Here is a 115,343-nt window from a genome sequence, read left to right on the forward strand (position 1 = left end):
CGCTTTCAGGGTGCCCACCGCCCGCAGGCTGGAGCGCCATTCCTCATAGCGGGCCGTGGCCGTGGACACCGTTTGGGGCGGATGTCCGTGTTCGGCGAGGTACTGCTTGATCATCTTGTTTTTGAACGCGATGAAGCCGAACACCGCCCCCAAGACCAAACCGACCACCAGGAGCATGATGAGCATCCGCTTGATCATGGGCGCGCACCGCCTCGGGAATGCACGGAATCCGGCATGGTTAATTCTCCGTTTTGTCTGTGGGGGGAGTGGTGGGGGGGCGTGCGGTTCCACCAACCGCCGCCCAAGGCTTGGAACAGGGCCGCGCTGTCGCCGAGCAGGGTGGCGCGGGCCTTGATCCAGCCGAGTTGCGCCTGTTTATAGTTGCGCTGGCTATCGAGCAGGGCCAGATAGCTCAAACCGCCGGTTTCGGACTGGGCTTGGGCCAAGGTCAGGTTTTCTTGGGCGATTTGCACGCTGGAGGCCTGCACTTCCAGGGTTTGGTGGTCGGCTTCCAGGTTCTTCAGGGTGTTGGCGACATCCTGGAAAGCCTGGAGGACGCTGCTGCGGTATTTGGCGGCGGCCTGCTGGAAACCAGCGATGGCCGCTTGCTGGGCGTGGGTGTTCTTGCCCCACTCGAACAAGGGCTGGGCCAGGTTCAAGCCCACGCCCCAAATCCCCGAACCCGGCATCAGCAACTGGCTGGCCTGGGTGGCGAAGCTGCCCAGGTCGGCTTTGAGGCTGATGTCGGGGAACATTTTGGCGGTCGCCACCCCGACCTGGGCGCTGGCGGAATGGGCGGCGGCTTCGGCGCTACGCACGTCGGGCCGCTGTTCGACCAGCTTCAAAGGCACGCTGAGGGGGAGCTCGGTGGGTGCCTGTAGGTCGTCCAGGGTGAATTCCTCCGGCAGGGGTTCCCCCGGAAAGCGTCCGGTCAACACCGCCAATTGGTGGCGGGATTGGGCGAGTTGTTGGCGTAGGGCGATGAGGTTGGCTTGGGATTCGTTGAAGGCGGAGGCCTGCGACAGGACCGCCGATTCGGCCACGGCCCCGAGTTGGGCCTGTTGCCGCAGGATGTCCAGCCCTTGCCGCTGGAGTTCGGCCAGTTCTTCCAAGCTGGCGAGTTGCCCCCTGAGCGAGGCTTCTTGGACCGCATTGGCGACGATATTCCCGGCCAAGGTCAGGTAGGCGGCTTCCAGCTGGAAGCGTTGATACTCTTCTTGGGCGGTTTGATCTTCGATCTGCCGCCTGACCTTGCCGAACAGATCGACGGTATAGGACACGCTGGCGGAAATATCGTAGATGGCGAAACGGTAATCGGGGCCGTTAGGATTACCGAACATGCCGGAGGCGATGGACTGGTAGCGGGACATGGCCGAGGCTTGGAACGAAGGCAAGGTACCGCTTTGCTGCGAGGCCAGGTTTTCCCGGACCTGGGCCAGCGAAGCCTGGGCGGAGGCGAGGTCGGGGTTGTTGATGAAAGCCCGCTCGATCAAGCCTTTCAGTTCGTGGGAGCGGAACAAGGTCCACCATTCGGCGGGGATATCCCGTCCCACCCTGATGCGCTGACTTGGGGGCGTGACGGGCCGCACGCCAGTATAGCTAGCGGCGGTGGACAGTTCGGGACGGCGGAAATCCGGGCCTAGCGTACATCCCTGGATCAATGCCGCGCAAGACACGGCAATGAGCGACCATTTCGCTGCTAGGAATGAATGGGTGGGAGGGTTGTTATGTTTCACTAGGGAGCGCTGTTGTTGCTTTATTAACTTCGCCTAGGCATGGGGTATATGGATACCGCTGCCCCGCTCTTTATTTGAGATCATCCTAGCCTTTCCGGGGTCAGCCCTAATCCCCTGGGCCTCTGGTCCTCTAATTCCCCCTACCCCAAGCCGGTGAAATAATCCCCCGCTCCTACCACGGTCCAGCGACTCCCGTGACCATTCCGCACGGGGTATCACCGGTTCCTTCCGATGCGTGGGTTTTGAGTGTAGCACGTCGCTTGGTTTTTCAAGCTTTCCATGTGGCTTGGCGGCATCGGATTAAGTCAACGGTTTTCACAGGCTTATCCGGTTGAAGCGGAGCGGGCGGGTGAAAAAACCCCTTCCGGCTCCACGGAGGGATTCCGCCTCTTACAAGGATGGGTTTTTGAAAAACCAGGAGGCGCGACAAGGGGTTGGGGTATATTGGTGGATAACGACGCACACCCTGTACCGGAAGAACCGCCATGTCCCGAACTGTACCAATGGAACCGGCAGATCGCCACCCATTTTCCGGGCCCGCCGAAGCCCATGGCGACGGGCTTGGTCCTGTGAGCCTGGGCAGGATCGTGGTGGGCGCTTGCAGCCTGCCAGCGGGGCCGGATCGCCATGCCGAGGACCACCTTTGTGAAATGTGTCTAATTGTTGCCAGACAGTTTCTAAGCCCGCGCTCCAAAGCGCTTGCCCAAATATACGGGTAAATACATTCCGCTGGCGGGGAGGCTATGCTAGATTTCCCTGCGGGCGGCAGTGCACGCCTTATCCCGTACCCTTCCCTATAACCCTTTCGAGGCTCCGCATGAAACCCATTGAAATCAACAGCGTCGTCAAGTCGGTCACGTTCCTGACCGCCCAACCCGACGGTACTTACCAGACCGAACGCCTTACCGAGACCGGTCCCCGTAAAAAACAAGCCAAGGCCTTGAGGCCCCTGGAACGCGTGGTCAGGAAATTGGTGAAGAGCGAACTGGCCGCCGCCAAGGTCTACCTGGAACGGCATGACCGTTCCAACCAGCGCAAGTCGAACGGCTGGTTGAAAGACCTCGGCAAGAACCTGGGCAAAGCCGTGAAATCGGCCAAGGACAGCGCCAAGCAGCCCAAATTGACCATCGTCCGCTAACCCCATCCCAGCGAAGCATCACCATGACAACCCAAACCTCCGAACAAACCCTGAATGCCGAGGACACCGCGCCCGGCATGATCATCCTCGACGTCGGCACCCAAAATGCCAAGCGCATCAAGAAGCTGTGCAAGGGCAAGGGCAAGCTGCTCCGCAAGGTCGATGAGGCCGTGGACCAGCTGCGCGACGCGGGCAAAGTCAAGCGGGATGCCCAGGTGGTCCTGGTCGTGGTCCGCAAGGAAGTCGGCCTGTTCGATTCCGACGACGACGATGACGACGACGATTGAAAGCGTCCCGTACCTCCGTGGGTCATGGCCCACGGGGGATTCAGGGACGGCGGGCGATATTCAACGGCGAGGGATGCGCCCGGATTTCCTCCACCATCCGCGACAGCAAGGGTCTCGGGCTCAATTCCTCGAACACCGGCGCCTCTTCCTGCAATAGATATTGGATGCTTTCCGTCCAGCGCACGCCGTGGTCCAACTGCTGCACCAGGTTATTGGCGACCTCGTCGTCGCGGTAAGGCAGGGCGGAAAAATTGGCGATCACCGGCACCATCAGCGGCGCGAAGGCAAAATCCGCGATGAAGGCGGCGAAGGCGCTTTTCATGGCCCCCATATAGCGCGAGTGAAAAGCGGTGCGGACATTGAGCGGCACCGCCCGCGCGCCCCTGGCCTCGAACAAACCGGCCAGCCGCCGCAAATCCGCCTCGGGACCGGATAGGACGGTCTGCGTGGGGGTATTGAGATTGGCCGCGTCCACGCTGTCGATACCCGATTCCGCGAACACCGCCGCGATGTCCCCACGGCTGGGGCCGATCACGGCCAACATCCCGCCGCCGCTCAATGCCCCCATCAAGGCACCGCGCTTCTGGACCAGTCGCAAGCCGTCGGCGAAACTGAACGCCTCGGCGATCAACAGGGCGTTATATTCGCCCAGGCTGTGCCCGGCGGCGAAATCCGGTGCCCGGCCCAAGCTGTCGCGCCGCTGGTAATAGGCCAGGGCACCGACGGTATACAGCGCCGGTTGGGTATAGGCAGTATCGGCCAGTTGGTCGCCGGGGTCTTCGAGGCACAGCCGCCGCAGCGAATAGCCTAGGATATCCTCGGCTTCCTCCACCACCTGGGGATAGGCATCGAACAAGTCCGCGCCCATGCCACGCATTTGGGCACCTTGTCCCGGTGCCAAGAAAATCAAAGTCATCGGCGGACCTCTGGAGATAGGGCGGTTTCGAGTTGGGCCAGGGTGTCGAGATTACGGCCAAAGCGGTTCATGGCGGCGAAAGCCGGGACCGATGGCCCGAGGATTTGCCGCACGAAGGCCGCCAGGGTTCCGGTCGGGCTGCAATCCACGAAAATCCGGGGTTCCGCCGCCCACAGGTTGACGACGAGGTCGCGGAACCGCAGCAGGCCGCGGGCGGTGCGCCAAAAATACAGGGCGTCGTACTGGTGGACGCGGCCCGCGAGCAGGCTCGAATAAATAGGATAGGCCGGCTCCCGGAAACGGAGCTGCGCGACATGGGCAGCGTAACCGGGTTCCGCCGGGTCCAGCAAGGCGCCATGGAAGCCGTAGCGCACCGGCAACCGCGCCCAGCTGACATCCAAGCGGCCCAACCGGTCCACCAAGGCATCGAACCGGGCCAGGGACGTGGTGACCACGAAATGCCGGGGGGAATTGATGCAACCGATTTCGGCCAATTCGGCGAGTTCGGGATGCTCCAGCCACAGGGCGGGAGAACCCAGCACCGCCACCATCGCGGCTTGGGGCGCTTGCCGCATCACATGCCGGGAGTGCGCCCGCAACACGCCGAGGGTTTGGCCCAGGTCCAACGCGCCCGCCACAACCGCCGCCGTGAATTCGCCTAAGCTATACCCGGCCAGCGCGGCGGGCCGGAGACCCCGCGCCAACAAGCATTGCGCCAGCGCATAGCCCTGGGCCAGTAGAACCAGGTTGGTTGCTTCGAGGTCGTCGTAACCGTCGCTCTCGTCCATCGGACGGCCAAACACGCTGTCCACCAGGGAGCCGCCGCCCACGGGACCGGCCAAGGCGGCGCATTCGTCGAAAGCCGCCCGGTAGGCCGGATCGGTGGCATAAAGCTCCGCTCCCATTTGATAGTATTGGGCACCCTGCCCCGAAAATAAAAAAATGACCGATGCCACTGCCACCACCGTTGCGAAAGATTCCCAGGCGACCGGCCCATCCGCCCTGGAGACGGTGAGGATCGCGCTGCATACCCTAATCCCGGACGGGGAGAAGGGTGGAACCGGTTGGATCGATATGGGCCTGCTCGACACGGCGGAACGCGAACGCGCCGCCCGCTTCGTATTCACGCGGGACCGCTGGTCCTACACGGCGGCCCATAGCCTGTTGCGGGCCATGCTGGCCCAATTCCACGGACTGCCGCCCTTGGCGTGGCGCTTCCGCACCCAGCCCCATGGACGGCCAGAAATCGATCCCGCCTGTGGGATCGCGCCCGCGCCCCGTTTCAATATCACCCACACCCATGGCCTTGCCGCCTGCGCCTTGACGGTGGACGCCCCCCCCGCCGACCTCGAATTCGGGGTCGATGCGGAATGCCTGGAGCGCTCGCCGGACGCCCTGGCGCTCGCCGAACGCTTTTGTTCGGCACGGGAAGCCGCTTGGCTCGGTTCACTGCCGCCGGAAGCGCGGCAGGGCGAATTCCTGAGGCTGTGGACGCTCAAGGAAGCGGTCGCCAAGGCCACCGGACTCGGCCTGCACCTCGATTTCCGGGCTTTTGATTGTAGCGTAAATCCCCCGCATGTTCGGTTCGCCGGGCCGGTGCCAGACACCGGCCCGGACTGGGAACTACACCACTGGTTCGTTCCTCCACGCCATTGGCTGTCCCTGGCCGTCCGCCGCCCGCCGGGAATTCGGATCGAACTTACCCTCCGGCATCTGCGCGGTATGCCCCCATCCCAGCCGATCTAAACCATGCGCCCAACCTTCATCAGGGTCGAAAAGCCCAAGCACAAACTACTCAATCCCGAGTACTGCCCCACCCCGCTGCTGCCGCCCTCCCAACGTCCGCCGATCCAGGTCTTGGCACTCGACCAACACCACCAATACGGCATCCTGACCGTCTTGTTCCGCTTCGCGGGCTTTGGCCTCGACCGGCTCGGCGACAAGTTGCGGGGCCGTTCCAACCCCCTGCGCTCGGCGGTCGCCGCCCGCGAATTGTTCCAGGGCCTCGGCGGGCTGTGGATCAAGCTCGGGCAGTTGCTCTCGCTACGCTCGGATGTGCTATCCGATGAGATGTGCGACCAGCTCTCGCAGTTGCTCTATGCCAACATCGGCTTTCCCGGCTCCGTGGTCCGGGAAGCTATCGAACGGGAACTCGGTTGCCCGGTGGAAAAGATTTTTTCCCGGTTCGAAGACGCACCGCTAGCCGCCGCCTCCATCGCCCAGGTCCACCGGGCGGTGCTGCGCCAGGAAGGCGTGCCAGTGGTGGTTAAGCTGCTGCGGCCCAATGTGATCGAGGCGTTCCGCCGCGACATGTCCTTGCTGCGGATGGTGGTTGGGTTCCTCACCGCCTTGCTGCCGGTCGGCCATATGCGGCTCAACGAAGCCTTGGACGAACTCGACGCCATGGTCGAGGAAGAACTCGACTACGCCTACGAAGCCTCGAACAGCCGCCGCCTGCGTAAAAACCTACGCCGCCACAAAGTCTATGTGCCCTATCTGTTCCGGCGCTACTGCACCGGGAAACTGCTGGTCATGGAGGAAATCCAGGGGGTGTTGATGAGCGAGGCCATCGCGGTTTCCAAGCAAGACCCGGAACGCTTCGACGCCTGGTGCGAAGAAAACGCGGTCGAACCGCGCAAGGTGGCGCAGCATTTGTTCCTGTCGAACATGCGGCAATTGATCGAGGACAACCTGTTCCATGGCGACATGCATCCGGGCAACATCATCCTGCTACGCAACAACCGCTATGCCCTGATCGATTTCGGCACCATCGGCGCGCTCGACCCGGATTTCCTGCAAATCTATTTCGGCGTGTTGCAGGCGGCCAACCAGCGTGCTTACGGGAAGGCGGCCGATCTTTCCCTGCACATGTGCACGGAGATACCCCAGTTCAATATCGGCAAGATGCGGAGCGAATTGATCAGCGCCATCAAGCTCTGGCAGGCCCGTAGCGGGATGGAAACCCTGGGCTACCACGACCGTTCGCTCGGGGCTTCCGGCAAGATCATGGGCCAGGTGTTCGCCAAGTACCAGCTACAAGTGAGTTGGGCCGCCCTACGCATGGCGCGGACCTGGGGCACGCTGGATACTTCGCTGGCCTATTTCGATCCCGAGATGAATCACCGCCGGATGTTTTCCCGCTATCTGAAAGCCGCCGACCAGAGGCGGCGCAAGAACGCCGTCAAAAAAATCCGCGAAGGCTTCATGAGTACCCTACAAACCGCCAATGAATACCGGGTTCTGCTGGAACCCATCGCCCAGCGGGCGACCATCGCCTATAAGCAGAAATTGAACAAGATCAGCATGGCGACCACCACGGTCATACGGTTCCTGCTCATCGTCACCTTGCTGGCGATTATCTTCTGTGTCCATGCCTTCCTGCACCAACACTTCTTCGATCTCGGCTATCTGCCCGGCGGGGAATTGGTCGATGATTTCCCGTCCATGGAGAAGGAATGGTTTGTCGTGGCCCTGTTCGGCCTGGGCTTGGTTACGGGCTTGTTGCGGCGGCTGCTCAGGATCGCCAGTTCCGCCTATCTGCGCTGATTCCAGGAGTCCCGGTATGCGGATCGATCCACAACGCCTGGGTAGCGCGGCGTTCCGCGCCGCCCACAACGCCCGCGCCGCCTACGTCCTGGGCGGCATGGTCAAGGGGATTTCCTCGGTCGAGTTGGTGCGGACGGCGGCGCGGGCCGGGTATTTGGCCTTCTTCGGGGCCGGGGGGCTGAAGCCCGAGCGGGTACGGGAGGCGGTCGCGGCCTTGCGGGACGATCCCGGCCCCGCCGCGCCCTGGGGCGTCAATTTCCTGCATAACGCCTTGATCCCCGGCCAGGAGGACGCCCTGGCCGAAGTGCTGTTGGCCGGGGGGGTGCGTTGCATCGAAGCTTCCGCCTTCGTGCGGATCACCCCGGCCCTGGTGCGCTACCGCCTGCATGGACTGGGTTTCGCTGCCGACGGACGGCCCGTGCCGCACCAACGCATCCTGGCCAAGGTCTCGCATCCCGGCATGGCCCGGCGCTTCATGCTGCCACCGCCGCCGGAGATCGTGGCCGACCTGCGGGCGGCGAACCGCCTCACCGCCGTGGAGGCCGAAGCCGCCGCAGCCCTGCCCTTGGCCGACGATATCTGTGCCGAGGCCGATTCCGGCGGGCACACCGACCGCCGCCCGGCGTTCGCCTTGATTCCGGCCTTCCTGCGTCTGCGCGACGAAACCGCCCGCGCCCATCCCCATTTGTCCCCGCCCCGGATCGGCGCGGCGGGTGGCATCGGCGCTCCCGAGGCCGTCGCCGCCGCCTTCGTGCTGGGGGCCGATTTCGTGCTGACCGGCTCCATCAACCAATGCACCCCGGAAGCGGGAACCAGCGACGCGGTCAAGGACTTGCTCGCCGCCGCCGAGGCCCAGGATTTCGATATGGCCCCGGCGGGCGATTTGTTCGAGATCGGGGCCAAGGTCCAGGTCTTGAAGCGCGGCACCCTGTTCGCGGCCCGCGCCAACCGTTTGTTCGAGCTATATCGTGCCCATGCTTCCCTGGAAGACCTACCGCCGGAAGTGCTGGCGGAACTCGAAACGCGGGTGTTCGGGCGCGACCTCGACGCGGTCTGGCGGGAAACCGCCGATTATTACCGGCAAGCGGCCCCGCATGTATTGGCCGACCTCGGCCCGAAACAGCGCATGGCAATGGTGTTCCGCTGGTATTTCATCCACTCGCAACGGCTGGCCCAGCAGGGCGATTTGGCCGGGCGGGTGAATTTCCAAATCCACTGCGGGCCGGCCATGGCGGCTTGTAATCGCTGGCTGGCCGGTACGCCCTGGGCGGATTGGCGGACACGCCATGTGGACACCCTGGCCGACCAACTGCTCGCAGGAGCCGCCGAGGTCTTGGCCCGGCGTTATGCGGACTTCGGCGCAGCCTGATCCGCGCCGCCCCTTCCCCACCTCATCAGGAGACCGCCCCGTGACCCCCGCTCCCCTCCTCCCGCCGGGACCGCAAACCCGGTTCTGGCAACCGCTGGCCTATGTCCGTTCCCCCTATCGTTTCTTCCGGGCCATCCATGCCCGTTATGGCGACCCGTTCACGGTACGCACGGTGGCGCTGACCGCGATGACCGCCCATCCCGAGGGCATCCGCCAGATTTTCACCGCGCCCGCCGACACCTACCACGTCAAATTGCCCCCCAGCCAGCGCCGGGTGCTGGGCCGGCATGGCCTGAGCGGCCTGGACGGCGAGGCCCACCGCCGCACCCGCAAGCTGATTTCGCCCAGTTTCCACGGCGAAAGCCTGCGCGGCCTGGGGGGCATGATCCACGCTACGGCGGTCGAGTCCTTGGCCGCTTGGCAACCCGGCAGCGTCTGGGAAGCCCGTGACGCGATGCGCGATATCGGCCTCGACGTGATCCTGCGGACCCTGTTCGGCGTCGAGGACCGGGCGCGGCTGGCCCCGTTCCGGGCGGCGGTGCTGGAGTTCGCGGGGGCGTTCGGCAACCCGGCGTTTTTAATCAGCGCCTTGCTGGGGATCGAGCATGATGCTTGGCCTCCGAACCGCCGTTTGGATACGGCCCGCCACCAACTCGCCGCCCTGCTGCGGGAAAACATCGCCGAGCGCCGCGCCACCGGCACGGCGCGGGCCGATATCCTCAGCCGCTTGATGGAGGCGCGTTACGACGATGGCACCGGCTTCGACGATGCGGCCTTGGTGGACAACCTCATCACCAACTTGGTGGCGGGCCACGAAACCAGCGCCCTATCGCTGACCTGGGCCTTCGCTTGGCTGGGCCGCCATCCCGAGGTGGCCGAACGCCTACAGCGGGAAATCGACAGCCTGGGCCGCGACGACGATATCGCCGCCATCCAAGCCCTGCCCTACCTCGATGCCGTGGTCAAGGAATGCCTCAGGCTGTATCCGGCGGTGCCGGAAGTGGTGCGGATGCTGGCCAAGCCCCTGGAATTGCGCGGCTACGAAATCCCGGCGGGCATGAATGTCGCTGCTTGCTCGGCGGTGCTGCACATGGACCCGGCGTTCTACCCCGAACCGGAACGCTTCCGCCCGGAACGCTTCCTGGAGCGTCCACCGAGCGGTTTCGAGTTTATTCCCTTCGGCGGCGGCGACCGGGTGTGCCTGGGCAACCATTTCGGCGTGTTCGAGGTGAAGATCGTGCTGGCGGTCTTGCTGACGCGGGGCCGGTTCGAACTATTGGACCGGGGGCCGGTGCGGGTGGCTCGCCGGGGTTTTTTGATGGGACCGGACCGCGTGCGGGTCAGGTTCGAACCAAGACGATAATTCGAGGAACACAAGATCATGGGATACCGGGCCGATTCGGAAGCTTCGAGGATTCATATCACCGGCCTGGGCTTTGCCGGGGCGGCGGGCGGGGGCGTGGACGCCTTGGCCCGGCGCTTGGAAACGGGCGAGAGCGCGATCCAACTCTTGCCGCCGGAATGGCGGCCCGTCCCGGCATTACAGGTGGGCGCTTTGCTCCCGCCCGATTGGTCCTGGCGCGACACCACGGGCGCGAAGGCGCTGGACGCCGAAGCCCTGGCCGCAGCGGAACGGCTGTTGCGGGGCGGGGACGCTCCACTCAGGGCCGATGCCGCCGCCGTGTTGGAGGCCAAGGGTTCCGCCGCCATCGCCCCGGAACGCCTGGGTTTGGTGGTGGGCGGCAGCAACCTCGCCCATGCCCTGCTGGCCCAGGAACTCGCCCGGTTCCAGAGCAATCCCGCCCATGTCAATCCCCGGATCGGTTTCCACGGGCTCGATACCCATGTCGCCGCCACGCTCGCGGCCTTGGTCCAGGCCAAGGGGCCAGTTTTGAATGTCGCCGCCGCCGCCGCCAGCGGCGCGGCGGCGGCGGTGACCGCCTTGGACCTGCTCCGGGCCGGGCGCTGCGATGCCTGCTTGGTGGTGGGCGCGATGCAGCGTCTTTCCCAGGTCGATTGGCAAGCCCTGGCCGGGCTGGGGGCGTTGAATGTTTCGGATGTCCCCGCCTGGCCCTGCACCGAGGGCGGCGGCGGTTTCACGCCGGGCGAGGGCGCGGCCTGTGTCCTGTTGGAACGCGCCGACCACGCCCGCCAGCGCGGCGCGACGGCTTGGGCCGAACTCGCGGGCGGGGCTTTGGTGTCGGGGGCCGATCCGTTGCCGCATCCTTGCCGCGCCGACGAGGTCCGGGCCATGGCGCTAGCCCTGGCCGATGCGGGCTTGGCACCCGGCCAGGTCGATCTCGTGGTCCTGCATGCGACCGGCACGGCGCGGGGCGACGCTGCGGAACTCGGCGCGGTCGCGGACTTGTTCGGCCCCGGCCTGGACCGGGTTTGGGCCACCGCCCCGAAAGCCATCGCCGGGCATGGCCTGACTTCGGCAGGGGTGGTCGGGTTGATCGCTGCCGCGTTGATGCTGGCGCGGGGCCGTATCCATCCTTGGCCCACCGCTGGCGTTCCCAAGCTGTCGGGGCTCCGGGTCGCCACCGGCCCGGCGAACGCGGCTTTGCACTGTGTTATAACTAATGCCTTCGGCTTCGGGGGGTTCAATGCCTGTTTGGCGTTACGCTCCCTGCCCTTCCACACAGAGCGGACAGCGGATACACCATGAACTGGGGCATCGAGCGGATTGGTTTTTACGGCGGACGGGCGTTCATCGATATCGCCGAACTCGCGGTGTTACGCCATCTCGACCCGGTGCGGATGGCCAACCTGTTGATCCGCCGCAAAACCGTACATTTCCCCTGGGAAGACCCGGTGTCCTTCGCCGTCAATGCCGCCCGGCCCTTGGTCCGCGCCTTGCCCGAAGCCCAACGCGGTGCGATCACCCATTTGATCGTCGCCAGCGAATCCGGTATCGATTTCGGCAAATCGCTGGCGACCTGGGTCCACGGTCTGTTGGACCTGCCCCGCGCCATGCGGCTGTTCGAGATCAAACAAGCCTGCTACGGCGGCACTGCGGCCCTGCAAACCGCGCTCGGGTTGCTGGCCCGCCAGGCCAGACCCGAGGCCAAAGCCCTGGTCATCTGCACCGATATCGCCCGCCCCATCCCCCATTCCTATGCCGAACCGACCCAGGGCGGCGCGGCCATCGCGCTTTTGCTGGGCGGTGAGCCCGATATTCTGGAATTGGAACCCGGTGCCAGCGGCCTGCATGGCTACCATGTCATGGACGCCCTGCGTCCCGACCCCGATCAGGAAACCGGCGACGCCGACTTGTCGGTGCTGACTTATATCGATTGCCTGCAACAGGCTTTCGCCGCCTACCGGGAGGCGGTGGGGCCGGTGGATTTCCGTAGCCATTTCGATTATCTGGCTTTCCACACCCCGTTCGGCGGCATGGTCAAGGGTGCCCACCGTAGTTTGCTGCGGCGCTGGTATCAAGCCAATGGGGCCGAAACCGAGGCCGATTTCCATCGCCGCCTGGCCCCGTCCCTGGCTTATTGCCGCGAGGTTGGCAACATCTATTCCGGCACGGTGTTCCTGGCCCTGGCCGGGGCGCTGGCTTCGGCGGATTTGGACCGCCGCCGCCGCATCGGGCTGTTTTCCTATGGTTCGGGCTGTTCGGCGGAGTTCTATAGCGGCTGGGCCGACCACCGGGCGGAAACGGCCCTGGCCCTGGCCGACCTGCCCGGCCAGCTCGCCGCCCGCCATAAGCTGGGCATGGTCGATTACGAACGGGTGTTGACCGCCAACCGCCGTTCCCGTTTCGGCGAACGCGAGGCCCGGATCGATCCGGGCGATTTGGCCGACCTCTATGAAACCGTGTTCGCGGGCCGGGGCGTGTGCGTGTTGCGCGGCATCCACCAGTACGAACGGGAGTACCGCGACGCATGAGCGCACCGGACACGCCTTTACGCCTACGGCCCGAGGGCCGTTGCCTGCATCTGGAACTGTCCGCGCCTGGGCGTGGCAATCCGCTGAACCGCGCCCTGATCGAAGCCCTGCACACCGCCCTGGACCAAGTCGAAGCCGATCCCACGGTGAGCGTGTTGACCCTGTCCGCCGAGGGGCCGGTGTTCTGCGATGGGATGGATTTCAGCGAAGCCGTGGCGACGGCGGGCGACCCGGAGCAGGAACTACGGGCGGCGGTGCGCCGTTTCCATGGCCTGCTGGAACGGCTGGCCCGGCTGCCGGTCATTGTCGCGGCTTTGGTCGAAGGCCGGGTCAACGCGGGCGGCATGGGTTTGGTCGCCGCCTGCGATGTGGTTTACGCCCGGCCCCAGGCCGATTTCGGGCTGTCGGAAATCCTGTTCGGCTTGTTGCCCGCCACCGTCACCCCGTTCCTGGTACGCCGCACCGGCCTGCAAACCACCTACCGCATGGCCTTGACCGCCCAGCGCCTCGACGCCGGACAGGCCCGCGCCTGCGGCTTGGTCGATGAACTGTGCGACGACCTGGCGGACGCCATCCGCCGCTTGCGGCTGCGGGCCGACCGCCTGGACCGGGCGGCGATAGCCCGGACCAAGGCGTTCTATGCCGATTACGCCGGTTTCGACCCGGCTTCCTGCCAACGGGCCGAAAACACCCTAGCCGCGCTGCTGGGCGACCGCCATACCGCCGCCCGGCTCGGCCATTTCATCCAAGGGAGCCTCGCGCCATGGCCGACGCGGTCCAATTAACCCGGCCCCTGCCCGGCGTGGCCTGCCTCTGCATGGAGGACCGGGCGGGCAGCAACACCTTCACCCAAGCCTTGGTTTGCGGCTTGGTCGATACTTTGCGGGAAGTCGGGCAGGACGCCGATACCCGCGTCGTGGTCCTGCATGGCTATGGCAGTGTGTTCTGCGCGGGCGGCACCTTGGAAGAACTGGTGGATATCGCCGATGGCCGCCGCAGTTTCGACGAGGGCGAGTTCTACCGGCTGTTGCTGGATTGCCCCTTGCCGGTGATTTCGGCGATGCAGGGCCATGCGATGGGCGGGGGTTTGGTGTTCGGCTTGTATGCCGATCTCGCGGTGTGGTCGCGGGAATCGCTGTACGGGGCCAATTTCATGAAATACGGATTCACGCCGGGCATGGGCGCGACCGAACTCTTGCCGCGCAAACTGGGCACGGCCTTGGCGGCGGAATTGCTGTTCACCGCACGGGCTTATCACGGACAAGCCTTGGCGGAACGCGGGCTACCGTTCCCGGTGCTGCCCCGCGCCGAAGTCATCCCGCACGCCCTGGGTTTGGCCCGCGATTTGGCCGACAAGCCGCGCACCGCCCTGGTCCGGCTCAAGGAAGCCCTGGCCGCGCCGCTCAAAGCCGCCCTGCCCGCCGCCGTAGCCCGCGAACGGGCCATGCACGCCGAAACCTTCGCCGAGGTCGGCATACGCCAACGCATCCAACAGCGCTACGGAAATTAGGACACCCATGACCACCGCCATCCCCGCCACCCTGCCCGCCGAATTCCAAGACCAAGTCGTGCAAATCGTGTCCGAGTTGGGGGTGTCCGGTTATGTCCGGCTCGTCCTCGACTATCCCGGCCCGCTGGACCCGGCGCGGCTGGAAACCGCCTTGCGCCGCTTGCTGGATGCCGAGCCGGTGTTGGGCTGCCGTTTCGCGCTGGAGGACGGTCAAGCCCTGTGGCGGCGGCGCGACGACCTGGACGCTATCGCCGGTTGTCCGGTCCTGGCCGGCGACGATCTGGAAGCCACGACCCAGGCTTGGCTAGCCGAACGCTTCGATCCCTGGCAATCGCCGAATCTTGGAATCGCCTTGGTCCGTTCCCCCGCCCAGGCCGGGGACCGGCTGTTGCTGCGGGTTTCCCATGTGGTGGCCGATGGCACCGCCGCCTTGGATGTCGCCATGGCCCTGACCGATCTATATAGCCGCTTGGGCGACGATCCCGATTATCAGCCCAGCGTCAACACGGCCAGCCGCGATAGCTTGCTGTGGCTGGCCAATTTCAAGTTCCGGGACAAACTGGGCCTGTTGCTGGACGATCTCAAAAGCCTGCCCGCCGCCCTCGGCAAGCGCCGGGGCTTGAGTTCCACCCCGGCGCGGTTCCAGGCCGACGCCGCCCAGCTCCGCCCCCGTTACCGGACCCTGCGCCTGGATGAAACACGTTTGGCCGCGATAGACCGCTATGCCCGTGCCCATAGCGCGACCTTGAACGATCTCTGCCTCGCCGCGTTTTTCCGGGCGTTCGACGAGTTCTGTCCCGGTCCCGCCGCTGCCCGGCTGGAAGTGGTGATGCCTACCAACCTACGGCGCTATGCCCCCTTGCAGCGGCGACCCGCCCTCCGCAATCTGGCCGGGACCACCGCCGTCCGCATCGGAACCGGCTGCGGCGCGAGCTTCGAGGACACCCTGGCCCAGGTCCAGGCCGAAACCCTGCGCCATAAACGCCGTCTCCTGGGCACCGAAGGCCAAATCGCGACCCTCTTGCTGGCCCGGGCCGGTTTCGACCGCAAGCGTGGGTTGATCCGCCGCCAAATCCTGGCCGACCTCAACCGGCCCGCACCGCCGGTCCTGACCCATTTCGGCCATACCCCGGCGCGGCGCTACGCCTGCGACGGGATGGCCCCGGTCGGATTGGCGGCGTTCGGCGAAGCTTCGCCCGTGCCGGTATTTCTGAGCGCCCTGGTCAGGATGGATGACCGGCTTTGCGTCGGTGTTTGTTACGACCAACGCCTGGGCGATCTGCGGGTGGACGCCTTCCTGAAATGTCTGGAGCAAAATTTGCCCGGTTCCCCACAACACCCCATCCCGGAGAAGCTATGACCAAGCAACAACTCTTGCGCGAACTGGAAATCCTGGCGAAAGCCGCCCCCGGCAGTTTCGATGAAAACACCCGCATCGAGGGACTGGAAGGCTGGGATTCTCTCAAGACCATGGAATTCCGCCTGCTGGTGGAAGAAGAACTGGGCCGCGACCTGGACGGCTTGAAAGTCGAACGGGCCCGTACCATCAGCGACTTGACGATCCTGGTCGAAGACCTGCTGGAAGCGGACCACCCGTAGCCTTGATCCACCGCGCGGTATCTAACCTGGGTTCGGGATAAGCCATCGCGTGTTGGTCAAGGCATTGACCCTGATGAGGCGACCCCGGCGGCACACCTGAAGACCCGCGCGACCCATGGGGGCTGTCCGGCCCAAGCGGAATCGCGAGCCTTGGGGTTCGGCTTCGTCCTGGCCTGCAAGCCCGACGCCCACCCGCGAACGGCCCACCGACCTGCGACGTCAGGGCGCGGGCGGCACCGTGGCCCGTCGGGGCCGGGCGCTGCCGGTTTCCAGTCCTGGAAAGCGTTGATGGCCTTCAAGACTTTGAGCCACTCCCACCAGCCCCGGAAACCGGGTGCTTCGGCCAAAATGAGACGTGCTGACACCCCGTCGGCTCCCTCTACCAAGCATTCCCTCCCGAGGAAGCCCACGCCCGGAAACTGGAATTCCATTACACCCTCAAACATGGGAATTGGCTCAACATCGCGGAGATCGAACTCGCCATGACACCCTGCGCCGGGAGATCGAAACCCATGTGAGGGAGCGCAACGCCCAGGCCAAGCCGGTTTTGGCAACTCATTGAGTTCGTCAGGGTGGCCGAGCATACACCCAAACCGAAAATGCCCTGGCTCCACGGAACTTTCGGATCGGCGGTCGAAGGGCGGTGCTGCCATATTTATGGCAGGTGAACATCATCAGGCCGGGGGAGCCTCCATGAAAAATTGGCTCAGATCGTTCTTGCCCCTGGCGTGGCTGGGGATACTCGGCCTCGCCTATCTGGGGCAGACCCGCATAGACGACGATATAGACCGCTTGATATTCGAGGAAAAGGCCGCCGCCCGGCTCGGGGCCGCCGCGCTCGCGAACGACCTCGCCTTCACCGTGCGGCACCTCGCCAGCCTGACCCGCGAAAAGCCGATCCTCGTAACCTTGGATGCGCCGCTGCCCGCCAATTTGGCGCGGATGACCGACGCCTTCACCAGCCTGATCCTGCGCAACCCCGCCTACGACCAGGTCCGCTGGATCGATGAAACCGGCATGGAACGGGTCCGCATCAACGCCGTGGACGGCCATCCCGTGGCGGTGCCGCGGCGGGAATTACAATCCAAAGCGGACCGCTATTACTTCACCGACACCATGCGGCTGAAACCGGGGGAAATCCATCTGTCCCGGCCCGACCTGAACGTGGAGCGCGGACAGATCGAACTTCCCAGGAAACCCATGCTGCGGCTGGCGACGCCGGTGGTGGACAGCGCCGGTCGGCCACGCGGCATCCTGGTCATCAACCTGCTACTGCGACGGCTGCTCGACGACTTCGTCCGCGCCGTCGATCTCGCCGCGCCCCACATGATGCTGCTCACCCAGCAAGGCGCCTGGTTGCGCAGCCCGGATCCCGGCGACGAAGCGGAGTTCATGCGGGACGGCGGTACCACTTTCGGCCAGCGCTTCCCGACGGCCTGGGCGCGGATCGGCAAGGACGAAGCCGGAAGTTTCCTCGCCGACGACGGGCTTTGGGTCTGGCGGAAGACGAATCCCCCCATTCCCGGAGCGGCGGCCAAGGTGATGGCCCAGGAACCGTTCTGGACCGTGGTTTCCCATATCCCCGCCGAAGATATCCGGGCCATCAAGCTGGCGGTCTGGCAACATCTCGCCCCCGCCGCCTTGATGGGGCTGGCGATCCTGGCGACCATCGGCTGGCTTAAGGGGTCGGGGACGGTCCGGCCAGCATCGCCACGGCCCGCGGCGGTCGTTGACGGTGGAGCGTCGCGCAGGTCGTGGGCCCTCTATGCGCTGGCCATCGTATTACCCATCGCCATAGTGCTGTTACGCCAGAGCCTGCCCGCAAGTTTCGGGGACCGGCCCTTCCTGCTGTTGTTCGTGTTCCCGATCACCCTCAGTGCCTTGCTGGGCGGGGTCGGGCCGGGCCTGGTGGCCACCGCCGTCGCCGCGCTGGGTTCGAATTATGCGTTGATCCCGCCCTACGGCAGCGTCCGCATCGCGGCACCCTACGACCTGTTCCAATGGATTTTGCTCATCGCCAACGGGGCGCTGATCAGCGTGTTCAGCGAAGGGCTGCGGCGTGCGCGCCACGAAGCGGAACGGCGGCGGCTACAACAAGCGGAAATGACGGGGCGATTGCAGGAGAGCGAAACGCGCTTCCGCCAACTCGCCGAACACACGCGGGATATCTTCTGGGTGCATGACTGGCCGGCTGGGCGCGTCAGCTATGTCAGCCCGGCCTTCGAGGCCATCACGGGCATCCCCGCCGAGGATTTGTACCGGGATATGCGGGTGTGGCCGAAGGCCATCCATCCCGAGGACCGGGAATGGGCGCAACTCGGGTTCCGGTCGGGCGTGGAAGCCGGTCATTTCAACCTGGAATACCGATTCATCCGGGCCGACGGCGATACCCGTTGGATCGAGGATATGGGCACCTCCCTCCGCGATTCGGAAGGCCGGGTTTACCGCGTGGTCGGCATCGTGCGGGACATCACCGAGCGCAAGCTAGCCGAGGAAGAACTGCGCGGCAGCGAGCTCCGCATGAGGTTGGCCCAGGACGCTGCCCATGCCGGCAGTTGGGAATGGATACTGGAAGGCAACGTCAATCATTGGTCGGAGCCTTTGTGGGCGCTATATGGACTCGACCCCGGCCAATACGCGCCTTCCTACGAGGCTTGGCTGGCGTCGATCCACCCCGACGACCGGGAACAGGCCGAGCAAACCGTCGCCGCCGCCATCGCCCACGGCCATGAAATCGAACTCCAATGGCGGGTGAATATGCCCGAGGGCGAGCCGGAGCGCTGGCTGATGTCGAGGGGGCGGCCCCTCGCGGGAGCGGATGGGAACACCGAGCGCTATATCGGCATCGCCATCGATATCACCGAGCGCAAAGCGGGCGAGGAAGCGCTGCGGCAAAGCGAGCGGCGTTTCCGCGAGTTGTTCGAGCAATCCCCGGTGGCTTACCAATCGCTGGATATCCAGGGCCGTTTCATCGACGTGAATCCGAGGCTCTGCGAATTACTCGGCTATCCGCGCGAAGAACTCCTGGGCAAGGGGTTCGACGAAGTCTGGGTGGAGAACGCCAGGGGAGGCTTTGCCGACGAATTCGCGGAGTTCCAGCGGGAATCGAAGATCGGTAAAGAACTGCGCCTGCTCCGCAAGGACGGCCAGCCCCTCACGGTGATCCTGGAAGGCCGCATCCAGCGCGACCCGCAAGGCCGTTTCGTCCGTACCCATTGCATCCTGACCGACATCAGCGGGCGCAAGCGGATGGAAGATGAATTGGAACGCCACCGCCACCACCTGGAAGAACTGGTCGCCCAGCGCACCCAGCAGCTTGAAACGGCCTACCAATGGCTGGAACAGCGCTCGGCGGAAATCGCCGACCTCTACAACAACGCGCCTTGCGGCTACCACTCCCTCGACGCCGACGGCATGGTCGTCGCCATCAACGACACCGAACTGGCCTGGCTCGGCTACCAGCGCGAGGAAGTCGTGTCGCGGCTGCGCTTCAGCCAGATGCTCACCCCCGACAGCCTGCGGGTCTTCAACGAGAACTTCCCGCGATTCAAGGCATCCGGGCAGGTCAACAACCTGGAATTTGAACTGGTCCGCAAGGATGGCTCCGTGCTGCCGGTTTCATTGAGCGCCACGGCGGTGCGCGACGAAGACGGCCATTATCTCTTCAGCCGCTCGACGCTGTTCGACAACCGCGAACGCAAGGCGCGGGACGCGCAAATCGCGCAGCTGAACGCCGAACTGTCCCGGCGCGCCGAGGACGCCGAAGCCGCCACCCGCGCCAAGAGCGCCTTCCTCGCCAATATGAGCCACGAAATCCGTACGCCGATGAACGCCGTGCTGGGTTTCTGCTACCTCCTGGAACAGCGCCACCTGGAAGACGAGGCGTTGACCTTGATCCGCAAGGTCCACCACGCCGGGCGGTCCTTGCTGTCCCTCATCAACGATATCCTCGACTTCTCCAAGATCGAGGCCGGGCGGCTGGAAATCGAGCAAGCGCCGTTCAGGCTGGCCGAACTGCTGGACGATCTCGCCTCGATCATGGCCGCCGCCGCCCACGACAAGGATTTGGAACTGGTCATCACGCCGCCGGTCGGGGCCGACGCGCTGATCGGCGACCGCCAACGCCTCCAGCAGGTATTGATCAACCTGCTCGGCAACGCGATCAAGTTCACCGCGCGGGGCGAAGTGGAATTGCGCGTCGCCGTGGAATCCGGGGACGAACGGCAGGTCAAGCTGCGCTTCGCGGTGCGCGATACCGGCATCGGCATCTCCCCCGACCAGCAGGCGGTCATTTTCTCGGCCTTCAGCCAGGCCGACGGCAGCATCGGCCGCCGCTTCGGCGGCACCGGCCTGGGGCTGGCCATCAGCCAGCAACTGGTGCGGCTGATGGGCGGCAGCTTGCGGGTCGAGAGCGAAATCGGCCAGGGCAGTGAATTCTGGTTCACGCTGCCCTTGCTCTGCGACCAGCACGTGGCGGGCATACCCGCCCAACTCTCCCGGCTCGAACTGCTGGTCGCCGACGACAGCGCCACCGTCCGCGCGGCCTTGTCCGCCGCCACCAACAGCCTCGGTTGGATAGCCGACATGGCGGATTCCGGCGAGGCCGCCCTGATGCGGGCGCTGGCCCGGGCGGGTGGCGGAAGCTTCTACGACGCGCTGCTGTTCGACTGGAAAATGCCGGGGCTGGATGGACTGGAAGCCGCCAGGACGATCCGGGAAGCGCTCAAGAAAAGGCGGAAGCCCTTCGAGGAACCGCCCATCGTCATCATGGTCACCGCCTATTCGCGCGACGAATTGCTGGGCCAGCCGGGCATGTCCTGGGTGGACCAAGTGCTGAGCAAGCCGGTCACGCCTTCCGCCCTCTACAACGCCGTCGCCGCCGCGCTGAGCCACCGCAGGCAGGGATTTCTCCCGGCAGCCCGGCCCCAGTCCGGCACCGTCCACGGCCTACGCATTCCCGGCGTGCGCGTGCTGGTGGTGGACGACAGCGAAATCAACCAGGAAGTGGCGAAAGGCATCCTCGAAGCCGACGGGGCAATCGTCCATCTGGCCTGCGACGGCCAGGACGCGGTGGAGTGGCTGGAGGTCCAGCCCGACGCGGTCGATATCGTGTTGATGGACGTGCAGATGCCGCGCCTGGACGGCTACGCCGCCACCCGCCGCATCCGCGCGGACGGACGCTGGCAGCACCTGCCCATCGTCGCCCTCACCGCCGGCGCGTTCCAAGCCCTGCGCGACGCCGCCGAGGAATCCGGCATGAACGATTTCATCGCCAAGCCGTTCAACGTCGAGCAGATGATGGAAATTATCCAACGCTGGACCGGATGCCAACCCATGGAACACGATGGGCTTCCCCCCATATCCGTGCCCGTGCCCGTGCCGGAGACCGGCCTCGCCCTGCCCGGTATCGACCTGCCGGGGGCGCTCCGTCAATGGCGTCGGCCCACCACCTACCGGACCTACCTGGACAAATTCGTCGAGAGCTACGCCCAGGCCGGGGAAACCATCGCCGCCGCCTACCGGCAAGGCAACCTTCCGGCCGCGGCGGCGCTGACCCATAAGCTGTGCGGCGTGGCGGGAACCTTGTGGCTGCCCCAGGTCGCCGAATTGGCCCGCGAACTGGAAACCCGGCTGAATCAGGGCGGATCGGCCATCGAGCAGGCCGCCGATCTGCAAGCGGCCATCGCCCAAGTGTGCGCCACCGTCGCCGACTGGAAAGACGCCGATGGCACCCCGTCCATCCCGGAGCCCGGCGCCATCGATGGCGCCGGGGATGGGCTGGTTCCGTTGTTCAAAGGCTTGTTGGAAGCGCTCGACCACAACGACCCCGATGCAGCCGATGCCGGGCTGGCCCGGCTGCGGGGAAAACTGGACGATACTCAATGGGCCGGGTTGGCGGCGCTGCTGGCCGACTTCGATTTCCGTGGGGCGGAAGCCTCGGCCCGAAGGCTGATGCGGACCTTGAACCTCTCGATCACGGAGTGACCCATGTTTTGTGGCCCTTTGCTCATCGTGGACGACGAACCGGCCAATTTGGCGGTCCTGCGCGGGATATTGAAAGACGACTACAGCCTGATGCTGGCCCGCAGCGGGCTGGAAGCCCTGGTACTCGCGGACAAGCATCGCCCCAGCCTGATCCTGCTCGATATCCAGATGCCCGGCATGGATGGCTACACCGTCTGCCGCGCCTTGAAGGCCAATCCGGCGACCGAAGCCATCCCGGTGATCTTCGTCACCACGCTGTCCGAACTGGGCAACGAGGAGGCCGGGTTCGACGCGGGCTGTGTCGATTACCTGATCAAGCCGGTATACGCCGGGATCGTGCGGGCGCGGGTGCGGACCCATTTGTCCCTGGTCAAGTCCACATTGGTGGAGAAAACCTGTAGCGCGGCCTTGGACATGCTGGGCAAAGCCGGCCATTACAACGACAGCGATACCGGAGCGCATATCTGGCGCATGGCGGCTTACGCGCGGCAACTGGCCGAGGCGGTGGGCTGGTCCAAGGCGCGTTGCGATTTGCTGGAGCAGGCCGCGCCCATGCACGATACCGGCAAGATCGGCATCCCCGACGCGGTGCTGCGCAAGCCCGGCAAGCTGGACGCCGGGGAATGGGCCATCATGCGCACCCATAGCCGGATCGGCTATGAAATCCTGACCAGCAGCGATGCGCCGGTGTTCCAACTGGCCGCCGAGATCGCGCTGCGCCATCACGAGCAATGGGACGGCAGCGGCTACCCGGATGGCCTGTCCGGCACGGCCATTCCCGAATCGGCGCGTATCGTCGCCGTGGCCGACGTGTTCGACGCCCTCACCATGAAACGTCCCTACAAGGACGCCTGGCCGGTGGAACAGGCGCTCGAAGCCTTGCGCGAGGGCGCGGGCCGGCATTTCGACCCGCCGTTGGTCGGGGCTTTCGAAGCCTGCCTGCCGCGCATCCTGGAAATCAAGGCGGGTTGGGACCGACGCGAGGCGGAGGAAGGTCAATAAGGATTTGGCCAGAAATAACCCGGAATCAGGTCGTGGCGGCAATAGCCCACGCCATGAATCGCTGGGCGATGGCGGCGGAATGGAACACCACGCCCCCTGGCAGGCACGGGTGATATGCCGGAACCGCCAGGGTTCGATGGGATTGTGCTTCGAGCAATACGGCGGGTAGTGCGCGACGTGGCTTTCCAAGCCCAACCCCCGCCACGCAGCGAAATCGGGAAGTTATTTCCGGTTTTCCCCAAGCAGCGTTGGAAACCCTACACATCCTGTTCCACCAGCCCCCCGCGATAAGCCTCCGCTGGGTTGGATGGGGCGCGCTCTGTGCTAAACCCGACAAACCCGCCAACCCGGAAAAGCCCGCGGACGGCTAGGCCACACCCCCTGAAAACCGCCCTGAAACCAAAAACATAGACCGTCGTCCCGGTCCCCGCCCAACGCCGCCCGGTCCCTGGCACCGAATCTGCTTGTGGCGTGGAATGGAGCGATTGGGGTCGAAGGTGGGTGTCCCCGCCGGTTCGACCAGCCGTCCGGCCCACCGGCCCCGGCAAGGCGTGGCTCCAGATTTCATTAATTTAATCAGTGGGTTACCGGGATGGAATGTTCCTTTAGCGGTCCGACCAGGCCGCCCTTGTCTTGCGGTAAGGCCAAATATCTCGTGGTTTTGCTCCACGGCGCGGGTTCGAGCGCGGACGAAATCATCGACCTGTCGTTGGATTGGGCACCGACGCTTAATAAAGCCGAGTTCCTTGCCCCCGAACTGCCTTGGCCGGGCCGGGATATGGAGGCGGGTCTGGTGGATGGCTTGTGGCGTTACCTGGAAGCGGCCCTCGCCGCCAAGCGCCTCAAGCATGCGCAGCTGGCCGTGGTGGGATTCGCCGAGGCGGCCGGGCTGGCGCTCGCCCTGGGTTTGAGCCAAGCCGAGCCTTTGGGCGCGGTCGTCGCCGTCGGACGGGGGGCCAAGCCAAGGCCGGAATCCATCGGCGCGGCCCGGCACCCCGCGCCGCTATTGCTGGTTTCAGGCCATATCGGTCCGGCAGCGCCAGGAACGGATTGGCGAGAAACGGCCAAGGACTTACAAAAGGCCGGGATCGCGGCGGAATACCTGGAGGCGCCGGGGGATTATTTTGGCTTGGACGACCAGGGGTTAGCCCGGATCGCCGATTATCTGCGTGCGCATATCGCCCCATCCCATCCGGCTTAGAGCCTATCCCATTAAGCCATCCGTGTTATCGCGGGGGGTGGCCTAACGGGATGGGCTTTCAACCGCCCATCGCGAGGCTTTAATACAATGATTTGATTCTTGAAATACCATCGGGAGATAACCAAAGTGGCCGATTACAACGTCACCGTCGAAGAATTGCCGAGCGGCAAATGGGCTTGCTTCCTACGCATCGATGGCGTGGAGGAGCCTATCAACCTCGGCAAGGAATTCAAAAACGAGGAACGCGCGGAAAACTGGCTGAATGTCTCGGAGTCGGTCACCGCGATTGAAATGATGCTCAGGAAACACAAGAAACCGGAATAAACCCCGGCTCCGTTCACCCCCATAATCATTTTGATCCCACAACAGCCATGGCCGATTTCATTCAAGCCCATGCGGGCCACGCCGATTGGCGGATAGCCCTGGAACAGTGCTGGAGCCAGATTCGGCAGCAGCTCGAATCCGCCCCGGTGGCCGGTCTTAGCCTGGGCTGGTGTTATTGCACCGACCATTATGCCGCCCAGGCCGGTGCCATCCTGGAAACCCTGGGCCGGTATCTGCCGGGTGTGCATTGGGTGGGTACCCTGGGCATCGGTGTCGCCGCCGGGCCGGTGGAATACATCGACGAACCGGCCATGGTACTGTTGTTGACGAATTTGCCAGCCCACAGCTTCCGGCTGTTTTCGGAATTCCAGCCGTTGGACGCCCAGCCGCCCGGTTTCGAGCCCTTCACCGCCTTGGTCCACGCCCACGGCCCCACCGGGGAATTGGCCGCCGAATTGAAACGGTTGAGCGGCCAGACCTCGACCGGGTACTTGTTCGGCGGTCTGTGTTCGGCCCGCCACCGGGCTTCTCATTTCGCCGATACCGTGTTCAGCGGCGGCCTGTCGGGGGTGGCGTTCGGCCCGGACGTGCGATTGCTGTCGCGTGTGACCCAGGGTTGCCAGCCTATCGGGACGCAGCGCCGGGTCACCCGTGGCGAAGGCAATATCCTGGTCACGCTGGACGGGCAGCGGGCCTTGGATTGCGTGCTGCAAGACCTGGGTTTGCCGGAGACCCTGTCGGACGTGGAGCTGAACCGCGCCCTCGCCACCACCTTGGTCGGCCTGACCGCCACCGGCGAAGATGTTTCCGTGCAGCCGGGCGCTTTCGGCACCAACACCGAGGTCCGCCATATCGTGGGCGTCAGCCGCAAAAGCGGCGTGCTGGTGGTCGCCGAGCAATTGCGGCCCGGTGCCAAGCTGGCTTTTTGCCGGCGCGACACCGAGGCCGCCCAGCTCGACCTGCTCCGCATCCTGGGCGAAATCCGCCGTGATTGCGGAACCTCGGCGCGGATCGACGGGGCGCTTTATATCAGTTGCTCCGGTCGCGGTGGCCCGCATTTCGGCGCACCCCACGCCGAGTTCCGGTTGGTCAACCGCGAGTTGGGTGGGGAGGTGCCCTTGGTCGGTTTTTTCGCCGGCGGTGAAATCGCCCGCAGCCATCTCTATGGCTACACCGGGGTATTGACCGTCTTCACCACGCCATTGTGAGGCGGAGCCAGGACCGGACCGGGGCAAGTCCGGTCTTCCCACCAGCGGACAACCCCTCACAGCCGCTTGATCCGCGCCTCCCGCGCCCACAGCCGTAAGTTGCCGCAAATTTCCAGGAATCCTCCAGCAGGGTCGGGCCGCGCGGGCCGGGTTTCAAGGAATTCTGGTCGTCGGCGACCGGGATGCCCTGCTGGGTGGTGAGAGCGTCGGCGTGTCGGCGCTGGCGGTCTGATGGGTTTCGCCGCCTTAGCCGCAGGCGATGGTTTGATCGAGCAATTGCGCCGAATCGCTAGCTTGGCGGGTGGGTTCCTGTGCCATATCCGATCCTCCTGACCGTTGCTGGGTAGGCATCCATGCGCGTTTCCGCGCCTTGGGGGTATTAACCTCGTGGCGATGACCCGGAAACCCCCGCAAAACTCCCAGTGATAAGCATAACTAGGTTATTTCCGGCGGAGGAATGGCGTGATGGGCACGGCGGTAAAAACCGGAGGCCGGGGCTAGGAATAACTCGGGCTTGGCCTTGACAATCTACCACCACGGCATAAGCACTCATCCCTATGGGCAACCCATGGAGCCGCTTGGATAATACCACCGATAAGCCCATGGATTGGGCATCTGAAACCAAAAATCCGCCATGGATGGACCAGTATGGACGACACTTTGAATTATGCGCTGCAAAGCCAGCGCTGGCATGGCACGGACGCCGCCTATTTCGAGCGCTGGCACCGTTTACACGGGGCTTCCTTGGTCCGCTGGGTTGGTCGGGATAAAACGGCCCATATCCTGGATATAGGCTGTGGCTTCGGCCTGCATATTTATTCCCTGCTCGCGCAGGGATATGTCAATGCCACGGGCGTCGATATCGACGCGGCACAAATCGCCGTGGCCCAATCCCACGGCCTACCCTGCCAAAGAATCACCCCGGAACAGGCCGACGCTTTTTATACCGAGCGGGCCGGCCAGATCAATACCGTATTGATGCTGGATGTATTAGAGCATATCCCCAAATCGGAACAAGTGGGTTTCTTGCGGCGGTTGCATCCTATTTTCAAACCCGGAGGCCGCTTGATCGTGCGGGTACCCAACGCCCTCGGTCCCACCGCGCTCTACCATCGCTATACCGATTTCACCCACCATTGTTGCTTTACCCCGGAAAGCCTGGAATTTGTGCTGGGCAATGCCGGCTTCAAAGCCCAGCGCATGATGCCAGACGCGGATTTAAAACTAGGCAAGGTATGGTACAAACCCTGGTCGTTATTCCGTTATATCCTGGCCGGTACGAGCCGTTTATTCTGGCGAGCCGCCTATGTCGCCGATCTTGGACGGCCCGCGTTTTCTTTACCGTTGACCCGGAATATCGTGGCCGAGGCGCGGCCTGCGCCGCCGAACCCAGGATAGCTCGGACTCGGCCATAGTCGAAGGACGGTACGGATGAAGTTCCCCAATCACCAGCAATTAAAAGATATCGATCTGGTCACAGTCGATGTTTTCGATACCCTCTTGCAACGCAAGCCCATCAGTGAAAATCGCCGCTTGCTGAACGCCGTCCGTAGTCTTTGCCTCCATCCCGATTTGAAGCCTTATGGCCTGGACCCTGGCGTGGTTTTACAACTCCGCATCCAGGCCAAGCGCTATGCTTATCGAACCCTAGCCATCGCCGCCCCGGAGCGGGAAATCACCCTGGATGGTTTATTGGCGGGACCGGCCCGCTTGCTCGGTATGCCAGATGGTGCGGAAACCTTATGGGCGACACTGGAAGTCGACCAGGATGCACAAAGCGTGCGGGTCAACCGCAAACTTTGCGCGGCCCTACGGCAAATCAAAACCTTAGGTAAACGGGTCGTCGCGCTCAGCGATACCTATTATTCAAAACCGCAAATAGCCCGGTTATTAGAAGGCACGGGATGTTTAGGGGTAGTCGATGATATCCATACCAGTGCGGATTTGGGTTTCACCAAGCGGGGTGGACAAGCATTTTTGCGGGTGGCCGAGCGTGAAGGCGTGAGCCTACGGTGTATCATCCATATCGGCGACGATGTTTGGGCCGATGGCGTGCAAGCGGCCAAGCATGGAATCCAGGTATTCGTCACGCCACAACCTAATTATAAAATAGCCTTGCATAAGCTGGATGGAGGATTATTCTCAGCCCAACGCGTTATTAAAAATAAGCTAACAAGCCTATCCGATAGCGCGGGATACAACAATCATCAGCAACCCTTATCGAAGGGGGATATAGGCCAGCAAATACTCGGACCTATTACCGCTGAATATTGCCTATGGCTATGGCTTTATCTCGCCTCGATTCCCCAACCGGAAAACACGGTCGCGCTGTTTTGCGCCAGGGGAGGTTTACGGATGCGCCGGGTTTTTGCAACCGTCTTGGAACGATTGGGCTTGTCCGTGCCGGTGCGGACCGAGGATTTCATGGTGTCCCGCTTGGTCGCGGCCCGGACCGCCTTGGTCCGGGGTTCGCGATACGCCTGCGCTGAACTGGCAAGAGAACATAAACACGCCTCCCTGGCGACGGTGGCGCGGGCTTTATCCAGCGTGCCTTTGGTATTCGGCGAATACTGGAACCGGCCTTTCAGCCCGGAAATATTTTTCGAGTCTCTCGACCGCGATCCTGCGGGAATAGCTTTGCGCCAGGACTTATCGCTGCAAAGCGATTTGTTCGGGCGGCATCTCGACGCCGTGGCGCAAGGTACCGGGCGTTTACTGCTGTGCGATACCGGATTGTTCGCCAGTACCCAGCGCTTATTGGAAGAGGGAATGCCAGAACGGCATTGGGAAAGCGTGTTATTCGCACGGGCCAATTATAAAGGGTTTGCAACCCCGCATTTCGCCCGCGCCACGGGTTTGATGGTGGAGCGGAATTTTTATCATCCCTTGTGGATAAAATCCATCGTCCTGCGCTATTGGCATATCGTGGAAGCGTTATTCGAGCCGGAATTACCCAGCGTCAAATCATTCCATGTGGCTACCGATGGCGGTGTGGTTTCCAATCTGGAATTCAACGGCTGGGAAACCTGCCTGGATGGGGCCGGAGATTCCTGGTTCGCCGGAACCCTGGAGTATCTGGAGGATTTACGGGCGGGCGATATTCCAAAAATCCTTGCCGATTCCGAAGCGGCTTGGCGGCATTTGCGCCGACTCATCCTATTTCCCCGCCGGAGCGATGTCGCCCTCATGGCGGTGGACCACAGGAGCATGGACTTCGGGCGCGATAGCCAGGTCGGCACCTGGCCGGCCAAAACGGTGGCGGGAAGGTTCCGATGGCGGGAACTGCGGGAATCCCTGTGGCGGGAAGGTTATATCGCCCTGGCTTGTCCCAGGTTGAATACCTTGTTCCAAATAGCTTGGGAAAGCGCCTATATCTTGCGGCCGGCCTTGGCGCTGATGTTGAGGCGGCGATAGGCCCGCGGTCAGGTGGGCAGGCGTGGCATCCGGCGCAATCGCATCATATAGAGAGGCATGCGCCTCCGCCGGGCCGGACAAGGCCGTCTTGGCGGCGGAAGCGGGCCTGCCGACATGGGCCCGCCCCGCCCATCGTCGCGATTCCTTCGTAAACTCGTAACCTGATTGCAATATTGCCCCGACATACTCGCCCGTCTTAGGCATGATGCGGACGCAGAGCGATATGAAATTACGGGTTTATTTTGGGGCGCTGGTCCTGTTGGCTTTTCCTGGACTGGCTTTGTCTTGGTGGAACGACGATTGGTCCTCGCGTAAGCAAATCACCTTGGATGCCAGCGTGACCGGCGCGGATATCCGCGACAACGTGGCGGATTTCCCGATCTTGGTCCGGCTCCATACCGGCAATTTCAGCTATTTCGGCGAACTGGCCGAGGGCGGCAAAGACCTCCGCTTCATGGTGGACGACAAGACGCCGCTGAAATTCCATATCGAGAAATTCGACGCCGCCAATGAGATGGCCCTGGTTTGGGTGAAGGTGCCGCGCATCCAAAGCGGTGCCAGTACCGATACCTTCTGGATGTATTACGGCAATGGCTCGGCGGTGGACGGTGGCGACGCGGGCGGCACCTACGATGTGAACCAAGCCCTAGTGTTCCATTTCGACGACAAAAATCCCACGCCCCAGGACGCCACCGCCTACGCCAACCACGCCGCCAAATCGCTGGCCGCGGCGGAACCCGCCGGCTGGATCGGCGCGGCGGCCAAGTTCGCGGCGGCGGGGTCCATCGAAGTCCCGGCTTCCCCGTCGCTCGCCCTCGACCCGGCCAAGGGCTGGACCTTCTCCGCCTGGATCAAGATCGACCAGAGCCAGCCCGAAGCCTATATCTTCCGCGCCGCCGATGGGGCCAACGCCCTGGAACTCCTGCTGCGCGACGCCACCGTGGTGGCCCGCTACGTCCAGGGCGGCAAGACGGTAGAAACCGCGCCCGCCCCGATCCAGCAGCCCGGTCAATGGCGGCATGTGGCCGTGGTGCTGCGTCCCGACAAACTCGAACTCTACGTCGACGGCAACAAAGGCGGCGAATCCCCCGCCACCGCCGTCGCGATGAACCCGACCCTCACCCTGGGCGGCACCGCCACCGGCGGTTTCCTGGCCGGTTTCCTGGACGAGGTGCAAATCTCCAACACCGCCCGCGGCGCGGAATGGATCAAGCTGTCGGCCCGTAGCCAGAGCCTGGATTTCACCATCGCCAATTTCGGCCAGGACGAATCCAAGGGCGGGGCGGGCGGCGATAGCTCGTTCCTGGTCATTGTGCAGAGCGTGACCATCGACGGTTGGGTGGTGATTGGCTTGACCGGGGTCATGTTCGTGGTATCGCTGATCGTCATGGTCATCAAGGCCATCGTCATCTCCAAGGTCAGGAAGGACAACAAGGCGTTCCTGGCCGCATACGAAAAACTCGGCCCCGACGGCGACCCCGGCCAGTTGGACCGCGAGGAGAGCGAGGACGAGAAGGAACTGGCCGAATCCGAATTCCTCGCGGCCATCGCCGGCAAGCACGACCATTTCCAAAGCTCGCCGCTCTACCACCTCTATCACGCCGGGATCGGCGAGGTGAAGAAGCGCATGGGTTCCTCGGCCAAGCCGCTGACCCCGGAAGCCCTCAACGTGATCCGGGTCAAGCTGGATTCCATCGTGGTGCGCGAGAGCCAGCGCCTCAACAGCAAGATGGTCTTGCTGACCATCGCCATCGCGGGCGGGCCGTTCCTGGGACTCTTGGGCACGGTGGTGGGCGTGATGATCACCTTCGCGGTGATCGCGGCGACGGGCGACGTGAATATCAACTCCATCGCGCCCGGTATCGCCGCGGCCTTGTTGGCGACGGTGGCCGGCCTCGCGGTCGCTATCCCCGCCCTGTTCGCCTACAACTACCTGCTGACCCAGATCAAGGATGTCGTCGCCGATATGCGGGTGTTCTCCGATGAATTCCTGGCCATGCTGTCCGAGCGCGTCGCCGACCGCTTCCGGGAGGCCGCATGAAGGTCGAATCGGAAGAGAAGGTCTACGACGACATCAACATCACGCCGATGCTGGACGTGGCCTATGTGCTGCTGTTGATCTTCATCATCATGACCACGGCCACGGTGCAGGGCATCACGGTCAACCTGCCCAAGGCCAGCAGCACGCCGAGCCTGTCCAAACCCAAGACTAAGGCGATTTCCATCACCCCGGACGGGACGATCTACCTCGACACCTATCCGGTGTCGATCCAGGAACTGGAAACCCGGTTGGCGCAATACAAGGCGGCGACGCCGGATTTGCCGGTGGTGTTGAAGGCCGATGCCTCCATCCAGTATGAAAAAGTCATCCAAGTATTGGATGTGGTGACGCGGCTCGAAATCAGCCAACTCGGCCTCGTGACCCAGAAGCTGGTGAAATAAGCCGCCGCGATGGAACAGAAGAACAAGTACCTGAAATACCTACCCACCGCCATCGGGGTGGGTTTGGTGGTGGTGATCGCCATCGTCCTGTATCTGGTACGGGATATTTTCGAGAAACCAATCCAGAGCAAGAAGCAAGTCCAGCAAATCAGTGTGGTGCAGCCTCCCCCGCCACCGCCTCCCCCGCCCGAGCAAAAGCCGCCGGAACCCGAGGTAAAGGAGGAAAAGATCGAGGAACCCGAACCCGAGCCGGAACCCGAGCCGGAACAACCCGAGGCGGAAGCGCCGCCGCCGGGCGAGGAATTAGGTGTGGACGCGGCGGGCGGGGCCGGTTCCGACGCCTTCGGCCTGATGGGCAAGAAGGGCGGGCGCGGGCTGATCGGCGGGGGTGGCGGCAACGCCATCATCTGGTACGGCCAGCATATCGGCAAGGAATTGACCGACGAATTGCACCGCAGCCTCAAGGACAAGGCCCGCAATAGCAGTTATTCGGCGGTGGTCCACCTGTGGATCGGTCCCGATGGTGGCGTCAGCCGGGTGGAGTTGGCGAATTCCAGCGGCACGGCGGAAATCGACCAAGCCTTGAAGGCGGCGCTCAACGGCATCCGCGCGGGCCGGTTCAAGCCGCCGCCCGAGCATATGCCGCAGCCCTTGAAGGTCCGCATCCGGTCCTAGCGCGTTTTCACGTTATTTGTGGGTGGGCACGTATTCCGTGCCCACCGGGATGGCCCGCAAAAGGTGGGCATGAATACATGCCCGCCCTACGACCAAGCGTAAACCCCAACCGAAAATGCTCTAGCGCCGTCCCCGCCGCTGGCTTGGGAACCGGCGTAAACCGGGAACCGCCATCCCGCCAACCCAGTTTTTGCAGATCGAACCCATGAACATCCCCCGCAAGAAACTCCTGGCCCTCGCTTGCTGCGCCCTGTGTTGGAGCGCCACCGCCCCCGCCGAACCCAAGGGCGGTGCCGATCCCGCCTTGACCCAGACCCTGCGCAAGACCCAAGGCATGTTGCGCCAAGTCACCCAGGAAAAGGCCGACCTCGAAGCCAAGGCCGCCGACCTCGACAGCCAGCTCAAGGAAGCGCTCAAGCTGGCCGATGGACTCAAGGCTCGCATCAAGGCGCTGGAACCCCTGGAAGGCCAGGTCAAGCAGCAAAAGGCCAACCTCGACGCGCTACAGGAAGGCAATGCCAACCTGCAACAGCGCATCAGCAGCGACGCCGAACGCCTCCGGGGCGGCGTCGAGCAACAACGCAAGCTCGCCACCGAACTGGAGAAATTCCGCCGCGACAACGCCTTGCTGGTCAATGCCGTGATGGAGCGCACCCATTGGATCGAGGATTGCTCGGCCAAGAACCAAGCTTTGTTGAAGGCCAACCGCGAATGGATCGACCAGGGCGGTGGCAAGAACCTATGGGACGAGATCGTCGCCGCCGAGCCTTTCACCGGCATCGCCGCCGTGAAGCAGGAAAACGCCGCCGAGGCGTTCCGCTACAAGTTGGGCGACCTCGAAGTCACGCCCTGGCGCGAACCCGGCCCCGCCGCGCCCATCGAGCCACAATCCGCCGCCGACGCCGAACCGACGGAGTCCGCGACCGCGCCGAGTTCTCAATAAGGACGAGGTTTCCCCCAACTACGGAGGGTTTTCTATGGGGCATTCCGGTGGGAATGCCCCTTTTTTATGGCCGCGGCCCGGATGGATCATGCCGCCCTATGCCGGGGCACCGATTCCGCCCCACCGTTCAACAACGCCCCGAGGATGGGTTCGGCATGGTTGATCGGCAAGGAGAAATGCCCCTCGCCCGGCCAATCGAACACCTGGGCCCGCGCCAGCGGTTCCGCCAGCATCCGGCTATGGCAAGGCGGCACGGTGATATCGTCCGTGCCATGCCACAAGGCCACCGGCAGCTTGATTTCCGTGGGGTCGAAACCCCAATCGTGGGAATACAGCATGAAATCCAGCAGCGCCCCGTGCATTCCGGGCCGCAAGCCCTCGCCGATGGAAGCGCAAAGATCGGCCCGGATATCCGGGCGGGACAGGATGGCGCGGTCGGCCTCCCGCATGGCGGTGGTCAAGAGGGCCAGGGCCACGTTGGGATTGGCCCGCATCAACGGACCCAGGACCAAGCCATAAACCCCCCGCATCAGCCAGGGTGCCCGGCGGGCGCTGACGAAACCGAAACGGGCCGGGAAGTGCATGGGCTGGACCGCCGCGAGGGTGTGGACCGGACCCAGCCCGCCGACGAGGGTGGCGGCGGTGATCCGTTCCGGCAGGGCGTGGAGCAAGGCCAGCGCGTAGGGCGCGCCGCCGGACACGGCCAGCAGCAAAAACTGGCCGAAACCCAGGGCGTCGGCCAGTTCCACCACATCGGCGGACCAATCGACGATGCGCCGCCCCGGCTGGAAATCCGACAGGCCATAGCCGGGCCGGTCCGGGGCGACGATCCTGGCCCCCAGCTTGGCGGCGGCCCGGTCCACCAACATCGCCTCCAGCCGGGAGGCGGGGAAGCCATGGCAATACATCACCGGACGCCCTTGCGGGTCGCCCACCTCGGCGTAGCCGAGCTTACGTCCATCCCTGAGCTTGATTGTCCGATGCAAACGGGATTCTGCGCTCATTACCGACCTGCCTCCTAAGGATTGGGAACGCCACGGCCAGAACCTGGCCGCATGACGGCAGGAGGATATCGTGTTATCGGACCGGCGCAAAGCGTACCCGGTGCCAGGATGGGTGTCGCTACCGCGAAATCCAACCGTGTTAGCCTATCGACTTTTCATCGGGACAGCGGGAGCTGATTTGGAATCGAACACCGTCCATGGCGGGGCCGGGGCTTTCGACCCCCGCCATTTCACACTGGGCCGTCCGGTCCTGCGCGGCCTGCCGGAATTACGCGAACTTTTGATCCTCGCCGACCACGCGCTGCGGATTCCCGCGGCCCAGGCCAGGGTCGAGGAATTGGCCCGGCTCGAACATGGGGGCGAATCCTTCCCGCTGCTCGCTTTCCGCTTCGGGCCCGACGACCCGGGCTTGCCGGTGTTCGCCTTGTTCGGCGGCGTGCATGGCTTGGAGCGCATCGGCACCCAGGTGGTCCTGGCCTATCTGCGCACCCTGCTGGAAATGGCCCGCTGGGACCGCGCCACCCAGGATATGCTGGCCACGACCCGGCTGGTCATGGTGCCCTTGCTGAATCCGGTGGGCATGTATCTCCGGTTCCGCGCCAACGGCAACCGGGTGGACTTGATGCGGAACGCCCCGGTCGAGGCCGAGGGCTTGGCGGCTTGGCATTGGTTCGGCGGCCAGCGCCTAACCCCCCGGCTGCCCTGGTACCGGGGCGCGGCGGACGCGCCCATGGAAACCGAGGCGCGGGCGCTGTGCGACTTCGTCCGCCGCGAAATCTTCCCGGCCCGCACGGCCCTGAGCATCGATGTGCATTCGGGTTACGGCAAGGTGGACCGGCTGTGGTTCCCCTACGCCAAGACCCGCGCCGCCTTTCCCGGCCTGCCCGAGGCCGTGGCTTTGAAACACCTGCTCGACCGCTCACATCCCAACCATGTCTACCATGTCGAGCCGCAGTCGCTGCACTATCTGGCCCATGGCGACCTGTGGGATTACCTCTACGACGGCTACCGCGCCATCCAACCCGATGGGCATTACCTGCCGTTCACGCTGGAACTGGGTTCCTGGCTGTGGGTGAAGAAGAACTGGGTCCAGGCGTTCTCGGCACTGGGCGTGTTCAATCCCCGGCTACCGCACCGGGTGCGGCGGACCTTGCGGCGGCATTTGTTCCTGTTCGATTTGTTCCACCGCGCCACCCGCTCGCCGGAGCCTTGGGCCGGGTTGGAACCCGCCGAACGCGGGCGGTTGGAGGCGCAAGGGCTGCGCCTTTGGTATGGGGGCGGGGAACGGGAGCGCCCGGCCCGCTAGGCCGGTCGATGACGGCGGGTACGGTGCCCGCAGAAGGAAAACGGCAAAGGCCGGTTTCCAATCCCGGCCTTCGGCGGCTTCCCGCGGGGGGACGGTGGTGTCCACCCCGCGGGAAGCGTCTTTGGCTTATTTGACGCCCAAGGTCGCCTGTATCAGCGAGAAGAACACATCGGTGTTATCGATGGTACCGCCGAGCAGACTGGCCCCCCGGCCATAAGCCGACAGCGGAATGTCGCCGCCGGTATGGACGGCCTGGTCGCCCGGCACCTGGCCGGTCACGAAGAAGCCGTCGGCCTGCTGGATGGGACGGGTTCCGCCCAGGCCGCCATCGGCGACGTTGTTGCGCGGATAACCGGACAGCGGCAGGACGCCATTGCCCGGCTGCTGGCTGTCGTTGGTCGGTTGCGGACGGGTGCGGTAGTCCTCGTAGCGGTCGCCGTTGGCACCGTAACCCACCAACAGGCGGTAGTCCACGTCGGTGGTGGTCGGGTAGCCGTCGGCGGCGATGGTGTACTTAGGGAACTTGGCGCTGTCGTAGGTGCCGACGGTGCCGTCGCGCAGGGCCGGGGTGCCCAGGGCGGTGCTGCCGCCCGCGGCGATGGCGGTTTGCAGGTCGGTGTCGGTCTTGGTGGAAGCGCCGATGATGACCGCGCCCGAGCATTCGTGGTCGGCGGTGACGATCACCAGGGTATCGGGATGGGTGGCAGCGTATTGCTTGGCCACGCCCACGGCACGGTCGAACTCGATGGCTTCCAATATCCAGCGCGAGCTATCCATCTGGTGGGCCTGCTTGTCGATGGAAGCGGCTTCCACCATCAGCACGAAGCCATCGGGGCTGTTGGCGTCCAGCACATCCAACGCCTTCTGGGCCATCTCGTCCAGCATGGGCTGGTCGGGGAAACCATAGTCGTTGACCACGGTGGAGGTGCCGCGCTGACCGCCGATCTTGTCCAGGGCGATGTTCATGTTGGACAGGGAGAACAGGCCCAGCAGCTTGGACGGGGTGCCGGCCGCGGCGAGGGCGGTCCGGTCCGGGACGTAGGTCCAACCGGCGGCGGTGAAATCGCCGATCAGGTTGCGCGCCGGGTCGAGCGCCCCTGGGGCGGCCCCCCAACCCGTGACGATATCGGCGGGCAGGACGTAGTCGGTACCGGTGGTGCGTGCCGAGCCGTTGAAGGCGGCCCCGGCGTTGGAGGTCATGGCGCTCGGGTTGGGCAGGAACCACTTGCGACCGCCACCCATCAGCACGGCCAGGTGGGTCTTGTCGGCATCGTCCAGGTATTGATCGACGATGCCGGTGCCCGCGCCACGGTTGGCGGTGTGGACCGCGTTGGCGGCCGGGGTGGCGTCGAACACGTCGGCGGTGGTGACGATGCCCAGTTTCTTATTCTGGGTGCGGGCCAGGAATTCCGACAGGTATTCGACCCTGGGATTATCAAACGCGGCCTTGGTGTCGTCGGGCCAGACGCCTTCCTGGTTGTTCTGGGCCTTGTTGCCGGTCACATAGTTCTGCATGCCGGGGGCCGAGTCGGTGATGATGGAGTTCAGCGAAGCCGTCATGATCATAGCGGTGTTCGGGAAGGTGTCCATGTTCAGCTTCTGGTTGACCTTGCCCTGGGCATAGCCGTTCAGCACGATGCGGGCGGCGGTGCGGTGGCTGGCCCCCATGCCGTCGCCCAGCATGATGATGATGTTCTTGGCCTTGTTGTGCCCCATGGCCTTGAGCTTGACCACCTCGAACTCGCCGTCGGCGCTGGTGGTCTTGCCGTCGCTCTGGGTGGCGACGGCGGTCAGGGTGTGTACGCCTTCAGGACCGGACGGTTGGGCGCGTAGCGAGGCGGCGATGGCGTTCGGCACCGGGGGGCTGGCGGTGGTCAGCACATCGGCGGCGACCATGCTCTTGCGGCCGACGCTGGCGGGAACGATCCGCGCCACGCGGTTGCCATCGATCAGAAATTCCACCTGGGTGATGGTTTGGCCCGCGTCGGGGACGACGGTGGCCTGGATGTCGAAGCGCTGGCCATGGACGAAACGCGAGATCATCGGGCCATGGCTCGCGCCATGGGTCGCGAACCATTGGCTGGGTGGGGTCAGGCGGGTGATGCTCAAGGCATCGGCAGCCTGGGCCCCCAACAACAGGGCCGCGCTCACGGCCAGGGTCATCGAGCTTTTACGGAATTTCATGGTTCTTGGTCTCCGAACATCTATATGTTATGGATTATCAACCCTAGGACTTGATTCAAAAAAATGACATTTGGGTACACCACCGATCATTGCCGCGCCGCCGCGCTAGGAGGCGTCAACTCATCGATAAACAACCGGGTATACGAGACCCGTCCATTGGTTTCCTCCTTGGCACCCAACTCCAAACGCCCGACCAATTCCCACAGCCCTGGGCGGAAAGACAGAACTTTGTCGGCATAATCCGCCGGCAGATGTACGAACAGGGTCGAGCCGGGCAGATCGTCGGAAGGGCCATCCTCTTTCTCGGGGATATTCACGGCGACCGGTGCCAGCATGAATAAACCGGGGGTGGGTTCCTCCTCGTGGACCATGTAACCGGCGATACGCACCCGTTTATGTTCCAGGGCCAGGAGTTTCCCCGAAGGCTCCAGCCCTTGCGGCCCGACCGGCATCTTGTAGAAATCCTGGAATTTGAGCTCGGCGGTGGGCGCGGACGCCTGGGCCGGAGGAGGCGGGCTTCGATGGGCGCAGCCACTGAACAGGGATAACGCGCACAAAGCCGGGACGAGGGCGGTGGGATAGGGAATTTTCGATAGCTTCATAAAGACTGGCCGTGACTGTGGGGCATGGCTCGCGCCCGCCGGGATCGAGGCGGCGCTATTGGACAGCAAAGGCTTTACAAAGCTGTGAAGCTGGGATGTAGGTTGCGTGAATGACCGATAAAAGCGGGACAGCCCGGCGGGACCGGAGCCCCGCCGGGTTGTAGGCGCAAACCCGGCACCGGGGGTGCCGGGAAATCCGGCTTATTTGACGTAGGCGGCGACCGGGCGGGCCGGTTCGACTTCCCACAGGGTGTTGTCGCCGTGCTGCTGGGTCCAGAAGAAGCGCCAGCCCTGACGGAACGGCATCGGCGGCTTCACGCCCAGGATGCCATCGACATCCGGGTCGCCGTCGGAGACATGGATGCCGGTGATTTCGTTGTCGCCTTCGTTCTGGAAGGCGGCGAAGGCCGCGATGCCCTGGGACTTGCCATCGTTGGCGGCGGAATCCAGGGTGGCGGAAGCGTCGCGACCCTCGGCGATGACGCGGACGGGATCGGCACCCGTGCCGTAATCGACCATGGTATCGAACACATAGGCCGAATCCAGGGCGTTGCGCTGGACGTGTAGGGCATCGCCCGCGTCCTCTACGGCGACGACCTGGGTTTTGGTCAGGAAAGTGATGTTATCCAAGCCGGTGTGGGCCGCGTTGCCGCGGTAGAACAGTTTCAATCGGCCGGTGTTGGCGGAGGGGCCATCCGGCTGCGACAGCACGAACAGGCCACCGAAACCGCCGTAGTTCTCGCCGGCTTCCGTCAATTGATTGGTGTCGCCGGTCTCGGTGAAATAGAAGTGCTTGAAGCCGGTGCCGGGCTGGAACACGCCGTTTTCCGGGCGTTTGAACGGGGTGGCCCCGGCCAGTTTCGCGGCGGCGTTGGCATTGAACGGCGCGGTGCCGTCAGTGGCGGTGTTGTGGACCGTGACCCACTGGGTCTTGAACATCTTGCCATAGGTATGCAGGGCCAGCATGTCGTCGGACAGGATATCCTGGTCCTTCTGGCCGGGGTGGAAGACCACCGGATGGCCCGCGTTGACGACCTGTAGGGCTTGCAGCACGCCGCCCGCCTTGAGGTTGGTCTTGTCGGTCGGGACGAAGCGGAAGACGAAACTGTTGGGCTGCTTGGCGTGGGGGTTGGCGGTACCGGAGGAGCCGCCGGCGTCCTCGACGATCCAGAGGTTGCCATCGCTGTCGGCCTGGATGCCTTCGTAGCCGCCCTGGCCCAGGATGCCGGTCAAGCCTTCGGCGGTGGAAGTGCCGGTGTAGTCGGCGTCGGCCTGCCACACGCCGCCGCCCAGGCTGCCTTCGGCGGTGAATAGCAACTTGCCGGAGAAGGGATACCAAGTGGAGCCGTCGAAGGTCGGCAAGGGCAGGCCATTCACGTCCTGGTCGGCCAACAGGGTGATGCGGTGGGCCGGATCGGCGTCCAGGTTGACGCGGGTGATATAGCCGGCGGTGCCGGTTTCATGGCCTTGGAAGATGAAATGGGTGCCGTAGTCGTAGTGGGCATCGGCCCCGTGCTGGCCGGTCAGTACCAGGTAGGTGTTCTTATCCGGCTCGGTCTTGCTGGCTTCGGTGCCGGGAGCGGCGGCCAGCGGGATCAGCGGGCCATTGTCGTTGTAGCCGTAGAGCTTGGTCAGCGCCGAGCCGTTTTCGAGGGCCATGGCACCGGTGGCGGCGATATGCTGGGCCAATTCCTTGGACAGCGCGTTGGGCTGGACCATGCCGGGGACTTTCGGATTGGCGGAAGCCACGGCAGTCAGGGCGTAGGGGGCGGCTTGCGCGGCGGCACCCATGGCCAGCATCAAGGCGGCGGAAAGGGCGTGCATCGGGTATTTCATACTTCACCTTTGGTTTGATATCCGGTTAGATTCGATGGAAAACCCGGTTAGGCACGGGTCGCCCCTCGAATATCAGGAAATATAAAAAACCCAGATGACAGCGGAACAACCAGGATATGACGCCGTATTTAAATAATGATGACAAGGGGATTAAATGGTTTATTTGAACTAGAACATACTGGTTTAATTGCACCTATCATGGTGGAATTCAACCGACATAAGGCCGTTCCCGCAGCCATTTCACGGCGATCCATTTTTCCCCCGCCAATACTGGCGCTCCCCCATGCAGGCTGGCTGGATCGGGACGGCCTCCTGTATCGCAATTGCGGAAATAAACGGCCTGGCCCGTTTGGGGGATGGCCCGGAAATCACCGGCGTTGGGAAACAAGGTTTCACCACCCGCCTCCACCGCATTCAAATAGATTATCAAGGTGGCGACGCGCTGCCCGCCCCGCGCCAAATGGGCGGCGCTACCGGGATCGGACTCCGGGAAATAATCGTAATGCGGGCGATATTCGCCACCCAAGCCATAATGCAGTATTTGGACGCCCTCGCCATGGTTCTGGGGAATCCCGGTGAATTCGGCGATGCGGCGGTCCAGAACGGCGACCAGGGCATTTTCCGCGACCTGGAAATAGGTGCCAGAGCTGGACCGCCCCGCCACCACGTCCTCGCCCCCGGTGACGGGATCGACCACGGTGGAACGGGCCAGCTTGGCGGCGGAGAGCGCGATGAGTTCGGCGCATTCCTCGGGATCGAGGAAACCGCCGAGGAGCAGGAGTTGGGGCCGTTCCATGCGGGCCAAGACCCGCACGCTCCTATCGGATAGCCGGGCTTGGTTGGCCTGAACGCCGGAATGGACCGGGGCGGGCGGTGGTGGGGCGGGTCCGTCCGCCTGGGGCCGCCGCCCCAATTCGGCGACGACGCGGGCGGACAACCTGGATTCGAAGCCATTGGCGACCAGGATGGCGGTCAATTCCGCCGCCGCGCAGCCCCGCGCCAGGTTGGTGGCGATCCAATCCAACCACGGGTCGGGAATCCCTTTCAACGAAATCGATGGCAATTCCACGCTTATTTGTCCCATGAGAGCGTTTTCATTCCCCATGCAAGGCGGGTCCAAGCGAATCATCGCCTTGCGTCGTACCGGGGTACACGCTTCAGTGTGTACCGGAACCCTACCCAGGGCAATCGCGCCATGTTGCAAGGTTCCCGAAAATCAATTCTACGCCGTGGAATAGTGGCAGGATCACAAGATCATTGCTTCCGCACGGCGGCCCGGTGGCGAATCTTCAGCCACTCCCTGAAACCCATGACATGGGGTGATTCGTTATCGGGCAGGAAGTCCCCCCGGTAGAGGGCCAGCCAGCGGTCGTTGCCGCCGGGCGCGGTCAGTCCCCGGATGAATGTCCAACAATCCACCCAGCAGTGCCGCTGGTCGAGCCACAGTTGTCCGCCCCGTTGGATCAGCACCTCCCCGCCCAACCATTCCCGCAACCGTTTGAGGGTGACATGGTAGGCATTGAGCGCCTTATCGCCGTCCGTGTCGGGCCATAGCAGTTCCGCCAAGCGCTCGGCGGGAACGGCCCGTCCCCCGTGGCAGATTAGGGCGATCAGGAGTTCCATGGGCTTGGTTCTCAGTTTGGCGGCCAGGTCCACGGGCCGATTGTCGAGCCATATGGCCAACCCGCCCAGGGTGCGGACCTTCACCGCCCAAGGCCATGCCTCCAACCAACCGCGGTCTTCCGGGCAGGCCAAGCCGCGCTGGCGGATCATGGCGGTCACATAGCCGGTTTCCAAGTCCTGTTCCAACGCGGTGGCATAGAGTTTCGCCATGGTGGGCGGATGCCACCAGGCGTGGTTGCGGAATTGGCGGGTCCGGCCTGTCGCGAGGGCATGGGCCAGGGCGGCCAGGCAACCCGGTTCGTCCCCCTCGCCCAGGGCGAATTCCGCCTCGGCCAGGGCGGCCCGGTAATCCAGGAGTTCAGCGCCCATGGCCCGGCCTGCCGCCGCCGCTTCCCGCACCAGGAGTTTGCCCTCCGTCCGTTGCCCGGCGTGGAATGCGACCCGGCCATGGTCCAAGCCGAAGATGGCTGCGGGGAATGGATAGCCCGCCCCTCGGCACAGGGCGAGGCCCGCTTCCACATGGGGCAGCGCCGTAGCTGCGTCGCCCTGGCAGTCGTAGCGCCAAGCCATGAAGTAGTGGTAGACAGCCCGTTCCATTCCCCGCGCCGTCGGCAGCCGGGCCGCCATCCTCGCCAGGAATCCATCGGCCTGTTCCATCTGGCCGGAGGACAGCAGGGCGAACAACGCCTGGCTACACAGGAGTTGGTCCCAGGCATGCACGCCGCTGGTTTCCGCGAGGGCCAGGGTTTCCCGCACCCACCCCAGGCAAGCCTCGTTTTCACCGCGCATGGCCAGCAGGCCGGAGGCCATCGTGCCCCAGGCGATGCGGATGAACGGCGGTGCCGCCCGCTCCGGCCCGAGCAAGGGCCGCAGGGAGTCGAGCAACGCCGTGGCCCGGTCCAGATGGCCCAGCCACCATGCCTCATAAATCAGCAGGAAGCCCCCCAGTTCGATCCGCAAAGCCGTGTCCCCGCCATGCAAGGCGATGTCCCAGGCCCGGTTGCGCCAAGGGTCGATCAAGGCCGGTTCCGGTCGCCGCCGCATCAAGGCCAGGAACATGCGGGATGCGAACCGATCCCCGATGGCGCGGTCCGGCGCGGGGTGATCGGCGGACAGGGACTCCGCCTCCCCGATCCAATGATCCAGGGGCGCGAACTGGCCATCGGCGAAAATGAAGGTATCGACGATGGCGCACCACGCCAGGTAACGGCCCTTGGATTCGCCAGCCCGGACGAAGCCCGCATAAGCTTCCTCCAACAGGGGCCGCGCCTCGTCGGGCGCGTAGGGCAAGCGGCACAAACCCAGCCAATACCCCAGCCAGGGCGTGGCGCCACCCCCCAGCGCCAAGCGGTCCATGATCCAAGCCGCGAGAACCCTGTCCCGGCCCTGCACCAGGCATTCAGCCGCCTGGTCGAGAATCAAGGCTTCCAAGCGGTCCGCATCACGGGTCAGGACCAGGAGCCGGGCGGCTTCCTCGAATTCCCCCATTTCAAGCAATAACCGGGCGGCTTGCCGCCGCAAACGGAGCAGTTCGTCTTGGCCCATCGCCTCCCCGAGCGCCGCCAGCAGGAACTCCCGGAACAACCCATGGTATTGGTGGAGCCCGTCGGACAACTGGTGGACGAAGCCGTTGCGGGCTGCCAGGGCGGCGAACTCCCGGGCCGGATCGGGATGGCCGGTCAGGTGGGCGATGGCCGCCAATTCCATCCGCGGCAGCAAGGCGCTTTTCAATAAGAAGTCCCGCCGGGCAGGTTCGGCGGTGGCGAGGATTTCCGCCGCGAAATAATTGAACAAGGTCTCGGCCCCTTGCCGGTCGAGCGGGCCGCCGCAAGCGGGGGGCTCCGCCCGGTCCAGCAGCAGGACGGTGCCGGCGGCCCAACCTTCGGCGCGGGCGTGCAGTCGTTGGGTTGAGGCTTCGTCCAGGTCGTGGCCCGCGATCCGGGCCAGGGCCGCCGTTTCGGCCAGGTCCAGGCGTAGAGCGTCCCAGCCGAGGCATGCCATGGCCCGATGGACCCGCAGGCGGGCCATGGCGGCGGGCGGCGCGGCGCGGCTCAACACCAGCACCACTCCGCCCGGCGGGATTTCCTCAAGGCCCAGCCGCAGCAATTCATGCAGCGGGCTGTCGGCAAGGAGCGCCTCGTAATTGTCGAACACCACGATGAAAGGCGCGGGCAGCCGGGCGTACAGTTCCCGGAAGAAGTTGCGGGCGAAGGCAGCCTTGCCCTGGGCATATTCCGGGCCCAATTTGGGCAGGCCGGGGGTGCCGGGCACCGAGTGCCGGACCGCCAAGCCCAGGTAGTGGAAGAACGTGGCCGGATCGCTGTCCCCCGCGTCGATTTGGAACCATAACCCGGTTCCGCCCCGCGCTTCCATATAGCCCGCCGCCAGCACCGATTTACCCGCCCCGGGCGGAGCGTCGATCCATAGGGTGGAACACCCGGCGCGGGCGTGGTCCAGGGCGGTGAACAGCCGCTGGCGGGGATGGGCGTGGCGCAGGCGCGGAGGCATGAATTTGGCGGGGGCCGGGGGATGAGGCATGGCGCGGGAACGGATGTAAGGGGAACGAAACGCCGTGTTTGGCCCGATGGGTGGGCGCGGCCAGCCCCGCAAGGATACGGAATTCCCCATGTAAGAGGAATGTCAGAAGTGGCCACGCATGATCTCCGCCGACGCTCCCCATCCCAAAGAGGCTGAATCAATGAAGCTCATCACCCGGAAATTACTGCTGTTGTCCCTGCTCCAAGCCGCCGGGCAAGCCGAGGCTTTTTACATTGACAATGGCCACATCCACGACAACGCTGGCCGGTCCGTGCAGTTGCGCGGGGTGAACTGGTTCGGCTTCGAAACCGGCGACCATGTGGCCCACGGCCTATGGGCGAGGAATTGGAAGGCCATGATCGCGCAGATGAAATCCGTGGGCTTCAACGCCGTGCGGGTGCCGGTCTGCCCGGCCACCCTGGCGGGCACGACGGTGGGCAGCATCAACACGGCCCTCAATCCCGACCTCGCCGGTAAGAACTCCCTGCAAATCCTCGACGCCGTGCTGGGCGAGTTCGACCGCCAGGGCTTCTACATCCTGCTTGACCATCACCGTCTGGACTGCGACGGCGGGATTTCCGAACTGTGGTACGACGGGAGCTATTCGGAACAGCGCTGGATCGGCGATTTGAGCTTCATGGCCGCGCGCTACAAGGGCTTGTCGCATTTCCTCGGCATCGACCTGAAGAACGAGCCCCATGGTGCCGCCACCTGGGGCGTCGGCGATCCCCTCACCGACTGGAACAAGGCGGCGGAGCGGGCCGCTACGGCGGTGTTGGGCGTGGCTCCCGATGCTTTGGTGTTCGTCGAGGGCATCGAGAAAAATCCGTCGTGCAGCGGTTCGGTCAACCATTGGTGGGGCGGCAACCTGGAGCCCTTGGCCTGCCATCCGCTGGCGATTCCAGCCGAGCGTTTGGTGCTGTCGCCCCATGTCTATGGGCCGGATGTCTATAACCAGCCCTATTTCGGTGCCGCCAATTTCCCCGGCAACCTGCCCGCCATTTGGGAGGCGCATTTTGGCCGCTTCCGGGATGCGGGCTACGCTATCGCCATCGGTGAAACCGGCGGGCGCTACGGCCATGGTGGCAGCGCCCAGGATAAGCCGTTCCAAGACGCCCTGATCGACTATCTGGGCGGCAAAGGAATCACCGACCTGTTCTATTGGTCTTGGAACCCCAACAGCGGGGATACCGGCGGCATCCTCCAGAACGATTGGAAGACGGTCTGGCAGGACAAGCTCGATCTTTTGAACCGGCTGTGGCGGGGTACCTCCCAACCACCCGCCTGTGCCGACGGGCTCGACAACGACGCCGACGGGAAGATCGATTATCCCGCCGATCCGGGCTGTTCGGCAGCCAGCGATTACAGCGAGGCCGACCCGCCGCCCGCGCCCGCCGCCTGCGCGGATGGCCTGGACAACGACGGCGACGGGCGGGTGGATTATCCCAACGATCCGGGTTGCGCCTCGGCCGCGGATACCGATGAAACCAACCCGGTCCAACCGCCGCCCCTGGTGCAAAAGCTGCCCGCCAAGGTGACGATCACCACCGATTGGGGCAGGGGTTATTGCGCCGACGTGGCGGTGGTCAATACCACCGCCAATGCCGTGCGATGGAAAACCCGCTTCAGGGTCCAGGGCACCATCAACAATCTATGGAACGCGGCCTACACCCAGTCCGGCTCCATCCTGACGGCCCGGGGCTTGGACTGGAACCGCACCGTGCCCGTCGGAGGCTCGGTGCGGTTCGGGTTCTGCGCGGTACGCTGAGCCGCGTGGCCGCGAGGCGGCCATCCATGCGGTCGCCCGGATGGTCTTGGTCACTTGGGCAGAATCGTGCCATGCTGTGGCACCGCTGACCGAACAACAGCCAGGACACCGCCCACTGCCGCGGATCTGTCCCGTTTCTGCTGGCATTCCATTCCCGTCTCCCACCCAAGCGGGGTCCGCTTCAACCGGCGTTTCGATTTGAAGGCCATCCTGAAAGCCACCTTGGACGCCGCCGTGGCAACCGCTCCACGTACCGAGCGGTGGTTACGCCTGGCTGAAGCACGACGCTAATCAGGTTTGACATTGCGAGCACGGATCAAACGGCTGGCCAGAAAGACCATTTGCTTCTCCAAGCTAGAAACGATGCACGATATCGTAATTGGCCTTTTCATCAACAGATATGAGTTTGGATTTTTGGTTTAAACATCCAGGTTCAGAACACTACCCGATTTTCGGGGGGGCGTGCTCCTTACGGCCAAAGGCTGCATAGCGGCTTGGTCCTCGGGGATGCGCATGGCATCGACTAGGCCATCCAAATTTTCCGTCAACGCTTTTAAGGCGGGTTCCGACAACTCGAACAAGGCGTGCTGCAATAAACCCCGCTTGGGGTCCGGCGCTTCATCGACAAGGGTTTGCCCTGTTTCGGTCAGATAAAGCCGGACCACCCTTTGATCCGAAGGGGTCCGCTCCCGCCGGATTAAGCTTTTCTTTTCCAGCCTAGGCAATAGGTTGCTCACCGTGGATGGGTGGATCGCCATCACCCGTGCGAGTTCGGAGACATTGAGTCCCGGATTCCTGGATATTTCAAACATCACCCAGAGTTGGGCACAGGTGACTCCGGTGCAAGATTCCACCCACTGGGTGTGCTGCTGAACCGCGCGAAAAATCATACGGAAGCGCTTCAAGGCTTCATGCGGCCATAAGACCGGCTCCTCCTGTCCAGACAGGCCGGCCTGTTTTCCGTTGTCAATATCCAAAGTTACTCCCCTCTTCCAGCGTTCGCAAAAAGCCCACCATGTTCCCATCCTCCCGGTTGCTCGGGAATCTTCAAGCTTCCGGTCCTTGATGGGTTGATTTAAACCGCCCCACCATGGATTCCAAGGTGCTTTTGTTCACCAAGACGCGGGGAATTATCCGGTGGAAGTTTGGCGGATGCCAGGAATTTGAGGGGCTTTGGCTTTTTGGCATGTTCCTTGGTAAACAATTTGACCAAATTAATTTTGTACAAATATTGTTGAGGCACACTCCATGATGAAGCTCATCCGCAATCCCAGGATGCCGGCAGCGCTACCTCCCCTGCGGAGTAGGCTTAAAGTCGGCGCTTGGCTCATGCTCGCAGGATTGTGGGGTGCGCATGCGCCGGCTGGCTTGGCCGCGACCAACAACATGGCCGGAAACTGGGACTCGGTCACGCTTTCCGGTCATTTCGGGGCGCTGTCCCCGCGACTGAAGGATTTCCGCTGGCAGTTCCTGGAGCAAACCCGGTTGCGGGATGACAGCCCGGAGGGATTCCGGTTCTCGGAGAATCTATTGTTCTCCCAACTCGGCTACGCCATCAATGACCATGCCAGCGTTTGGCTGGGATACGTCCATGACTGGATTCATCCCCTCGATAAGCTGGCCTTCCAGGAAAGCAGGCCCTACGAGGATTTCCTTTGGATCTCCGCGTTCGGAGACCTCAAGCTCACCAGCCGCAGCCGGCTTGAACAACGGATCAACCAGACGACCGGCAACCTGGGCGTGCGGGCGCGCCAGATGTTGCAACTCAACTATCCCCTTCGGTTCATCCATGACGACCTCGGCGTCTACGTCGGCGACGAGGTTTTGGGCTATCTGAACACCAACCACTTCGGTCCCACCGGATTCAGCGAGAACCGCGCTTTCGCGGGCCTGGGCTTCCAGTTCACCCAGCGGATGGGTGCCGACCTGGGCTATCTGGGCCAATACGTGGTCAATAGGCCCGGCAACGACCTCTTCACCCACAATGTCCAATTCAACCTGCGTTTCACCTTTTGAGGGGATCGCAACCTACCCAGGAACCTGGACGTTAGAGCCTGGCACCCATCTTGGCACAGATGTTTTGACAAATTATGTTTGATCAAAGTATTTTTGTCCAAAACTTGTTTGAGCCTACATGGGTGAAAACTGGCCATGCGAAATCTCGACGAAGTTGCCGCCGACGCAGGATCGGCCTGCGAAAGACCGGGTTCGGAGGCTATTCCCCGTTGGCATGGGCTGACGGGGCAGTCGCCTTGCGACGGATGCGAAACCCGGATGTTGCGCGACCGGGCAGACTTGCCGCGATTTCTTGGCTCGCCGCCGTATTCCGCATTCCGTTGTACACGGTGGACATTGCGGATCGGAATTGGCTTGAACAGCTCCGTCGATTCTTCAAAGAACCCTATGGAGGCGATCTCATGACGCTCTTTGAGAACTGGTCCGTGGTTTCCTTGGACAACGAAGCCACGGACACCGACCAGGATGCCCGCGTGTTCCAAGCGCCCGATGCCAAGGGGGACTTGTATTTGCTGGGAATGGCCGTAGGCCCCCGCCACGATTGCACGGTGAAAATCCTCGCGATGGGGGATGCGCGTGGCGTGGATGGGGCGATGATTCAAGTGAGCGGCCAGGAATATCAGATATCCGAGCCCAAGGGTGTCTACGAAGCGGCCTTTCCGAATGCGCGCGCCCGATTGCTGGAAAACCTGCACCATCGGAAATCTCCCGCAGGTTCTCTCCGGGTGTCGGAACAACGGGCCGCCGCCTTTTCGTTGGGAGGAATGCTCAAAGGATGCTTGGCGATATACGCGACTTCCGTAATCTTGATCGGTGCGCAGATCAAAATCCTGGAATGGTCGGGATGCCTGGAATACCGGAACGATGGCTGGAACGCGCATTACAGCTTCCATTTCATTCAACCACCGCTCCAAGGCAATACGCTTGTGCCTCATTTGATGCCTCGCAAGAGGGGCTTCCTGTTGGAGCGTCATCAACAAGCGGGGATACCTTGAAAGCGCGAGACGAATTAACCCTGAAACGCGGCCCCGCCCACAGCGAGGAACGGCGGGCCATTCCCCGTGAACTCCTGCGGGAACATGCCCGCTTCTCGCTGTTGAACCGGGAGCGCCGTCGGCTGCTGCCATGGGCGATCCTGTTGGGGGTCCTGTCGGGATTGCTCGCTGTCGGATTCCACTTTTCCCTGGACGTGGTGGAGACCTTGCGGAACCGCTTGATCGGGTGGTCGCGGGGGTTCGGCGGCTGGGGGATAGGTGTGCCGATGGCGGTTTCGGGCACCGGCGTTTTCATCGCCGCCTGGTTGGTCCGCCGTTTCGCCCCCGAAGCCTCCGGGAGCGGCATCCCCCACCTCAAGGCGGTCCTACAGGGCTATCGCGCCTTCTCCTGGGGCCGGACGGTCATCGTCAAATTCACCAGCGGCGTCATCGGTATCGGTGTCGGCATGGCTTTGGGCCGCGAAGGCCCCACCGTGCAGATGGGCGGTGCCCTGGGCTGGATGTTGGGCAACCACTACTCCAAGGACCCGGACAAGTTGCGGATACTGGTCGCGGCGGGCGGCGGCGCGGGGCTGTCGGCGGCTTTCAACGCCCCGCTGTCGGGCATGGTGTTCGTATTGGAAGAATTGCAGGGGCGCTTCGCCTCCTTGGAATTCTTCGCCGCCGCCGTCGCCTGCCTGACGGCGGACATGGTTTGCCGCGCCTTCCTGGGCGACTACCCGGTCTTCCGCCTGCCGCCCGTCTCGACCCCCGCCTTGGAATTATTGCCCGCCTTCGTTCCCCTGGGCGCGGCCTGCGGCGTCCTGGGCGTTGTGTTCAATCGCTGCGTACTAGCCGCCCAGCGGGTCTCGGCACGGACGGCGGGATGGTATCAGGCATGGTGGGTAATCTGGGGCATGGCGCTGGGCCTTTGCGGCTGGCTGGCACCCGAAGTGCTGGGCGGTGGCCAATCCTTCGCCGGCCGGGTCATCGACGGCCATCCCCTGGCCGCGGCATCCATCCTGTACTACTTCCTGGCACGCTTCGCGCTGACCATCGGCAGTTATGGCACTGGAACCGCCGGGGGCATCTTCGCGCCGATCCTGGTGCTGGGCGCGTTGGTGGGCCTGGAGATGGGCCAATGGGCGATCCAACTGTTTCCGGGGGGGCGGATCGAACCCTATGTCTTCGCCGTCGCGGGGATGGCATCGTTCTTCACCGGAAGCGTGCGGGCGCTCTTGACCGGCGTGGTGCTGATGATCGAAATGACCGGTAACTATGCTTTGATCCTGCCGCTGCTCGTCGCCTGCTTCACAGCCTGGATGGTCGCCGACTGGCTGCATGACACGCCGATCTATGAAGCCTTGTTCCAGCGCGATCTCGCCAAGGGAGTCGGACGCGGCACCGAGATTTCCGATCCCGACCACACCTAGAAGGAGTCCCCCATGGAAGCCACCTACGATCCCGGTTTGTTGATTGTCACCTTGATAGCGGCCCTCGCGCCCCTGGCGATGGAACTGCCCGCGCGGTTCCGCCCGCCTATCGTGGTGGTCGAGATATTGCTCGGCATCCTCATCGGTCCCCATGTGCTGCATTGGGCCAGTCCCGACGGGGTGGTCGGAACCCTGGGGCAACTCGGGCTGACCTTCTTGTTGTTCCTGGTTGGCATCGAGATCGATGTCTGGATGATCCGGGGCAGGCTACTGGCCTTGGCGGTGGGCGGGTGGTTCCTCTCGTTCCTGGTGGCGATGGCTTGCACCTTGCTGCTGTCCAGCGCCGGGCTCATCGAAGCCCCGCCGCTGTTGGCGGCCATCGCCCTGTCCACCACGGCCCTGGGCGTACTGTCCCCCATCCTGAAGGATTCCGGGGAATGGAACACCGATTTCGGCGGCTGGCTGCTAGCGGCGGCCACCATGGGCGAGTTCGCCCCGATGGTGTTCATGTCCCTGCTGCTCGCCCCCACCCATCCGACGGTCCTGCACACCTTGTTCATGTTGTTCTTCGTCGCGGTGTCCCTCGGCTCGGCTTATGTGGCTTTCCACATGCTGTCCTCGGGCACGCTGGCGCGACTGGCCCGGACAATGGAAGGCAGCGGCCAATTGCCGGTCCGGCTGTGCGTCCTGCTCCAAGCTTTGTTGGTCGCGCTGGCCGCGCAAATCGGCCTCAACGTGGTCATGGGGGCTTTCGCCGCCGGCATGGTGGTTGGGCTGGTGAGCCGGGACGAACCCGGGAACCTGTTGCGCCAGAAGTTGGACGCCATCGGCTATGGGTTCCTCATCCCCATCTTCTTCATCGGGGTGGGCATGCGGTTCGACCTGGAAGCGCTATGGAGCGGCCCCTTGGTGCCGGTGCAAATCATCGTCCTCCTGGCGCTGTTCCTGCTGGTCCGGGGCGCGCCCGTGGTGCTCTACCGGGCGGAACTCGCCCCGGCGGACCGGCTGCCCTTCGCCCTGTACTCCGCGACCGGCCTGCCCCTGATCGCGGTAATCGCCGAACTCGGGGTATCGTCCGGCTTGATGGCGCCCCAACACGCGGTGGTATTGCTCAGCGCCGCCATGCTCACCGTGTTGCTGTTCCCGGCCCTGGCGCTCAGGTTGCGGCGGGAAAGGGAAATAGCTTGAGGCTTTCCCGGTTCCGTCTATCGGGGCAAGGGTTTCCTATACCATTGATCAAAGATTTATCAGGGAACTTCCAAAATTGGAGAGGAGCATGATGGCGAATACCCGGAAAATTGGGGTCATGGCGGCGTTCCTAGCATGGGTTATCCCATTATTTCCCCAGGAGGCGGCAGGCACTATGGATGCCCGCGGCCCGGCGATTTACCAATATCCTTTGCTTCGGAACAAGGCGACCATCGAACTTTGCAAGTCAGCGGCGTTGAAAGCCCTTCCGGGGGTGGCCATACATTTCCAGGCCGAGAACTCGGCCAAGGGGTTGCGGTATAGGTTCGAAATCCAAGATCAAAACAAAACCATGTGGGCCGTTCTATGCAATCCCGAAACCATGGAAATCACCGACACGTTGAAACTGGACTAATCGCCGCCCGCAAGCGCCACCCGATCATGGCCCGGACCGCGGCCTAGAAACCCCGCCTTGGCAAGGCAGGAAACGGAGTTTGATCCGTTAAAGTTGGCGATAAACCGGGCTTTTCAAACCAATATATATGATATTCGTGATATTCCCATGAAACCTTGTTATGGCGAAATGGACCCCAACCCGCTTTATTTTGTCCTCGTCAGCGTGCATGGCCTTATCCGCGGCCACGACCTCGAACTGGGGCGGGACGCCGACACCGGTGGGCAAACCCTTTACGTCGTCGAATTGGCCAGGGCGTTGGCCGCGTTGCCGGAAGTAGGCCGAGTGGACCTGATGACCCGCCGCGTGGTCGATCCCTTGGTGAGCCGGGATTATGCGGAGCCCCTGGAAAGCCTCGGCCCCAAGGCACGGATCGTCCGCATCGACGCCGGTCCCGACGGCTATATCCGCAAGGAGGAACTCTGGGACCACCTGGATTCCTTCGCCGACAACGCCCTGGCCTTCCTCCGCGCCAACGGCCCGGCCCCCAGCCTCGTACATAGCCATTATGCCGACGCGGGCTATGTGGGTCGCCGCCTGGCCAGCCTGTTCGGCGTGCCACTCGTGCATACCGGGCACTCCCTGGGCCGGGTCAAGCGTAGCCGCCTGCTGGCCTCGGGCCTGGCCCGCGACCTGATCGAAACCCGCTACCACATGGCGCGACGGGTGGAGGCGGAGGAACTGACGCTGGGCACCGCCTCCTTGGTGATCGCCTCCACCCACAACGAGATCGAGGAACAATACGGGCTCTACGAGCAATACCAGCCCCAGTACATGCGGGTCATACCACCCGGCACCGACCTGGACCGCTTCACGCCCCCGGACGGCGTCGAGCGCTCCGCGCCCATCGCCCTGGAACTGGCCCGATTCCTGGCCGATCCGACCAAACCGATGATCCTCGCCATTTCGAGGCCGGACGAACGCAAGAACATCGCCACCCTGGTGCAAGCCTACGGCGAATCGCCCGAGCTACAGGCGCTGGCCAACCTGGTGGTGGTGGCCGGCAACCGGGACGATATCCGCGATCTGGACACCGGCGCGCGCAACGTCCTCGCCGATTTGCTGCTGGATATCGACCGCTACGACCTTTATGGCCGGGTGGCCTATCCCAAACACCACCAACGCGAAGATGTCGCCATGCTGTACCGGCTGGCGGCGGCCGGGCGGGGGGTGTTCGTCAATCCGGCGCTGACCGAGCCCTTCGGCCTGACCCTCATCGAGGCGGCGGCCTGCGGCCTGCCCCTCGTCGCCACCTCGGACGGCGGCCCCAGGGATATCATCGGCAATTGCCGCAATGGCTATTTGGTCGATCCCCTGGACGCCGCCGAAATGGCCCAGGCGCTGTTGACGGTGCTGCGCGACGGGGTGGTCTGGGAGGGGTTTTCGCAGGCGGGCATCGAGGGCGTGGTGCGGCATTATTCCTGGCATGCCCACGCCGAAAGTTATCTCGAAGCGGTGCGCCCGCTCCTGGAGCAAGCCCGCCCGGTACGGCCCCACCCACCCTTGGCCCACAACCCCATGCTGTACCACGACCGGGCGATATTCACCACGCTGGACCGGACCCTCCTGGGCGACCGGGAATCGCTCGCGGAATTCGTCGAGACGATCCGGCGGCACCGCAAACTCGCCAGCTTCGGCATCGCCACCGCCCGCTCCCTGGTCTCCGCGCTGAAGGTGATGCGGAAATACGGCATCCCGGTCCCGGACGTGCTGATCACCGGCATGGGTTCGGAGATTTACTACGCGCCGGAACTGGAGAAGGACCGGGTCTGGAAACAGCACATCGACCACCTCTGGACCCGCGACGCCGTGCGGGCGGCGCTGGACGAGGTGCCGGGACTCCGATACCTGCCCAAGAGCGAACAGGGACGTTTCAACGTCAGCTATCAATACGACCCGCAGGAAGCGCCCCCGCTACAGGATATCCACTCCCTGCTCCGGCAAACCGAGCAGACGGTCAACGCCACGCTGTCCTATGGCACCCGCCTGGACGTGGTACCCGTCCGGGCCTCCAAGGGCTTCGCGGTGCGTTGGTGCGCCGACCGCTGGGGCATCCCGCTGGAGCGCATCCTGGTGGCCGGCGGGTCCGGGGCCGACGAGGACATGATGCGCGGCAACACCCTGGCGGTGGTGGTGGAGAACCGCCGCCACGACGAACTCATCACCACCCTGGCCAACGTGGAGCGGGTCTATTTCGCGCGGGCGGGCCATGCCAAGGGGATACTCGAAGCGATGGAATATTACGATTTCTACGGCGCTTGCGCCGCGCCCGGCCCGGTGGACGGCTGAATGATTCCAGCGACCGGAGAACGCATCCTGCTGGCGACGGACCTGGACCGGACGCTGCTGCCGAACGGCGCACAGGCCGAGTCGCCCGAGGCCCGCCCCCGTTTCCGCCGCTTGGCGGCCCGGCCCGAGGTGGTCCTCGCCTATGTCACCGGCCGCCACCGCGCCCTGGTCGAGCAAGCCATCGCCGACTACGGCCTGCCGACGCCGGATTTCGTCATCGGCGACGTGGGGGCCAGCCTGTACGCGGTCCGGGGCCGGACCTGGACCCACCGGGCCGACTGGCAAGCCCGCATCGCCGGGGATTGGGAGGGGCGAACCCGCGCCGACCTGGCCCGCGCCCTGGCCGACCTGGGCGGGTTGCGGCTACAGGAACCGGAGAAGCAAGCGCCCCTCAAGCTCAGCTATTACGCCGAAGCCCTGGCCGACCCCGCCGAACTGCTCGCAGCCGTCCGCGCCCGGCTGCGGGCGACAGGGGCCGCGTGCCATTTGATTTGGAGCATCGACGAAACCACGGCCACCGGGCTGCTGGACCTATTGCCGGCGGGCGCTAGCAAACTGCACGCCTTGCGCTTCCTGGGCGAAGACCTGGGGATTCCGCTCCTTGACACCGTCTTCGCCGGGGACAGCGGCAACGACATGGAAGTCCTGGAAAGCGAGATTCCCTCGGTGTTGGTCGCCAACGCCGAATCCGGCGTCCGGGCCATGGCGGTCGAGCGGGCGCGATCCCTGGGCCATTCAGCGGCGCTTTATCTCGCCACCGGCGGGATGGGCGGCATGAACGGCTGTTACAGCGCCGGCATTCTGGAAGGCTTGGCGCATTTCATTCCCCGGAGCCTGGACTGGCGGGAGGTATTGGCATGAATCGATCCACGAAGGGGCCGGCGCGCCCCGTCATCTTCGGCGAAGTCCTGTTCGACCGCTTCCCCGATGGCCGCATGGTATTGGGGGGCGCGCCCTTCAATGTGGCCTGGCATTTGCGCGGCCTGGGCGAAGACCCGCTGCTCATCAGCCGGGTGGGCGACGACCCGTCCGGCGGGGTGGTCCGCGCCGCCATGGCGGGCTGGGGGATGGATGTCGCGGGCCTGGAAACCGACCCGGTCCATCCCACCGGCACCGTGTGGGTCGGGTTCCGGGATGGCGAGCCCCATTATGAAATCCTGCCCGACCAAGCCTACGACTTCATCGACGGCGGGGACGGGCGGATGCTCATCGATCCTCCGGCCTTCCTCTACCACGGTAGCCTGGCGCTCAGGCAGCCGGTTTCCCGGCGCGCGCTGGAAACCTTGGCGCGGCAGTTGGATTGCCCCGTGTTCATGGATGTCAACCTGCGGCCACCGTGGTGGCGGGCCGGGGAAATCCTCCGCTGGACGGCCGGGGCGGACTGGCTGAAGCTCAACGGGGACGAACTGGCCGTGTTGGTGCCCGGCTGCGACCTGCCGGAGCGGAAGGCGCGGCGTTTCCTGGAGGCGCATTTCCTGCGCTACCTCGTCTTGACCCAGGGGAGCGAGGGTGCCCTGGCCCTGGGCAACGCGGGCGAACGGGCCACCGTCAGGCCGTCGCTGGCGGGTCCGGTGGTGGACACGGTCGGGGCGGGCGATGCCTTCAGCGCGGTGTTCCTGCTGGGCCGTTTGCGTGGCTGGCCGCTGGCCCTGAGCTTGGAAAGAGCGCAGGACTTCGCCTCGGGCGTGGTGGGGCTGCGCGGCGCGACGGTGGCCGACCCGGACTTCTACCGGCCCTTCGCCGAAGCTTGGCGAGCCGCATGATCGACACCCCGAATCCCGCTCCCCTCCCACCCAGACTTGAACCATGTACGAACAAGCCTCCCATTCCCTGCTGAACGATATCCTCGCCGACCTCGGACCGGAGCCCGGCCAACCGCAATGGCGGCATTTTTATACCCGGCTAGGGGCCAACTTTTACGCGATCCACTCGCTGTTCGGCCTGCTGTACGGCCCGCGCCCCGACTTCAAGGCGCAGATGGGCCGCTTGGTCGAGACCCTGGCGAAGCGATATCGCGAGCGCCCGGACGAATTACGCGACTCCGACCTGGCACGGGAAAAGGACCACAACTGGTTCCTGAGCCAGAAATGGGTGGGCATGGCGCTTTATTGCGACCGCTTCGCCGACGACCTACAGGGCCTCCGCGCCCATCTCCCCTACCTACAGGAACTGGGCATCAACCTGTTGCACATCATGCCCATATTGGATTGTCCGCCAGACAACAATGATGGCGGCTACGCGGTACGCGATTTCAAGGAGATCGATCCACGCTACGGCAGCCTGGACGACCTCGAAGCGCTGGCCGCCACGCTGCGGCGGCGCGACATGCTGTTGGTGCTGGACGTGGTGGTGAACCACACCTCGGACGAGCATGAATGGGCCCGCCGCGCCCGCGCCGGGGACCCAGCCTACCAGGATTATTATTTCGTGTTCGACGACCGCGGGACGCCGGACATCTACGAGGAAACCCTGCCGGAAATCTTCCCGGAAACCGCCCCCGGCAATTTCACCTGGGACGCGGCCATGGGCAAGTGGGTGATGACCGTCTTCAACCATTACCAATGGGATTTGAACTACCGCAACCCGGCGGTGCTGATCGAGATGATCGATATCATCCTGTTCTGGGCCAACCGGGGCGCGGACATCCTGCGCCTAGACGCGGTCGCCTTCCTGTGGAAGAAGATAGGCGGCGTCTGCCAGAACGAGCGCGAGGCGCACCTGCTGTTGCAGTTGATGAAGGACTGTTGCCAGGTCACCGCGCCGGGCGTGCTGTTCATCGCCGAGGCCATCGTCTCGCCCGGCGAAATCTCCAAATACTTCGGCGAGGACGCGATCAACGCCAAGGAATGCGAGATCGCCTATAACGCCACCTTCATGGCCCTGCTGTGGGACGCCATGGCCACCAAGAACGCCAAGCTGCTCAACCAGGGCGTCGCCCACCTGCCCGCCAAGCTGGAACGCGCCACCTGGCTCAACTACGTCCGCTGCCACGACGATATCGGCCTCGGCTTCGACGACGGCGACATCCGGCGGGCGGGCTACGACCCGGCCCTGCACCGGCGCTTTCTGATCGATTATTTCACCGGGAAATTCCCAGGGTCGCCGGCCCGCGGCCTGCCCTTCGGCGAGAATCCCAAGACCGGCGACGCCCGCATCTCGGGTTCCCTGGCTTCGCTGGTCGGGCTGGAATCGGCCATCGAAAGCGGCCAGGAGGACGCCATCGACGCCGCCATCAAAGCCATCGTCCTGCTGCACAGCATGATCTTATCTTTCGGGGGATTGCCGCTGCTGTATTATGGCGACGCGATAGGGATGCTCAATTCCCTGGAATACCTCGCCGAACCGTCCAAACGCGCCGACAACCGCTGGGTGCATCGCTCGCGGTTCGATTGGGGGAAGGCTGAGAAAAGGCACGAAACCGGCACCGTCGAGCAGCGCATCTTCGGGGCGCTGAAGAAATTGATCGCCCTGCGCAAGGAGATCAACGTCTTCGCGGACTTCGACAACCGGCAGATGCTCCAGACCGGCAATCCCAACCTGTTGGTTTTCCTGCGGACCGACCCGCGCCACAGCCGCAACCATGTTTTGGTGGTCGGCAATTTCAACGACGCGCCGCAAGAATTGCCGCTGAACGAACTTGGCCCCCAGGGCTTTTGCCTGCAAGGGCCGCTGAAAAACCTCTGCTCCGGGGAGTCCGTCGCGCTGGACGGCGACCGGCTGACGATCCCGCCCCTGACGGCGTACTGGCTGGCCCACGCCACCGGATGACGGGATCGGCGCGCCCGGACCGCACGGCCACGGGCCGCCAATACGATATTCCGCCATGAACGCCCAATCGAAACACGCCCCCCGCATCCCGCTGCTCAAGGTTTATGAAAACATCGCGGCGGGTTCCCATCCGCACCGTTCCTTCTACGTCCTGGTCACGCTGTCCACGGTCATCGCCGGGTTCGGGCTACTGTCCAACAGCGCCCCGGTGGTGATCGGCGCGATGCTGGTCGCGCCCTTGATGGTGCCCATCGTCGGCATGGCATTCGCCCTATCGGTGGGCGACGAACACCTGTTCCGCGATGCCAGCCTGGCCGAGTTCTGGGGGGTGGTCCTGTCCGTCGCCGTGTCCTATTTGATCGGGAGCCTAGCGCTGGACGTGGACTTCGGCCCGGAAATCATGGCCCGCACGGTGCCCACGACCTACGATATTTTCGTGGCCCTCGCGGCCGGATTGGCGGGTGCCTACAGCATGGTGGACGAGCGGGTCAACGCGGCCTTGCCCGGCGTCGCCATCGCCACCTCGTTGGTGCCGCCGCTGACCGTGTCCGGGCTGTGCCTGGCGCAAGGGCGCATGGACCTGGCGGGCAGCGCGTTCCTGTTGTTCTTCGCCAACTTCCTGTCGATCCAGTTGGCCAGCGCGGCGATCTTCATCCGTTTCGGCTTCAACCGGGTCGCCTTCGAGGAGGACCATGGACGGATCACCTTCCGGGTGTTGCTGAGGCGCTTCGGCCTGAGTTTCGTCCTGCTGGTCGCGGTGGCGGCCTTCATGTCCAAGACCTTGTACGCCATGGCCACGGAAAAGGCTTTCCATCGCAGGCTGGAGGCGGTGGCGAGGGCGGAGGTGCAAAGGCGTCTGGGTGCCCAACTCGCCGATTTGCGTTATGTCCGCGACGGGAACGGCAGCGTCAACGCCGTGGTGTCCATCTTGACCCCGCAGGAATACCTGCCGGGTGACGTGGAAGCCTTGGAAAAGTCGGTGAAGAACGCGCTCGGGCTGGCGATGCACATCACCGTGCGCTCGCTGCTGTCCAAGGACGCCGATTCCCACGGGCCGGTGTTCATGCTGGACGAGGACAAGCTCAAGCGCGAGCAGGCGAGCCGGGAGGCCAGGTTCCTGAGCGAGGCGACCCGGCTGCTCAACGCCCAACTGGCCGAGGTGCCCGGCGCAAGGCTGGCGGACATCCGCCGGGAGCAGGACGAAACCAATCAAGTCATCGCGGTGGTGAGGACGCCCGAGGCCATCGCGCCGGAGCGGATCAAGCGCATCCAGGACGGCCTGCGGGAAACCCTAGACCCCACGCTGCGCCTGATTGTCCGCTCGGTGCTGACCCGCGACGCCGACGGCGACCACTACCTCTACGAGGCCGACCCCAAGGAGAAGCACGGGGAGCAGATCGCCGGGGAAGCACTGGAATTCTTCAAGCAACTGGAATCGGCTCTGCAGACAGCCATCGCCGCGGCCCGGAAGGGGGCGGCGCTGTTGGAATTCCGCTACACCCAGCAGGAGGATGGATTGTTCGTGCTGGCGGTGGTCAGCACTCCCGACAATTTCACGCCCAAGCAAGTGGGCAAGATTCAAGCCGGGTTGCAGACCGGGTTCAACCGCCCCATCCGGCTGGTGGTGCGCTCGGTGGTGGGCGTCGACACCGGGGCCGAGGCCTATATCCCATCGCTGGATGAAAGCCCGCTGCAAAAAGGCACTCCACCCCAGCCCCAGCCGGAACCCATCGACAACGTCCCGGAAGCAGGGGAGTCCGTACCGGGCATCCATGCTGCCGACTAGCACCGGATTCCCGGTCAAGGGCTTGGCTGTTCTCCACACTCCCCACGGTCGGTCGAGGCTTGCGCCACCCGGTTCCGCCCGGCCTCCTTCGCGTCGTAGAGGGCTTTGTCGGCGGCCTCGATGAGCTTGGCGACGCCGCGATGGCCGTTGGCGCGCGGTATCGCCGAGGCCACGCCCAGGCTGATGGTGACGAAGGCTCCGTTGGGATTGGCGGGATGCGCGATTTCCAGGGACTCCACTTTCCGCCGGATAGCTTCCGCCCGCGCCCATGCGCCTTGCAGGTCCGTTTCAGGCAGCAGGACGACAAACTCTTCTCCACCATAACGCGCGGGAAAATCGCCGGGCCGACGAAACCCAAGCTGTATCGCTTGCGCGATTTTCACCAGACAAGTATCTCCCGCTTGATGGCCGAAGGAATCGTTATATTTTTTGAATAAATCCACATCGATGATGATTAGGGAAAGCGCGGCACCATCCCGCATCGCCCTATTCCACTCGGCATCCAGGCGCTCGTCAAAACCGCGGCGATTATTCAAACCGGTCAAGCCATCATTCAAGGCAAGCAGTTCGAGTTTGGCATTGGCCACCACAAGCTCGGCATCGCGGGCTTGAAGCGTTTGGCGCATTCGTTGTCCGTAAATACCCAAAGCCCCCGTGAGCAAGATCAGTATGAAAAAAATGCAACGGTTAGCAATCACCAAGGACTGGGGCACAGCAGAGATCGGGCTTAGAAAAAGCCCGGACACAAGCAGCCCCGAGCAAAACAGGGATAAAGCCACGATATTTACAGCGGAATCGGCAACCGCACTCAATGCGACAACGAGGATATACAAAGCACCTACGGCGATACCCAATGGGGTGCTGGTATCAGCCATGAATATGCCGATCGCCAAGAGCAAGCAGACCGTTAGATTGGCTGTTTTTTTCTTCATGGCGGAATATCGATGGAGTCGGCCAAGACAACTCCATTATGCTCTCGGTCCGGTGGATAGTCCCGGCCACCGGAAAGCGGCCCACGCGCCCCGGCACCATATTGCCGCGGACCATGCGATTATGGGCGATTTCGGCTTGCGGGATATCCGCCGGACTCACGGCGATACATCGCGCCCCTCGAACCAGCGGTACAAGGCGGGCAATACCACCAGGGTCAACAGCGTGGACGAAATCAGCCCACCGATCACCACGATGGCGAGGGGGCGCTGGACTTCCGACCCCGGCCCGGTGGAGAACAGGAAGGGAATCAGGCTCAGCATGGCGACGGTCGCGGTCATCATCACGGGCCGGAACCGCTGCTTGCAGCCTTCGGCCACGGCTTGCCGGGATTCAATCCCCTGGCTGCGTAGGCTGCGGATGTAGGACACCAGCACCACCCCGTTCAGTACCGCGATGCCCCACAGGGTGATGAAACCCACCGAGGCGGGCACCGAGACATATTCCCCGGACAGGAACAGCGAGAAGATGCCGCCCATGGACGCGAACGGCAACACCAGGATGATGAGCGCCGCGAACCGGAGCGAATTGAACAGCAAAAACAATAGGAAGAAGATCGCCCCGATGGTGATGGGGATGATGAGCTTCAGCCGGTTCATGGCCCGCTCCAGGTTCTCGTATTGCCCGCCCCATTTCAGGAAGTAGCCAGGCGGCAGCTTCACCTTCTCGGCCACCGCCTTCTGTAATTCGGCGACATAGCCGCCCAGGTCGCGGCCCTGGACGTTGGCCCCGATGACGATGCGGCGCTTCGCCATTTCCCGGCTGATCTGGGCGGGGCCGTCCACTTCCTTGACGGTCGCCAGATCGTCCAGCCTTATCAGGGCCCCATTGGGCGATTGCAGGAGGATTTCGTCGATGGACTCCTGGCTGTCCCGGAAGCCCTTGGGGAAGCGGACCACCGCCGAAAAACGCCGCTCGCCCTCGAAGATATCAGTGGCGACCCGTCCGCCGATGGCGGTTTCGATGATGTCGTTGATATCCGCCACGTTGATGCCGTGGCGAGCGATGGCGCGGCGGTCGATGTCGATGGTCAGGGTGTCCTGGCCACTGAGCCGTTCCACCCGGATATCGGCGGTGCCCTTCACGGTGTTGAGCACCTTGATGATCTCGTCGGCGGTGAGCTTGAGTTCATGGAGGTCGTCGCCGAACAGCTTGATGGCGATATCCGAGCGCACCCCGGTCACCATCTCGTCCACCTTGTCGGAAATCGGCTGGGCCATGACCACCTGTACGCCCGGTAGCGCGCTCAGCTTTTCCCGGAGCTTTTCCATGATGGTGTCCTGGGTCCAGCCTTCGGGCAGTTGGTCCCGCGGCTTGAGCGTCAGGATCGGCGTGGACTCGTTCTCCGGCTGGGTGTCGGTGGGATTGTCGGCGCGGCCCAGTTGCGACACGGCCATGGCGACGCCGGGCACCTCCATCACCAATCGCATGGCCTCGGTTTCCATGCGGATCGATTCATCCAGCGAAATATTGGGCACCCGGTTGATGCCGGTCACGATGGTGCCTTCCTTCATCTCGGGAATGAACGAGGTGCCGAGGAAAGGCACCAAGGCGAGGCTCAGCGCCAAGGTCGCGACGGCGGCCAGCACCACCTTGACCGGGTTGTCGAGGGCGAAATTCAACAGGCCGAGATAGGGCCGCTTCATCAGGGCGATGACGCGGGTGTCATGTTCGGAGCCGCCCTTCAGCACATAGGCGCACAATACCGGCGAGAGCGTCAGGGAAAAGATCAGCGAGATGAACAAGGCGATGGCGATGGTGTAGGCCAGGGGCGCGAACAGCTTGCCCTCGATGCCTTCCAGGGTCATCAACGGCAGGAACACCAGGCAGATGATGCCGACGCCGAACAACACCGGAACCGCGACTTCGGTGGCGGCCAGCAGCACCGTCAAATGGCGGTCGCGGGGATGATCCGCCGCCTCGCTGAGATGATGGAAGGCGTTCTCGACCACCACCACCGAACCATCCACCATGATGCCGATGGCGATGGCCAGCCCGCCCAAGGACATGAGGTTGGCCGAGATACCGAAGTGGTTCATCGCCATGAAGGTACAGAGCGGCGTGATGATGAGGGTCGCCACCACGATCAGGCTGGAGCGTATATCGCCGAGATACAGGAACAGCACCACGATCACCAAGGCGATGCCTTCCAACAGCACCTTGCCCACGGTGTGGATGGCCGCGTCCACCAACAGGGAGCGGTCGTAATAAGGCACGATCCTGAGCCCGTCCGGCAACATGCCGCGGTCGTTGATTTCCTGGACCCGCGCCTTGATATCGCCGACCACCCGCTTGGCGTTGCCGCCCCGCATCATCATCACGATGCCCCCGGTGGATTCCGTGACGCCGTTCTTGATGACCGCCCCGGAGCGGACGGCGGCCCCGATGCGCGCCTCGGCCACGTCGCGGATGAAGACCGGCGTGCCATTGACCTCCTTGAGCATGATGTCCTCGATATCCTTCACCCCCTCGATCAAGCCGACGCCACGGATCAAGGATTGCCGGGCGTAGCGGGGCAGCTTGCCGCCGCCACTGTTGGCGTTGTTGAGGGCCAGGGCCGTGTACACGTCCTTGAGCGTCAGGCCGTAATGGCGCAGCCGGTCGGGGTTCGGGAACACCTGGTACTGCCGTTCGTAACCGCCGATGGAATTGATCTCGGCCACGCCCGGAATGCCCCGCAGCAAGGGCCGCACCACCCAATCCTGGAGGGTGCGCCGAGCGGTCAGTTCCTCCATGCTTAGCGCCCGGCCGCCATCGTCGGGGCGTTCGAGGGTGTATTGGTAGACCTCGCCCAGGCCCGAGGATACCGGCCCGAGGATCGGGGTCACGCCTTCCGGCAAATTGCTGGCGGCTTCGATCATCCGCTCCAGCACCAATTGCCGGGCGAAGTACACGTCGGTGTCGTCGGTGAACACCAGGACGATCTGCGACAGGGCGTTGCGGTTCACCGAGCGCATTTCCACCAACCCTGGCAGGCCGGTCATGGCGATTTCCAAGGGCACGGTCACGAAGCGTTCCACCTCCTCCGGGGAACGCCCCGGCGCTTTCGCCGCCACCTGCACCTGGACATTGGTCACGTCGGGGAAGGCGTCCACCGACAATTGGCGCATGGCCGAGATTCCGGCGGCCAAGAGCGCCAGGGCGATGACCAGCACGATCAGCCGTTGCTTGAGGGCGGCGCGGATCAGGTTTTCCATGACGGGCTACTCCAGTTCCTTGCGGATGCGCTCGTTGTTCAGATGGAACGCCCCATCCACCACCACGGATTGCCCAAGGACCAATCCCCCGGCCACCCGGCGCATGCCGTCCTGTTCCGGCCCCAAGGACACCGGGCGCAATTCGAAGCGGTCGGGGGCGACCCGCACAAACACATGGTCGCGCTCGTCCACCCGGACCACCGCCGCGGCGGGAATCGCCAAGCCCGCCTCGGAAGGCTGCTGGATGATCATGTTTGCCAGCATCTCCGGTTTGATTTCCCGGTGTTTGTTTTCAACCTCCATACGCACGGTCACCGTCCGGGTAGATGGGTCCACGGTGTCGGCCACGTAAATGATCTTGCCGGTGATATGCCGCTTGGGCAGGGCGGGAATCTCGACCGCGGCCAAGCCATCGAGGCTCACCCTGTGGGCGTCCCGTTCCGGGGCTTCGGCCACCACCCACACTTGGGACAGATCGGCGACCGTGAAAAGGTCGTCGCTGGGCTGGGCGATCTGCCCCACCGAGATATGCCGCTCGATGACCGTTCCATTCAAGGTGACGGTGACCGGCGTCACGGAGTCGATATGCCCGGTCTTGGCCAACCGCCGGATCGCCTGTGGGCTCATGCCCATCACTGCCAATTGATCGTCGTCGGCGCGTAGTTCCACCTCGGCTTCCACCAAGGCACCCTCCCGTTCCTTCAAAGTGGCTTGGCTGATGATGCCTTCCCCGAACAGCCGCCGCGCCCGGTCAACCGCCAAGCGTTGCAGGCCGACTTGGGTTTTGGCTTTCAAATAGGCGGCCTGGGCGCCGCCAAGTTCGGTGCTGTTGATGAGCGCCAGCGTTTCGCCCTTGCGGACGCCCTGGCCGATGAATGCCTTGATTTGCGTGACCCGCCCGCTGATGCTCGGCCCGATCCGGGCAAGCCGGTGTTCGTCCAGGGCCACCCGGCCCGGCAGGCGCAGGGTTTCCATGAATCTGGCCTCGGCCACCGGCGCGATGACGAGCTTTTTCAGCAAGGCGGGGGGAGCCTGCACGGATAATTCGACGGACGCGGGCAAAACGGCTGTCTCCCCGGCCCATGGACTTAATGGGTCGAGAATGAGCGCCAAGGTCAGTAGATGCTTCATCGATTCTTCCAAAGGTATAAGGGAGGCACAAAGGGGCGCTTGAAGCTAATCCTGGCCAATGGAAACGGCGTTATCCTCACTGGCGATAGGGTTTGGACTCGGCCACCACCAGTAACAAACCCGAAGCTTTGAGCGCGTCCAATTCCGCCTCGGTCTCGGCCTGGATCAATTCCAGGTGCGACAGCCGGATATCGGTGCGCGAGCGGGAAGCGTCCAACAGTTCCAACAGCGTGCCCTGGCCCAGCCGGTAGGAGTTTTCCGCCATTTGCTTGAGGTCCGGCAGGTGGGCCAGGACTTCCCGCTCGAACCTGTCCCGCGCCGCCCGGCGGCGTTTGAGCAATTCCGTGGCCCGTTCCAACTCCACGCGGGTACGGGAAGCCACGAAATCGCGCTCGGCCTGGACCCTCCGTTTCTCGGCCTCGGCGCGGGCCAGGCCGCCCTGGCCCCGGTCGAAGATCGGGAGTTCCACCGCGATGCCGACATAGGGCGTCATGCCGTAGGGCTTGTCGGTGTAGGCGGTCCCGGCTTGCAGGGTGGGCGTGGGCCAGCGTTCGCGGCGGGCGCGTTCGATGTCGGCCTCGGCGGCGATTTCCTCGCGGCGCATGGTTTCGAGTTCGGGGTTTTTTTCCTCCGCCGAGGTCCAGAGTTGGCGCGGGTCGTCCGGCACGCCCAGGGGGCCGGGTTCGCCCAGGGCTTCGGGCCGCCAGCCGGGTAGCCCCAACAGGATGCCGATTTCGTCGGCGGTGGCCGTCTGTTCGGTCCGGGCGTTTTCCAGCCGGGTTTCCACGTTCTTGGTCTCGACGCCGATCTTCAGGAGGTCGTAGGGACTGGCGCTGCCCGCCATTTCCCGGCCCGCGACCAGGGCGCGCAGATGGTCCATGTCCCGTGCCGCCTCGTCCAGGATATCCACCCGTTCCCGGCCCGCTTGCAGCTTGAGGAACAAGCCCCAGGCTTCGCGCAGCAAACCGGCGAATTCCGCCTCGACCCCGGCCGCGGTGGCTTCCACCTTCTTTTCCGCCGCTTCCACCCGCGCCCCGCGCTGTCCGGCGATCAGGACCGGGACTTCGACCAGGAGGTTTTCCTGGGATTTGCCGTCGTACATGGTGTTGTTGCGGCTGCTGAGTTGGAAAGTGCCGTAAGTCACCCGTGGGTTGGGCAGGACGCCGGCCCCGACCACCTCGGCCTGGGCGGCATCGACGCGGGTGCGGGCGGCGGCGTAGCGCGGGCTGTGTTCGCGGGCGATGCGGAGCAACTGGCCCAGGTCGATGGCCTGGGGCAGGGCGTCGGGCGGCGGCGCGGCGGCTTGGGTCGGAAGGGCCAGGGCCAGCAGCAAGGGCAGCCAGTGCCAGGATCGTCGGGGTTGGGGGGAACGCGGAGCGTCCGGGATGGCGTTGCCACGCGGGGTGTGGGAACGATGGCGTGGTGGAGTCATGTGGGGTCCGGCAGTTCGTCTTCTTCTTCGGGGGAGAGGAGATGTTGGGGGGTGATATAGGAATAGAGGACGGGCAGCACGAACATGGCCACGAAGAAGGTGGTGAACATGCCGCCGACGATGACCACGGCGAAGGGCTGTTGGGTCTCGCTGCCGATGCCGGTGGAGACGGCCATGGGCAGGAGGCCCAGCAGGGCCAGGGTCGAGGCCATCAGCACGGGCCGCAGCCGGTCGGTGGCCCCGCCGACGATGGCCGCCCTGAGTGCCATCCCGGCGTGGCGGCGCTCCTCGGTGGCGCTCAATACCAAGAGTCCCATCAGCGACACCTGGCCCAACAGGGCGATGAAGCCGATGGTGGCGCTGACCGAGAGCGCGATCCCGGTGAACAGCAGCACGAACGCGCCGCCGGTCAGGGCGAACGGGGTCGAGAGCAGGATGGCGAGGGCGCTGCGGGCCGATTGCAGGGCGCTGTACAACAGGGCCAGCACGATCAACACCGCCACCGGCACGATCACGCCCAGCCGTCCCATGGCGCGTTGCTGGTTCTCGAATTCGCCGCCCCAGACCAGGAAATGGCCTTCGGGCATCTGGACCTTGCCCTCGACCGCCGCCCGGGCGTCGTGGACCACGGAACCCAGGTCGCGGCCTTCCACGTTGAACTTGAGGGCGAGGAACCGGCGGTTGGCCTCGCGCTCGATGGAAGTGCGGCCTTGCTCGATCTGCTGGTGCGCGACTTCGCGCAAAGGCACGCGGGCGCCCGAGGGCGTCGGGATCATCAAATCGCCGTAATGCTCCATCTCGTCGCGCTCGGCGGTGGGCAGGATCACCCGCACCGGGACGGGCCGCTCGCCCTGCCAGAGTTGCGTGACCACCTTGCCGGCCATGGCGGTTTCGATGGTGTCCTGGGCGGCGTCGACCGTGATGCCTTGCCGGGCCAGGGCCGCGCGGTCCAGCTTGAGTTGCAGTTGCGGCACCAGGGATTCGCGGTAGAGGTCCAGGTCGATGATGCCGGGCACGGCTTTGAGCCGCTCTTTGGCGTCTTCCAGGGTGGAGCGCATTTTTTCCAGGTCGCCGCCGTAGATTTTCAGCACCACCTTGCCGCGCACGCCGCTGACGGCTTCCTCCACGTTGTCCTTGATCGGCTGGGAGAAATTGAAGCGCACGCCGGGGATGGCCGAGAGCGCCGCGCGCATGTCCTCGACCAGTTGTTCCTTGCTCAAACGGGGCCGCCATTCGCCGTGCGGTTTGAGGTGGACGAAGGTCTCGCTCATGTTGACGCCCTCGTTGTCGGTGCCGTCCTCCGAGCGGCCCTGCTGGCTGAGGATGCCCTTGACCTCGGGGAAGCGCAGCAGGCGGTTCCGCATGTCCTGGAGGATGTCCTGGCCCTTGCCCAGGGCGATGCTGGACGGCATTTCCACGAACACATGCACGTCGCCCTCGTCCAGCTCCGGCAGGAATTCGCTGCCCAGGCGCGAGATCGAGACGCCCCCCGCCACCAGCAAGGCGACCCCGGCCAGCAAGGTCGAGGCCCGGTGGTCGAGGGCGAATTCCAGCAGGCGGCGGTATTTCCCGCGCAGGAACACCAGGAAGCGCGGCTCCTCGATCATGGCGTGCCTGGGTTGGATCAGGGCGGCGCACAAGGCGGGCACCAGGGTCAGGGCGAACACCAAGCCGCCGACCAGGGCGAAGCTATAGGTCAGGGCCAGGGGCCGGAAGATGCGGCCCTCCACCCGTTCCAGGGTGAACACCGGGATCAGGGCGGCGATGATGATGAGCATGGCGTAGAAGGTGGGTTTGGCGACCGACAGGGCCGCGTCCACGATCACATGCACCATGTCGCGCCGGGTTTTGGGATGGCGGTGCGAAGCTTGGTGGATGACGCTCTCGACCAGCACCACCGCGCCGTCGAGGATGATGCCGAAGTCGATGGCCCCCATCGAAATCAAATTGGCCGGGAGCCCCAGCCGGTACAGCCCGGCGAACGCCACCAGCAGCGACAAGGGGATGACCACGGCGACGATGAGGGAACCGCGCACGCTGCGCAGGAACAGCCAGACCACGCCCACCACCAGCAGGAAGCCGTGCAGCAGGTTGTGGTAGACCGTGTCCAGGGTGTTGTGGACCAGTTCGGTGCGGTCCAGGAACGGCACCACTTGCATGCCGGCCGGCAGGATGCGGGCGTTGAGTTCCGCCACCTTCTCATGCACCGCTTCCAGCACGCGGGAAGGATTCTGGCCGCGCCGCAACAGCACGATGCCTTCCACCGCTTCCTTCTGGCCGTCGAGGCCCACCGTGCCCTGGCGCGGGGTATAGGCCTGGACCAAGCGGGCCACGTCGCCCACGGTGACGGGGGTGCCGCCTTCGCTTTTCAGCACGATGCGCTTCACGTCGTCGGGCGAACCGAGATAACCCACGCCGCGCACCACCATCTGCTGGTCGCCATGGCGCAGGAAGCCCGCGCCCACGTTGCGGTTGGAACTGGCGATGGCCTGGTTCACCTCGTCCAGGGTCAGGCCGAAGGCGTCCAGCCGCATCGGATCGACCTCGACATGGATTTCCTTGTAATAACCGCCGAAGGTCAGCACATCGGCCACGCCCTGCACCTGGCGCAGCACGCGGGACACGTTCCATTCCATTTCCGAGCGCAGTTCGTAGAGGTCGTGGCGGTCGCTGACCACCATGAACTTGTAGATTTCGCCCAGCGGCGTGTAATCCGGGGCCAGCACCGGCTGCACGCCGTCGGGCAGTTCCGCCCCGTGCAGCCGCTCGGTGATCAAGGTGCGGGAATAGAAGCTATCGGCCTCGTCCTGGAAGGTGATGGTGATGAGCGAGAGGCCGAACAGGCTTTGGCTACGCATTTGCAGCATGTCCGGCGTGCCGTTCAACACCCGTTCCAAGGGCACGGTGACTTGGCGTTCGACCTCCTCCGGCGCGTAGCCCGGCATCAGCGAAATCACCGTCACCTGGGTGTTGGTCACGTCCGGGTAGGCTTCGATGGGGGTTTCCAAGTAGGCGTGCAGGCCGGACAGGGCGACGACCACGGTGAGCGCGATCACCGCCAGGCGGCGGTGTACGCAATGCTCGATCAATAAGCTCAGCATGGTTCCCGGCCTAGAGCAGCATGGCGGCTTCGGTGTCGATCAGCAAGGCGCCCGAGACCACCACCCGCTCGCCACCCTTGAGACCGTCGAGGATGGGGGTCATGCCGCTGCGGGCCGGGCCGATCTGCACTTCCCGTGGCTCGAACACGCCCTCGGCGGTTTCCACATAGACCAGGGTTTGCTTGCCGTCCTTGATGAGGATGGCCGTGGTGGGCAGCACGATATGGCCCGGCCCCGCCGCCTCGATGGACACCCGCGCATACATGCCGGGCCGCAGCGGGGTCTTGGGGTCGTCGGGTTCGATGAAGACCTGGCCGCGCCGCATGTCGGCCTGGATCGCGGCGCTCTCGCCCACCACATGGCCGCCGATGGGCTGGGGCAGGGAAGCGAGGCCGATGCTGGCCGCCGCGCCTTTTTCCACCAGCAACAAATCCGGCTCGAACACGTCGGCCACGATCCACAGCGAGGACGGTTCGCCCAGGTCGAACAGCGCCGAACCCGCCGCCACCGTCGCCCCCGCCGCCACATAGGCCCGCAGCACCGTGCTGTCCATCGGGGCGCGCACCACGACCTCCTCCGCCACGCCGTTGCCCAAGAGGCGCAGGGCGTCGCGGGCGCGTTCGTAGTCGGCGCGGTCCTCGTTCAACTGGGCTTCCGCCTCCATGCGCTCGATTTCCAGGCCGACGCCGCTGCGCTTCATCTCCTCTTGGCGCTGGTAGCGGTATTCGGCGCGGGCCAGTTCCACCTTGGCGCGGGCGAAATCGGAGCGCATCTGCGCGGCCTCGGCGCTGGCCAGGGTGACGAGCGGGTCGCCCGCCTTGACCCGGTCGCCAATCTGCACATGGATTTTGCCGATCCGGCCCGCCACCACCGTGCCCGCCGTGGAAATGGCCTTGGCCCGGAAATCCACCCGGCCCGGCGCGGTCACGGCACCGGCCACCGCTTCGGAAGCGACCTGCTGGATTTGGAGATAGGGCAGCGATTCGGGACGCAATGCGATGCGCCGGGTTGGCGGGGAAGCAAAAGCCGCCGTCAAAGTGTCGTCATTGGCGGGTCCGGCGGCCATGGCACCGGAAACCGGCAGCAATAATCCCAAGGCAACAATCAATCTGGAAAGGTTCATGATGGCGAGTTTCGATGGCGGATATACAGCTTATGCCGCCAAGCTTTCATGAACCTTTCGATACCCCCGCTGGATGCGGGGAAACCCATGGGCCTATCCCCCGGCTTCCCGGTCGAAGACGACCTCGAAACGGGTTCCCCGCTGGCCGGGACCGGTGCCGATGCCGATCCGGGCCGCGTGGAGTTCGGCGATTTCCCTGACGATGGCCAGCCCCAGCCCGCAACCTTCGCCGGGACTGCCGGGGATGCGGTAGAAACGCTCGAACACCCGCTCGCGTTCCATATCGGGAATCCCCGTCCCGCCATCCTCCACTGCGAGGGAGGGCGACGGCCCGTTGCCGACCGAGACCACGATCTGCCCCCGTTCCGGGCCATAGCACACGGCGTTGTCGATCAGGTTGTTCAGCAGTTCCCGCAACAAGGTGGGATCTCCCCGCACGACCGGCGGTGGCGCGTCCGGCGGCTCGAATCCCAAGTCCATGCCCCGGTCCAGCACCTTGGGCACCCAGTCCATGCAGGTTTCCCGCGCCAGTTGGCAGAGGTCGACCGGCACGAAGGGATGGGTGGCGTCCATGCCGGGCTCGGAGCGGGCGAGGACCAGCAATTGCGTGGTGAGGTGGGAGGCCCGGTCGGCGGCATTCTTGATCCGCCCGAGGGCGGGCCGCATGTCCTCCAGGTCGTCGGCGCGCAAGGCCCGCTCGGCCTGGACCTTGAGCCCCGCCAGGGGAGTGCGCAATTGGTGGGCGGCGTTCTCGATGAACCGGCGCTGGGCACCCATCGCCTCGGCCAATTGCCGCAACAACTCGTTGATGGTGCGGGTGAGGGAGCGCACCTCCAAGGGCACCCCGGAATCCGGGATGGGACTGAGTTCCTTGGGCGAGCGCCGGGCGATCATGCCGGCCAAATCGCGCAGGGGCTTGAGCCCCCGGTTGATGCCGGTCCAAAAGTGCAGGCCGGTAACAAGGACCAGCAACACCTGGGGTAGGACCACGGCCAACAGGATTTCTTCCATCATGCTTTGCCGCTTGCGCAGCGTCTCGGCCACGGAGACCCATACCTCGCCGGAGGTTTCGGTGGGTTCCGTGACCACGGACACCACCCGCACCGGCCTGCCCTGGAACTCGCCATCGGAAAACGAGGGCTGCGCCTTGTCCAGCGCGGCGGGCTTGGGGCCGGGCAGTTCCCGGTCGCCCGCCATGAAGCCGGTCGCCTCGGACTCCACCTTGAAGTAGGTCTTGTCGGTATCGTCCCAGCGGAACACCTCCACCGCGATGGGCGGCAGTTCGAAGGTGACCTTGTTCTTATAGGTCTTGACCTCCTGCGCCAGCGAGCGGGCGGAATCCAACAACCAGCGGTCATAGGCTTGGTTGGTGTAGTGCAGGGCCACGAAGTAGGACACGGCGGTGTCCAGGACGACCACCAGGGTCAAGGGCAGCGTCAGCCTTAACAGCAACTGCTTCCTGAGGCTTTGCGGCTTACGCATCGCCGTCCTTCTCCAGCAAATAGCCCAGCCCGCGCAGGGTCCTGATGTTGATCCCCAAGGGATCGAGGCGTTTGCGCAGGCGATGCACATAGACCTCGATGGCGTTGTCCGCCAATTCCTCCTGCCGCACCGCCAAGCGCTGGGCGATCCGGTCCTTGCTCACCACCCGGCCCGCCTGCAACAGCAGGGCTTCCAACACCCCGTACTCGCGGGAAGGCAGCAACATCGGCTCGCCATCCACCGAGACCCGATGGTGGGCGGTATCCAGCGCCAAGCGGCCAAACACGATCTCGTGGTTGAAACCGCCATGGCTGCGGCGGATCAGCGCCCGGACCCGCGCCTCCAATTCGCGGAGTTCGAAGGGCTTGACCATGTAGTCGTCCGCGCCCGATTCCAGCCCGCCGACCCGGTCGTTGATGCCGTCGCGCGCGGTCAGGATCAGCACGGGGGTCGGGCACTTCCTGGCCCGGAGCGCCCGCAGCACCTCGCGCCCGTCCCCGTCGGGCAGCCCCAGGTCGAGGATGACCACGTCGAAGGCCTGGGTGCGCAGGGCGCTGTCGGCATAGGAGGCGGTCGCCGCCAAGGTCAGGTCGAAACCGGATTGAGCGAGGCTATGCGAAAGCCCGTCCGCCAGGGTGGCGTCGTCCTCCACCAATAGGATTCTCATGGGGTTTATCCGCCGTGGTTGTGAAAGGTTGGTGAAAGGTTTCAATCCTATAATGAATGGACGCAGCGTCGTGCTTTCAAGAAAGCGCTTAAAAATTAAGCGGATGTGGGCATTTGAGGCAGGATTTTGCATGGAGGTGGGCGGATCGGGCAATGGGCGGGCAACAGCCCGGGCCATTCCTACCGAATGTCTCCCGATGGCTGGGTTTGGGCGAGGGATAGCGCGATGAACCGCATAGGGCGCGAACGGGCGAAGCAATAGGATTTCCCCGGCGAACCCGGCGCGGATTGAAAAACCTGCCTGCTAGGCAAGGGCTAAGTTATGAACTCCCAGACATCCACCCGCAACCTGCAACTCGATTTCTTCCGGGGCGTGGCCCTATTGATCATCTTCATCAACCACGTTCCCGGCAACGAACTGTTGCTCTATACGCCCTCCCGGTTCGGCCTGAGCGACGCCGCCGAAATCTTCGTGTTCCTGTCGGGCTACGCGGCGGCCCTGGCCTATGGCAAGAGCTTCGAGTCCCGCGGACTGGCCTTGGGCAGCGCCAGCGTGCTGTACCGCTGCGTCCAAATCTATGCCGCCCACCTGGGTATCTTTTTCCTGCTGGCGGTGATCTGCGTGTTGGGCAACGCCGCTTTCGGGTCGCCGGACTACATCGACCGGCTCAATATCCGTTTCTTCTTCGACCACACCGAAGAAGCCTTGCTGGGCTTGATCGGCCTGCGCTATGTGCCGAATTACTTTGATATCCTGCCCATGTACCTGGTGGTCATGCTGGGGATTCCGGTGGTGTGGGCGCTGTCCAGGATCGGGGTCTGGCTGGCCTTGGCCTTCCCGGTGGCGCTCTATCTCGGCATGTGGATGTTCGGCCTGGAGTTCGGGGCCGAATTGCATGGCGACCGGCCTTGGTTCTTCAACCCGTTCGGCTGGCAATTGATCTTCTTCACCGGCTTCGCCTTCGGGCGGGGCTGGTTCCGGCCACCGGTCCCCAAACCCTGGCTGCTGGCCCTGTGCGGTGGGTTCGTCCTCGTTTCCCTGCCGTTCGGCCCCGAACCGGCCCTGCGCCCCACCGAGTGGCTGATGCGGCTGCACGCCGAATTGCGGCCCTGGCTGGACAAGACCCAGTTCGGCCTCCTGCGCGGGGTGCATTTCCTCGCCCTGGCCTATGTGACGACGAGCCTGCTGAAGGATCGCGGCCATTGGCTGGCGGGCCGCACCGCCCGGCCCATCGTCCGCATGGGCGGTCAATCCTTGCCGGTGTTCGCCGTCGCCATGGCCCTGTCCTATATCGGCGGGATGGTGTTCGACCGGCTGGGCCATGGCTTCCTGGGCCTGTCCGTGGTCAATATCGGGGGCTGCGCGGCGTTGATGGCCAGCGCGGGGCTGATGACCTGGCTCAAGTCCCGGCCCTGGCGGGTTCCAAACGACGCCGGGCCTTCCAAGGTCCAAGCCACCGGGATCGGATCGGACGCCCAGCCGGAGGAGTTCCGGCCCATTTTCCTGGTGGCGAGGACGGGAAATCCGGTGCTGCAACCCATCCCCAAAGCGGTCCCGGTACGGCGGACCGGGCATTGGCGGGGACGCGGGTGCGGCTAGGCTGTCCCCGTTCCGGCTTTACCCTCAAGGAGCCAAGGTCATGGATTCGACTGCGCACACCTTCTTCCTACATCTCCTCATCATTCTGGTGACGGCGCGATTATTCGCGGAGGCGGCAGGCTGGGCCCGCCTGCCCTCGGTGGTGGGCGAATTGCTGGCGGGCATCGTTTTGGGACCCACGGCGCTGAACTGGATCGAGCCCGACCGGGTGATCCGCATGCTAGCCGAGATCGGCATCATCCTGCTGCTGTTCGAGGCCGGGCTGGACACGGATAGTCGGCAGTTGGTCCGGGCCGGGGCCAAGGCGGCGGCGGTGGCGGTTGGCGGCTTCGTCTGGCCGTTCGGGCTGGGCTTCGCGGTCGCCTACTACGGCTTCGGCAGGCCGCTCCTGGAATCCCTGTTCATCGGCGGCACCCTCACCGCCACCAGCATCGGTATCACCTTGCGGGTGTTGGCCGACCTGCACCGACAGCAATCCCACGAGGCCCGGCTGGTCCTGGGGGCGGCGGTGATCGACGATGTGTTGGGGGTGGTGCTGCTCGCCCTGCTCTACCAGTTCGCCTTGGAGGACGCCGTCAGCCTCGCCAACGCGGGACGGCTATTGGGCTTCATCGCTTTGTTCTTCCTGTTGGCCCCGGTGGTGGCTAGGGGGCTGTCGCTGATCATCCAGCGGATGGAACGGTATACCCGGATTCCGGGACTCATCCCGACTGCCGTGGTGTCCTTGGTGCTGGGCTTGGCTTGGTTGTCCAAGGAGGCCGGAGCCCCCGAGCTTTTGGGCGGATTCGCCGCCGGGCTGGCCCTGTCGAGCCGGTTCTACCTGCCCTTCGACCTGACCCCGCGCACCGATCCGGCCTTCACCGGGCGCATCGAGGCGCAGACCCGACCCATCGTCCACCTGTTCGTGCCGATCTTTTTCGTGGTGGTGGGCCTGTCCCTGGACCTCCGCGCCATCGATTGGCATTCCCCCTTCGTCTGGGAACTGTCCCTGGCCTTGATCGGCGTGGCTTTGGTGGGGAAACTGCTCGGCGCGGTGTTCATCCGCGAGCCTTGGCCGACCCGCTTCGCCGTCGGTCTGGCGATGGTGCCGCGTGGGGAAGTGGGGCTGGTCTTCGCGGAACTGGGCCGGTCCTCGGAGCTACTGAACAATGAGGTCTATGCCGTCCTGATCATGGTGATCGCGCTGACCACCCTCGGTGCGCCGCTGTTGCTCAAGGGCTATTTCCATTGGCTCGGGCGGCGTTCCGGCGAGGCTGCGGCCCCTGGGCCGGTCAAAACAACCCGGCGTTGACCAGGAAATGACAGCCCACGCTGGCTGCGTAGCCCAACAGGATCGTGGGCAACCATCCCAGGTGGGTTCATGAAGCTGTCCTTGTAGAAAAAACTCGGCAGCGCTCCGGTCGGGCCTTGAATATGTGACGCCGCTCAAGGATTGTCACGCTTGGGCAATCCTGGTCCACCAGTTGGTGACGCATTGGGCGGAACGCTATGGCCTGAAGGAACTGCGGCGATGGTATTTCGAGGCGTGGAACGAGCCCAATCTGGAAGCGTCCTGGACCGGGGGCCAAGCGGATGATTGCGAGCTTTACCGCCACACGGCCAGGGCGATCAAGCGTGTCGACGAGCGGCTGTGCGTGGGCGGACCGGCCACCGCCCAAAACCCATGGATAACCGAGTTCATCGGACCGTGGAAAATCCCCGTTTGGCTATACTCTCGGCAAGGTCCGGCGGTGCGGCAAGCGCGGTCCATCCCGGTCCGATAGGGTCTATCCCAGGACGGCTCAGCCCATTTTATTCCCTTTATATCGATGGATTTAGCCAAATATCCGGTTCATGGAGGATAGGCGCGGTATAGCTCGCATCCATCCCAATGGATAACCATGCATCCCGGTGATTCGCAAACCGGTTTTCCATCCCCCGCTCCGGGCCTGGGCGATGGGGAAACTTTAGCCGTTCCGCCCGGTGCCTCGCCGCACGCCATCGCCGCCTTCGTGCCCGTGGCCTTGAGGCGGGCCGATACCCAGGTTTTGAACCGGAGGCTGGCGGGAACGGGGTTCAGGCTCATCCCGCCGCCCGCCGGCCTGGCCACGGGCAGGCCGGTCAGGCTGTCGGGGAATTCCATCGCGGCCCAGGGTTTGCGGATCGTGGTCGGCCTGCTGGCGGACGAGGTGTGCGCCTTGCCGTCCGCGGTCGGCGCGGCGCTGCGGGCGCTCGGACCCGCGATCCTGATTTCCGATGTCTCCAATTCCCAAGGCCGGGCCTGGATCAACCACCGTTTGCTGGCATTCGGCGTGTCCCAGTACGCCAAAAGCTTGATCGGCAAAGCCTCGGTCGATGATCTGGTCGCGGAGGCGAAGGCCGGGATCGCCTACAACATCGGCTCCAACGACTACCAGCATTACACCCCGGCCACGCGGGTCGAAGTCCTCCAGCAGGTGATGCGGAATACCATCCGCCACGAGATCGGCCATTTACTGACCAGCGAAGCGGCCTTGGACCGGCGGGACGCTTTCGTGCGTTCGCACGGCATCGATGGGGCGTGGACCGACCGGCACCTTTCACCCTACGCGGCCCATAATGGTCGGGAATTCCTCGCCGAATCCTTCAGCAAATACCATCACCGCGACTATCGGCGGGGGACGATGCCCGCGGATTGGGAAGCCTTGGTGGAAGCCATGCCCGGCGACAAGCTCGCCCAACTCGACCGGCCCGTGGACCGGAGGTGAGCCGGGGTCCGGTCCCGCGGCCACCGCCGCCCATTCCAAGCCCTCGATGCGGGGCGGGAACAGAACCCGGTCGCTTTAAATGCGAGATACCGGGTTTTGCGGGACTCGACCTATCAGGATGATTACGGATCGACAATAAAACGCTAGAACGAGGGCGGGCGGGCCGGTTCCAATCCGCTAAGGAGGTTTTCCAGGCCGGACTAAAGCGGTTTTGGCCGGGTAAATAACCGTTCCTATTGGGATAGGATGGTTCGGACCATCCGCCATGTTCATGCTGAGTCCGCCCCTAATGCAGGGAGGTGTATGATGACCCCGTTCCAGAAATTCGCCCGTATTTTCGGTTTGATCTATGCCGCAGTCGGCATATTGGGATTTTTCCCTATTTTGGTCCAACCTATCGCCGATACCACCGGATTGGATGTGGTGGCGGGTTATGGCCGGTTATTGGGGATTTTCCCGATCAATGTGACCCATAACCTAGTGCATCTCGGCCTGGGTTTGTGGGGTATTTGGGCGGCGAAAACCGATATAGCCTCGATAGCGTTCGCCAAGACCAATGCGGTTTTGCTCGCCGCGCTGGCGGCGTTGGGATTCGTTCCGGCCACCGGGATGTTGTTCGGTTTGGCCCCGATTTATGGGATCGACGCGGTGTTACATGCCGCGACCGCCATCGTGGCCGGTTATTTCGGTTATATCCTGCCGACCCATATCCATCACGATACGCCCGCCGCCATCCACCATTAAGGGGTTTTAGCGACGCGTCGGCCTTGTTCCAGGATAAGGCCGGCTTTTCCCAGAGCGCGAACCGGAAATCGCGGGTCGCGGGGACCGATACAGCGCGGGGCGTGCCCCATACGTCGGCAAGCCTTGCCGCGCTCCCGCTAGTGCGGGGAACAGGCGCACCGTGCCCGTGTCGTTTCCTCCCTGGTGAAGCCGGTCCATCCTTGTCCGCCCTGGAACTAGGGTTCCATTCCACCCGCAAGGATTCCCAAGACCGGGCCGACCACATTATAAGAAACCATCCCCGATCAACCATTGGCGACCCAGCGCGGAATCTATGGTGTATATCCCGGCCGGGGTTTCGATGCGGCCTTGGATGCGTTCCCCACCGAGGTCCAGGATAACCCAATGGCTCCCGTCGCCGCCGCCGAGGCGGCCATACCAAGTGAAACCGCCATCGGGCCGGTCGGCGCGGGTTTCGTAAACCATTTGGAAACGTCCTGTGGGCAAAGCCAGGGCGAGGGTTGCGCCCGTCGCCATATCGGCCAATACCGCGGTCCGCAGGCTGATTTCGACGACGGACCCCGGTGGGAAATCCTGGTACCGCGCCGGCAGCGGGGCATAGCCGGGTTCGTAATAAAGCAAACCATCCGGGTCTTCCCGTCCGGGCGGGCGCGGGGCGGTTTCATCGGCGTCGTGTTTGCGGCTGCTGACAATGATGTGCCGGGTCTTTCCGGCGGCGTCCGCGATGGCGATATAGTTGTAATCCGCCAGAATCGACCAGAGTTCCGCCGGATTCCCCGGTGTCGGCGTCCCGGACGGGAAATCCCGGTCGAGTCCGGGGGCCAGGCTGAAGCGGACGCCATGCCGTGCGCCCAGCCATTCGAACAGGGACGCGGACCGGGAAACCGATGGAGCGGTGGGGGTGGGTTTCGGCGGGAGCGGGGCAGAATCGACGGCGGCGAATAACCCCAGGGCCAGGAAAATCGATGACCCGATGAGTTTTGGGACCGCCGGGAAGGAAATGGCCACGGGAAGCGCTCGAAGCAGGCGCGGATGGGGACCGCCTCAATCCGCAGCTTAGGTGCCCGTGGCGGGAATTCTGTGATCCGCTTCGTGTCCGGCGATATTGCGCGGGCTCCGGCGGCTTTGGCCGGGGGAGCGGCCCGGCCCCAGTGCCCTAACCGCCCTCAATTGACGGGTAGAGACGCTTGAGCTCGATCCGTGCCTCCTGGGTGGCGAAGCGCCAATTCACGGTGCTGTCCACCTGGGCGCGTGGGCTTTGACAAAGCCGACAATTCCGTTACGCGACCGCGCTGAGCAGGCCATATTGGCTCTCCCCAAACGAGCTTTGGACATTCTTGGAAAGGTTTTGCAGGAACCCGGCGAGATCGCTCCCATTTCCCGAATCGGAGGATCCCCCCAGGGATTGCACCAAATTCTGGTAATCCTGCTTCAAGCTGGCAAGGGCATCAGAGGAACCGCTATCGCCGCTGTTACTTGTGCTGGAACTGGTGCTTGAATCGGAAGACAGGCTTTGGATCAAGCCTTCCAGGTTGCTGGACCAATCCTGGTAGCCGCCTTGGCGCATTCCGCCGCCCGGTGGCGGACCGGGCGGCGGGCCGCCTTGAGGCCCACCTTGCGGTCCGCGCGATGGCATGTCTTGCGCCAGCGCCGCGAAGGTGTCCTTGGCGGTTTGGACGTCGCCCGAATCCAGCGCCGAGCCGATGGCATCCATTGCCGACGCGATGGGATCGGAGCCGCTGCCCGAATTGGCGCTTGAATTGGACGGCGCGTTTTGTTGCAAGGTGGCGTAAGCCGATTGGGCAGCGCTCAGGTCGCCGGATTCCAGGGCCTGGGCGAGGTCGGCGAAAGGATCGGATGAACCGGACCCGCTGTCGGAGCCATCTGCGGAAACCACATTGTTGCTGGAATGCAGCGCCTGGAAAAGATCGTGCATGAAGGCGCTCAAGGCTTGGGTGGAATCGGCGGAATTGCCCGAGGCGGAATCCGAATCCGACGAAGCCGAGGACTGGCCGATGCCCATCTGGCTGAGGGTGTTCAACACATCGGCGGCGAAGCCACCCCCCGGCCTTCCCATTGCCGTGCCGCCCACCCGTCCGCCGGATGACTGTTCGGCATTGCCGGTGGAAACCCCTTGGACGGAGGTCGATCCGTAGCTTTTGAGGATCGATTGGATATTCAAACTGCTGGTGTTGATGGTGGTCATGGCTCATCTCCATCGCGGTGGAATCTCGTCCATAGTTTCGACCGGATTTACGCCGTTGGAAACGGAAAAACCGTTGATTTACATAACTTTACACTTCTTTACACAAGCTCATCCCGACCCGGAAGCCGCCTTCCGACTACGCCCGCCCGTCGTGGACCGCCATCACCCCAAAGCCTTCCCCCGCCGCGCACAGCGGCGAGCGCCTCAGAGGTGGCCCCGGTTGTTTGAACAGGATTTAAGCCAGGATAAGGAAGGTTATCTTGGGTAATAGCTACCGTCCATCCCGCCTGGAGCGATGGACTGGGCTGGGAGTGCCGCTTTGGGCATACTGCGCCCATCGTCCACCGTCCACCGCCCCGAGGCTATCCATGGCCCGCCGCCGCTGACCGCCCGCCTTCGATCCTGTTCATGAAAACTTTGCAAGATCGTCCCCGTTTAAATCAAACCGCAATCCTGCGGTAACGCGGCTTACTTATTTTCCGCGTATCGTCCCAATATCAGAAATGCCACCTATTGATTCAACCCCCCGCTTCTTGAATAAATCAGGCTGGCCTGGGAGCGAATCCCGCCGGGTTTGCCAAGCGGGGTGGTTAGTCTTGCCCGAATCAATGTGGGTTTCCCCATTTAATTATCGAGTTTCACGGCGTCCGGGAATGATATGAAGGCATTATTCGTTTGCGGTTCCTTGAATCAAACCAAAATGATGTATGAGATTTCGCGCCATCTCGCGCCGCGATTCGATATTTATTTCACGCCTTATTTCTGCGATGGCTTCGGTAAATGGGTGCAAAGGTCGGGTGCCCTGGATTTCACCGTTTTGGGCGGTCGCTTCATGCGTAAGACCATGGAATTCCTCGATGAACGCCAAGTCGCCTTCGATTACGAAGGCCGCGACCGCCGCTACGATTTGGTGGTGACCTGTAGCGATTTGATCGTGCCACGCCGCATCCGCGATACCAAACTGGTCTTGGTCCAGGAAGGCATGACCGATCCCGAAAACCTCGCCTACCATCTGGTCCGTGCCCTGCGCTTGCCGCGTTGGATGGCGCAGACCTCGACCACCGGGCTGTCCGATTTATACGACATTTTCTGTGTGGCTTCCGAGGGCTACCGCGATTTATTCATGAATAAAGGCGTGCGGCCCGAGAAGCTCAAAGTCACCGGGATTCCCAATTTCGATCATTGCGAAGCCTATCGGGATAATGATTTTCCCCACCGCGATTTCGTGCTGTGCGCCACTTCGGATATGCGCGAAACCTTCAAATATGAAAACCGCGCCAAATTCATCGAGAAAGCCCGCCGTATCGCCGATGGGCGTCGTTTGATCTTCAAATTCCACCCCAACGAGAACGCGCAACGGGCCGGGGCCGAGATCGAGCGCTATGCCCCCGAAGCCTTGTATTTCAGCGAGGCCAACACCGACCACATGATCGCCAATTGCGAGGCGCTGGTGACGCGCTATTCCTCGGTGGTGTACGTCGCCGCGGCTTTGGGTAAGGAAATCCATTCCGACCTGCCGCCCGATATGCTGCGGCGCTTGCAGCCGGTCCAGAACGGCGGCACCTCGGGCCGTAATATCGCCCAGGAATGCCTACGCTTGTTCGAGGCCGACAGCCAGCCCCGCCTCCGCCCGGCGGGCCGGTTCCGTCTGAAAACCTTGGGATTGCCGCTACGCCGGGCGGTGGGAGGCCGCAGATGAATCGGAAACTGGTATTGGCGGTGCAGGCACGGCTGGGTTCCAGCCGTCTGCCCGGTAAGGTGTTGAAGGAGGTTTGCGGCAAGCCGATCCTGGCCCGGATGCTGGAACGGTTGGGCCGGGTCGAAACGCCCGCCAAGATCGTGGTGCTGACGACCACCGACAACGCCGACGAACCCATCGTCCAGCTATGCCGGGAGTTGGACGTGGAGGTGTTCCGCGGCCACCCGACCGACCTGTTGGACCGCCATTATCTGGCCGGGCTGGTCCATGGCGCGGAGGCCATCGCCAAGATTCCCTCCGATTGTCCCTTGATCGATCCCGCCATCGTGGACCGGGTCTTGGCCCGCTACGTGGTCGGCGATTGCGACTACGCGGGCAACCTTCATCCAGCCAGCTACCCGGACGGCAACGATGTGGAAGTGATGGGGATGGCGGCGCTGGGCGAGGCTTGGCGCGAAGCCGGGCTGGCGCTGGAGCGCGAACATACCACGCCTTACATCTGGGAGCGTCCCGAGCGTTTCCGCCTCGCCAACGTGGCGTGGGAAAGCGGCCTGGACTACTCCTTAAGCCACCGCTGGACCCTGGACTATGCCGAAGATTACGAATTCATCCGCCGGGTCTACGAGGAACTTTATCCCGAGCGGCCCGGCTTCGGCCTGGACGATATCCTCGACCTCCTGGCCCGCAAACCCGAAATCGCCGCCCTCAACGCCCGCTATGCCGGGGTGAATTGGTACCGCCATCACCTGCATGAACTGAAGACCGTTGATACCCGCCATACCCGGATGCTCGATTGAGCGGACGCCGTTTCCTCCACCGATCACGAACCATGACCGAAACCGAACAACAGGAATTGAAAGAACTGGCCCATCGCGTGCGCCGCCATGTGGTGCGGATGGCGACCGATGGTGGCTGTTTCATCGGCGCTTCGTTGTCCTGCGTCGATGTGCTGGCCTATCTGTACCGGCATTGGCTGAGGATTTCCAACGCCAAGCTGGACGATCCCCAGCGCGATTATCTGCTGCTGTCCAAAGGCCACGATGTGCCCGCGCTCTACGGCCTGTTCGTGGAACTGGGTTTTTTGGAGCCGCATCGCCTCGCCAACCATCTCAAGACCGGCGACCACATCTATTGGCATCCCAACCGCAACATCCCCGGCGTGGAGTTCCATTCCGGCTCGCTGGGCCATTTGCTGAGCGTGGGTGTGGGCATCGCCCTGGATATCAAGCTGTGCCGGGGCAAGGGCCGGGTGGTGGTGATATTGGGTGATGGCGAACTGAACGAGGGTTCGGTGTGGGAAGCCGTCCTGGTCGCCGCCGCCAAGCGCCTGGACAACCTGATCGTGGTGGTGGACCGCAATGGCTTCCAAGCCAATTTGGCGACCGAGGCCTTGATCCCGCTGGAACCCCTCGCCGACAAATTCGCCGCCTTCGGTTGGGAAACCCTGCGGTTGGACGGCCATGATTTCGAGGATTTGGAAGCCGGTTTCGCCCTGATTCCCAGGCGCCTGGGCCAACCCACCGCGATCATCGCCGACACCGTGCGGGGCCGGGGTTTGCCCAGCATCGCGGCGCGGGCCGACCGCTGGTTCTGCAATTTCTCCGCCGCGGAAATCGAGCAGTTGCTCGAAGAGCTGGAAGGCCACCGCCTCGCGGTGATCGACAGCGACATCATCGTGGCCCGCTGATCCCGCCACCGACCGACGAGCCACCCATGAATACCGTCCCCCGCAGCTACGAAGACATCCTCCACTCTGTGGCCCTGAGCGACGAGCGCTTCGTCGCGCTGACCGCCGAGAACCGCTCGGCCATCCGCGACCTGCCCGCCAAGCTCGGCGAGCGTTTCATCGATTTCGGCATTTGCGAGCAAACCCTGGTCGGGGCCGCCGCCGGGCTGGCCTTGCGGGGCCGGATTCCGGTGGTCCACGCGCTGGCGACCTTCCTGACGCTCAGGGCGTTCGAATTCATCCGCACCGATGTCGGCATCGCCCATTTGCCGGTCAAGCTGGTGGGCACTTTCACTGGCTTCGCTTCCGAGGCCAATGGCCCGACCCATCAATCCCTGGAAGATGTGGCCTTGATGCGCGGCATTCCCGGCATGCAGGTCTGGTGTCCCGCCGACGCGCAGGATTTGGCGCTGGGATTGGAAGCCGTGCTGCGCGATCCCGCCCCCTGCTATATCCGCTATAACGCGGCCAGACCCCTGGCCCATCACGATGCGCCTTTCGAATTGGGCCGGGCCGAAATCTGGTCCGAGGGCAACGATATCACCTTGCTGACCTACGGGCTGTTATTCGGGGAATGCCTCAAGGCCGTGGCCTTGCTGCGCGATACCGGGCTGTCGGTGGGTTTAATCAATATGCGGATGCTCAAGCCGGTGGATACCGCCGCCATCGCCGCGGCGGCGCGGCGTTCCAAGCTGCTGGTGACGGTGGAGGACCATTTCCAGACCGGCGGGCTGTATTCCATCGTGGCCGAAACCTTGGTCGAGCAAGGGGTCGTGGTCCCGGTCCTGCCCCTGGCCTTCGCCGAGCGCTGGTTCAAACCGGCCTTGCTGGCCGATGCGCTGGCCTACGAGGGTTTCGACGCCCACGGCATCGCCGCCCGCGTCCGCGAACGCTACGCCCGCATCGAGGCTTAGTCCGCCCGTAGAACCCCGGCTTTCATCCGTTCGTTCCCAAACTCCGCTTGGAGATCGGCGGACCAGTGGTTAAACCCAACCAGAGACACAGCATGAGCCACGAGCTACCCAAGATCGCCGAATCCAACGCCCTGTGGGAACGCGCCCAGGGCTTGATCCCGGCCGGCACCCAAACCCTGGCGAAAGGGCCGGGCCAATATTCCAACGGCGTCGCGCCCAAATACGCCCGGCGCGGCCAGGGGGCGCGGCTGTGGGATGTCGATGGCAATGAATTCCTGGATTTCAATATGGGCATCGGTCCCATCGTGCTGGGCTATGGCCATCCGGCGGTGGACGCGGCGATCCAGCGGCAGTTGGCGGACGGCATCACTTTTTCGCTGATGCACCCGCTGGAAGTCGAAGTGGCCGAGTTGATGCGGGACTGCATCCCCAACGTGGAATCGGTGCGCTTCTCCAAGACCGGCTGCGATGTGACCAGCGCCGCCGTACGCCTAGCCCGCGCCTATACCGGACGCGAGCGGGTGCTGTGCTGCGGCTACCACGGCTGGCATGACTGGTATATCGCCGTCACCGACCGCAACGCCGGGATTCCGCACAGCACCACCGAACTCACCCATACCTTCAATTACAACGACCTCGATTCGGTGATCGACGCCATCGACGAAGGCACGGCCTGCGTCATCCTCGAACCCTTTGTGTTCGAGCGCGAGAACGGCTCCTTCCTCAAGGGACTGCGCGAAATCTGCGATAAACACGGCGCCTTGTTGATCTTCGACGAGATGTGGACCGGCTTCCGCTGCGCCTTGGGCGGTGCCCAGGAATTTTTCGGGGTACGGGCCGATTTGTGCCTGTTCTCCAAGGCCATGGCCAACGGGATGCCGATTGCCGCCATCGTCGGCCGCCGCGAGGTGATGGCCTTGTTCGAGCGGGAGGTGTTCTTCTTCACCACCTTCGGCGGCGAAGCCTTGTCGCTGGCCGCCGCCAAAGCCTGCATCGAATTCATCCGCGATCACGATGTGACCGCCGACTTGGCCCGGCGCGGCCAGGCTTTGCTGGACGGCGTGAACGGCCTGATCCGCGATCTCGGCCTCGATTACGTCACGACCGCCGGATATCCCTTCCGCACCATCATGAATTTCTCGCCCAGCGCCGGGAATCCGCTGCTGATGAAAACCCTGGTGCAGCAGGAATTGATCCGGCGCGGCATCCTCTGGTCCGGCACCTTGAACCTGTGCCATGCCCATACGGCCCAGGACGTGGATGATACCGTCCGCGCCTTCGCCGACAGCCTCGCCATCCTGGCCGAAGCCGTGGCGGCGGGTACCGTGGCCGCCCGCCTCCAGGGCGAACCCTTGCAGCCGGTGTTCCGCAAGACCAGCCAGTTCCACGTCAAGCCGCGGGTGGCGGCATGAGCCTGTTCGATCTCGGCGGCAAGACCGCCATCGTCACCGGCGCGGCGGGTTTGCTCGGACGCCAGCACTGCCAAGCGCTGGCCGAGGCGGGCGCGTTCGTGGTCGCCACCGATAGCGACCGCGACACCTGCGCCGCCGTGGCCGAGGCACTCGGCAAATCCGGCATCGCCATCGCCGCCGATGTCACCGACCCGGTTTCGCTGCGGCAATTGGCCGACGCGGTGCGTAGCCTGACCGGGCGTATCGACGTGCTGGTCAACAACGCCGCCATCAACGACAAATTCGAGAACCCGGCGGCGGCCTTGGAAGATTCCCGCTTCGAGAACTACCCGTTGGAAATGTGGAAACGCTCGCTGGAGGTGAACGTGACCGGGGTGTTCCTATGTTCCCAGGTGATCGGGGCGGACATGGCCCGCGCCGGCCGGGGCAGCATCATCAACGTGGCGTCCACCTATGGCGTGGTGGCTCCCGACCAATCCCTCTACCGCGACCCCGAAGGCCGGCAGCGTTTCTATAAAACCCCGGTGTATCCGACCACCAAGGGCGCGGTATTGGCCTTCACCCGCTTCCTGGCCGCGTATTGGGGCGGGGCGGGCGTCCGGGTCAACGCGCTGTCGCCCGGCGGCGTGGAGAACGGCCAGGACGATTTCTTCGTGGCGGAATATTCGCGCCGCACTCCGCTGGGGCGCATGGCCGCGCCCACCGATTTCAGGGGGGCCGTGGTGTATCTGGCTTCCGACGCTTCGGGCTATATGACCGGCGCGAACCTGCTGGTGGACGGCGGTTTCACGGCAATTTGAAGCGGCCCGCCCGGCATCGCGTATCGGCGGGCCACGACCCGCCCCATCTCATCATCCACTCTTGAGCAAGGTATCTGTATGAGCAAACGGGAAGTGAACATCGGCGACCGTTTTATCGGCGACGGCCATCCGGTCTATGTCATCGCCGAAATCGGCATCAACCATAATGGCTCGTTGGATTTGGCCAAGGAATTGATCTTCGGGGCCATGGGCGCGGGGGCCGATTGCGTGAAGTTCCAGAAGCGCACCCCGGAACTGTGCGTGCCGCGGGACCAATGGCAGTTGGAGCGCGATACGCCCTGGGGCCGGATGACCTATATCGATTACCGCCGCAAGGTCGAATTCGGCGTGGACGAATACGCCGAAATCGACCGTTATTGCCGCAGCTTGGGCATCGCCTGGACCGCGTCCTGCTGGGACGAGCCTTCGGTCGATTTCATGGAGCAGTTCGAGCCGCCGTTCTACAAGATGGCGAGCGCCTCCTTGACCGACCTTCCATTGCTGGGCAAGGCCCGCGCCACCGGCAGGCCGTTGATGATCTCGACCGGCATGTCCACCATGGAGGAAATCATCGCCGCCGTGCAGGCCATCGGCACCCACGACCACGCCGACCGCCCCAGCTTGATGATCGCCCACGCCACTTCGACCTATCCCTGCAAGGTGGAAGAACTCAACCTGCTGATGATCCACACCTTGAAGGAACGTTATCCGGGCGTGCCCATCGGCTATTCCGGCCATGAAACCGGCTTGTCGCCGTCCTTGGCGGCGACCGCGCTGGGGGCTTCCTTCCTGGAACGCCATATCACCCTGGACCGCGCCATGTGGGGCACGGACCAGGCGGCTTCGGTGGAATTGGTCGGCTTCGAGCGCTTGGTGCGCGATGTCCGCGATATCCAGAGATCGCTGGGCGATGGCGTGAAGCGCGTCTACGACAGCGAACTCGGGCCGCGGGCCAAGCTGCGCCGGGTGCAGGCCGCCGCCTGAAATCCGTCACCATTGGATCGTTGCTTTGGAGTCCAAGGCTTGCCTTGGCCGCGCGAAGTTTCCAAAGCAAGCTTTGGACTCCAGAGATTCGCCCCAAACGATTTTGCAATGCCGCTGTGCTGGTTTCCAAGCGGAGCTTGGGAACCAGCAAGCAACCACTCTCCGCCCATAGACGACGAGGATATAACAATGAACCAAGATTGGACTCCCGAGCAATTCGCCCAATGCGCTCGCCGCTTGAAACTGGTCCTGACCGATTGCGATGGCGTCCTGACCGATGGTGGCGTCTACTATTCCAAGCATGGCGAGGAACTGAAACGCTTCAACATCCGCGACGGGATGGCGGTGGAACGGCTCCGGCTGCTGGCCGGGATCGAAACCGGCATCGTCAGCGGGGAGTTGTCGCCCTCGGTGGCCCGCCGCGCCGAAAAGCTGCAAATCACCGAGCTACATCTGGGCTCCAAGGACAAAGCCGCGACGGTGAAGGCCATCCTGGAGCGCCTCAACCTCAATTCGCGGGAAGTCGCCTATGTCGGCGACGATGTCAACGACCTGCCCGCCTTCGCCGTGGTCGGGCTGACCGCCTGTCCCGGCGATGCCTTGTCCGAGGTCAAGGCGGCGGCGCATATCGTGCTGGGCCGTCCGGGCGGCCATGGGGTGTTCCGCGAATTCGCCGAAATGGTGTTGAAGGCCCGCGCCGATGCGGGGGCTTTGTGAGTTTGGGTTTCTTCACCATCCTGGCGGCGCAGTTCTTTTCCTCCTTAGCCGATAACGCCCTGCTGTTCGGGGCCATCGCCCTGTTGCGGGAGCAACAGGCCCCTTCCTGGCAAACCCCGGTCCTGCAACAAAGCTTCGTGGTCGCTTTCATCGTCCTCGCGCCCTTCGTCGGTCCGTTCGCCGACGCCCTGCCCAAGGGCCGGGTGATGTTCGTCAGCAACGCGGTGAAGATCGCCGGTTGCCTGGGGATGCTGATGGGCGTGCCGCCATTGCTGGCCTATGCCGTGGTCGGTATCGGCGGGGCCATGTATTCGCCGGCCAAGTACGGCATCCTCACCGAATATTTCCCGCCGGAAAAACTGGTTTGGGCCAATGGCTGGCTGGAAGGGCTGACGGTGGCGGCGATCATCCTGGGGGCCATCGTCGGCGGCCTGTTGATCGGCGACCGGGTGGGGGCGGAAGCGGCGCGGTTCCTGGCCGGGCTGCCGTTCAATCTCGGTATCGACACCGTGGCGGAATTCGCCATCGCCGCCATGCTCTGTTTCTACGGGCTGGCGGCGCTGTTCAACCTCTATATCCCGCGCTTGCCCATCGACCACAAGTTACCCAGCCGTAGCGTCGGTTTCATCCTCAAGGATTTCCTGCATTGCTTCGTGCAGTTGTGGAAAGACCCGCTGGGGCAGGTGTCGCTGGCGGTGACGGCCTTGTTCTGGGGCGCGGGGGCGACTTTGCGCCTGATCGTCCTGATGTGGGCGGCGGCGGCTTTGCACCTGGGTTTGGAACAGGCCACCCAGTTGACCGCCGTGGTGGCGGTGGGAATCGGCTTCGGCGCGGCCTGGGCCGGGAAGGCGGTGCCTTTGGAACATTCGGTGCGGGTGTTGCCGGTAGGGATCGCCATGGGCTTGGCGGTGTCGGCGATGGCCTGGGTCAGCGATTGGCGCGTCGCCCTGCCGATGCTGGCCTTGATCGGGGCCATGGGCGGTTATTTCGTGGTGCCCATGAACGCCTTGTTGCAGCACCGCGGCCATTTGTTGATGGGTGCGGGCCATTCCATCGCCTTGCAGAACTTCAACGAGAACCTCAGCATCCTGCTGATGCTCGGACTCTATGCCTTGATGATCAAGGTGGAATTGTCGGCCTCCGCCATCGTGGTGGTGTTCGGCCTGATCGTGGCGGGCAGCATGGCGGTTTTGACCCGGCTGCACGGCCACGACCAGGATTAGCTGTCCTGGGTGCTTTGCCGCTCTCGATGGGGTGGGTCGAGTCCCGCCATTCATGGTGGACGGCGGGTTAGGCTATCGCTAGCCCGCCTTATGGCTTTTTGGTATCCAGCCTCGGGGAGCGGGAATAATATCCCGCCGATGCGCTGGTATATCGACGCGGATGGATAGGGTATTTTCGCCCCACCTATCCGTATCGAACACGCCCTGGATTGCGGGTTTCCTTCACCAATCCGTCACGCCACCTCAATATTGCCTTCATAAGCCGTGCGTATTGTTTCCCGATTCCACCCGGAGGAAATGCATATGTCGGCCAACCGCCCGAATCGAGAATCCCGTCCCCGCCGTTTCGTCGCCGAAATCGCCCGCGACGAAGCCACCATCCGCGCCACCCAGGCTTTGCGCTACCAGGTTTTCGCCGGGGAAATGGGTGCCCGGCTGCATACCCCTATCGAGGGCTTGGATTGCGACGAAATCGACGCTTATTGCGACCACCTATTGGTGCGCGATACCCAGACCGGCACCATCGCCGCTTGTACCCGGTTATTGTCCGATACCCAGGCCCGCCGGTTGGGGCGTTTCTATTCGGAAGGGGAATTCGATCTCGGAGCCATCCGCGCCTTGTCGGGACGCTTTTTGGAAATAGGCCGTACCTGTGTCGATCCGGCCCAGCGCGGCGGCGTGGTGTTGGGCACCTTGTGGAACGGCTTGGCGGATTATGTCGCCGAGGGTGGCTTCGATTATCTGATGGGTTGCGCCAGCATCCCGCCCGGTCCCAGCGGTTTCGCGGTGGACGCCGTTTACCGCCAAATCGAGCCGGAACAATTCGGCCCGGCCCATCTCTGGGCGAGGCCGCGGATTCCGGTGCCCGCCGGGAAGCGTTGCGACCGCGACGAGAGCGGCATCCCGCCCTTGTTGCAAGCCTATCTGCGCCTGGGCTGCCGGGTCTGCGGCGAGCCTTACTGGGACGAGGATTTCAATGTGATGGACGTGTTCATCCTGCTCGATCTTTCGCGCTTGCAGGCCCGCTACGAACGGCGCTTCATCGGCCCTCGGCCCGGAGACGCCCATGCGGCGCTGCCTGCCCTGGTTTAAGGGCGCGGGCATCGCCGCCATGTTCCTGCTGGGCGTGGTTCTGGCGGGGGCGGTCATGCCGGGTTTGCGCGGGTTGTTGGGACGGCGGGCGTCCGGCTTGTGCGAGGATATCGTCGTCCATTGGAACCGCACGGTGTGCCGTATCCTGAATGTGCGACTGGAAATCACCGGCGCTCCCGATCCGGCGGCCCGCTTGCTGGTCGCCAACCATATCTCCTGGCTGGATATCATCGCCCTGGGCGGCCAGGGCCGGGGCCAGTTCGTCGCCAAGGCCGAAGTGGCGGATTGGCCGGTGATGGGCTATCTCGCCAAGCGGATCGGCACCCTGTTCGTCCAGCGTGGCGACGCCGCCCAAACCGCCGCCACGGCGGAATTGATGGTGTGGCGGCTGCGCCAGGGCAAACGCTTGATCCTGTTCCCAGAAGGCACCACCACCCCCGGCGAGCGGGTGCTGCGCTTCCATGGCCGTTTGTTCCAGCCCGCCGGTTTGGCCGGGGTCGGGGTACAGGCGGTGGCCTTGGGGTATTCCGGCCCGGCCAAAACCGCGGCACCCTTCATTGGCGAGGACGAATTCGTGCCGCATTTGCTGGGCATCCTGCGCTTGGAGCGGATCGATCTGCGCTTGTCCTACGGGCCGCTGCTTCCGGCGGGCTTGGACGCGGGCGGCATGGCGGCGCTGTCGCGGCGCTGGGTCGCCGAGACGCTGGCCGCGGTTCCCGCCGCCCGCGCGGGCTGAGCCGTTTGCCCCAGGTGAATTGATCCGCGCAGGCGGAAAATCCCGTTATATCGCCGATTCCTTCCCACCCGCCTCTTCTTGCCAATGCGCGGAACTCCACGCCATCCGTGATCCCGCCACGGCGATGCCCACCGAATCCCTTACCCCGCCCTGTAAAAACCGGGGCATCCGCTGGATGAACCCCAGACCGCTCAGGATCATCGCCTTCACCAAAAGGCCCGCCGTAAGGTTCCGCCGCCCGTGGTCCTGGGGAGCCAGCGCGTCGATCAGTTCAATCCAGCCCATCGACCCTCCCCGCCACCAAACCCAGGTGATCGATTCCTGGATGCCACAGTCGGCGGCAGCGCCTTTCTCGCCCGCTGGGATCGAAACCGTCGAAACTATGCGCCATCATTTAGAAAAACCAAAGGGTAAGACATGGGCACGGATGACGGTTATATAAGGCGTATCGTCTTCATCCCGCCCAATAAGCGGGACCAAGTCGTGAAATCTTTGACATTCCGCCCTACTTTGCCCAATATTTGGCCGCTGTCTTTAAAAAGAACAGTCCTGCCGTATCCAGCGCGGTATTGATCGGCACTCAAAGGGGGAATCCACGCTGCCATGGTCTTGTCCGAGCCATTCCATGGGCTTCCGCACGGCGATGGTGGCATGAATTGTTATTCCAACCATACAGCTATTTCCAGGAACCACCATGCAGTACCTTGTCCAACCCCTCTTTCCGCACTCCGCCACCAGCCCGCTGCGCGGTGGCAACGAGGCGCGGGTCTTCACCATTTCTTCGCTCAATTCGGGCTTCGCGCTCACCGCCGTGGGCAACAACCTGCAACTGCAACAACTGAACTGGCAGGAGAACGCCAACCAACAGTGGAAAATCATCGCCAATGGCGACGGCACCTACCGCATCGCCAATGTGGGTAGCGGCCAGGTCATGGACGTGTCCGGCGGCGGCGGGGAAGGGACGCCGGTCTTGGTCTGGGATTGGCACGGGGGCAACAACCAACGTTGGCGCGTGTCGGAAATCGAGAACGGCATGTTCCGCATCGATTCGGCCTTGGGCGGGAGTACCCTCGACGTCTTCGGCGCATCGGTCGAGCCGGGCGCGGTGATCGTGGTGTGGGGTTGGAACGGGGGCGACAACCAGCGCTGGGTGCTGGCCGAGGTCCGCCCCGAAAGCGTGGTCTACCAACCCAGGGCCACCCTCTTCCAAGATGCCAATTATGGCGGAACCCGCCAGGAAGTGGGCCTGGGTTCCTACGATATCAACGACTTGACCTTGGGCAACGACCAGGTTTCCTCGCTCAAGGTGCCGACCGGGGTGCGCGTCACCCTGTACGAACACGCCAATTTCCGGGGGCGGCATTGGTCCTACACCCAGGACACGCCCTGGATCGGCGACGAACCCAACGACCTGACTTCCGGGGTCTTGGTGGAGAAGGTCGCCACGATCTACAAGGATGTCGATTATCAGGGACAGGCCGCTTCGCTCGGCGTGGGCCGCTACCTGATGAAGGACATCCCCCTGGCCAACGACAACATCTCCTCGTTGAAGGTGCCGCAGGGCTTGGTGGTCATGCTCTATGAACACGAGGACTTCGGCGGGGATTTCCGCAGCTACTACCAGGACAGCCCGAACGTCGGCGATTTCAACGACAAGACCTCGTCCATCGTTATCAAGCAACTGGGGGTGGTGATTCCCAAGGACGTGCTGCGCTTCGGCGGTGGCGTCCAATTGAAGGGCACCCATGGCAAATGGCTGGTGGCCGAATCGGATGGCCGTTTGCGGGCCGACCGCGGCGCGGCCGATACCTGGGAAACCTTCACCCTGGTCCGCTCCGGCGGCACCCTGGATAACAGCTTGGTGAGCTTCGGCGATATCGTGTCCCTGCGCTCGACGCACGGCAAATACGTGACGGCGGAAGCCAATGGCGACGCCTCCGCCAATAGCCCCAATATCGGCGCGGAACAGCAATGGCAGGTCGTCCGCTCGGGAGCGACCACCTCGTCCAACTTCCTCGCGGTGGGCGACCACATCTCGCTGAAATCGGTGGCCCACAACCGCTATCTGGTGGCCGAGGATAACGGCGACGCCAATGCCAACCGCGACAGCATCGGGTCTTGGGAAACCTTTGAGGTCACGGGCGTCGCCACCGAGGCCACCCCGGAAGAGGGCAGCGGCAGTGCCTGCGGAGCCGAGGCCTGTAGCGCGGACGCCTGCGGGGCCGATGCTTGCGGCGCGGACGCCTGCGGCGCGGCGGCTTGCGGCGCGGCGGCTTCCTTGATCGGGGTGTGCGGCGTGGCGGCCTCGGGCATCGCGATTTGCGGCGCGGACGTGGCCGGTATCGGCGTCTGCCTGGGGCGGCTTCCGGGGCTTCGGCCTGCGGCCTGGACGCTTGCGGCGGTGCGGCGTGCGGCGCCGCCGCTTGTGGCGCGGCGGCGACCGGCATCGGGGCGTGCGGCGCGGACGCTTGCGGCGCGGCGGCTTGCGCGGCGGCGGCTTGCGGTGGCGCGGTGTGCGGCGCGGCGGCTTGCGGCGCGGATGCTTGCGGGGCCGACGCTTCCGGTGTCGGGGGCTGTGCCGCCAATGCCTGCGGGGCCGATGCGGGCGGGGTGGACGCCTGTCCCGCCGATGCCTGCGCGGCCAATGTCTGCGGCATCAACGCCTGCCCGGCGGATGCCTGCGCCGCCGACGCCTGCGCCCTGGACATCATCCCCATCATCCCCGGCATCTGATGCCACCGCCCGCCGGATGGCCCATCCGGCGGGCGTTTCCCCCTTACCGGAAACCGCGACCAGGAGAATCCCGATGGGACCACAACACTATAAATCCTCCCGCTACGTCATCACCGCGCCCCTGAAGGATGGCCGGGAACTGGCCTACAACGGCATGAGCGGCGCCTTGGCGGTCTGGACGCCCCGCGAGGCCGCAGCCTTCCGCCGGGTGGCGGCGGAAGGCCGCTGCGACGATTTGGAATCCACCGCCGACCTGTTGTACGGCGGCTATCTGGTGCCGACCCAGGTCGATGAATTAGAACAACTCCACGGACTCTACAAAGCCCACCGCTACGACCGCCGCACCTTGATCCTGACCGTGGCCCCGACCCTGGCCTGCAATTTCGCCTGCGATTATTGCTTCCAGGGCCAGGACAAACCGGTCCAGACCATGGGCCAGACGGTCCAGGACGCTATCGTGGCCTTCGTCGAGCGGGCGGCCCCGGAATTGCGCCATGTCCATATCGCCTGGTATGGCGGCGAGCCTTTGCTTCGACCGGGAGTAATCGAGGCGCTGTCCGACCGCATCATCGCCTTGTGCGACCGGCGGGGCTTGAAATACGACGCCATGATCGTCACCAACGGCTACAAGCTGACGGCGGACATGGCGCGGTCCTTAGCGGAACGGCGGGTCAAGACCGTGCAAGTGACCTTGGACGGCCACCAGGAATACCACGATGGCCGCCGCTACCTGCTGTCGGGCGGCAGCACCTTCGCCAAGATCATCGCGAACCTCAAGGCCGTGGTCGAAGCCGGGACCGGCTTGAAGCTGAACATCCGGGTCAATATCGACCATCGCAATGGCGCGGGCGTCTACCAACTCATCGACACCCTGGCCCAGGAGGGCTTGGCCCACCAGGATAGCTTCCGCCTGTATTTCGCCCCGGTGGAGGCCATGACCGTGGGTTGCCATTCGGTGGAGGAAGCCTGCATGGGCAAATCCGAATACGGACGGCTGGAAGCCGCGCTGTACCGCTACGCCTTCGATCAAGGCTTGGCGGCCCTGCCCTATCCGCCCCGGTTCCATGGCTCGTGCGGGGCGGTGCGTCCGAGCAGCTTCGTGGTGGTGCCGACCGGCGATATCCACAAATGCTGGGATACCGTGACCTTCCCCCAGCACGCCATCGGCAGCATCTTCGACATGGACGCCGCCCTTCGTTCCGAGCGCAACGCCCGCTGGCTGCGCTGGACCCCGTTCGAGAACGAATCCTGCCGCAACTGCAAGCTCCTGCCCAATTGCGCCGGGGCCTGCGCCTATAAATTCCTGCATTCGGGCGACACCCGCGGTGAAGCCGCCACCCTGCCCTGTCCCAGTTGGAAATACAACATCAAGGAACGCCTATTGTTGCGGGCCGAGAAGATGGGCATCCTCCGGGCCGAAGACTGGGATGTGGCGCAAGCCTGCACCGATCCCAAGGAGTTGTGCGCCGACGACCACATCGGCGGGGGCCGCGCCCTGCCCGAGACCATGCAAGCCTATTATTTGGCGGAGGCGGTATGATCCATTGGGTGCAGATGCCGTTCGGTTCGATCACCACGCCCAGCCTGGCCCTGGGCCAATTCAAGGCGCAACTGGCAGAAGCCGGGATCGAATCCCAGGTGTTCCCGTTCAATATGGCGTTCTCGCGCATGATCGGGCCGGGCGCCTACGAAACCATCGCCCGCTTCAAGGGCGTCGAAACCCAGATCGGCGAGTGGCTGTTCGCCCGCGAGGCTTGGGGGCGGGATTTCGGCCTGCCGGAGGAACGCTTCATCGAACTGTGCGGGGACGAGATCGAGGGCATCCCCCATGTCAAAGACCTGCCCGCCTGGCTGCGGCAGGTGCGCCACCAGGTGGTACCGATGTTCCTCGACCAATGCCTGGAGCGCCTGTTGGCCTCTGGTCCCCTCAAGGTAGTGGCGTTCAGTTGCACTTTCTTCCAGGCCGTGGCCTCGCTGGCCCTGGGGCGGCGCATCCGCGAGCGTTTTCCCGAGGTCAAGCTGATCTATGGCGGGGCTTGCTTCCATGGCGGGATGGGCGAGGCGCTGGCGCGGGCGGCGGGCTGGATCGACGCCATTTCCACCGGCGAGGCTGACGACGTGATCGTGCCACTGTGCCGGGCCATGCTGGCGGGCCAAGCGCCGGAGGGTTTGCAAGGCATCCTCTACCGGCGGGAACCCGACGGTCCGTTGTGGCGGGACGCGGACCACCGGCCACTGGATTCGGCGGGCATGGAACGGCTGCCAGTGCCGGATTTCGGCGATTTCTTCGCCGAGGCCCGGCGGGTCGGTTATTTCGACGACCCGGCGTGGCGGGCGCGTATCCTCATCCCCTTCGAGTCGGCGCGGGGCTGCTGGTGGGGCCAGAAACACCATTGCACCTTCTGCGGCCTCAACGGCGAGGGCATGTCCTACCGGGCGCGTTCCGCCGCCAGCACCCTGGCCTTGTTGCGGGCCTTGGCCGAGCGCTACCCCTGGGCCAAGCGTTTCCAGGCCGCCGACAACATCATGCCCATGTCCTATTTCCACGACTTCCTGCCGGTGTTGGCGGAAAACCCGCCCCGGCCCGATGTGGAATATTTCTGGACGGTGAAGACCAACCTCCACCGCGGCCAAATCCGCCAACTGGCGGCGGCGCGGGTGCTGTACCTGCAACCGGGGATCGAGTCGCTGGCCGACAATATCCTCAAGCAGATGCGGAAGGGTGTCACCGCCCTGCAAAACCTGTTCTTCCTCCGCGCCTGCCAGGAAGAAGGCATCACCGTCTATTGGAACAACCTGATCCGCATCCCCGGCGAAACCGCCGCCGATTACGCGCAGATGGTGGAATGGCTGCCGCAGCTCCACCATCTGCGCCCGGCCTATGGCGGTGCGCCCAAGGCCGAATGCCATCGGTTCAGCCCCTATTTCTTCGAGGCCGGACGCTGGACCACCGATTTGCGGCCCATGCGCTGGTATGCCGAGCTATTCCCCGCCGACACCGTGGATATTCCCCAGGTGGCTTATTACTACGAGGCCGAATGGAAGGAGGTGCTGGGCGGCGATGCCTACGATGCCCTGCTGGAAGCCAGCGCCCGCTGGACCGCCGCTTGGCGCGAAGGCGACGCGGCCCCGCGCTGCGTGGCACGGCCCGACGGAGCGGGCTGGCGGGTCGAGGACACCCGGCCCGGCGCTCCGGGCGAACACCGGCTATCGCCCCTGGCGGTGCGCGTCCTGCAAGCCCTGGATACGCCCACGCCCCGCGCCAAGCTGGCCGAGCAATTGCCGGAAGTGGCGGATGCGGAGTTGGACGCCGTCCTCGCGGACTTGCTGGCCCGCCATCTGGTCCTCGACGACGGCAAACGCTATCTGTCCCTGGTCCTCGGGGAAGGCACGCGGGAACCCGCGCCTTGGCAGCGGTCGGGCCTGCTCAAGCGCGTCACCAACCAGCGCCCGGCGGGAGTGGCGACGGTATGAATCCATGGGCTATCGGGGGTGCCGTCGCGGGCGGCATCGGGTTGGTGGTGGCCTTGTTGTTCGGCGGCAATCAATGGCTAGTCGCCAAGGGCCGCAAAGCCCTGGCCGAGCGTTTCCCGCCCGGCGAACTCCTGCTGTCCGCACCCAGCGCCAACGGCCTGGGCCTAGAAAGCCGGGGCCGTTGGCAAGTCCGCGGCAACGGGGCGCTGGCGGTCACGCCCGCCGAGGTGTGGTTCCAGGCATTTTTCTATAGTCTGGAACTCAACCTGCCGCTGCGGAACATCCGCGGTGTGGAATTGGTGGACAGCCATCTCGGCAAAATGATTATCGGGCGCAAGCTGTTGAAGATTTATTTCATCGACGCCGCCGGGAACGCCGACAGCGTGGCCTTCCTGGTGCGGGAACCCGCGCACTGGCAAGCGGTGATCGAGCGGGCGCGGGCCACGGCGGGCACCGGACCTTGAACCGGAACGGGGTGGTTTTTGTCATCCGTTGCCTGTGGCTACGGTCTTGGCCGTCAAGAGGTGGCGGCGTAATCGGCCCGGTCAGCTTGGCGGATTTCGAGGACTGGCGGGGTATTCGTTCCCAAACGGAATCCGGCCCGGCGGGTGGGCAGGTCCTCATGCCCACCGCTGGGCCACAAGCAATGTGAAGCTGCTTTAGCCGCCGCAGCCTTCCTTGCCGCGCCGCACTTCTTCCGTGGTGCAATCGCCGAAGCCCACCACGTCCACCATGATCGATTTCATGACAGTAGCGGCCAGGGCGTCGGCCTTCTGCTTGGCGGCGGCGGCGTTTTCCTCCGCGCTGTTTTCGTTGAGTTGCTGCGAGGCCGAATTGGCCGCCGCCGCCGCCGCGCTGGCGGCCCCGGCCGGGACCACGGGCGGGGGCGGCGTGGTCGGTACGCCGACCGCCGTGCCGCTGACCTGGATGTTGCTGGCCCCGATCACCGCCGTGGCCGCGATCACCACGTTGTTGCCACCGATGCCCGCCTCGCCGGCATCGACCACGCCGCGCGGCGCGAACAGGTACACGTCGCCCGCCGCCTGCTTGGGATCGCTGATGGCGGTGCGGATACCGCTGCCCGACAACACCGGCGGGAACACCACGACCAGGTTGCCCTGGTCGTCGAAGGTGGATTGGGTGGGCGGCGCGGACAACGCCGACTTGGCCCCCTTGCCGGCGTCGATGTTGCCGTCGGAGGACCAGATCGTGATATCGCCGCCGCCCTGGGTGAAGACGCGGGATTCGTTCACCGTGAAATCGTTCTTGGCGATGGCGTTGATCGCGCCCTTTTGCTGGACCACGATGCCCAGGTCGGCGGTGGTCTTGGAACCCAGGGCCGAATTGGTCAAACCGGCGTTGATGGTGCCGCCCGGTGCCAACAGGTTGATATCGCCGCCCGCGATGGTGTGTACCCGGCTGAAGAACAGGTTGATATCACCCTGGTATTGATCGCCGGTGAACAGCGTCTGGATGGCCTTGAAACCCGGCTCGTAGCCCTTCTTGCCATGCTTGGCGGCATCGACACCCGCCTTGCGCACCACGTCGAACAACACCGGCAACACCAAATCGAGCTGTTGCCGCGCCGACAAGCCGCCGATTTCGGCATCGCTCATCTTCAGGTAGGTCTTGAGAAAACCCGCCGTGTCGAGTTTGTCGCTCAAGCCCGCCAGCAAGGACAACGAAGCCCCGGTGCTGGGCAGGGCCGGGTTCAGGGTATCGCCGAAGCTCACCAAACCGTCGGAAGAACCCAGATCGATATTGCCGCCCGCCAGCATCTGCATGGAACCCGGTCCCGAGATGCGGAACCGTGTGACCTGCCCGGCGACCAAGGCACCGTTCTCGTCGCGCTTGATGGCGAAGGCGATATCGCCCTGGGCGGAAATTGCCGAAATATCCTTGGGGTCCAGGTTTTGGATTTCGAAACTCACATCGCGCACATCGCCGCCGGATTCGATGCGGGCGCTCTTGGGCAAGTAGAACTCCAAGGGGTCGAAACCCTGGATATTGCCGCTCAAACTGGCGATGCGCACCGGCTCCGTATCGCCGCTATGCACCGGGACGGCGGCGTGGATTTGGTCGATGGAACCGCCGACCGGGCTGGTCCTGAATTGGAAATCGCCCAGGTTGCCCGGCGTGGTCGGATTCAAGGGGCCGGGGATGAAGGCGGGATCGGTGTCGGTCATATTGACCGTGACCAGGGCGTTGCCGTTGTCGCCGCTCTGGATCGCGTTCCCGGCGAACAATTCCAGGTTGCCCTCCGCCGCCGGGGCCATATTGAAGGAACGCATGATCTCGATGGAACCGGCGTTGGCCTGGGCGGTGACGGTGCCTGGATAGTAGTACAGCCCGATGTAATCGCCGCCGGTGAAATTGCCGCCCTGGATATCGCTCACATCGGCGGACAATACCGGCGATGGGGTCCCCGGATAGAGGTAGTTCTGGTTGAACACCGCCAAGGCGTTGTTGAAGGCAATATCTCCCGCCAAGGCGCTGAAGCCCACCGCGCTGGCGGCGGAATAGGTAGAGAAATCGCTGTCGGTGCCGGTGGTGAAGCGTTCCCGTAGCATGAAGGGATCGAACACCGCGCCCACGGCAATATCGGTGCGGGCCGAAACCTTGAATTGGGTATCGCCCAGCGAGAACAAGGGACCGTCGGTGTATTGCGTCCCGCCGGTGATCGCGCCCTCGGCGTCCACATTGGCCGTGCCTTTGCCGACATAGTACATGCCGCCCGCGATATTGCCGCCGGCCTTGATGTCCAGACTGCCGCCATTGTGGATATCGACGCTGTTGCGCTCGCCAGTACCGACCTGCTGGCCCACGGTGGGCACCACGGCGGACAAATCGGCGATATTGCCGCCCGCCGCGATGTTGACCCGGCCCCCGGCCAGGGCGCCGACATTCTGCTGGAAGCCAAGATAAGCGGGATCGAAGTTGTAGAGGTTGTTCTGGAGGATGGCGTCCGGCTGGGTAAGGGCGATACCCCAGGCGACCTTGCTCTCGCCGTTATGGTCGCTGCCCGGTATCCAGTTGCCGGTCCTGACCAGCCAATCCGGCACGAATTGCGGCGTCGTCGCACCGATGATATCGCCCCCCGCCGCGATGTCGATATTGCCGCCGCCGGTCGGATATTCGGCGTAGAAGTTCCAGACATCGACATTGGTAAACACGCCATAGCGCCGGGCCGGGTCGCTGGACACCGAACCCACGGTGTAGACCGCCGCGCTGGCATCGTCCAGCTTGAAATCCTTGCCCGCATGCAACTCGATATCGCCGGTGCCGGTGCGGATCAGGGCATTCTTGGCGAGTTCCAGGTCGCCGACGCCGGTCCGCACCTGCCCGGCACTGGCCGCGCCCGCTTCGGCTCCCGCCACCACCCGGAAACTCCAGGACGGCCCGGATTGGATGAGTTCGGAAATATAGGCCGGTTGATCGCTGTCGTCGGTGACCTGTCCCGCCGCGATGCCGTCGGATAGTTTGCCATTCAGCAGCACATCGCCCTGCGCCCGGAGCGTGAGGAAGCCCGGCACATCGTGGTTGCTCCCGTAGCGCCAAGCATTGGTGGGAACCGGGGTGCCGAGGCTGGGATCGGTTTCGTTACCGTCCTCATCCAGCCAACGCACGCTCCTGAAATCCCAATCGCTGGCGAGGGTCAGGTTGCCCGCGCTGCGGATTTCGAGGCCGGGCAGGATAGCGAGTCCGGGATGGGCCTTGGGGTCGAGCGCCGCCATATAGGCTTGGGTATCGGCGCTCCAGACAGTGATTTGGTCCGCACCGATGCTGGCGGTATGGGTTTTCGGGTCCACCGCCAGGTCGTAGACCTTGACCGCTTCCGCCACCACCTGGGTGGCCCCGCTGGCGGTGGCTTTGAAATCCACGCCCAATACGTCGCTGCCATCGCCCAGACTATCGCGCAAGGCCCGTAGATGGATGCTGCCCGCCAGATAATCGATGCCGCTGGCGCTATCCCGGACCGCGGGCCCATCAGTGATATAGCGGACCTGATCCACATCGGGCGTCGCCGCCGGGTTTTGCAGGGTGCCGCCGCGCACATCAATCACCGCCCCGGCCCCGGCCACGATGCCGGATTGGCCGTCGCCGTCGCGGTCCACCGCTTCCAGGAAGACGCTGCCGCCCTGGGCATTGACGGTCGAGGTACCGGCCAGCAGCTTGGCGGAAGAGGCCAGCCGCACCCGGTCGCCGGCGGCGAGGGCGATGGAACCGGCTTGTTGGCCGCTGGCGTCCAGGGTGCCGGCGACGATCACATCGCCGCTATCGGCGGCGAGTTCGAAGCTATGGGATTTCAGCACCGCGCCGTCGGCCACCGCGAGATCGCCCTGGCGCAGGCGCAGGCTGAAATCACGCGCCCCGCCGGTGCTTTGCAGATAAGCGAAAGCCCCCGCGCCCTGGTCGGCACTTTGGCCCAGGTCGAAAGACAAGCTGGCGTTGCTGCCGCCCGCCTGGGTGGCCGCGCCCTTGAAGCTGGCTTGCAGGCTGGCCCCGCCTTCAGGGGCCGAAAGGCCGAACGAACCGGCTTGCTCCGCGCCCGAGACATCGATAGTGGCACCGGCGGCGAGGCTGACATCGCCCTGGGCGGAATTCAGTGTGATATTGCCGCCGGGGGTGTAGACCGTTTTTTCGGTGTAGACCTGGGAAATACCGGAGACATCCAAGCTCGCGCCGCCCGCGAGGCTCAGGCCATGCCCGGCGTTAGCGATGAAATCGCCCGAGGGCAGCAGGATTTTGCTGTCCAGCGCGATGCTATCGGCGTTCAGGGTGTATTTGGCCCCGAGTCCCGCCGTCACGCTATTACCCGCCGCCAAGGCGGCGAAGGTCACGCTGTGGCCGCTGGCGTCCAGGGTGAAATCGGCCCCGTTGGCGGCGGTCGCCACCGGGGTGGCGAGGGTGGTATCGCCCGTGACGGCGAGCGTGCCCTGGCCGCTGGCGGTGAATTGGTTGGCGGCTTGCAGGTTGATGGTTTTATAGCCCGCGATGGCGAATTGGCCGCCGCCGAAGCTGAAATCCTTGGCATTGATGGCGAGGCTGCCGCCCTGGTCGCCGCTGGCGGTGAACGAACCCGCACCGGGGTTGGCGAGCGTGATCTGGTCGGCGCTGAGACTGGCCTGGGCGTCGCCATAGCCCGCGAGGCCGGAAGCTTCGATATCCAGCTTCTTGGCGGTGAGCGCGATTGCGCCATAGGTGCGGATTTCCGAGCCGCTGCGCAGGATCAGTTCGTCCACGGTGAAACCGGCCAACTGGCTGCCGGTCAGGCCCAGTCCACCGTTGTCGCCGCCGGTCGCGCCCAGATCGATACGGTTAGCCCCAAGGGACAACGAACCGCCCTTCATGTCGATACTGCCCGCGAAGCTGGCAGCGCGGGTGGCATCCAGCGTCATGGAGCCGTTCGCGCCCAGCACCGCACCGGCTTCGATATTCAGCGTGCCCTGGGTTTGGGCCGGGGTGGCGCGGACGATATCCGCCTGCCCCGCCGCCGATACCCGGACGAATGCGCCATCGCTGGCGCTGCCGTCGCTGTTGGAGAGGGTCAGGGTCTGGGTGCCGCTATTCAATTCACCCTGCGCTTGCAGTTTGGCCCCGGCGCGGATATCGATGCGGTCGTTGGCCGCCAGCATGATTTCCGGGCCTTTCAATTCGGCCCCCTGGTCAATGACCACCGCGCCCGATTGGGTGGCGATATGGGTTTCATCCTTGCCGACCGCGCTGCGGACGCCGCCCAGCAACAGGCTGTCCACGTTCAGCTTGTCGAGTTGGTCAGCCCGCAATACGACTTCGTCATCATTGCCGGTGGTGGCGCTGGTCGGAGCGACCACCCGCAGATTGTTAGCCGCGATATCGAGTTCCCCGCCATGGCCACCCTGGGCCGCCTGCCCGGAAACCGTACCGTCCAGACTCAGTTGGTTGCCGACTTCCAGGGTCAGCTTGCCGGCGTCGCGGGGCAGTTGCGGGACGGCCACTTCCAGCTTTTTGGCCTGGGCGGCGAAGAACTGGTCGGCGGTGTTGATGGTGTAATCGGTGAGCTTCTTGAAATCCCGGCCCCGCTGCACGGCGAAGCCTTCCCATTGATAGCTCTTGAACTCCGTGCCCGCCTCGGCGCGTTGGCCCGCCACCACGGCCACGCCATCGGCCCGCCGCGCGACCGTGCCGGGTTGGGTATTGGCGGTGCCGTGGCTGGTGGTGGTGATCAGATACGCCCCCGGCAACAAGGCATAGGACGCGGGCAGCAAGGTATAGCGCCCGGCCTTGAGTCCCGCCGCCGAATCGGCCAGATAGACGCTGTCGCCCACGCCCAGGCCGGATTTGGGGGTTTCGATGGGATCGTAGGGCGCGATGCGGTCCTTGAGCCAGGGCAGGATGGCGTATTTTTCCTGGTACTGGAAATCGCCGTTCACGACTTCCGGGTCTTGCGGGTCCAAAAGGTCCAGCGAGCCGCCGCTGCCCTTGACGAATTCATGGCTCCACAATTGACCGCCGCCCGAGATATCGATCTTGGCGCCGCTGGCGACGGTGACGCGGGCACCGCTCAGTTGTATGGAGCCGGTGGGCGGAGCTTGTTCGCCCGTGCCCACGCCGTACAACAGGTTGATGCCGCTGCCGATGGGATAGAGCCAATCCTGGCCGCCCTGGGTCTGGCCGAAGGGGATGGTCTGGCCGTCGGCGGAGACCGAGACCACCGCGCCGTTGCCCAGATTCAGGGCACTGGCGGTGGCTTCGAGCTTGATGCTACCGAACGGGGCTTTGATGACGCCGCCCACCTCGATATTGGGCGCGGTCATCTCGATCCCGCCGCCCGCCGCCAGGATCGGAGCGGGCGTGCCGCTGCCGCCCAGCACGGTGAGCGTGCTGGTGTCGTCGCCGCTCAGCTTGATGGCGTACTGGCTGAGGGTGGCAGGATAGATTTGCTGGGCCGCCAGGGTCAGGTTGCCGGAGGCCAGCAATGTGCCGGTGAAATCGCGGGTCTGCGGCAGGTTGACCCCGCGCAGGCGCAAATCCTGGGCGCTGACCAGGCGGGTATCACTGATGCCTTGCAAGCTCAAACCGCCCAGCAGGTCGATGTTGCGGGCATTGGCCGAGAACGTGCCCGCGCCGCCCGTGCTGTCGGGCAGGGCGGCGCTGGTCTGGTCGCGGACCAGGCTGGAACCCAATTCCAGATAGGGCGCGTCCAGAACCACGCTGGACGCGGTCTGGCCCTCGGCCTGGGCCAGCGCCAAGGTCGGCGTATCCAGCACGATCCGGCTGCCGGTGGCGAGGGTGACATCACCGACGAAGCGCACTGCGTTTTCGGCCTTGAGCGTCAAACCATCGAAACCGCCCGCCGCCAGCCGGTTGGCGGAAAGCGTGGCGAGTCCGTTCACGCTATCGGGCACCGCCGTGCCGGGGGTCCAATCCGCCAGGAGGTCTTCGGGTTGATCCTGGGTGATCTGGATGGTCCGGGGACCGGCCGGGAAAGTCTTGGCCAGATTGACATCGTCCGGCGGGTTGCGGAGCGAGGTCAGCAGGGAAATCGACAAATCGCCGCCACGGGCCCCGTGGGCGCGGTCGCTGTGTCCCTGGATATCGCCGCCGATCAAAACGCCTTCCGCTGCGTTCAGGGCGATACTGCCGGCGTCGGAGGCATGGACGGTGGGCACCAAGCGATAACCGGCCCCGCTGGGGTCGGGGCGGGATTCGCCCACCACCGCGCGGGTCCCGGAGACATCCAACACCGAACCGGGTTCCAACACCACATAGCCGCGGTTGGCGCTCAGCGAGATCGAGCCACCCGCCAGCACATCCTTATCATTGACGCCGTTGTTGACACCCGGCACCGGCACCACGGCCCCCGCCGCCGAGAGCGTGGCGGTCTTGCCCACGAAGATGCCCTGGGCCGCGTCGTAGGCGATTTGCTGCGGCGAATTGACATCGACCACGAGGCTACCCGCCGGGGCGCTGATCCGGCCATCGAGGACGGCTTTGCTGTCGGTGTGGATGGCGATCTTCGCGCCCGGATCGGCGGCGATGCTGGAGCCGGGATCGAGGACGATGCCGACCTGGGTGCTGTAGGTGTTGGTCGGTTGCTTGAGCGTGAGGCTCAGGTTCACCGGCTGGCGCAGATCGTCGGTGAGCATGCGCGGCCCGCCCAGGCTTTGGATGGACGTGCCGGTCGGGGCTTGCTGGTAGCCGTCGTTGAAAGCGAAATTCTGGGCCTTGAGGTCGATGTGGGTGTCGTAGCCGAGCGCGATGCCGTTCAGGTTGGAGGTCAGGGCATAGTTGGCGAAACCACCGCCATTGAAGAAACCCGGTGCCAGCACCAAGGGCTGGAGGCCATTGCCCGCGGTTTGGTAGGCCGAGAAACTATCGCCGATCAGGATTTGATTGGTGGCGAGGCTGAGGCTGCCGCCCTGGGTCTGGCCATAGGCGTGGAGATCGCCGTTCAGTTCCAGGTTGGAGCCATTGCGACCGCTGATGGCGATATTCGGGTTGCGGCCGGTGTCGGTGGCCGCGAGGCTGATCGAACCCCCCTTGCCGCTCACCAGCTTGCCACCGCTATCCAGCCACGCGCCAGCGTCGGCGGCGATTTCCGCGCCTTTGTCGAAACCGAGGTCGCCGTCGGCCAGCAGGGTGACCGTGCCGCCATCGACCGGCGCGGCCTTGAGCGGTAGCTTTTTCCCGCCTTGTTTATTGGTCAGGTCGTTGGTCCAGGCTCCCGAGACATCGATGCTCGAACCGGGGGCCAGATGCACCTTGCCGGTGGTTCCGAAATCCGGGACGCCTTCGTCGAACTGGGTCTTGAGGGCCACGGTGCCGGACGGGGCGCGGATATGGCCCTCGAATTCGACCTGCCCGCCTTGCAAGGTCAGGCTGCCCTCGGCGGGCAGGTTCACCTCGGCCAGATCGGAGACACCGACCGCGCCGCGGCTGACCACGGTGGTGGAACGGAAGCCGGTACGTTCCAGATAGCGATCCATCAGCACCAGGGGGTTGGTCAATACCGCGCCGCCCAGGCCGGCCGACAGGCGCTGCAATTGGGCGTCGAGATCGCCATTCTGGCCCAACACCGCCACCGACTGGACCCCCAGCGGCGAGAGTCCCAAATCGATATTGAGCGACGCGCCGGCCGCCCGCTGGCCGCTTTCGCGCTGATGCAAGCCATCGACGGTGCCGCCGCGCAAATCACCCTGCAAATCCAATTGGGTGGCGCTGATATCGAGTTGCCCGCCGTCCGCGCCTTGGTCGTAGCCTTTTTCGTAGCGGCCCTGGTTACCCGGACCCAGCAGGAACCAGGAGCGGGTGACGCCCCAGCGCTTGTCGGTCTGGGAATAGCGGCCAGCGATGCTGTCGTAATGGCGACCCAAATCGGCGTTGCCGATCTCGTAGAACTTGTCCTGGGATTTTAGCCAGGTGGTTTTGACATAGCCGCTGTTGTAATGGGTATAGCCGCCGGAAACATCGACCTTGGCATCCGGGCCGATATTGACGCTGCCCCCCGAACTCAGGGATACGCTGCCGCCCTTGACGCTGCGCTCGGCGATATTGCGCTGGATGCGGGCGATGCCGCCGCTGATATCGATGGTGTTGCCATCGCTGCCGATGCGGCCATCCTGGGCTTCGCGGATATCCACCAGGACTTTCTTGCCGTAAAGCGCCCCTTTCTTGTCCTTTTGCATGGGCGCGTCGCGCAGTTCGAACGAACGCAGTTCGACCTGCACCACGTTCTTGGCCATGGGCACTTTGACGTTCTTGAGTCCCGCGGCATCGACCGTGGCCCCTAGCTTCAGGTCGATGGAGACATTCGGGTCGCTGCTACTGCCGGTGGTGGGATCGGCGGGCGCGGTGGTGGCGGTGAGGGCGATCTTGCCCGAAGGCGCGGACATCTTGGACGCTTCCAGCAGGGCGATCTGCTTGCCCATGATCTCGATGCGCGAGGGGTCTTGGGTCTGTTCGTCCACCGCCTTTTGACGGCCTTTGTCCGGCACGACTTGGGTCACGCTGCCCTGGCCCAGGACCACCCGCGCCTGTTTGCCCAGCCCGTCATTCAGCGCGGCGTCGCGGTCGGTGCGGTCGGGAAGCAGTTCATAGGTGGAGGTGCCCGGCTCCTGAATCACGGGGTTGTCGCCCTTCTCGCGGGCCAACAGGCGGATCGAGCCGTTCAGCCGCACCGAAGTGGTGGCCGAGACCAAGCCTTCCTGGTTGACCGCGAAGCCTTCCAGGGTCACGTTACCGCGGCGGGCGGCGATCTTGCCAAGGTTCTGGACCTTGCCGCCGGTGGCGACTTCGACCAGGAGTCCGCGCACGCCGGTGGCTTGGCTATCGGCTTCCTGGAGATAGACCTTGTCGCTGGACGCGGCCAGGATGGCCTGGCCGCCGGGGGTTTTGATATCGCCCTTGTTGACGATGTTGGGCGCGGCGATGAGGATGCGCCCGCCGTCCTGGGTGGTGAGCTGCGCTCCTTTTTCGAGGGTGACGCCGATCTTGACCGGGTTGCCCTGGGCATCCTTCACCGGATTGCCCTGGGCGTCCTTGAGATAGAGCCCGTTGCCGCCGTCCAAGGCGGCGGCCCCGTTGGTGTTGATGGCCCGGCTCAGGCCGTTGTTCAGGGTGTCCTCGCTGATCTTGAGGGTGCTGACCACCAGGGTGTTGGTATCGACCCTGGCGTCCTTGCCGAACAGGAAGCCGTTCTGGTTGACCAGATAAACCTGGCCGTTGGCGGTCAGGCTGCCGAGGATGCGGCTGGGGTCGCTCTGATGGATGTTGTTGAGGGCGATGGCGGTGGCCGAGGGCTGGCTGAAACGGACGGCGTTGTCCTTGCCGATGTTGAAGCTTTCCCAGTCGAGGATGGCCTTGTCCGACAATTGCTTGATGGTCATGGTGCCGCCCTTGATGACGGGACCGAGCACCCGGCCATGGCCGGGCGCGACCAGTACGCTGGAAGGCACCGGCAATTCCGCCCGCGCCGGCGCGCCGCCGATGGCAACCCCGCCCAGGATCAAGGAGCCGATGGCTTCGGCCAGGGGTTTCTTGTGGGGCAGCCTCACCGCCACCCGCCGTAATCGCTTAGAACTCATAGGCCACCTTGAAATCGATACGCTGTTCCCCGACACCCACTTGGTTGATGGCGCTGAAGGGATAGGACCAATCGAGTTCGTTGGTCATACGGTGGAAGGCCCGCATCCGGAAACCGGCCCCGGCGCTGGCGAGATGGTAGCCCCCAGGACTTCCCGGCAAGGCTTGCAACACCCACAGCCGCGCCCCGTCCATGAAGCCCAACAGCCTGAAATCCTGGATGTATTCGCTGTCCAGCAGTTTGGGGCTGTAAAGCTCCAAGGAGCCGCTGATGCCGTCGTCGCCCAGGACTTCGGTTTGATGGTAGCCATGCACGCTCAAGGGACCGCCCGCCGAGAATTGCTCGTTGGAAATCAGGGGCGAATCGGTGATCTGGCCGTTGGCCTTGATGAGGAAGCGAATGTCGTAGGGCAGGATTTCCTGATGCTTCACCTCGGCAGTGAAATACATATAGTCGGGCTTGGCGTTATAACGTTTGTCGGCGAATTCCTGGGGATCGTTGCCCAGGCCGCGGATCGAGAAATGCAGCCCCAGATCGACCGAACTCAGGCGCTGCTCGCCGCGGTGGATGAGGTTATAGCCCAGCATGAAGGGGGAGTAATGGATCGGAGTGGCCTGGGTATCGGCCCCGGTCAGGATGGATTGGCCGAAGTCCTTGTAATCCCAGCCCAAGGTGACGCTGTGGTAATAACCATCGCCCGCGCCGAAGGGCTTGACCAACCGCAGCCCGTAGATTTCGCCGGTACCGACCACGCTCATGGCCCCGGCGGTCGAGATATCGGTGTTCGAGGAAATCCCCACGCCATAGAACGCGAGGCGGCTGTCCCATAGCCCGATGGGCAGGGCGTAGGTGCCGGACCAGACCTCGACCTGATCGGAATTCTCGGGCGACACCTGGTATTGCAGGGAGGCGCTGTGCTGCATCTGCCAAAGGTTGTCGTAGCGGATGGAGCCGATCAAGCGGGTGAGGGTGGTGTCGGCGCTGTTGCGGGTATTGATTTCCACGCCGCCGTGCAGGGGCAGTTCGTCCTTGACCTGGAGTTCCACGTCCAGCTTGCCGGGGGTCGCCCCGGCCCGCAGCACCGGGGTCACGTTGCGGTCGGGGCTTTCCTCGGCCAGCGCCGCCAATTCCTTCTGCACCGTCGGCATATGCGGCACCTGGCCCTCGGCCAGCGAGGGCACGCCCGCCTTGATCTTGCCTAGCGAGTAATAGCGGGAGCCGATGACGTTGAGGCGGCCCACCCGGCCTTCGGTGACTTGTAACACCACCAGTCCTTCATCCACGTCCTGTTCCGGGATATCGACCAGGACCGTGGTGTAACCCTTGTCATGGTAGAGCTTTTCCAGCGCCTTGCGGGCTTGTTCCACGGATTCGATGGAGCGCCCCGGCCCGGTATAGGGATAGACCGCGTGTTCCAGGGCTTCGTCGGCCAGCACGCTGTTACCGTCGATCCTATAAGCCCAGATATCGAAGTCGACCGGAGCCTGGGTCGCCGTTTCCGGGGCCGGCTCGTCTGCCAGCACGGCCTGGCCGCAGGTCAGCAAGACAAAAAATAAGGCTTTCCGCATTCAAAACAACCTGTATACCGCCGGTTCGGACCCGGCTAGCCCTCGGGGGCATGATTCGACCGCGCACGGGCGTGGCGGTAGCGGCCACGCACGCCAAAACGCGGAACAGGTCCGGGGCGTCGCGCCCCGGACCTGTTCCGCACGGACCCGCCTCGAAGCCGGCATCGGACGGTGCTACGCCGCTACCGGCTTCCGATCCAGCCGGTTTAGAAACTCGGCGTCTTGCTGTTGTAGGCCGCGTTCATGGACGGCACACGGCAGTTGTCCGTGTTGGTGGTGGTCCGGGTGTAGGCGATCACCGGGTTGGTGAGCTTCAGCACGGCATCCGGAACCTGGCCGGTCACGGTGGACAAGGCCATGTAGGTCGGGGCCGGCATCAGGCTGTTCAGGTTGGCCAGGGTGCTGGCGCTGCCGACCAGGTTCTTGAAGGTCTGGGCGAAGCCGACCTTGGACGCGGGGGCCAGGTCCTTACGCCATTGGACGGTGGCTTCGGCCCACAGCGGATATTTGCCGTCATGCGCGTTCTTGAGCGTGGGAGCGACACCATCGACCTTGATGAATTTGAAATTGGCGTCGGCCTTTTCCAAGCCCATCAGGCCAATGGCCCAGCCGGTGTCGCCGGCCTTGCTGGGCACGGTCACGCTGCCTGGGCTCTTATCGGTGGAGATGACCTGCTGGGTGCCGGTGTTCCAGGCCTTCAAGCAGTTGATAGCATCGCCGGAACCCGAACCCTGGGTCACGTTGCTGGTATTGCCGGCCAACGGGGCCAGGCCGCCGCCGTTGCATGGGGTGTCCATGATCACGTTGTTGATGGCGGCTTGGGTGCCGGAACCGGGGGTGCGGCGGCAAATTTTGACCGGATAGAAAGACGAACCAGCGGAAACCGTCGGGGTCGGCAGGGTGATGCCGGGGATGACGTTGGTGGTGTCGGTGAAGGGTTTACCGTTGACCTGGATTTGGTTCCACTGGGTCACCTTGCCGGTGAACAGGCTGGCGAGCAGTTGCTTGCTCATCGACGGCATACAGACTTCGGTATCCAGGCCTTTGCAACTTGCGCCGCCGCTCTTCAAACCTTGGGCGACCTGGAGCGCGTTGCGCAGGTTGGTATTGACCACCACGCCGAACACCTGGCCCACCACGCTCTTGACCGTGCCGAAGGTGGCGGAGGCGGAGGCGGAAGTGACACCGGTGAAGCCGAGCGGCACGTTGACGCCGCGGAACATGGCGGGATCGACATCGGACACGCCGGCGTCGGGCACGACGTTGACGGCGGTGGTGGCGGTGCCGCTGTTATTGCACTTGACCGCGTCCACGGTGCCGACGATGGGCGAAACATAGGTGCCATCGGTGGTGCAAGAGGCCGGATCGATCTGGGCGACCGGATTGTTGCTGATCAGGGTCTGCACGCCATAGGCGGAACCGCCTTCGGAGCGCTTCAGCAACATGATGGTCTGGCCGGAAATAGTGCTGTCGATCTTGCTGTTCTGCGCGGTGGTCTTGGCCACGCAAGCGACACCGAAGTAATTGCCCAGCTTGGGCAGGATGCCCGTGGTGCCATCGCTCTTGGTCACGGTGGTGTTGGTGGGCTTGTTCAGGACGGTGATATTGCTGGCGCAAATATCCTTCAACATGGCGTCGAAGGTCAGGTTATCCGTCGCCGAGGAACCGGCATAGCGCAGGATATATTGGCTAGCCACCGTGGTCGGGTCCACGCCACCATTCGGCAGGGCCGCGAAAGTGGTTTGCGGCAGCACGGTCGCTGCGGCGATGGCGAAGGAAAGAGCTTTTAATTTCATGTTTGGATACCTGAAGTGTCCGGGTTGATCGATGCCCTGGTCCCAAGGGTTTTGGTCCCAGTTAAAAGGCGGAATGGATAGGACGGATTACCGCCCTGATCCCCATCTCTTGATGCGACACCGCTGCAATTTAACAGGCGATCTTTGCATTTAAATTACGGTTCCGTGAAAATTTTTCCCAAACCCCGCAGCCGTGGGTTTGGAACGCCGGGGCGGATACGCCCCGAGATTTACAACCCGTGTCGGAGCGCCCTATTAAGCCACGCCCACGATGATTTTGGGTCTAGGAATCCGGCTAGGCTACTCCCGGTTATTTTTGGACCGAAAATACCCCATCGGTGGTATCGCATTCGGCCAGGGCGGTTTTGGAGGCGGGTAGGCAAACCGCCAATAACCCATTTTCGGTGATCTGTTTTTTACCGGGCTTCCATAAATAATACCCATTGACCCGCAGACCCTTTTTGATCGGCTTCCAGGTCAGGCCGCCGTCTTTCGAGTAATAAACGTTCAAGCGCTGCTTGGGATCGATGTCCCCCGAGGCCCAACCCACCGCTTGCCTGACGCCCGCCTTCAAGGTATCGCCGGGTTTGGGCATCAGTACCGTGAGGGAGCCGCCCGGTGTAGGGGTCGGCGTGGGCGTCGGCGTGGGCGTCGGCGTAGGGGTCGGCGTAGGGGTCGGCGTAGGCGTTGGAGTCGGCGTGGGCGTAGGTGTTGGAGTCGGCGTCGGGGTCGGCGTGGGTGTAGGTGTAGGTGTAGGAGTCGGCGTCGGGCAAGGCGCGGTGGGCTGGTTTGCCGCCGTGAAGCTCAGTTGCTTACCATCAAAAGTCCAATTGCCGAAGGATTGCCCACTATTACCGATAATACCAGCGGGCGTGCCGGAATCTGGAACCGTGAAGAAATACATGCCCATCGGGCCATTGCTATCATCCAGGCTTCTATAGTTATTAAAAGTGATACTTTGCCCCATCGACAAACCCCAGGTATCCGGGCTGAAATAGCCGAGGTCGGCAGCACCGAAAACCTTGGACCCGACGACACCGGCATCGCCCAAATGGGCCTGCATTGTACCGTTATTGACCACGGTATAGGAAAACGAATAACTGCCTGGGTCTTGCTCGAATATCTCTGGATTCGCCGCTGTCGCCAGGAAACCATAATGGTTATCCGGGGATTGCGGGTCGTAGCTGGGATCGTTGAGAAAACTGGTATCGTTGTTATAGGCCTGCACCGTCCAGGTCGTGGTGGTGGGTAATTGGCCATCGACTTGCAACCCGGCGAGATTGGTATCGGCGGCGAGATTGGCGACCACCCCGTTATAACAGCCCGGCGCATTCATGAAGGCGTCCATCGGGATACCTAAATCCTTGATATAAGACATCCCGGTCGAGTCGGGATTGCCGTTCCATATTTCCAGGAACAAGCCGTTGTTTCCCAGTGTGGCGGTGGTATCCGCTTGGGAACCCAAGGGCAAGATCAAGGCGGCGGTCAGGGTTTTAAATTTCATACGGGGATACTCGGCGGCTGGGGGCGGGGGTGTTCCGCCCCGTCGGTTTATTTCGTGATCGCGAAGACCGCGTTGGATTTATCGCACTTGCCCAGGGAATGCCGGGTGATGGGCTGGCAGATGGCCAACATGGCCGCGCCGCCGACGCGCTTCAGGCCGGGCTTGAAGCGGATTTGGCCCAGGGCCGGCAAGCCTTTCTTGAGCAAGCTCCAGTGCTTGCCGCCGTTCTTGGAGAAATACAGGTTCAGCCGTTGTTTGGCGGCGATATTGACCGAGGTCCAGGTCACGGTTTGCGCGGTCCGGGCCGACCAGGTTTCACCGCCGTTGGGGGAAAGCAGTTGCACATAGGGACCATAGGCGGCGACGCTGCAAGTCGGCTGGGTATAGAGACCGCCGAGGACGCCGTTGTCGCAACTGCGGGTTTCGGTTTCCTGGTCGCAATAGGGGCTTTTGTCGTTCTGGTAGGCGGTGACGCTTTGGCCGCTGGCGATCTGGCCGCCCCAGGGCAGGTCGCAGGCCTTGGGCGCGGCGCAGGATTCCAAGGTGTTGCCGCCGCCGAGGACGCCGTTGTCGCAGTTGCGGATTTCCTTCGCGGCTTCGCAATCGGCGCTGACACTGGCCGAATAGGCGGCGACGCCCTGGCCGCTGGCGATCTGGCCACCCCAGGGCAGGTCGCAGGCCTTGGGCGCGGCGCAGGCTTGCTCGGTGTATTCGCCGCCGAGGACGCCGTTGGCGCAGGTGCGGGTTTGTTTTACGGCTTCGCAATCGGCGCTGACAGCGGTCTGGTAGGCGGTGACGCCCTGGCCGCTGGCGAGCTTGCCGCCCCAAGGCAAGTCGCAGGACAGGGGAACGCAGGACTTGAAGGTGTAGTCGCCGCTGAGGACGCCGTTGTCGCAAGTGCGGGTTTGCTTGGCGGTGGCGCAATCGGCGCTTTCCCCGGCGCTGTAGGCGTCCACACTCTTGCCGCTGGCGAGCGTGCCGCCCCAGGGCAGGTCGCAGGCCTTGGGCACGGCGCAGTTTTCATGGGTGAACGAGCCGCTGAGGCTGCCATTCGAGCAGATGCGGGTTTCGCTGTTCCCGGCGCAGTCGTCGCTCAGGCTGGATCGATAGGCCAGGACGCTCTTGCCGTCGGCGATCTGACCACCCCAGGGCAGGTCGCAGGCGGCGGGCTTGGGACAGGTGTCGGGGATATCCGGGTGATTCGGATTGGTGAAACTGACCTGGGTACCATCGAAGTTCCACTGGCCATAAGCCAGGCCGTTGTTGCCCAAGACCCCGGTGTTGTAATCCGTGATATCGACCGTGAAGAAATACATGGGGCTGGCGGTCCCGAGCGCTTGGTTGCGGTTGAAGCCCACGCTGTTGCCCATGAATTCGCCCCAATCGCTGCCCGATCCGTCGGCTCCGTTATAAAAGCCGGTGTCGCCGGGCTTGAAACTCTCGGAGCCCTCGACCGCCGACGCCGTGAGATGGATGCCCATCTGGGTGGAGACCACCGAGAATTGTTGATAGACCGAGATCAGGTCGCCGAGTTGGTCGGGCTG

Annotated in this window: 80 protein-coding genes and 7 pseudogenes (1 of these 87 running past the window's edge); 59 read left to right on the forward strand and 28 right to left on the reverse strand. The window is 64.0% G+C overall.

From position 1 onward, the window contains the following. Both B9N93_RS20860 and B9N93_RS20865 read right to left on the reverse strand, forming a co-directional pair. Positions 1 to 198, reverse strand: a pseudogene (locus B9N93_RS20860) (efflux RND transporter periplasmic adaptor subunit); the annotation flags it as partial. Next, a complete protein-coding gene (locus B9N93_RS20865; RefSeq protein ID WP_176225382.1) occupies positions 195 to 1,676 on the reverse strand; it encodes an efflux transporter outer membrane subunit in 1,482 nt (493 codons plus the stop codon). The gene B9N93_RS20865 and the pseudogene B9N93_RS20860, both read right to left, overlap by 4 nt. Positions 1,677 to 2,553: 877 nt before the next feature. On the opposite strand from B9N93_RS20865, the gene B9N93_RS20870 reads away from it, so the two are divergent. Together B9N93_RS20870 and B9N93_RS20875 are read left to right on the forward strand one after the other, a co-directional pair. Further along, entirely contained in the window at positions 2,554 to 2,874 is a 321-nt protein-coding gene (locus B9N93_RS20870) for a DUF6312 domain-containing protein (RefSeq protein WP_085216363.1), read from the forward strand. Between the two features lie 23 nt (positions 2,875 to 2,897). Continuing rightward, the gene (locus tag B9N93_RS20875) at positions 2,898 to 3,161 is read left to right on the forward strand and encodes a DUF6200 domain-containing protein (RefSeq protein WP_085216364.1); all 264 of its coding nucleotides are present in this window, start codon (positions 2,898 to 2,900) and stop codon (positions 3,159 to 3,161) included. A 40-nt stretch (positions 3,162 to 3,201) separates the two neighbouring features. Here the strand turns inward: B9N93_RS20875 and fabD are convergent, their stop codons facing one another. Together fabD and B9N93_RS20885 are read right to left on the reverse strand one after the other, a co-directional pair. Then, on the reverse strand, positions 3,202 to 4,077 hold the full coding sequence (fabD, locus tag B9N93_RS20880; protein WP_085216365.1) for an ACP S-malonyltransferase: 876 nt from the start codon (positions 4,075 to 4,077) through the stop codon (positions 3,202 to 3,204). Continuing rightward, a complete protein-coding gene (locus B9N93_RS20885) occupies positions 4,074 to 4,982 on the reverse strand; it encodes an acyltransferase domain-containing protein (RefSeq protein ID WP_125469145.1) in 909 nt (302 codons plus the stop codon). Before B9N93_RS20885 ends, fabD begins: the two co-directional genes overlap by 4 nt. Positions 4,983 to 5,019: 37 nt before the next feature. Here B9N93_RS20885 and B9N93_RS20890 point away from each other — a divergent pair, with 37 nt between their 5' ends. The 13 genes and pseudogenes from B9N93_RS20890 (at position 5,020) to B9N93_RS20950 (ending at position 22,982) form a co-directional block, all read left to right on the forward strand. Next, complete coding sequence (locus tag B9N93_RS20890) at positions 5,020 to 5,823, forward strand: 4'-phosphopantetheinyl transferase family protein (protein WP_085216367.1); 804 nt, start codon at positions 5,020 to 5,022, stop codon at positions 5,821 to 5,823. Between the two features lie 3 nt (positions 5,824 to 5,826). After that, positions 5,827 to 7,623 carry an ABC1 kinase family protein gene (locus B9N93_RS20895; RefSeq protein ID WP_085216368.1) on the forward strand — a complete coding sequence of 599 codons (1,797 nt, stop codon included), beginning with the start codon at positions 5,827 to 5,829 and terminating at the stop codon, positions 7,621 to 7,623. Between the two features lie 16 nt (positions 7,624 to 7,639). After that, the gene (locus B9N93_RS20900) at positions 7,640 to 8,992 is read left to right on the forward strand and encodes a PfaD family polyunsaturated fatty acid/polyketide biosynthesis protein (RefSeq protein ID WP_085216369.1); all 1,353 of its coding nucleotides are present in this window, start codon (positions 7,640 to 7,642) and stop codon (positions 8,990 to 8,992) included. A 40-nt stretch (positions 8,993 to 9,032) separates the two neighbouring features. Next, a complete protein-coding gene (locus tag B9N93_RS20905; RefSeq protein WP_176225383.1) occupies positions 9,033 to 10,355 on the forward strand; it encodes a cytochrome P450 in 1,323 nt (440 codons plus the stop codon). 18 nt (positions 10,356 to 10,373) lie between these two features. Further along, on the forward strand, positions 10,374 to 11,660 hold the full coding sequence (locus B9N93_RS20910) for a beta-ketoacyl synthase N-terminal-like domain-containing protein (protein ID WP_085216371.1): 1,287 nt from the start codon (positions 10,374 to 10,376) through the stop codon (positions 11,658 to 11,660). Further along, a complete protein-coding gene (locus B9N93_RS20915) occupies positions 11,657 to 12,886 on the forward strand; it encodes a hydroxymethylglutaryl-CoA synthase family protein (RefSeq protein WP_085216372.1) in 1,230 nt (409 codons plus the stop codon). The genes B9N93_RS20910 and B9N93_RS20915 overlap by 4 nt, the downstream gene beginning before the upstream one ends. After that, the gene (locus tag B9N93_RS20920) at positions 12,883 to 13,671 is read left to right on the forward strand and encodes an enoyl-CoA hydratase-related protein (protein WP_085216373.1); all 789 of its coding nucleotides are present in this window, start codon (positions 12,883 to 12,885) and stop codon (positions 13,669 to 13,671) included. The genes B9N93_RS20915 and B9N93_RS20920 overlap by 4 nt, the downstream gene beginning before the upstream one ends. After that, entirely contained in the window at positions 13,650 to 14,396 is a 747-nt protein-coding gene (locus B9N93_RS20925; RefSeq protein ID WP_085216374.1) for a polyketide synthase, read from the forward strand. Before B9N93_RS20920 ends, B9N93_RS20925 begins: the two co-directional genes overlap by 22 nt. 7 nt (positions 14,397 to 14,403) lie before the next feature. After that, positions 14,404 to 15,756: a hypothetical protein gene (locus B9N93_RS20930; protein WP_085216375.1), complete on the forward strand. Its 1,353-nt coding sequence runs from the start codon at positions 14,404 to 14,406 to the stop codon at positions 15,754 to 15,756. Further along, the gene (locus tag B9N93_RS20935) at positions 15,753 to 15,995 is read left to right on the forward strand and encodes an acyl carrier protein (protein WP_085216376.1); all 243 of its coding nucleotides are present in this window, start codon (positions 15,753 to 15,755) and stop codon (positions 15,993 to 15,995) included. The genes B9N93_RS20930 and B9N93_RS20935 overlap by 4 nt, the downstream gene beginning before the upstream one ends. Before the next feature lie 362 nt (positions 15,996 to 16,357). Next, positions 16,358 to 16,474 (forward strand): annotated as a pseudogene (locus B9N93_RS27010) (IS630 family transposase); the annotation flags it as partial. A 214-nt stretch (positions 16,475 to 16,688) separates the two neighbouring features. After that, on the forward strand, positions 16,689 to 21,980 hold the full coding sequence (locus B9N93_RS20945; protein ID WP_176225384.1) for a PAS domain S-box protein: 5,292 nt from the start codon (positions 16,689 to 16,691) through the stop codon (positions 21,978 to 21,980). Positions 21,981 to 21,983: 3 nt separating this feature from the next. Next, positions 21,984 to 22,982 carry an HD-GYP domain-containing protein gene (locus B9N93_RS20950; RefSeq protein ID WP_085216378.1) on the forward strand — a complete coding sequence of 333 codons (999 nt, stop codon included), beginning with the start codon at positions 21,984 to 21,986 and terminating at the stop codon, positions 22,980 to 22,982. Between the two features lie 138 nt (positions 22,983 to 23,120). Here B9N93_RS20950 and B9N93_RS27015 read toward each other — a convergent pair. Next, positions 23,121 to 23,177, reverse strand: a pseudogene (locus B9N93_RS27015) (hypothetical protein); the annotation flags it as partial. 433 nt (positions 23,178 to 23,610) lie between these two features. On the opposite strand from B9N93_RS27015, the gene B9N93_RS20955 reads away from it, so the two are divergent. The 9 genes from B9N93_RS20955 to B9N93_RS20995 all read left to right on the forward strand — a co-directional run bounded on the left by B9N93_RS20955 (position 23,611) and on the right by B9N93_RS20995 (position 33,189). Next, entirely contained in the window at positions 23,611 to 24,183 is a 573-nt protein-coding gene (locus B9N93_RS20955) for an alpha/beta hydrolase (RefSeq protein ID WP_125469146.1), read from the forward strand. A gap of 126 nt (positions 24,184 to 24,309) precedes the next feature. Next, a complete protein-coding gene (locus B9N93_RS20960; protein WP_085216380.1) occupies positions 24,310 to 24,507 on the forward strand; it encodes a hypothetical protein in 198 nt (65 codons plus the stop codon). Between the two features lie 47 nt (positions 24,508 to 24,554). Then, the gene (locus B9N93_RS20965) at positions 24,555 to 25,715 is read left to right on the forward strand and encodes an FIST signal transduction protein (RefSeq protein ID WP_085216381.1); all 1,161 of its coding nucleotides are present in this window, start codon (positions 24,555 to 24,557) and stop codon (positions 25,713 to 25,715) included. A 648-nt stretch (positions 25,716 to 26,363) separates the two neighbouring features. Further along, positions 26,364 to 27,113, forward strand: a complete 750-nt coding sequence (locus B9N93_RS20970; protein WP_085216382.1) for a class I SAM-dependent methyltransferase — start codon at positions 26,364 to 26,366, stop codon at positions 27,111 to 27,113. A 33-nt stretch (positions 27,114 to 27,146) separates the two neighbouring features. After that, a complete protein-coding gene (locus B9N93_RS20975; RefSeq protein WP_085216383.1) occupies positions 27,147 to 29,129 on the forward strand; it encodes an HAD family hydrolase in 1,983 nt (660 codons plus the stop codon). Positions 29,130 to 29,352: 223 nt separating this feature from the next. Beyond that, the gene (locus tag B9N93_RS20980) at positions 29,353 to 31,170 is read left to right on the forward strand and encodes a DUF2341 domain-containing protein (protein WP_085216384.1); all 1,818 of its coding nucleotides are present in this window, start codon (positions 29,353 to 29,355) and stop codon (positions 31,168 to 31,170) included. Beyond that, on the forward strand, positions 31,167 to 31,571 hold the full coding sequence (locus B9N93_RS20985; RefSeq protein WP_085213102.1) for an ExbD/TolR family protein: 405 nt from the start codon (positions 31,167 to 31,169) through the stop codon (positions 31,569 to 31,571). The genes B9N93_RS20980 and B9N93_RS20985 overlap by 4 nt, the downstream gene beginning before the upstream one ends. 9 nt (positions 31,572 to 31,580) lie before the next feature. After that, on the forward strand, positions 31,581 to 32,246 hold the full coding sequence (locus tag B9N93_RS20990) for an energy transducer TonB family protein (protein WP_085216385.1): 666 nt from the start codon (positions 31,581 to 31,583) through the stop codon (positions 32,244 to 32,246). A 205-nt stretch (positions 32,247 to 32,451) separates the two neighbouring features. Continuing rightward, a complete protein-coding gene (locus tag B9N93_RS20995; protein ID WP_125469147.1) occupies positions 32,452 to 33,189 on the forward strand; it encodes a hypothetical protein in 738 nt (245 codons plus the stop codon). Positions 33,190 to 33,275: 86 nt separating this feature from the next. Here the strand turns inward: B9N93_RS20995 and B9N93_RS21000 are convergent, their stop codons facing one another. After that, positions 33,276 to 34,193, reverse strand: a complete 918-nt coding sequence (locus B9N93_RS21000; RefSeq protein WP_085216387.1) for an alpha/beta fold hydrolase — start codon at positions 34,191 to 34,193, stop codon at positions 33,276 to 33,278. Between the two features lie 178 nt (positions 34,194 to 34,371). On the opposite strand from B9N93_RS21000, the gene B9N93_RS21005 reads away from it, so the two are divergent. Further along, positions 34,372 to 35,499 (forward strand): M14 family zinc carboxypeptidase, encoded by a 1,128-nt coding sequence (locus B9N93_RS21005; protein ID WP_254899494.1) that lies wholly within the window; start codon positions 34,372 to 34,374, stop codon positions 35,497 to 35,499. Positions 35,500 to 35,625: 126 nt separating this feature from the next. On the opposite strand, the gene B9N93_RS21010 is transcribed toward B9N93_RS21005, so the two are convergent. The 5 genes from B9N93_RS21010 to B9N93_RS21030 all read right to left on the reverse strand — a co-directional run bounded on the left by B9N93_RS21010 (position 35,626) and on the right by B9N93_RS21030 (position 44,282). After that, entirely contained in the window at positions 35,626 to 37,683 is a 2,058-nt protein-coding gene (locus B9N93_RS21010; RefSeq protein WP_085216388.1) for an alkaline phosphatase, read from the reverse strand. 86 nt (positions 37,684 to 37,769) lie between these two features. Beyond that, positions 37,770 to 38,285, reverse strand: a complete 516-nt coding sequence (locus B9N93_RS21015) for a hypothetical protein (protein WP_085216389.1) — start codon at positions 38,283 to 38,285, stop codon at positions 37,770 to 37,772. A gap of 201 nt (positions 38,286 to 38,486) precedes the next feature. After that, complete coding sequence (locus tag B9N93_RS21020; RefSeq protein ID WP_085216390.1) at positions 38,487 to 40,121, reverse strand: alkaline phosphatase PhoX; 1,635 nt, start codon at positions 40,119 to 40,121, stop codon at positions 38,487 to 38,489. A gap of 208 nt (positions 40,122 to 40,329) precedes the next feature. Then, the gene (locus B9N93_RS21025; RefSeq protein WP_125469148.1) at positions 40,330 to 41,205 is read right to left on the reverse strand and encodes a 2OG-Fe(II) oxygenase; all 876 of its coding nucleotides are present in this window, start codon (positions 41,203 to 41,205) and stop codon (positions 40,330 to 40,332) included. A 170-nt stretch (positions 41,206 to 41,375) separates the two neighbouring features. Continuing rightward, a complete protein-coding gene (locus B9N93_RS21030) occupies positions 41,376 to 44,282 on the reverse strand; it encodes a hypothetical protein (RefSeq protein ID WP_085216391.1) in 2,907 nt (968 codons plus the stop codon). Between the two features lie 160 nt (positions 44,283 to 44,442). Here B9N93_RS21030 and B9N93_RS21035 point away from each other — a divergent pair, with 160 nt between their 5' ends. The 3 genes and pseudogenes from B9N93_RS21035 to B9N93_RS21040 form a co-directional block, all read left to right on the forward strand. Continuing rightward, the gene (locus B9N93_RS21035) at positions 44,443 to 46,050 is read left to right on the forward strand and encodes a glycoside hydrolase family 5 protein (protein WP_217807376.1); all 1,608 of its coding nucleotides are present in this window, start codon (positions 44,443 to 44,445) and stop codon (positions 46,048 to 46,050) included. A gap of 177 nt (positions 46,051 to 46,227) precedes the next feature. Beyond that, a pseudogene (locus tag B9N93_RS26505) lies at positions 46,228 to 46,341 on the forward strand (IS1595 family transposase); the annotation flags it as partial. After that, positions 46,342 to 46,473: pseudogene (locus B9N93_RS21040) on the forward strand (IS1 family transposase); the annotation flags it as partial. Here B9N93_RS21040 and B9N93_RS21045 read toward each other — a convergent pair. Further along, positions 46,470 to 47,027, reverse strand: coding sequence for a MarR family winged helix-turn-helix transcriptional regulator (locus tag B9N93_RS21045; protein WP_217807377.1), 558 nt, complete (start codon positions 47,025 to 47,027; stop codon positions 46,470 to 46,472). The pseudogene B9N93_RS21040 and the gene B9N93_RS21045 sit on opposite strands and share 4 nt — an antisense overlap. Before the next feature lie 409 nt (positions 47,028 to 47,436). On the opposite strand from B9N93_RS21045, the gene B9N93_RS21050 reads away from it, so the two are divergent. From B9N93_RS21050 to B9N93_RS21095, 10 genes are all read left to right on the forward strand, one after another. Then, complete coding sequence (locus tag B9N93_RS21050; protein WP_254899495.1) at positions 47,437 to 48,066, forward strand: DUF2490 domain-containing protein; 630 nt, start codon at positions 47,437 to 47,439, stop codon at positions 48,064 to 48,066. Between the two features lie 401 nt (positions 48,067 to 48,467). Further along, positions 48,468 to 49,061: a hypothetical protein gene (locus B9N93_RS26510; RefSeq protein ID WP_254899496.1), complete on the forward strand. Its 594-nt coding sequence runs from the start codon at positions 48,468 to 48,470 to the stop codon at positions 49,059 to 49,061. Beyond that, positions 49,058 to 50,473: a H(+)/Cl(-) exchange transporter ClcA gene (gene clcA / locus B9N93_RS21060; RefSeq protein WP_254899497.1), complete on the forward strand. Its 1,416-nt coding sequence runs from the start codon at positions 49,058 to 49,060 to the stop codon at positions 50,471 to 50,473. Before B9N93_RS26510 ends, clcA begins: the two co-directional genes overlap by 4 nt. Positions 50,474 to 50,485: 12 nt before the next feature. Next, positions 50,486 to 51,661 carry a cation:proton antiporter gene (locus B9N93_RS21065; RefSeq protein WP_085216395.1) on the forward strand — a complete coding sequence of 392 codons (1,176 nt, stop codon included), beginning with the start codon at positions 50,486 to 50,488 and terminating at the stop codon, positions 51,659 to 51,661. 88 nt (positions 51,662 to 51,749) lie between these two features. Continuing rightward, positions 51,750 to 52,076: a PepSY domain-containing protein gene (locus B9N93_RS21070; RefSeq protein ID WP_125469150.1), complete on the forward strand. Its 327-nt coding sequence runs from the start codon at positions 51,750 to 51,752 to the stop codon at positions 52,074 to 52,076. 147 nt (positions 52,077 to 52,223) lie between these two features. After that, positions 52,224 to 54,404 carry an HAD family hydrolase gene (locus B9N93_RS21075; RefSeq protein ID WP_085216397.1) on the forward strand — a complete coding sequence of 727 codons (2,181 nt, stop codon included), beginning with the start codon at positions 52,224 to 52,226 and terminating at the stop codon, positions 54,402 to 54,404. Further along, a complete protein-coding gene (locus tag B9N93_RS21080) occupies positions 54,405 to 55,265 on the forward strand; it encodes an HAD-IIB family hydrolase (RefSeq protein ID WP_085216398.1) in 861 nt (286 codons plus the stop codon). After that, entirely contained in the window at positions 55,262 to 56,167 is a 906-nt protein-coding gene (locus B9N93_RS21085; protein ID WP_085216399.1) for a PfkB family carbohydrate kinase, read from the forward strand. The genes B9N93_RS21080 and B9N93_RS21085 overlap by 4 nt, the downstream gene beginning before the upstream one ends. Positions 56,168 to 56,210: 43 nt before the next feature. Beyond that, a complete protein-coding gene (locus B9N93_RS21090) occupies positions 56,211 to 58,172 on the forward strand; it encodes an alpha-amylase family glycosyl hydrolase (protein ID WP_085216400.1) in 1,962 nt (653 codons plus the stop codon). Between the two features lie 55 nt (positions 58,173 to 58,227). Next, entirely contained in the window at positions 58,228 to 59,958 is a 1,731-nt protein-coding gene (locus B9N93_RS21095; protein ID WP_085216401.1) for a TIGR00341 family protein, read from the forward strand. A 14-nt stretch (positions 59,959 to 59,972) separates the two neighbouring features. On the opposite strand, the gene B9N93_RS21100 is transcribed toward B9N93_RS21095, so the two are convergent. The 8 genes from B9N93_RS21100 to B9N93_RS21135 form a co-directional block, all read right to left on the reverse strand. After that, positions 59,973 to 60,890, reverse strand: a complete 918-nt coding sequence (locus B9N93_RS21100; protein WP_085216402.1) for a diguanylate cyclase — start codon at positions 60,888 to 60,890, stop codon at positions 59,973 to 59,975. Positions 60,891 to 61,046: 156 nt separating this feature from the next. Then, positions 61,047 to 64,145: an efflux RND transporter permease subunit gene (locus B9N93_RS21105; protein WP_085216403.1), complete on the reverse strand. Its 3,099-nt coding sequence runs from the start codon at positions 64,143 to 64,145 to the stop codon at positions 61,047 to 61,049. A 6-nt stretch (positions 64,146 to 64,151) separates the two neighbouring features. Next, entirely contained in the window at positions 64,152 to 65,183 is a 1,032-nt protein-coding gene (locus B9N93_RS21110) for an efflux RND transporter periplasmic adaptor subunit (RefSeq protein ID WP_254899498.1), read from the reverse strand. A gap of 169 nt (positions 65,184 to 65,352) precedes the next feature. Beyond that, positions 65,353 to 66,708 carry a TolC family protein gene (locus B9N93_RS21115; RefSeq protein ID WP_085216405.1) on the reverse strand — a complete coding sequence of 452 codons (1,356 nt, stop codon included), beginning with the start codon at positions 66,706 to 66,708 and terminating at the stop codon, positions 65,353 to 65,355. After that, positions 66,705 to 69,809, reverse strand: coding sequence for an efflux RND transporter permease subunit (locus B9N93_RS21120; protein WP_085216406.1), 3,105 nt, complete (start codon positions 69,807 to 69,809; stop codon positions 66,705 to 66,707). Before B9N93_RS21120 ends, B9N93_RS21115 begins: the two co-directional genes overlap by 4 nt. Positions 69,810 to 69,819: 10 nt before the next feature. Then, entirely contained in the window at positions 69,820 to 70,932 is a 1,113-nt protein-coding gene (locus B9N93_RS21125) for an efflux RND transporter periplasmic adaptor subunit (RefSeq protein ID WP_085216407.1), read from the reverse strand. A gap of 93 nt (positions 70,933 to 71,025) precedes the next feature. Continuing rightward, entirely contained in the window at positions 71,026 to 72,414 is a 1,389-nt protein-coding gene (locus tag B9N93_RS21130; RefSeq protein ID WP_085216408.1) for a sensor histidine kinase, read from the reverse strand. Continuing rightward, entirely contained in the window at positions 72,407 to 73,081 is a 675-nt protein-coding gene (locus B9N93_RS21135) for a response regulator (protein WP_085216409.1), read from the reverse strand. The genes B9N93_RS21130 and B9N93_RS21135 overlap by 8 nt, the downstream gene beginning before the upstream one ends. Before the next feature lie 321 nt (positions 73,082 to 73,402). Between B9N93_RS21135 and B9N93_RS21140 the strand changes: the two genes are divergently transcribed. From B9N93_RS21140 to B9N93_RS21160, 5 genes are all read left to right on the forward strand, one after another. Then, on the forward strand, positions 73,403 to 74,680 hold the full coding sequence (locus B9N93_RS21140) for an OpgC family protein (protein ID WP_085216410.1): 1,278 nt from the start codon (positions 73,403 to 73,405) through the stop codon (positions 74,678 to 74,680). Between the two features lie 40 nt (positions 74,681 to 74,720). After that, positions 74,721 to 75,971: a cation:proton antiporter gene (locus B9N93_RS21145; protein ID WP_085216411.1), complete on the forward strand. Its 1,251-nt coding sequence runs from the start codon at positions 74,721 to 74,723 to the stop codon at positions 75,969 to 75,971. A 124-nt stretch (positions 75,972 to 76,095) separates the two neighbouring features. Beyond that, positions 76,096 to 76,443 carry a GH39 family glycosyl hydrolase gene (locus B9N93_RS21150; RefSeq protein ID WP_085216412.1) on the forward strand — a complete coding sequence of 116 codons (348 nt, stop codon included), beginning with the start codon at positions 76,096 to 76,098 and terminating at the stop codon, positions 76,441 to 76,443. A 117-nt stretch (positions 76,444 to 76,560) separates the two neighbouring features. After that, the gene (locus tag B9N93_RS21155) at positions 76,561 to 77,406 is read left to right on the forward strand and encodes a hypothetical protein (protein ID WP_085216413.1); all 846 of its coding nucleotides are present in this window, start codon (positions 76,561 to 76,563) and stop codon (positions 77,404 to 77,406) included. 303 nt (positions 77,407 to 77,709) lie between these two features. Continuing rightward, complete coding sequence (locus B9N93_RS21160; RefSeq protein WP_217807378.1) at positions 77,710 to 78,150, forward strand: DUF4383 domain-containing protein; 441 nt, start codon at positions 77,710 to 77,712, stop codon at positions 78,148 to 78,150. A 264-nt stretch (positions 78,151 to 78,414) separates the two neighbouring features. Here B9N93_RS21160 and B9N93_RS21165 read toward each other — a convergent pair whose 3' ends face one another. Further along, a complete protein-coding gene (locus B9N93_RS21165) occupies positions 78,415 to 79,158 on the reverse strand; it encodes a hypothetical protein (RefSeq protein WP_085216415.1) in 744 nt (247 codons plus the stop codon). A gap of 271 nt (positions 79,159 to 79,429) precedes the next feature. Next, entirely contained in the window at positions 79,430 to 80,356 is a 927-nt protein-coding gene (locus tag B9N93_RS21170; protein ID WP_085216416.1) for a hypothetical protein, read from the reverse strand. Positions 80,357 to 81,014: 658 nt separating this feature from the next. Between B9N93_RS21170 and B9N93_RS21175 the strand changes: the two genes are divergently transcribed. The 11 genes from B9N93_RS21175 to B9N93_RS21225 all read left to right on the forward strand — a co-directional run bounded on the left by B9N93_RS21175 (position 81,015) and on the right by B9N93_RS21225 (position 91,659). Further along, positions 81,015 to 82,055 (forward strand): hypothetical protein, encoded by a 1,041-nt coding sequence (locus tag B9N93_RS21175; RefSeq protein ID WP_217807379.1) that lies wholly within the window; start codon positions 81,015 to 81,017, stop codon positions 82,053 to 82,055. Beyond that, positions 82,052 to 82,852, forward strand: coding sequence for a cytidylyltransferase domain-containing protein (locus tag B9N93_RS21180; protein WP_085216417.1), 801 nt, complete (start codon positions 82,052 to 82,054; stop codon positions 82,850 to 82,852). The genes B9N93_RS21175 and B9N93_RS21180 overlap by 4 nt, the downstream gene beginning before the upstream one ends. A gap of 32 nt (positions 82,853 to 82,884) precedes the next feature. Further along, positions 82,885 to 83,742, forward strand: a complete 858-nt coding sequence (locus B9N93_RS21185; protein WP_085216418.1) for a transketolase — start codon at positions 82,885 to 82,887, stop codon at positions 83,740 to 83,742. 26 nt (positions 83,743 to 83,768) lie between these two features. Continuing rightward, a complete protein-coding gene (locus tag B9N93_RS21190) occupies positions 83,769 to 84,695 on the forward strand; it encodes a transketolase family protein (protein WP_085216419.1) in 927 nt (308 codons plus the stop codon). A gap of 92 nt (positions 84,696 to 84,787) precedes the next feature. After that, a complete protein-coding gene (locus tag B9N93_RS21195; RefSeq protein ID WP_085216420.1) occupies positions 84,788 to 86,107 on the forward strand; it encodes an aminotransferase class III-fold pyridoxal phosphate-dependent enzyme in 1,320 nt (439 codons plus the stop codon). After that, positions 86,104 to 86,907, forward strand: a complete 804-nt coding sequence (locus tag B9N93_RS21200) for an SDR family oxidoreductase (protein ID WP_085216421.1) — start codon at positions 86,104 to 86,106, stop codon at positions 86,905 to 86,907. Before B9N93_RS21195 ends, B9N93_RS21200 begins: the two co-directional genes overlap by 4 nt. A 78-nt stretch (positions 86,908 to 86,985) precedes the next feature. After that, entirely contained in the window at positions 86,986 to 87,891 is a 906-nt protein-coding gene (locus B9N93_RS21205; RefSeq protein WP_085216422.1) for an N-acetylneuraminate synthase family protein, read from the forward strand. Between the two features lie 189 nt (positions 87,892 to 88,080). Further along, positions 88,081 to 88,608, forward strand: coding sequence for a KdsC family phosphatase (locus B9N93_RS21210; RefSeq protein WP_085216423.1), 528 nt, complete (start codon positions 88,081 to 88,083; stop codon positions 88,606 to 88,608). After that, positions 88,605 to 89,831 carry a lysophospholipid transporter LplT gene (gene lplT, locus B9N93_RS21215; protein ID WP_085216424.1) on the forward strand — a complete coding sequence of 409 codons (1,227 nt, stop codon included), beginning with the start codon at positions 88,605 to 88,607 and terminating at the stop codon, positions 89,829 to 89,831. The genes B9N93_RS21210 and lplT overlap by 4 nt, the downstream gene beginning before the upstream one ends. 303 nt (positions 89,832 to 90,134) lie before the next feature. Continuing rightward, positions 90,135 to 90,923: a GNAT family N-acetyltransferase gene (locus B9N93_RS21220; protein ID WP_085216425.1), complete on the forward strand. Its 789-nt coding sequence runs from the start codon at positions 90,135 to 90,137 to the stop codon at positions 90,921 to 90,923. Then, positions 90,898 to 91,659 (forward strand): lysophospholipid acyltransferase family protein, encoded by a 762-nt coding sequence (locus B9N93_RS21225; protein ID WP_085216426.1) that lies wholly within the window; start codon positions 90,898 to 90,900, stop codon positions 91,657 to 91,659. Before B9N93_RS21220 ends, B9N93_RS21225 begins: the two co-directional genes overlap by 26 nt. A 45-nt stretch (positions 91,660 to 91,704) precedes the next feature. On the opposite strand, the gene B9N93_RS21230 is transcribed toward B9N93_RS21225, so the two are convergent. Further along, the gene (locus tag B9N93_RS21230) at positions 91,705 to 91,944 is read right to left on the reverse strand and encodes a hypothetical protein (protein WP_085216427.1); all 240 of its coding nucleotides are present in this window, start codon (positions 91,942 to 91,944) and stop codon (positions 91,705 to 91,707) included. Between the two features lie 409 nt (positions 91,945 to 92,353). On the opposite strand from B9N93_RS21230, the pseudogene B9N93_RS26910 reads away from it, so the two are divergent. The 5 genes and pseudogenes from B9N93_RS26910 to B9N93_RS21245 all read left to right on the forward strand — a co-directional run. Beyond that, positions 92,354 to 93,199 (forward strand): annotated as a pseudogene (locus tag B9N93_RS26910) (RICIN domain-containing protein); the annotation flags it as partial. A gap of 971 nt (positions 93,200 to 94,170) precedes the next feature. Continuing rightward, a complete protein-coding gene (locus B9N93_RS26915; protein ID WP_368655834.1) occupies positions 94,171 to 94,392 on the forward strand; it encodes a Cys-every-fifth RiPP peptide CefA in 222 nt (73 codons plus the stop codon). 115 nt (positions 94,393 to 94,507) lie between these two features. Further along, positions 94,508 to 95,932 (forward strand): annotated as a pseudogene (locus B9N93_RS26920) (TIGR04463 family radical SAM/SPASM RiPP maturase); the annotation flags it as partial. Continuing rightward, complete coding sequence (locus B9N93_RS21240; protein WP_085216429.1) at positions 95,929 to 97,866, forward strand: RiPP maturation radical SAM C-methyltransferase; 1,938 nt, start codon at positions 95,929 to 95,931, stop codon at positions 97,864 to 97,866. The pseudogene B9N93_RS26920 and the gene B9N93_RS21240, both read left to right, overlap by 4 nt. Beyond that, positions 97,863 to 98,330, forward strand: coding sequence for a hypothetical protein (locus B9N93_RS21245; RefSeq protein WP_085216430.1), 468 nt, complete (start codon positions 97,863 to 97,865; stop codon positions 98,328 to 98,330). Before B9N93_RS21240 ends, B9N93_RS21245 begins: the two co-directional genes overlap by 4 nt. 195 nt (positions 98,331 to 98,525) lie before the next feature. Here B9N93_RS21245 and B9N93_RS21250 read toward each other — a convergent pair whose 3' ends face one another. The 5 genes from B9N93_RS21250 to B9N93_RS21270 form a co-directional block, all read right to left on the reverse strand. Beyond that, a complete protein-coding gene (locus B9N93_RS21250; RefSeq protein ID WP_085216431.1) occupies positions 98,526 to 108,932 on the reverse strand; it encodes a filamentous haemagglutinin family protein in 10,407 nt (3,468 codons plus the stop codon). After that, positions 108,922 to 110,499, reverse strand: coding sequence for a ShlB/FhaC/HecB family hemolysin secretion/activation protein (locus B9N93_RS21255; RefSeq protein ID WP_085216432.1), 1,578 nt, complete (start codon positions 110,497 to 110,499; stop codon positions 108,922 to 108,924). The genes B9N93_RS21250 and B9N93_RS21255 overlap by 11 nt, the downstream gene beginning before the upstream one ends. Positions 110,500 to 110,705: 206 nt before the next feature. Beyond that, complete coding sequence (locus tag B9N93_RS21260; protein ID WP_085216433.1) at positions 110,706 to 112,295, reverse strand: type 2 periplasmic-binding domain-containing protein; 1,590 nt, start codon at positions 112,293 to 112,295, stop codon at positions 110,706 to 110,708. Between the two features lie 310 nt (positions 112,296 to 112,605). Further along, positions 112,606 to 113,799: a hypothetical protein gene (locus tag B9N93_RS25005; protein WP_125469151.1), complete on the reverse strand. Its 1,194-nt coding sequence runs from the start codon at positions 113,797 to 113,799 to the stop codon at positions 112,606 to 112,608. Positions 113,800 to 113,846: 47 nt separating this feature from the next. Continuing rightward, positions 113,847 to 115,343: the 3' portion of a hypothetical protein gene (locus B9N93_RS21270; protein ID WP_085216434.1), read on the reverse strand. Its footprint extends 387 nt past the window's final position; 1,497 of the gene's 1,884 nt are visible here — the last part of the coding sequence; its start codon lies off the right edge, out of view — the gene reads right to left on this strand; the stop codon is at positions 113,847 to 113,849.

The organism is Methylomagnum ishizawai (assembly GCF_900155475.1).
In the GTDB taxonomy this organism is placed as follows: Bacteria; Pseudomonadota; Gammaproteobacteria; order Methylococcales; family Methylococcaceae; genus Methylomagnum; species Methylomagnum ishizawai_A.

What these genes read in the sequence shown, in the direction of transcription:
- B9N93_RS20870 (WP_085216363.1), top strand. Translation starts at nt 2,554, where the DNA reads ATGAAACCCATTGAAATCAACAGCGTCGTCAAGTCGGTCACGTTCCTG.
- B9N93_RS20875 (WP_085216364.1), top strand. Translation starts at nt 2,898, where the DNA reads ATGACAACCCAAACCTCCGAACAAACCCTGAATGCCGAGGACACCGCG.
- fabD (WP_085216365.1), bottom strand. Translation starts at nt 4,077, where the DNA reads ATGACTTTGATTTTCTTGGCACCGGGACAAGGTGCCCAAATGCGTGGC.
- B9N93_RS20885 (WP_125469145.1), bottom strand. Translation starts at nt 4,982, where the DNA reads ATGGGAGCGGAGCTTTATGCCACCGATCCGGCCTACCGGGCGGCTTTC.
- B9N93_RS20890 (WP_085216367.1), top strand. Translation starts at nt 5,020, where the DNA reads ATGACCGATGCCACTGCCACCACCGTTGCGAAAGATTCCCAGGCGACC.
- B9N93_RS20895 (WP_085216368.1), top strand. Translation starts at nt 5,827, where the DNA reads ATGCGCCCAACCTTCATCAGGGTCGAAAAGCCCAAGCACAAACTACTC.
- B9N93_RS20900 (WP_085216369.1), top strand. Translation starts at nt 7,640, where the DNA reads ATGCGGATCGATCCACAACGCCTGGGTAGCGCGGCGTTCCGCGCCGCC.
- B9N93_RS20910 (WP_085216371.1), top strand. Translation starts at nt 10,374, where the DNA reads ATGGGATACCGGGCCGATTCGGAAGCTTCGAGGATTCATATCACCGGC.
- B9N93_RS20915 (WP_085216372.1), top strand. Translation starts at nt 11,657, where the DNA reads ATGAACTGGGGCATCGAGCGGATTGGTTTTTACGGCGGACGGGCGTTC.
- B9N93_RS20920 (WP_085216373.1), top strand. Translation starts at nt 12,883, where the DNA reads ATGAGCGCACCGGACACGCCTTTACGCCTACGGCCCGAGGGCCGTTGC.
- B9N93_RS20925 (WP_085216374.1), top strand. Translation starts at nt 13,650, where the DNA reads ATGGCCGACGCGGTCCAATTAACCCGGCCCCTGCCCGGCGTGGCCTGC.
- B9N93_RS20930 (WP_085216375.1), top strand. Translation starts at nt 14,404, where the DNA reads ATGACCACCGCCATCCCCGCCACCCTGCCCGCCGAATTCCAAGACCAA.
- B9N93_RS20935 (WP_085216376.1), top strand. Translation starts at nt 15,753, where the DNA reads ATGACCAAGCAACAACTCTTGCGCGAACTGGAAATCCTGGCGAAAGCC.
- B9N93_RS20945 (WP_176225384.1), top strand. Translation starts at nt 16,689, where the DNA reads ATGAAAAATTGGCTCAGATCGTTCTTGCCCCTGGCGTGGCTGGGGATA.
- B9N93_RS20950 (WP_085216378.1), top strand. Translation starts at nt 21,984, where the DNA reads ATGTTTTGTGGCCCTTTGCTCATCGTGGACGACGAACCGGCCAATTTG.
- B9N93_RS20965 (WP_085216381.1), top strand. Translation starts at nt 24,555, where the DNA reads ATGGCCGATTTCATTCAAGCCCATGCGGGCCACGCCGATTGGCGGATA.
- B9N93_RS20970 (WP_085216382.1), top strand. Translation starts at nt 26,364, where the DNA reads ATGGACGACACTTTGAATTATGCGCTGCAAAGCCAGCGCTGGCATGGC.
- B9N93_RS20975 (WP_085216383.1), top strand. Translation starts at nt 27,147, where the DNA reads ATGAAGTTCCCCAATCACCAGCAATTAAAAGATATCGATCTGGTCACA.
- B9N93_RS20980 (WP_085216384.1), top strand. Translation starts at nt 29,353, where the DNA reads ATGAAATTACGGGTTTATTTTGGGGCGCTGGTCCTGTTGGCTTTTCCT.
- B9N93_RS20985 (WP_085213102.1), top strand. Translation starts at nt 31,167, where the DNA reads ATGAAGGTCGAATCGGAAGAGAAGGTCTACGACGACATCAACATCACG.
- B9N93_RS20990 (WP_085216385.1), top strand. Translation starts at nt 31,581, where the DNA reads ATGGAACAGAAGAACAAGTACCTGAAATACCTACCCACCGCCATCGGG.
- B9N93_RS20995 (WP_125469147.1), top strand. Translation starts at nt 32,452, where the DNA reads ATGAACATCCCCCGCAAGAAACTCCTGGCCCTCGCTTGCTGCGCCCTG.
- B9N93_RS21000 (WP_085216387.1), bottom strand. Translation starts at nt 34,193, where the DNA reads ATGAGCGCAGAATCCCGTTTGCATCGGACAATCAAGCTCAGGGATGGA.
- B9N93_RS21010 (WP_085216388.1), bottom strand. Translation starts at nt 37,683, where the DNA reads ATGAAATTCCGTAAAAGCTCGATGACCCTGGCCGTGAGCGCGGCCCTG.
- B9N93_RS21015 (WP_085216389.1), bottom strand. Translation starts at nt 38,285, where the DNA reads ATGAAGCTATCGAAAATTCCCTATCCCACCGCCCTCGTCCCGGCTTTG.
- B9N93_RS21020 (WP_085216390.1), bottom strand. Translation starts at nt 40,121, where the DNA reads ATGAAATACCCGATGCACGCCCTTTCCGCCGCCTTGATGCTGGCCATG.
- B9N93_RS21025 (WP_125469148.1), bottom strand. Translation starts at nt 41,205, where the DNA reads ATGGGACAAATAAGCGTGGAATTGCCATCGATTTCGTTGAAAGGGATT.
- B9N93_RS21030 (WP_085216391.1), bottom strand. Translation starts at nt 44,282, where the DNA reads ATGCCTCATCCCCCGGCCCCCGCCAAATTCATGCCTCCGCGCCTGCGC.
- B9N93_RS21035 (WP_217807376.1), top strand. Translation starts at nt 44,443, where the DNA reads ATGAAGCTCATCACCCGGAAATTACTGCTGTTGTCCCTGCTCCAAGCC.
- B9N93_RS21050 (WP_254899495.1), top strand. Translation starts at nt 47,437, where the DNA reads ATGGCCGGAAACTGGGACTCGGTCACGCTTTCCGGTCATTTCGGGGCG.
- B9N93_RS26510 (WP_254899496.1), top strand. Translation starts at nt 48,468, where the DNA reads ATGACGCTCTTTGAGAACTGGTCCGTGGTTTCCTTGGACAACGAAGCC.
- B9N93_RS21065 (WP_085216395.1), top strand. Translation starts at nt 50,486, where the DNA reads ATGGAAGCCACCTACGATCCCGGTTTGTTGATTGTCACCTTGATAGCG.
- B9N93_RS21070 (WP_125469150.1), top strand. Translation starts at nt 51,750, where the DNA reads ATGATGGCGAATACCCGGAAAATTGGGGTCATGGCGGCGTTCCTAGCA.
- B9N93_RS21075 (WP_085216397.1), top strand. Translation starts at nt 52,224, where the DNA reads ATGAAACCTTGTTATGGCGAAATGGACCCCAACCCGCTTTATTTTGTC.
- B9N93_RS21080 (WP_085216398.1), top strand. Translation starts at nt 54,405, where the DNA reads ATGATTCCAGCGACCGGAGAACGCATCCTGCTGGCGACGGACCTGGAC.
- B9N93_RS21085 (WP_085216399.1), top strand. Translation starts at nt 55,262, where the DNA reads ATGAATCGATCCACGAAGGGGCCGGCGCGCCCCGTCATCTTCGGCGAA.
- B9N93_RS21090 (WP_085216400.1), top strand. Translation starts at nt 56,211, where the DNA reads ATGTACGAACAAGCCTCCCATTCCCTGCTGAACGATATCCTCGCCGAC.
- B9N93_RS21095 (WP_085216401.1), top strand. Translation starts at nt 58,228, where the DNA reads ATGAACGCCCAATCGAAACACGCCCCCCGCATCCCGCTGCTCAAGGTT.
- B9N93_RS21100 (WP_085216402.1), bottom strand. Translation starts at nt 60,890, where the DNA reads ATGAAGAAAAAAACAGCCAATCTAACGGTCTGCTTGCTCTTGGCGATC.
- B9N93_RS21105 (WP_085216403.1), bottom strand. Translation starts at nt 64,145, where the DNA reads ATGGAAAACCTGATCCGCGCCGCCCTCAAGCAACGGCTGATCGTGCTG.
- B9N93_RS21115 (WP_085216405.1), bottom strand. Translation starts at nt 66,708, where the DNA reads ATGACTCCACCACGCCATCGTTCCCACACCCCGCGTGGCAACGCCATC.
- B9N93_RS21120 (WP_085216406.1), bottom strand. Translation starts at nt 69,809, where the DNA reads ATGCTGAGCTTATTGATCGAGCATTGCGTACACCGCCGCCTGGCGGTG.
- B9N93_RS21125 (WP_085216407.1), bottom strand. Translation starts at nt 70,932, where the DNA reads ATGAACCTTTCCAGATTGATTGTTGCCTTGGGATTATTGCTGCCGGTT.
- B9N93_RS21130 (WP_085216408.1), bottom strand. Translation starts at nt 72,414, where the DNA reads ATGCGTAAGCCGCAAAGCCTCAGGAAGCAGTTGCTGTTAAGGCTGACG.
- B9N93_RS21135 (WP_085216409.1), bottom strand. Translation starts at nt 73,081, where the DNA reads ATGAGAATCCTATTGGTGGAGGACGACGCCACCCTGGCGGACGGGCTT.
- B9N93_RS21140 (WP_085216410.1), top strand. Translation starts at nt 73,403, where the DNA reads ATGAACTCCCAGACATCCACCCGCAACCTGCAACTCGATTTCTTCCGG.
- B9N93_RS21145 (WP_085216411.1), top strand. Translation starts at nt 74,721, where the DNA reads ATGGATTCGACTGCGCACACCTTCTTCCTACATCTCCTCATCATTCTG.
- B9N93_RS21155 (WP_085216413.1), top strand. Translation starts at nt 76,561, where the DNA reads ATGCATCCCGGTGATTCGCAAACCGGTTTTCCATCCCCCGCTCCGGGC.
- B9N93_RS21160 (WP_217807378.1), top strand. Translation starts at nt 77,710, where the DNA reads ATGATGACCCCGTTCCAGAAATTCGCCCGTATTTTCGGTTTGATCTAT.
- B9N93_RS21170 (WP_085216416.1), bottom strand. Translation starts at nt 80,356, where the DNA reads ATGACCACCATCAACACCAGCAGTTTGAATATCCAATCGATCCTCAAA.
- B9N93_RS21175 (WP_217807379.1), top strand. Translation starts at nt 81,015, where the DNA reads ATGAAGGCATTATTCGTTTGCGGTTCCTTGAATCAAACCAAAATGATG.
- B9N93_RS21180 (WP_085216417.1), top strand. Translation starts at nt 82,052, where the DNA reads ATGAATCGGAAACTGGTATTGGCGGTGCAGGCACGGCTGGGTTCCAGC.
- B9N93_RS21185 (WP_085216418.1), top strand. Translation starts at nt 82,885, where the DNA reads ATGACCGAAACCGAACAACAGGAATTGAAAGAACTGGCCCATCGCGTG.
- B9N93_RS21190 (WP_085216419.1), top strand. Translation starts at nt 83,769, where the DNA reads ATGAATACCGTCCCCCGCAGCTACGAAGACATCCTCCACTCTGTGGCC.
- B9N93_RS21195 (WP_085216420.1), top strand. Translation starts at nt 84,788, where the DNA reads ATGAGCCACGAGCTACCCAAGATCGCCGAATCCAACGCCCTGTGGGAA.
- B9N93_RS21200 (WP_085216421.1), top strand. Translation starts at nt 86,104, where the DNA reads ATGAGCCTGTTCGATCTCGGCGGCAAGACCGCCATCGTCACCGGCGCG.
- B9N93_RS21205 (WP_085216422.1), top strand. Translation starts at nt 86,986, where the DNA reads ATGAGCAAACGGGAAGTGAACATCGGCGACCGTTTTATCGGCGACGGC.
- B9N93_RS21210 (WP_085216423.1), top strand. Translation starts at nt 88,081, where the DNA reads ATGAACCAAGATTGGACTCCCGAGCAATTCGCCCAATGCGCTCGCCGC.
- B9N93_RS21220 (WP_085216425.1), top strand. Translation starts at nt 90,135, where the DNA reads ATGTCGGCCAACCGCCCGAATCGAGAATCCCGTCCCCGCCGTTTCGTC.
- B9N93_RS21225 (WP_085216426.1), top strand. Translation starts at nt 90,898, where the DNA reads ATGCGGCGCTGCCTGCCCTGGTTTAAGGGCGCGGGCATCGCCGCCATG.
- B9N93_RS21230 (WP_085216427.1), bottom strand. Translation starts at nt 91,944, where the DNA reads ATGGGCTGGATTGAACTGATCGACGCGCTGGCTCCCCAGGACCACGGG.
- B9N93_RS21240 (WP_085216429.1), top strand. Translation starts at nt 95,929, where the DNA reads ATGATCCATTGGGTGCAGATGCCGTTCGGTTCGATCACCACGCCCAGC.
- B9N93_RS21245 (WP_085216430.1), top strand. Translation starts at nt 97,863, where the DNA reads ATGAATCCATGGGCTATCGGGGGTGCCGTCGCGGGCGGCATCGGGTTG.
- B9N93_RS21250 (WP_085216431.1), bottom strand. Translation starts at nt 108,932, where the DNA reads ATGAGTTCTAAGCGATTACGGCGGGTGGCGGTGAGGCTGCCCCACAAG.
- B9N93_RS21255 (WP_085216432.1), bottom strand. Translation starts at nt 110,499, where the DNA reads ATGCGGAAAGCCTTATTTTTTGTCTTGCTGACCTGCGGCCAGGCCGTG.
- B9N93_RS21260 (WP_085216433.1), bottom strand. Translation starts at nt 112,295, where the DNA reads ATGAAATTAAAAGCTCTTTCCTTCGCCATCGCCGCAGCGACCGTGCTG.
- B9N93_RS25005 (WP_125469151.1), bottom strand. Translation starts at nt 113,799, where the DNA reads ATGAAATTTAAAACCCTGACCGCCGCCTTGATCTTGCCCTTGGGTTCC.